This is a genomic window from Pseudomonas sp. HN2-3 (assembly GCF_020691745.1).
Classification (GTDB): domain Bacteria; phylum Pseudomonadota; class Gammaproteobacteria; order Pseudomonadales; family Pseudomonadaceae; genus Aquipseudomonas; species Aquipseudomonas capeferrum.
The window spans coordinates 577953-691612 of the sequence record NZ_CP085704.1; the positions used below are offsets into that span (position 1 = coordinate 577953).

The window sequence follows — 113660 nt, forward strand, 5'->3', positions numbered from 1 at the left end:
ATCGTTGGCACCGCCGGCCATATCGACCACGGCAAGACCGCGCTGCTGCAGGCCCTGACCGGGCAGGCGGGTGACCATCGCCAGGAAGAGCGCGAGCGCGGCATGACCATCGATCTCGGCTACCGCTATGCAGCCCTGGCCGAAGGTGCGCCGCTGACCGGCTTCATCGACGTGCCCGGCCACGAGCGTTTTATCCACAACATGCTCGCCGGTGCCCACGGCATCGACCTGGTGTTGCTGGTGGTGGCCGCGGACGACGGCGTCATGCCGCAGACCCGCGAGCACCTGGCGATCATTCAATTGCTGGGCATCCCCCAGGCACTGGTGGCGGTCAGCAAGTGCGACCGGGTAGCGCCCGCGCGGGTGGCCGAGGTGCAAGCGCAGGTTGCCGCGCTGCTGGCGCCGGGGCCGTATGCGGGCGCGCCGCAATTTGCCCTTTCCAGCGTCACGGGTGAGGGGGTGGCGGCGTTGCGCCAGGCGCTGCTGCAGGCTCAAGGGCGCGTGCGGCAGCGCAGTGTGCGCGGTGGTTTTCGCCTGGCCATCGACCGTGCCTTCGCCGTCTCCGGTGCCGGCGTGGTGGTCACCGGCACGGCATTGGCCGGCCAGGTCCGTGCCGGCGATACCTTGCTGTTGGGCAAAGCGGGCAAACCCGTGCGCGTGCGTGGCCTGCATGCGCAGAGCCAAGCGGCGCTGGTGGCCGAAGCGGGCCAGCGGGTGGCGTTGAACATCGCGGCCGAGCGGCTGGCGGTCGAGCAGGTACACCGGGGTGACTGGCTGGTGCCCGAGTGGCTGCATGCGCCCAGTGTCCGGGTGGATATCGAGCTCACGCTGCTTGCCGGCGAGCCCCGCCCGTTCGAGCATTTCAGCGCCGTGCACGTCCACTTGGGCACCCAGGATGTGACTGCCCGCGTGGCATTGCTCGAAGGCGAAGTACTGCAGGCAGGCCAGCGCATGTTTGCCCAGTTGCTACTCAACGCGCCGCTGCAGGCCGTGCATGGCGATCGGCTGGTGCTGCGCGATCAGCGCGCCCAGCGCACGCTAGGGGGCGGGCGGGTACTCGACCCGTTTGCGCCCAGCCGGCAGCGTCGCAGCGAGCCCCGGCTGCGCCAGTTGCAGGTGCTGCGTGATACCGAGGATCTGGAGCAGGCGTTACCGGCCTTGCTTGCCACCGCTGCCGGAGGGCTTGACCCGCAGCGGCTGGAGCGGCAGTTCAACCGCCTGCGGGTCAGCTGGCAGTTGCCGGCGGAGGTGCAGGTGATTGCCACGCGCCAGGGGCAGTTGTTGTTTGCCGATGCCCAGTGGTGCGCCCTCAAGCAGCAACTGCTGGCGCAGCTGGCGCTGTTTCACCAGCAGGAGCCCGACCAGCTCGGCCCGGACCGCGACCGCTTGCGACGCTTTGCGGCCTTGCCGCTGGAGCGCCCGGCGTTTGTAAGCCTGCTGGATGAACTGCTCGATGAGGGGCAGGTTTCCAGCAGCGGGCCTTGGTTGCATCTGCCCGATCACAAGGTGCAGTTGAGCGAGGCCGACAACGCATTGTGGGCAAGGCTGGAGCCATGTTTGCTGGAGGGGCAATTCGACCCACCGTGGGTCAGGGCCTTGGCCAATGAAGCGGGCTGCGCCGAAGCGGATGTACGCCTGCTGTTGCGCAAGCTGGCAAGGCTCGGGCTGGTGCACCAGGTGGTACGCGACCTGTTCTACCCGGCGGCGACGATCCAGCGCATGGCCGCGTTGCTGCTTGGCCAGGCGAATGAAGCGCCGATAGTGCAGGTGGCGGCGTTTCGCGATATGTTGGGCATCGGTCGCAAACGCAGTGTCCAGATTCTGGAATATTTCGACCGCATCGGCCTGACCCGCAGGGTGGCCGACCAGCGTTACATCCGCGCCGACAGCGCCCTGGCCCAGCAGCAGGCCAGGCACTGAGTTCAAGGAAGGCAATCGCGCCCGGTGGCGCGGCCGGGCTTCAAACCCGGTTGGGGACGGCAGCCGTTCCCGGGCAGGTTCGACTCCCGCTGCCTTCCGCCACTTTATTCTGACTGTTCGGGGCTCTTCGCGGAGCAACCCCTCTCGCCGCACAGATCCAGCGCAAACCACTGCTCTGCCGCTGCAGCATCCAGCCCCGCCCCCAGCAGCGCAAACATCTTGCCCAACGCCGCTTCACGGGTCATGCCGCCGCCGCTTACCAGGCCTGCGCCACGCAGGCGGTTGCCCGCCGCATAGGTATCGAACACCACCGACCCTTCCGGGCACTGGCTTATCGCAACCAGCATCACACCCCGCTGACGGGCCGCCTGCAGCGCATCAAGCAAGGCTTGGTCATCCGATGGCCCCGTGCCGCTGCCATAGCACTCCAGCAACAGCCCCTGCACGCCGCTGTCGAGCAGCGCCCGCAAATGCCCGGCCTGCAAGCCAGGAAACACTGGCATCAGCGCCAGATTGACCGGCTGACGTGGGTGCTTGTAGCCAAGCTCGGCAGGCAGGGCAGTGGCACGCTCACCGTCGCGATGACGCGGCAGCGCGGCAAAGGCATCAAAGGCCTCGCTGCGCAGCTTCGACGCCCGGCAGCCATGCAGCAACTGGCCGTGGAAGTACAGCTGCACGCCCTCTTCAAGGCCTTGCTCGCACTGGCGCAGCGCGCCGCACAGGTTGTCCCAGGCATCACTGCCCGGCACGCCGGCTGGCAGCATCGAGCCGGTCAGCAATACCGGCACCGGCAAGCCAAGCAGCAGGAACGACAACGCCGCCGCGCTGTAGGCCAGGGTGTCGGTGCCATGCAGCACCAGCACGCCATCGTGGCCGGCAACGTCCACCGCTTCGACGATGGCATCGCGCATGGCCAGCCAGTTTTGCTGCTGCATGTTGGCGCTGTCGAGCAGCGGGTTCATTTCCTGCAATGTCCACTGCAGCTGGGGGGCATCGGCCATTTGCGCGAAGTGCTCGCGCATCCGCGCATCGAAGCCGCCCGCTGGCGCCAGGCCTTCAGGGGTTTCGAGCATGCCGATGGTGCCGCCGGTGTACAGGACGAGAAGATTCTTTACTGCGCGCATGGAGAACATCCGTAGCGGTGAGCGGAGAAAGAAGAGCCGCCCGCGGGTGGGGCGGCTGGGCAGGGGAGAGTATCAGCGCTGCGGCTGGGCTTGGCCAACGGCTTTGTCAGTGGCTGTTTCCACCTGCGGGTTGGCAGGCCAGGCGTCGCGGTCCAGGTCCAGGTCGGCGAACTTGGCAGAATCGAACACCGGCTGCTTGATGCCCGCTTTGCGCTGGTCGTCGTAGTCGCGCATCACCCGCAGGCCGACCTTGAACAGCAGGGCCAGGGCCACCAGGTTGACGAAGGCCAGGCAGGTCATGGTGATGTCGGCGAAGGCGAACACGGTCGACAGGTCCTGCACCGAACCCCACACCACCAACGCCAGTACCAAGGCGCGAAACACCAGCAGCACCACGCGGTTGCGGCTGAGGAACTGCAGGCTGTTCTCGCCCAGGTAGTAGTTGTAGAGGATGCAGGTGAACACGAACAGCGACAGCGCCACGCTGACGAACAGGCGGCCCCAGTCACCAACCACGGCGGCCAGCGAGTTCTGGGTCAGGACAATGCCATCACCTTCGAAGCCCGGGGTGTAGAAGCCCGACAGCAGAATCAACAGCGCGGTGCAGGTGCAGATCACGAAGGTGTCGAGGAACACACTGAACGCCTGGACCACGCCTTGGGCGCCAGGGTGTTTCACCGCGGCCACTGCGGCAACGTTCGGTGCACTGCCCAGGCCCGCTTCGTTGGCGAATACGCCACGCTTCACGCCCATGACGATGGCGCTGCCAAGCAGGCCGGCGAACGCGGGGTCGAGGCCGAAGGCGCTCTTGAAGATGGTTTCCAGCATGGCTGGTACGTGTTCGATCTGGGTGCCGATCACGTACAGGGTCACGCCGATGTAGGCCAGGGTCTTGATCGGTACCAACAGGTCCGACACGGCAGCGATACGCTTGATGCCGCCGATGAACACCACGGCCAGCAGCACCGCCAGGGCGATACCGGTGTGGCTCGGCGCGAAGCCGAAGGCGTTTTCCAGCGAGTGGGTCACGGTGTACGACTGCAAGCCCATGAAGGCGAAGCCATAAGTGACCAGCAGCAGGATGGAGAACACCACGGCCATGCTTTTCAGTTTCAGGCCGTGCTGAATGTAGTAAGCCGGGCCACCCCGGTACAGGCCATCGCCATCGGCGCGCTTGTACACCTGGGCCAGGGTACATTCGAAGAAGCTGCTGGACATGCCCACCAGTGCGGTGACCCACATCCAGAACACGGCACCCGGGCCGCCAAGGGTCACGGCGATACCGACACCGGCGATGTTACCGGCGCCAACGCGGCCGGCCAGGCTCAGCATCAGGGCCTGGAACGAACTCAGCTGGCCTGCCTGGCCGCGCAGCGATTCCTTGAACACACTGAACATGTGCACGAAATGACGGAACTGCACGAACCGCGAACGGATGGTGAAGTAGCTGCCGAGTCCGACGATCAGCACGATGAGTAGTTTCCCCGAGAGGAAATCGTTGAGTGCTTCGAGCATTGGGAAATGACCTCGATTCTTATTCTTCGTGTGGAAAGACAGCGGGCGGCAGGCGCGCCGCTATGCGTTGGGGCGCATGGTTGGCTATGACAAGAGTGGTTACAATTTCGCATTTTGTTCTGAGTTGATGCGACTTGATGCTACACTTGCGCCATTCGCGTCACCTGGAAGCCCCTGCATGAGCGAGCATTTCGCTACCAACCTCAAACTGGCCTGCAGCCACTACCGCTCTATCTCGGAAGTTTGCCGGCAGCTGTCGATCAACCGTGCCCAGTTCAACAAGTACCTGAGCGGCCAGAGCCGTCCGACGGCGTTCAACCTCAAGCGCATCGGCGATTTCTTCGGCGTCGAGGATTACGAACTGAACGTGCCCCCCGAGCAGTTCTCCCGGCTGATCGGTGCGCGGGTGTCGGCCGTGGCCGACCAGCCCAGCGACCCTATCAGTGAATTGTTCCGGCCCTTGCACGAGCACGCCGGCAACCTGTCGCGCTACTGCGGTTACTACTTCGAGTACTCCAACTGCATGTCGGTACCGGGCTCGGTGCTGCTGTCGCTGGTGCACCTGCGCGAAGAGCGCGGCCGCTTCCTGTTCGAGCGCCAGGAGCGTCAGGAGCGCAGCAGCACCACCGACCTGCACGCCGAGGTACGTTGCCGCTACCTGGGCGCGGCGTTTCAGTTGCAAGACCGAATGTTCCTGATCGACTACGAGTCGTTGACCCTCAACGAGATGAGCCAGACCATCCTCATCCCCAGTTTCAAGAGCCGCATCACCCGCCTGAACGGCCTCAAGACCGGTGTCTCCAGCGGCGACCGGCGCAACCCGGCCTGCACCCGCGTGGTGTGGGAGTACCTGGGCGAAGAGATCAACCGCATCAATGCCTATCGCCAGGTCAAGCTGTACCGGCCGGATGACCCGCGCATCGATGACGACGTGCGCGAACGGTTGAGCGTGGGGCCGTTGAGTAATGGGTTGTTCGAGATCGAATAGGTTTTGGCAAGGGCAGGGGATGGCGTCAGGGCAGCCACCCACCCGTGTTGGACTTCCCGGGCAGGAAACCGCAAAATGACCCCTTTCCCTCAATCAACCTCTCCGGATCTGCTGACTCTATGCGTATGCGCCTAATGCTGTTGGGTGGTGGCAATGCCCTCGGGCAAGCGCTGATTCGTCTCGGGGCTGAAGAGGACATCGCATTCCTGGCACCGCGCCCGCCGGAAAACGGCTGGGACCCGGCCAGCCTCACTCAGCTGCTCGACGATCACCGCCCCAATGCCTTGGTCAACCTGGCCTATTACTTCGACTGGTTCCAGGCCGAGTCGGTCAGCGAACAGCGCCTGGCCCAGCAGGAGCGGGCGGTGGAGCGGCTGGCAGAGTTGTGCCAGCACCACCAGATCACCTTGGTGCAGCCTTCGAGCTACCGGGTTTTCGATGGCTCGCGGGCCACGGCCTACAGCGAGAAGGACGAGCCGGTGCCGCTGGGCCTGCGTGGCCAGGCACTCTGGCGTATCGAGCAGAGCGTGCGTGCGGCGTGCCCGCAACATGTGCTGCTGCGCTTTGGCTGGCTGCTCGACGAGAGCGTCGACGGCGCGCTCGGGCGCTTCCTGACCCGTGCCGAGCAACCCCAGGAGTTGCTGCTGGCCGATGACCGGCGCGGCAACCCGACGCCGGTCGACGATGCGGCCCGGGTGATCCTGTCGGTGCTCAAGCAGCTCGATTGCAGTGCACCGCTGTGGGGCACCTACCATTACGCTGGCAACGAGGCGACCACGCCGCTGGCGCTTGGGCAGGCAATTCTTGCCGAGGCCGGCCAGTACCGTCAGCTGGCGGTGCAGGCCCCCACGCCGCAGGCCCATGCCGCACGGCCGGATGCCAGCGAAGAGCCACAGCACGCAGTGCTGGCCTGCAAGAAAATCCTTCACACCTTCGGTATCAAGCCGCGCGCCTGGCGCGCTGGCCTGCCACCTCTACTGGACCGTTTCTACCGCCATGGCTGACGCCCCCATCCTGATCACCGGCGGTGCCGGCTTCATAGGCTCTCACCTGTGCGATGCGCTGTTGGACAAGGGTTACGCCGTACGCATTCTCGACGACCTGTCCACCGGCAGGTGGGACAACCTGCAGATCGCGCACCCGCGCCTGGAACTGATCGAAGGCGATGTCGCCGATGCCGGCCTGGTCACGCGTGCGGCCGCGGGCTGCAGCGCAGTGGTGCACCTGGCGGCAGTGGCGTCGGTGCAGGCCTCGGTCGAAGACCCGGTAAAGACGCACCAGAGCAATTTCATTGGCACCCTCAATGTCTGCGAAGCCATGCGCGTGCACGGTGTGCGCCGGGTACTGTTCGCGTCCAGTGCTGCGGTGTACGGCAACAACGGCGAAGGCGAGTCGATAGCCGAAGACACGCCCAAGGCACCGCTGACGCCTTATGCTGTGGATAAGCTGGCCAGTGAGCAGTACCTGGATTTCTACCGCCGTCAGCACGGCCTGGAGCCGGTGGTTTTCCGCTTCTTCAATATTTTCGGCCCGCGCCAGGACCCTTCCTCGCCGTATTCCGGCGTGATCAGCATCTTCAGCGAGCGCGCCACCCAAGGGCTGCCGATCACGGTGTTCGGTGATGGCGAGCAGACCCGCGATTTCCTCTATGTCGGGGACCTGGTGCAAGTGATGATCCAGGCGCTGGAGCAGCAGCAGGTCGAGGAGGGGGCGGTGAATATCGGGCTGAACCAGGCCACGTCGCTCAACCAACTGCTGGCGGCGCTGGAGAAGGTGATCGGCAGCCTGCCTGCGATCAGCTATGGCGCGGCGCGCTCGGGCGATATCCGCCACTCACGGGCGGATAATCAGCGCTTGCTGGCGCGCTTCGACTTCCCGCAGGCAACGCCGTTGGTCGAAGGTTTGTCCCGGCTGCTCGGCAAGGCCTGAAAGCCGCCTGACACTGTGGGAAGGTGGTCACGGAGTTATACGTGGCGCACCAACCTGCGCTGGCAATCTTCCGGCCGCAACACCCGGCCATCCTCAGTGCGCACTTGCAGCGGGGCGATCGCCTGCCCTGTGGCCTGCTCCAGCAGTGCCGAGCGCGCCTCACCCGCTTCGAACAAAAAGCGCTCACCCCACTGGCGCAAGGCAATCACCAGCGGAAACACCGAACGGCCCTTCTCGGTCAGCACGTATTCCTTGTAGGCACTCCCATCCGACGCCGGCTGCAGCTGCAGCAAGCCACTCTCGACCAGCAACTTCAGGCGTGACGCCAGGATGTTCTTGGCCAGCCCCAGGTTTTTCTGAAACTCGCTGAAGCGGCGTAAACCATCGAAGGCATCGCGCAAGATCATCAGCGCCCAGCGGTCACCGAGCACTTCGAGGGCTCGGGCTACCGGGCATTGTGCGTTTGTTTCGTTAAGCATCAGCGAAGACTCTTCGGTTGTTCTGGTTGCAGATTAAAACCACATTTGCTAGAAAGCCACATGTGGTTTTAATTTGAAACCAGTTCGGAGGGATACGCCATGCACGCCTCAAGCACTTCACCCCCTCGTCTGACCCAAGCGATGACCCTGTTGCTGGCGCTCACCTGTGCCATGGCCGTGGCCACCGTGTACGTCGCCCAGCCACTGCTTGAGTCGATGGCATTGGACCTTGGGGTAGGGCAGCAGCGCATCGGCTGGGTGGTGGGTGCTACCCAGGCGGGTTATGCGCTGGGCTTGCTGCTGATCGTGCCGTTAGGCGACCTCATCGACCGCAAGCGCCTGATCATCGGCCAATTGCTGGTTTCGGCGCTGGCGTTGGTGGCGGTCGGCATGGCTTGGGGCTGGGCGGTGCTGCTGGTGGCGCTGGCCATGGTCGGGCTGATGGCGGTCATGGTGCAGGTGATGGTGGCGCATGCCGCGACCCTGGCCACCCCCACGCAACAGGGGCAGGCGGTGGGCACCGTCACCAGCGGGGTGGTGCTGGGCATTCTGTTGGCGCGCCTGGTGTCTGGCGTGGTCGCCGACGTGGCCGGCTGGCGCGTCGTCTATTTTGCCGCAGCCGGGGTGCTGGTGCTGATGGCCGGGCTGCTCTGGAACGGCATGCCTGGCACCCGGCCTGCGGCGCAGCGGTCCAGTTACCTGGCGCTGATCGGCTCGCTGTTTGCTTTGTTCAGACAAGACCCGCTGCTGCGCCAGCGAGGGTTGTATGGATTATTGATCTTCGCCGCCTTCAGCGTGCTGTGGAGCGCCATGGTGCTGCCGCTGAGTGCGTCACCCCTGGCGCTCAACCATACCCAGATCGGGCTGTTTGGCCTGGCGGGTGTGGCGGGGGCCTTGGCCGCTGCCCGGGCCGGTCGCCTGGCCGACCAAGGGCGGGGCGATCGCACCACCGGTCTGGCCTTGGGCGTGCTGACGCTGTCGTGGCTGCCGACGGCGTTCGTCGAGCACTCGCTAGTGGCGTTTCTGCTGGGCGTGGTATTGCTCGATTTCGCTGTGCAGGCGGTGCATGTCACCAACCAGAGCCTGTTGTTGGCCGGGCGCAGCGCCCTGGCGAGCCGGCTGATTGGCGCCTACATGTGCTGTTATTCGCTGGGTAGCGGCCTGGGTGCGGTACTGGCGACCTGGGTCTATGCCCGTTGGGGATGGGCTGCGGTGTGCGGGTTGGGGGCGGGGATCAGTGCCACAGCGCTGGGCTGCTGGCTGGTGTCGAGCACCGGGAGCGCGGCCGTGGCCGCCCTCCCGGCCCGGGATCAGAACTTGTAGCCAAGGCCGACCATGTACACCCACGGGTCAACGTCGACGTCGACCTTGGTCTTGCTGTAGCCCAGTGCGGTCGGGCCGTTGACACTGGCCTTGGTGTCGATGTCGACGTACCAGACAGAGGCGTTGACCAGCAGGTTGTCGGTCAGCATGTAGTCCATGCCCAACTGGCCAGCGATGCCCACCGAATCCTGCAGTTTCAGGTTGCTGAAGCCCTGTTGCTTGCGTGCGCTGCTCAGGTCTTCATCGAAGAACAGGGTGTAGTTGATGCCCACGCCGGCATACGGCTGGAACCTGGAGTTGGGTTCCATCGGGTAGTACTGCAGCGACAGAGTCGGTGGCAGTTGCTTGATGTCGGCCAGCTTGCCGTCCAGGCCGCCGCCCAGGCCCTTGACGCCGACGGTGTGCTTGAACGGGGTGGCCGCCAGCAACTCCAGGCCGATGTGGTCGGTGAGCATGTAGGCGAAGGTCAGGCCCAGCTGGGTGTCGCTGTCCAGGGTCGCCTTGGTGCCCGACACCTTGTTGCCATCGAACTTCAGGTCGCCGCTGCTTTCGTTCGGCGCGGTAGTGATGGCGCCGGCGCGCAGAATCATATCGCCCGCCTGGTAGGCGTGGGCGGCAGGGGCGGCAAGGGCGAGGGCCACAAGCGAGGCGCCAAGCAAGGACTTGTTCATGGAAGCTCCCAGAGGACATTAATAATCGAGTAGTCCAATGGTACGGAGGCGTCTAAACAGAAAGTTTGATCCAGCTCAAAGAAGCGTCGTAACGAATTCGAAACAGTTCTCACTTCAGCTCATAAGCGTATATTTTCTCGGCTTCCATCTGGTATCCGGCGTCGGCCAGCTCGCTGCTGGAGGCTCTGACCTGCAGTTTTCCCTCGATCCAGTAGGGCTGATAGAGGTCTTCGACGCGCACGCCCATCTCGCTGAAAATATGCACGATCTGATTCGACGGCGGCGGGGGCACGTGGATGCAGGCGCCGTAGTAGGGCACTAGCAGAAACTCGGTGGTGCGGCCTTCCTCGCTGACTTCCAGCGGCACGATGTAGCCGGGCAGTTTGATCTGCTGGCCGTCCAGGCTTTGCACCACCGGTGCATTCGGCGCCTGCTGGTGGGCGGCGGGGGCCGACTCGGCAGACAGGGCGTCGCTCAGTTGTGACAGGTCGTGCAGTGGCGCCAGCTGCGGCGGGATGACGGGTGCGCCTTCGGGGATCAATGCGGGCCAGTCGAGTTCGCGAGGGTCGGTGGCCCAGGCAGGTAACGCCAGCGTGAGCAGCACAAGCAGGACGATCTGCACGGCGTGCACTGGCCGCTTCGCGGGTATACCCGCGAAGCAGGCGGTGAGGTTTGAGGTCATGACGGTTCTCAAAGGTGAATCGACAAGCCATCGGCCAGCGACTGCCGGTAGGCACGCCAGGCCGGCACGCTGCCCATCAGCAATGCTGCGCCGAGGATGATAGCCAACAGCGTCCACTCGTGCGCACTGGGCATGGCCAGTGGCAGGAACAAGCCGTAGTTGGCCTGCACATAGCCCTGCGCCCCGGCGATGCCAGCGTACAACAGCCCCAGCCCGGCCACGGTCCCCACCACTGCCAGCGACAGCGCCTCGAGTACCAGCAGCCCTGCGATATGCCAGGGGCGGGCACCTACCGAACGCAAGATCGCCATCTCCCGACGGCGTTCGTTGAGGCTGGTAAGAATGGCCGTGAGCATGCCGATCAACCCGGTCAGCACCACGAACAGCGAAACCACGAACAGCGCCTGCTCTGCGGTACCCATCAGGCTCCACAGTTCTTGCAGGGCAACCCCGGGCAAAATCGCCAGCAAGGGTTCGTTGCGGTACTCGTTGATTTCCCGTTGCAGGCTGAAGGTGGCGATCTTGCTGTTCAGGCCGAGCATGAATGCGGTGATGGCGGCGGGTTGCAGGTCCATGGTACGGGCCTGTTCGGCGCTGATGCGCCCCGCGCCACGGGCCGGCACGCCGTTGTGCCAGTCGATGTGAATGGCCTCCATGCCGCCCAGGCTGATGTGCAGGGTGCGGTCGACCGGGGTGCCGGTGCGTTTCAGCACACCGACCACGGTGAAGGGTTTGTCGTCGTGTTTGACCAGGCTGATGGCCGCCACGCCATGCGCCAGCACCAGCTTGTCGCCGAGCCGGTAGTGCAGCGCCTCGGCCACCTCGGCGCCGAGCACCACTTCGAACGGGTCATCGGCGAACGCACGGCCCTGGCTCAGTTCCAGGTGCTGCCTGCGGCCATACTGGTAATGGCTGAAATAGTCGCCGGTGGTGCCCATCACGCGATAGCCGCGGTGCGAGTCGCCGAGCGAAATGGGGATCGCCCACTTTACCCGTGGGTCTTGGGCATAGTGCTGGTAGCTGTCCCAACGGATGTTGTTGGTGGCGTTGCCGATACGAAACACCGAATACAACAGCAGGTTCACCGACCCCGAGCGGGCGCCGACAATCAAGTCGGTGCCGCTGATGGTGCTGGCGAAGCTGGCGCGGGCCTCGGTGCGCACCCGCTCCACGGCCAACAGCAGGCACACCGATAAGGCGATGGCGAAGGCGGTAAGGAAGGCGGTGAAACGGCGGTTGGCCAGGCTGGCCAGGGCAAGACGAAGCAGGTACATCAGGCCTCCCGGGGCTTGGCGGCGCGGTTGAGTTCGGCCAGGGACAGGTGCCGGTCGAACAGGGGGGCCAGGCTCTGGTCATGGCTGACGAACAACAGGCTGGCGCCGGCCGCGCGGCACTCGTCGAACAACAGGCGGATGAACGCTTCGCGGGTGTCGGCATCGAGGGCCGAGGTCGGTTCGTCGGCGATCACCAGTTCGGGCTGGCCGATCAGCGCCCGTGCGGCGGCAACCCGTTGCTGCTGGCCGATCGACAGGCTGTCGGCGCGGCGGGCTATAAGGGCCGGGTCACCCAGGCCCAGGTGGGCAAGCAGCGTGGCGGCAGCGTTATCGACGCTGCCATGGCGCTCGGCCGCCCGTGTGGCTCGGCTACGCGAGAAGCGGCAGGGCAATTCGACGTTCTCGCGCACCGAAAGAAACGGCAGCAGGTTGAACTGCTGGAAGATGTAACCGGTGTGGTCGACCCGGAAGCGATCGCGCGCGCCCTGGCCGAGGCTGCCGAGGTCGTGGCCAAGCAGGCGAATGCTGCCCTGGTTAGGCAGGTTCACCCCGCCCAGCAGGCCCAGCAGGGTGGTCTTGCCACTGCCGCTTGGGCCTTTGAGAAACAGCGCCTCGCCGGCCGCCAGATGAAAGGCGGGAATATCCAGCAGGGCCGGCTGACCTGGCCAGGCGAAGACCAGGTCATACAGTTCGATCAGCGGCTGGCCCATTCAGAACGCGACCGCAGCCTTGGCAGGCGTTGCTTCCACGCCTTTCTGGCCTGTTGGGCCGATCAGTTGTACGTTGATCTTCTGGGTTGCCGGGAAGGCTTTGAACAGGGGGGCGAGGTCGATCTGGGTGAGCGTGTCCGGGTTCGCGCAGGTCAGTTGATAATGCGCACCGATGTCGCTGTGTTGGTGGCCGTGCTCATGTTCGTCGCCATCGTCGTCGGCTTTCGGCGCGTCGCCGAACAGGGGGCTTTCCAGCGCTTGTGCATCGTCCTTGCAGCCGGCAGCCGCGGCCAGCCCGAACAGTTGCAAGGGGTGTTCGAGTTGCTGGCGCACGGCGGCCACCTTGGCCTTGTCGGCATCGCTGCTGGCGGCATGTTCAAAGCCGACCAGGTTCATGGCCGGGCTGTCCAGCTCCAGCTCCAGGGTATTGCCATCCAGCACGGCATTGAGCTTGGCCACGCCGTGCTCGTGGGCACCGAGGGTGCCATGAGCGTGATCATGGTCATGGTCATCGTGGGCATGCGCCATGGAAAGGGGCAGCAGGGCGAAGGGCAAGGCGAGCAGCAGGCGACGCATGGAAGGCTCCAGGAGCAGGCTGGGAATGATTTGGTAATGTTATAACAACTTTTCTCTACGCCGCCAGCCTGTGTGGTGCAGGTTTCATGTTGCTGTAGCATGGCCACATTGACCTGTGCTCAAGGAAAAGATCGTGCGAATTCGCGGAAAGATTGGAGATTGGCCGGTGGATTTGTCCATCGAGTTGGAGCCGGCAGAATGGGCGCAGTTGGGCGGACAGCTCGCAGTGCCAGCGGTGCCCCGAGAAACGCCTGACGAAGTGACGGGCGCGCCGCGCCAGGACGACCGCATCTGGGCCGCAGCGCAAGCGTTGCTGCGCCAGGCGGGGCAACTCAATGGCCCGCAACTGCTGGACCGTCTTGAAGCACTGGGCGAAAGCCCGGCGCAGGCCAAACGGCTGTTGGTCCGTCTGCGCCATTGCGCGCAGGTCAAGGTGACGAGTGGTGCAGATGCCCCCGTGTTTACCTGGCTTGGTTAGCCCGCAGCTCGACCCGCCTCGGACCTGGTAAATCTGCCAGTAGTTGCATCGCTGCTTGTGTTCTTAGAATAGGCCTCGCCCGTTCAGGAGCATCGGCAGATGAGCGATGAAATGCGGTCTCAGTACGATTTGTTCGGCTGGAAAGTACGGCTTGATTTCTACTCCAGGCCAGTCAATTACAGTTATGCGGTGTGGCATCAAGGCGTGGGTGACACGCGCCCTGAAGACACCGAAGCCTTTGACTTCGAGCGCGTCATCAGCCCGGGTACAAGCTGGGAGCATTGCACGGGATTGCTCGGCCTGCCTTGGCTCGAGTTTCAACCCTATCCTCATGAACGGCCCATCCTCATTCGCCGGAGGCTGGCCAGGTTCGTGCGTACTTCCATACGCAGGGATCTTGGCGAAGTCATCCGCAAAGTCAGCGAGCTCATAGCCGTAGAGGCGGGCGAACCCTACTATTTGCATCAGCAGTTCCACTTCGATGCGTTTGTCGGCACGCTGGATGCCGAGAAGGTCCTCAGGCTCCAGGTGGCCAAGGGATCGACTTTTGCTTTGGGTTATCTCGACTCCTTGAAGCGCGACGAAGAAGCCGCAGAGGGTTTTCGCGCGCGATTTGAAGCGTTACCGGACGAGCGTCGGGTCATCAGGATGCGCCGGCTGTCCATCGAACCTGGGAGTGACTGGCTGATCAAGCCACTGTATTTTGCCATTCGCATGGTGCCTGAACGGAGCCGATGGGACCCCTTCACCATGGCCTGCAACCTCTATATGACCTACCAGGCAGAGCCTGGCGGCCGCATTCCGGTGGACGGTGCCTGGGTGCTCGGCGAAGAGGGTCATGTTGCCCAGGCACTCGTGGATGACCGTATCATCCCCAGCGTCGCACCGCCCAGCCGGCACTTCATGGGGCTTGCCAGCCTGCTCTACCCGGAAGGCGGGATCAGAAGTCTCAGCGTTGGCAGGTCCGCGCCCGTGAGCTTCGTTTGGTACAAGGACCGGTTTTTCAGTCCACCAGCGGCCGTCAACTCGGAGGGCATGTATCACGCCGAGCCGTTGATCAAAGTCGTGGATGGTGTGCGCAGCCGGACCCATGTGGCGCTGACGCCGCAAACGCTGCCCGGTGTGTCATGGCAGCTTGGCGAATCTTCCAAGGGGCGTTACGAGCCTGATCGTTCGGGCTGCTGGTACTGCCCGCCGGCAGATCCTCAACCTGAATACGATCAGGATGGCAAGACGCAGAAACCCTGTGCACTCAAAGCCAGTCTTGGCGAGCTATTGACCATCGATGTGCTGGAAAGCCGTTACTACGGGCGTGTTTTTCAATCCACCTTCGTGATTGTCAACGCGTTCCCTACGCATTTTTTCAGGGTGCGCAACCACAACGGGCGTGTATCGCTAAGGTTGTACTACATCGGCATCGGGGGCGCTCAGGTAGAGGTCGACCCCCAGGTGATAGAGTGGCAAGTGGTCGCCGGGGATGGTCGCATGGCCCAGGATGGGACGTTCACCCCAGGCCACAGCAGTACATTCTCGGTGGTTCAGGCCATTGAGCCGGATGAACGACAGCGTTACTGGTATTGGGCTTTCATCGTGATCCCTGTCCCACTGATGGATGTCGACACCTTCGTCGCCATGAGCGACTCACGATAGCAGTGGCTTGTCGCTTCAATACATCGCGGCGAAAAGCTTGCGCCGATACGCACCGACCAAGGGGTGATCACCGCCCAGTAATTCGAACACCTGCAGCAGCGTCTTGTGTGGCAGACCATTCTCGTACCCGCGGTTGCGCTGGAACAGCTTGAGCAGGCTTTCCAATGCTGGCTCGTACTGCTGACGCGCCAGCTGTTGAATGCACAGTTGGTAAGTGGCTTCATCATCCAGCGGATTCTGCGCCAGGCGGCTCTTGAGGTCGGCAACTTCTGGCAGGCTGGCGGCCTGGCGCAGGAAGGTCAGTTGCGCCTTGGCACCGGCCAGGGCAGCCTTGTGCTCGTCGGTCTTGACCGCATCCAGCACGACCTCGGCTTCACCCAACTCACCGCGTTCGGCCAGGCAACGGGCGTACAGGATCAGCGCCTCGGCATTGCTGTTGTCTTCGCCAAGCAGCGCCTGCAGCAGCGCTTCGGCTTCGGCAAAACGGCTCTCGGCGAACAGCGCCTTGGCCTGTTCCAGTGGCGAAGCGGTAGGGGCGGCCGGCATTTGCACGTGCGGTTCGAGCAGTGCGCGGATCGCCGACTCCGGCTGCGCACCGGCAAAACCATCGACCGGCTGGCCGTCCTTGAACAGCACCACGGTCGGCAGGCTGCGGATGCCGAACTGGGCGACCACCTGCTGTTCTACGTCGCAGTTGATCTTGGCCAGCAGCAGCTCGCCCTGGTAACCCTCGGCGATCTTCGCCAGCAAGGGCATCAGCGCCTTGCACGGGGCGCACCACTCGGCCCAGAAGTCCACCAGCACCGGCTTGTGGAAAGAGTTCTCGATGACCAGTTGCTGGAAGGTGGCATCGGTGGCGTCGAAAATGTACGGCGTGTCTTGGCTCATCGCGACTCTCGCAAACTCGTGAATGGCACCACTATAAAGGCTCGCGGCTAGCGTGGTACAGGCTGACCCGGCGGAATTCGTGGGGCTCGGCCAGGTCTGGGAGGGTCAGTGCCTCGAGCACGCCCAATTGCCGGTACAGCGGGTGGCAGAAGTCGCGAACCCGTGAGTCCGCCACCAGGGCCTGGCGACCACGGCCGAGGAAGGCGTCGAGCAGGGGCAGGTTGGCGCGGTCATACAGCACATCGGCGACCAGGATCAAGTCGAAGCGGTCGTCCTCGGCGAAGAAATCGCTGCTGTAACCCAGCGCCACCCCGTTCAGCGCGGCGTTGGCGCGGCAGGCGTCGAGGGCCAGCGGGTCGAGGTCGCAGGCCACCACTTCCAGGGCGCCAGCGCGGGCTGCGGCAATGCCGACGATACCGCTGCCGGCGCCAAAATCGAGCACGCGCTTGCCGGCCACCCAGTGCGGGTGTGCAGCCAAGTAACGGGCCATGGCCAGGCCGCTGGCCCAGCAGAAGCTCCAGTAGGGTGGCTCTTCGAGGATGCGCCGGGTTTCTTCGCTGCTGAATGCGCGGTCCATGTTCTGGTCGTCGATCAGCCAGAGCTTCAGTTCGCATTCAGGCAGCTCGCTGGCCACCAGGCGCGCTTCGCCGATCAGGCCGCTGAGGGCCTGTTGCAGTGCCAGGGGTGCCACTTACGGTGCCTTCTCGAAGCGCAGCGGCCCGGTGGCCTGGGTCTGTGCCTGGGTAATGCGTACCGGCGGAAGGTGCATGATCAGCTGGCCAGAGCGGCTGGCACGGCCACGCAGCTCTACCCGGGCACCGGCCGGAAAAGCCTCGGGGTTGAAGCGCAACTGGTAAGGCAGCGCCTGCCCGGTGCCGCTCAGGTTGCTGCTGGCCAGCAGGCGTTGCGGGCGGTCGCGTTCGTCGATGACCAGCAGGGCCAGCTCCACATCGGCCCCGGCCGGGACTTCCAGCAAGGTACCGCTCAGTTCGCGCTGGTAGGCGGGCAGCGGGCCAAGGGGCTGGGTTTTCTTGGCCGATTTTGCTGGCGCGGGCGCCTGGGCCTGTTCGGGCTTGGGCCGGTCGCTACCGCAAGCGGCAAGCAAGGCGGCGCAGCACAGCACGACGAGCGCTCGATGGTGCATTGGGTCATCCTTCAGGGGCAGATTTCCCTGGATGTTAACCCCTTTGGCTTGTCTTGCCAGTGGGATGCGCTACCATGGCCCTCCCTTTTTTTGTTGCCTGCCACCATGCACTGTCCCTTTTGCGGTGCCAACGACACCAAGGTCATCGACTCTCGTCTTGTCGCCGAGGGCGAGCAAGTGCGCCGCCGTCGCGAGTGCGTCGCCTGCGGCGAACGTTTCACCACCTTCGAAACTGCCGAACTGGTGCTGCCGCGGCTGATCAAGCAAGACGGCACGCGCCAGCCCTTCGACGAAGACAAGTTGCGTGCAGGCATGCAACGGGCACTGGAAAAACGCCCGGTCAGCGTCGAACGCCTGGAAGCGGCGCTGGCGCACATCAAGAGCCGCCTGCGCGCCACCGGCGAGCGCGAGGTCAAGTCGCTGGTGGTGGGTGAACTGGTGATGGCCGAGCTGCGCAAACTCGACGAAGTGGCGTATATCCGCTTTGCCTCGGTGTACCGACGCTTCCAGGACCTCGACGAATTCCGCGAAGAAATCGACCGCCTGGCCCGTGAGCCAGCCAAAGAGTGAGCATGCCCAGCCAGACCGCGATTCTCGACGCCCACTACATGGCCCGTGCCCTGGAACTGGCTCGCAAGGGTGTCTACAGCACCCACCCCAACCCGCGCGTGGGCTGTGTGATCGTGCGCGATGGCGAGGTGGTGGGCGAGGGCTGGCACGTGCGCGCCGGTGAGCCGCATGCCGAGGTGCATGCCCTGCGCCAGGCCGGTGAGCGTGCCCGCGGCGCCTGCGCCTATGTCACCCTCGAACCCTGCAGCCACCATGGCCGCACGCCGCCGTGCGCCGAAGCTCTGGTCAAGGCCGGCGTGGCCCGCGTGGTGGCGGCGATGCAGGACCCCAACCCACAGGTAGCGGGGCAGGGGCTGCGGCGCCTGGCAGCGGTGGGTATCGAGGTCCACAGCGGCGTGCTCGAAGCCGAGGCTCGGGCCCTCAATCCAGGCTTTCTCAAGCGCATGGAGCACGGCCTGCCGTTCGTCAGGGCCAAGCTGGCCATGAGCCTGGACGGCCGCACCGCCATGGCCAGCGGCGAAAGCCAATGGATCACCGGCCCCGCCGCCCGTGCTGCGGTGCAGCGCCTGCGCGCCCGTTCAAGTGTGGTGCTCACCAGCGCCGCCAGCGTGCTGACCGATAACGCACGCATGACCGTGCGTGGCGCAGAGCTTGGCCTGGATGATGAAACCCGTGCCCTGGCATTGAGCCGCCCACCGCTGCGCGTGCTGATCGATGGCCGCCTGCGGTTGGCGCTGGATGCGCCGTTCTTCCTGGCTGGCCCGGCCCTGGTGGTGACGGCTGCCGCAGCAGATGCGCGGTACGCCGAGGCGGGCCACGAGCTGCTGAGCCTGCCAGGCGCCGATGGCCAGGTCGACCTGCCCGCGTTGATGCGTGTGCTGGCCCAGCGTGGCGTCAACGAAATTCTGCTGGAAGCCGGCGCAGGCCTTGCCGGTGCGTTCGCCCGGCAAGGCCTGATCGACGAGTACCAGTTGTTCGTCGCCGGTACCTTCCTGGGCTCCCAGGCCCGCCCGCTGCTGGAGTGGCCCCTGGCAACGATGAGCGAAGCGCCGCGACTGAAAATTACCGAAATGCGCGCTGTGGGCGATGACTGGCGGGTCACGGCCATCCCCCTGCCGGCGTCCGGCGTATAATGCCAGGCTTGCCCTGCGCAACCCGTTCTTGAGGAAGACCCCATGTTCACCGGCATCATCGAATCCATCGGCACTGTCCGCAGCCTGACCCCCAAAGGTGGCGACGTGCGCGTCTACGTCGAGACCGGCAAGCTCGACCTGGGTGACGTCAAGCTCGGCGACAGCATCGCCGTCAACGGCGTATGCCTGACCGCCGTCGAACTGCCGGGCGATGGCTTCTGGGCCGACGTCAGCGTCGAAACCCTCAAGCGCACCGCCTTCATCGACCTCAAGAGCGGCAGCAAGGTCAACCTGGAAAAGGCCCTGACCCCCACCACCCGCCTGGGCGGCCACCTGGTCAGCGGCCACGTCGACGGTGTCGGCGAAATCATCTCGCGCAGCGATAACGCCCGCGCTATCCAGTTCCGCGTGCGTGCACCCAAGGAGCTGGCCAAGTACATCGCCCACAAGGGTTCGATCACCGTCGACGGCACCAGCCTGACGGTCAATGAGGTCAATGGCGCCGAGTTCGAGCTGACCATTGTCCCGCACACCCTGTCCGAAACCATCATGGCCGACTACCGCGCAGGGCGTCGGGTAAACCTTGAGGTCGACCTGCTGGCCCGTTACCTGGAGCGTCTGCTGCTGGGCGACAAGGCTGGCGAACCGAGCAAGGGCAGTGGCATTACCGAAAGCTTCCTGGCCGCCAACGGCTTCTTGAAATCCTGATTGAGAAGGGGGTGCCGAGTGGCGCTCAACAGCATCGAAGAACTGGTCGAAGACATCCGCCAGGGCAAAATGGTCATCCTTATGGATGACGAAGACCGCGAGAACGAAGGCGACATCATCATGGCGGCCGAGTGCTGCCTGCCTGAGCACATCAACTTCATGGCCAAGCATGCCCGTGGCCTGATCTGCATGCCGATGACCCGCGAGCGCTGCGAAACGCTCAAGCTGCCGCTGATGGCGCCGCGTAACGGGTCCGGCTTCGGCACCAAGTTCACCGTGTCGATCGAGGCTGCCGAAGGTGTCACCACCGGCATTTCCGCTGCCGACCGCGCACGTACCGTGCAAGCTGCCGCTGCCAAGGACGCCAAGGCCGAGGACATCGTCAGCCCGGGCCACATCTTCCCGCTGATGGCCCAGCCGGGCGGCACCCTGGCCCGCGCCGGCCACACCGAGGCCGCTTGCGACCTGGCGCGCATGGCCGGCTTCGAGCCGAGCGGCGTGATTTGCGAAGTGATGAACGATGACGGCACCATGTCGCGCCGCGCCGAGCTGGAAGTGTTCGCCGCCGAGCACGGCCTGAAGATCGGCACCATCGCCGACCTGATCCACTACCGCATGATCCACGAGCGCACCGTACAACGCGTCTCCGAGCAGCCGGTGGAGAGCGAGCTGGGCGAGTTCAACCTGGTCACCTACCGCGATGCGGTGGAAGGCGACGTGCACATGGCCCTGACCCTGGGCAATATCTGCGCCGAAGAGCCGACCCTGGTGCGCGTGCACAACATGGACCCGCTGCGCGACCTGCTGCTGGTCAAGCAACCGGGCCGCTGGAGCCTGCGCGCCGCCATGGCTGCCGTGGCCGAAGCTGGCAGCGGCGTGGTACTGCTGCTGGGCCACCCGCTGGACGGCGACGTGCTGCTGGCGCACATCCGCGAAAGCGCGGGCGATGCACCGACCAAGGTACCGACCACCTACAGCACCGTGGGTGCCGGTTCGCAGATCCTGCGCGACCTCGGTGTGCGCAAGATGCGCCTGATGAGTTCGCCGATGAAGTTCAATGCGATATCCGGATTCGATCTGGAAGTTGTAGAATACGTGCCCTCCGAGTGACTTGAGGCGGCATTGACGCCCTCTACTCGAGTCCAGACCCCTGCCGAGGCCGCTTGTATGCGGCCTCGCTCTTGAACATGAGAACATCGGAATGACCCTGAAGACCATCGAAGGTACCTTCATCGCCCCCAAAGGTCGCTATGCTTTGGTGGTTGGCCGCTTCAACAGCTTCGTCGTCGAAAGCCTGGTAAGCGGTGCCGTTGATGCCCTGGTACGCCACGGTGTCAGCGAAAGCGACATCACCATCATCCGTGCCCCGGGCGCGTTCGAAATCCCGCTGGTAGCACAGAAGGTCGCCCAGCAAGGCGCGTACGACGCGATCATCGCCCTGGGCGCCGTGATCCGCGGTGGTACCCCGCACTTCGAGTACGTGGCGGGCGAATGCACCAAGGGCCTGGCCCAGGTGTCCATGGAGTTCGGTGTTCCGGTGGCCTTCGGCGTTCTGACCGTCGACTCCATCGAACAGGCCATCGAGCGTTCCGGCACCAAGGCTGGCAACAAAGGTGCTGAAGCTGCCCTGTCCGCTCTGGAAATGGTCAGCCTGCTGGCGCAGTTGGAGGCCAAGTGATTAGCGACGAAAGCGATCGTTTCAACCCGCGCGATCCAAAACCTGCGGATGCCGGCAAGCCCTCGAAAAGCGCCAAGCGCCGCGAAGCCCGTAAGCTCGCGACTCAGGCGCTGTACCAGTGGCACATGGCGCGTCAGTCGGTAAACGAGATCGAAGCGCAGTTCCGGGTCGATAACGATTTCACCGATGTCGATGGCGCCTACTTCCGCGAGATCCTGCATGGGGTCCCGGCCAAGAAGGACGAGATCGACGCGGCCCTGAAGCCTTGCCTGGCGCTGGCGCTGGAAGAGCTCGACCCTGTCGAACTGGCTGTGCTGCGGTTGTCCACCTGGGAACTGATGATGCGCGTCGATGTACCGTATCGCGTGGTGATCAACGAAGGTATCGAGCTGGCCAAGGTCTTCGGTGCCACCGACGGCCACAAGTTCGTCAACGGCGTGCTGGACAAGCTCGCCCCTTCGCTGCGCGAAGCGGAAGCCAAGGCGAACAAGCGCTGATCCCGGCGCTGGCCGACCATGGGTGAGTTCGAGCTGATCAGCCATTACTTCGCCGCCGCGCCCTGTGCGCAAGATGGTGAAGGTGTGGCCCTGGGCATCGGTGACGATTGCGCGCTGCTGGATTTGCCTGCGGGCGAGCAACTGGCGGTGTCCACCGACACCCTGGTGGCCGGCGTGCACTTCCCTGCGGTCTGCGACCCCTTGTTGCTTGGCCAGCGCTCGCTGGCCGTGGCCGCCAGTGACCTGGCGGCGATGGGCGCCACCCCCATCGGCTTCACCCTTGCCCTGACCTTGCCCGATGTCAGCGCCGACTGGCTGCAAGCCTACGCTGACGGCCTTAACCGTATGGCCCGGCGTTGCCAGCTGAGCCTGATTGGCGGTGACACCACCCGCGGCCCCTTGAGTATCACCATGACCGTGTTTGGCCGCGTGCCGGCCGGGCAGGCGTTGCGCCGTGGTGGTGCTCGCCCTGGTGACCTTCTGTGCGTGGGGGGTGAGCTGGGCAACGCCGCCGGCGCCTTGCCGTTGGTCCTGGGCCAGCGCCAGGCCGAGGCCGCACTCGCCCAGCCGCTGCTCGATCACTACTGGTCGCCTTCGCCGCAGTTCGCCCTGGGGCAGCTGTTGCGCGGGCGAGCCAGCGCGGCACTGGACATCTCCGACGGCCTGCTGGCCGACTGCGGGCATATTGCCAAGGCTTCCCGCGTGGCGCTCGAGGTGAACCTGGAGCAGGTGCCGATGTCATCCGCTCTGCAGGGTTTGCTCGGCCATGAGGCCGCCGTGCAGGCGGCCCTGACCGGTGGCGACGACTATGTGCTGGCGTTCACTTTGCCGCCGGCGCAGCTTTTATCCCTGCAGGCGCAAGGCCTGGCGGCGTTTCATGTCATCGGGCGCGTGCTCGAGGGCCAAGGCGTCAGCCTGCGTGACCGGCAGGGCCAGGACATCACCCCGCGGCAACGCGGCTATCAACATTTTAGGGAGACACCGTGACCGATCACCCCAATCAGGTGCCTGCGGAGTTCGTTCCGCCCTCGGTCTGGCGCAACCCCTGGCACTTCATCGCCTTCGGCTTCGGCTCCGGCACCTTGCCCAAGGCGCCGGGCACCTGGGGCTCGCTGGTGGCCATACCGTTCATCCCGCTGTGGCAGATGCTGCCAGACTGGGGTTACTGGCTGCTGCTGGGCGTGACCATGCTGTTCGGTTTCTGGTTGTGCGGCAAAGTCGCCAATGACTTGCGCGTGCATGACCATGAGGGCATTGTCTGGGACGAGATGGTGGGCATGTGGATCACCCTCTGGCTGGTGCCGGAAGGCTGGCAATGGTTGCTGGCGGGGTTCCTGATGTTCCGCTTCTTCGACATCCTCAAACCATGGCCGATTCGCTGGATCGACCGCCATGTGCATGGCGGGGTCGGGATCATGCTCGACGATGTCCTGGCCGGCGTGTTCGCCTGGCTGGGTATGCAGGTTCTGGTGTGGGCGGTTGCCTGAGACAGGGAGCGCGTAGATGGCCATAAGGACTGTGCTGTTGGCAATGCTGCTGGGCTTTGCTCCCTGGGTGGGGGCGGCCGAAGGTGTGCTGAAGCAGGTCCATCTGGTCAGCGAAGAATGGCTCGACTACACCAACGCCGACGGTAGCGGGGTTGCCTGGGATGTACTGCGCAAGGTGTTCGAGCCTGCCGGGGTCAAGGTCGTTACCCAGAGCGCGCCTTACAGCCGTGCGGTGGGGCTGGTCAAACGGGGCGAGGCCGATGCCTGGGTCGGCTCCTACAAGGACGAGGCTGACGACAACCTCTACCCGCGTTGGCACTTCGACATGGACCATATCTACGCCCTGGGGCTGGTCGCCAAGCCTGTGCCCACACCCAGCACGGTCGGCCGGTATCGCCTGGCCTGGGTGCGCGGCTACGACTACGCCAGCTATCTGCCCAATGCGCACAACTTCCGCGAAATCCAGCGCCGCGAGGGCATTCTGCCGATGCTCGAACATGACCGAGTGGACTTCTACATCGATGCGCTGACCGAAGTCGACTACGTGCTGGGCCAGGCTTCCGAGCCTGCGCGTTTTCGTAAAACCCATGTCGCCGAGCTACCGCTGTACCTGGCATTTGCCCACAACGAAAAGTCCAAGGCGCTGCGCGACCTGTTCGACAAGCGCATGGCCGAGCTGGTGCGCAGCGGTGAATTGAAGCCGATTTTCGAGCACTGGAAACAGCCGTATCCGTTCACCACCGACAGCCAGCCGCAGTGAGCGCTACCCGCTCCCATACAGGTTCGGCGTCTTGAGGGCGGGCCTCTGCTAAGCATCGAACTTTTCGATCTTAAGCGACGGTATTCAGCCAGCGCACAGGTGCCGACCTGCTGATACAATCGCCGCAACAGAAATTTCCTACTTATGCCAGGAGCACAACGTGCCCGTCGTCTTTGTTGCCGCCTCTAAACTCCCGACGCCCTTTGCGACCTTCACCATGCATGGCTTTCTCGACGAAGCCACCGGCCGTGAGCATGTGGTGCTCAGCCTGGGTGATATCGCGGACGGCGAGCCGGTGCTGGGGCGCCTGCATTCCGAGTGCCTGACCGGCGATGCCCTGTTCAGCCAGCGCTGTGACTGCGGCTCGCAACTGGAAGCTGCCCTGCAGGCCATCGCCCGTGAAGGCCGTGGCGTGCTGCTGTACCTGCGCCAGGAAGGCCGCGGCATTGGCCTGTTGAACAAGATCCGCGCCTACGAACTGCAGGACGGCGGCGCCGATACCGTCGAAGCCAACGAACGCCTGGGCTTTGCCGCCGACCAGCGCGACTATGCCATCTGCCTGCCGATGCTCGAGCACCTGGGGGTGAAGGCCCTGCGCCTGATGACCAACAACCCGCGCAAGGTCAAGGCCCTGACCGACATGAACATCGTCGTCGCTGAACGTGTGCCGCTGCATACCGGGCACAACCCGCACAACCGTTACTACCTGGCCACCAAGGCCGGCAAGCTCGGCCACATGCTGGGCAACGAACACCAGGGCGAGGTGCCCCAGGCGTGACCCGCGCCGAGGTCAAGCGGCGCCTGGCCCTGGCCTGGTGGCAATACCTAGCGATAGGCCTGGTGCCGCTGCCGGTGATGGCCTGGGCTTTTGGTGGCGGTGATCCATTGATCCCGGTGCTGGCCATGCCGTTGTTCATCGCCGGTGCGGCGACCATGTTCCTCAGCCTGCCGCGCTTTGGCGCTTACAAGCGTGCCTTGATCAGTACCGCCAAGGTGCTCGGCAGCAGCGAGGAGCCGGCAGCCTGGATCGAGCTGGCGCGGGTGCGGCGCCTGGCCATGCTGTATGCCTGCTTCCCTGCCTGGGTCGCCGCGCTGTCGGTGCTGGTGGGGCTGGAGGCGGTGCCGCAGATTCTTCTGGCACTGTCCACGGTGGTCGTGCTCTACCTGTACCGCATTCCTCGTCAGCTGGGCTGATGCGCGTCTTCCTCTGGCTGCTGGCGCTGTGCGCCTGTGCCGCCAGCGCGGCTGAGCCGCTGCGGGTGGTCAGCCTGGCGCCTTCGATGAGCGAGATCATGCTCGAGCTGCAGGCCGATGACCTGTTGGTCGGCATGCTCGACGGCGGCGAGCGCCCGCCAGCGCTGCAGGATGTGCCTTCTGTGGGCCGTCTGGGGCAACTGAACATGGAGCGCCTGCTCAGCTTGAAGCCTGACTTGCTGCTGCTGTGGCCGGGCAGTGTCGCGCCAGCGCAGCGTGATCAGCTCAAGCGCCTGGGCATCGCCGCGTTCAGCGCCGAGCCCCATAGCATTGACCAATTGATCGATCAGATCGAAGCCATCGCCCAGCGCGTCGGCCGTGACCAGCAGGGCCGGCATTATGCGCAAACCTTGCGCGACAGGCTGCGGCACCTGCGTCAGCAGTATCGGCGTGAGCAGCCGCTGCGGGTGTTCTATCAAGTCTGGGACAAGCCGTTGTACACCCTGGGTGGCCGGCAGGTGGTCAGCGATGCCCTGGCCGTGTGCGGCGCACGCAATGTTTTCGCCGATCTGAGCCAGCCGGCGCCCCAGGTGAGCGTGGAATCTGTATTGCAGCAGGACCCCCAGGTGATTCTGGCGGGTGACCAGGCGCAGCTGGCAAGTTGGGAGGCTTGGCCACGTCTGAGTGCTGTGGCTGGGGATCGTCTGTTGGTGGTGCCGGACAAGGGCTTGGAGCGGCCCAGCGGGCAGATGATCGAGGCCACCGCGCGCCTGTGTGCGTTGCTCGACGCTAGAGCGCCGGCGTCCAGGTGACGCTCAGCAACACGGTGCGGCCTTCCTCGCGGTAACCGTGGCTGGCGCCCTCGTAGCTGTACCGGGCACGGCTGTGGCTGTGGTCCAGCAGGTTGTCCAGCTTCGCTTCCAGTTTCAGCTCATCCGTTGCTGCCCAGCTACCCCGCAGGCCGAGCAGGCCGAAGCCGGCGAGCTGGTTGCGGTTGGCTTCGTCATCGTAGCTGCTGCTGACGGCTTGCCAGCTCCCGCCCACGCTGAACGGCCCGAATGCGCGGTCCAGGTCCAGGCTCACGGTACGGCGGGCACGGCGGGCGAGGGTATGGCCGCTGTCGCGGTCACGTGGGTCGATCAGCGCCAGCCCCAGCTGGCTGCGCCACGCGCCCCATTGCTGATCGAGTGACAGTTCAAACCCGTTGACCCGCGCCGAGGCGACATTGCGTGGGATCGAGTCCTGGCCAAAGATGATCGCATCGCGCAGGTCGGTGCGGTACAGCGAGGTCTCCAGCCGGCTGTCGGCGGCAAGCTGGCTGCGCCATTGCAACTCGTAGCTTCGGGAATGCTCCGGGTTCAGGTCGGGGTTGCTGAACTGTGGGTAATACAGGTCATTGAATGTCGGTGCCCGGAAGCCTTCGCTGTAGGACAGCAGCACATCATTGTGCGTGTTCAAGGGCACGGTAAGGCTACCGCTCCAGGTGGTCTGGCCGCCGAACTGCTGGTTCTGGTCACGGCGCACCCCCAGTTCGGTGGAGAACCGCTCGCCCGTGTAGCGATGCTGAATGAAGGCGGCGCGGTTCCAGCGGCTGTCCTCGTTGAAATCGGTGCTGGCATGCACGCGGTCTTCGTACCAATCGCCGCCGATCAACAGGTTGTGCTGCTCACCCAGGGCCAGGTCGTTTTGCCAGGTAACCTGATCGCGATAGGTGTTGAACACGGAGTGCTCATCGCTGAGCTTGTCGCGTTTGTCGTCACGGTTTTCGCTGTGGGCAAGCTCCAGGCGCGAATGCCAGGTGTCGTTGAGCTGGGCGTCGAAGTAAGAGCCCAGGCTGCTGACGCTGAAGTCGGTGTAGGGTTTTTGCCCGAAGCTTTCGAAAGTGACCGGGTCAAAGCCACCGTACGGATTGTCGTATTCACTGCGCCCGCGGCTGTCGAGCAGGTTCAGGCCTGCCTCGAAGCGTTCGCCGAAGGTGTGGCTGAGGCTCAGGTTGAGTGACTTGTTACGGAACGCATCATGATCGCCGTCGCTGGCAAAGGAGGGGCCGGTGGCGTCAATGCCGGCAGTCTCGTCCAGGCTGGCACCCAGGTTGAAGCGGGTGGCGCCGTCGCCACCGGACAGGCCCAGGCTGCGCTGCCAGGTCTGGTTGCTGCCGGCGGCCAGGCGCAGGCGTGGCTGCAGTCCGGGGCCGCTACTGCGCCGGGTGAAAATCTGGATCACGCCACCCATGGCGTCGCTGCCGTATACCGCCGAGCGGGAGCCGCGCAGCACCTCGACACGCTCTATCTGGTCAACGTCGAGAAACTGCAGGCCACTGTCGCCAGAGGTAGCGTTGGCGATGCGCACGCCATCCACCAGTACCAGGCTCTGCGCCGCCTTGGTGCCGCGGATGAAAATGCCGGGCACGCTGCCGCGCCCGCCGGTGGGGGCCACTTGCACGCCTGGGACACGGGCCAGCAGGTCGGTGACGCTGGTGGGTTGCAGGCGGTCGATGTCGGCGCGGGTGAAGATGGTATTGGCGGCGCTGGTGGCGGTGCGAGACTCGACCTGGCGGTTGGCGCTGATCAGGACGTCGGGCAGTTTCAGGGCGTTGTCGCGTTCAGCGGCCAGGAGCGGAAGTGGCAGGCACAGGAGGGTGGCGGTGAAGCTCGGGATTTTCATGGGCAGTTCCAGACTATTCGCGGGACAAGCCCGCTCCCACAGGTTTGTCACTGTTCTCGAGAAGAGTGATGTACTTGTGGGAGCGGGCTTGTCCCGCGAATGGGCCGCAAAGCGGCCCCAAGGATTACAGCCCGAGCTTGGCCATCCGAGCCTTGACCGAAGCCTCGATCCCAGCCACATCCAGCCCACACTCAGCCAGCATCTGCGCAGGCTTGGCATGCTCGACATAAAGGTCTGGCAGCCCCAGGTGCAGCAGCGGCTTGGTCACCGCCTGGCTGGCCAGGAACTCGCCCACGGCAGCCCCCGCACCGCCCATGATGGCGTTCTCTTCGATGGTTACCAGCAGCTCATGGTTGGCAGCCAGTTCGAGTACCAGTGCCTCGTCCAGCGGCTTGACGAAGCGCATGTCGACCACTGTGGCATTGATCTGCTCGGCAGCCTGCAAGGCCTCGCTCAGTTGCACGCCGAACACCAGCAAGGCGACCTTCTCACCCTGGCGGCGGATGACGCCCTTGCCGATCTCCAAGGGTTCAAGGTCGCTGCTGATCGGCGCGTTGGGGCCCGTACCGCGTGGGTAGCGCACCGCCGCCGGGCCGTTGTACAGATGGCCGGTGGTGAGCATCTTGCGCAGCTCGTTCTCGTCGCTCGGGGTCATCACCAGCATGCCGGGGATGCAGCGCAGGTACGACAGGTCGTAGCTGCCGGCGTGGGTCGGGCCGTCTTCGCCGACCAGGCCGGCGCGGTCGATGGCTAACAGCACATCGAGGTTCTGCACCGCCACGTCGTGGATCAACTGGTCATAGGCGCGCTGCAGGAACGTCGAATAGATCGCCACCACCGGCTTGCTGCCTTCGCAGGCCATGCCTGCAGCCAGGGTCACCGCGTGCTGCTCGGCAATTGCCACGTCGAAGTAGCGCTCCGGGTAGCGTTCGCTGAAGTCGACCAGGTCAGAGCCTTCCTTCATCGCCGGGGTGATGCCGACCAGGCGCTTGTCGCTGGCGGCCATGTCGCACAGCCACTGGCCGAACACAGCGGAATACTTGGGCCCGCTGGGCTTCTTCGGCGCGGCGGGCTTGTCGGCAGGTTCGAGCTTGGTGATGGCGTGGTAGCCGATCGGGTCGACTTCGGCCGGGGCGAAGCCCTTGCCCTTTTTGGTCACCACGTGCAGGAACTGCGGGCCCTTGAGGTCACGCATGTTGCGCAGGGTGGCGATCATGGTCGGCAGGTCGTGGCCGTCGATCGGGCCGATGTAGTTCCAGCCCAGTTCTTCGAACAGGGTGCCTGGGACCAGCATGCCTTTGGCGTATTCCTCGGTGCGGCGGGCGATTTCCCAGGCGCCAGGCAGGCGCGAGAGCACCTTCTTGCTGCCCTCGCGCATGCTTGCGTAGGTGCGGCTGGAGAGGATCTTGGCCAGGTAGTTGGACAGGCCGCCGACATTGCGCGAAATCGACATGTCGTTGTCGTTGAGGATCACCAGCATGTCGGCGTTGACTTCCTGGGCGTGGTTCAACGCCTCGAAAGCCATGCCGGCGGTCAGGGCGCCGTCGCCGATCACCGCGATCGACTTGCGTGCACTGTTCTGCAGGCGGGCGGCGATGGCCATGCCCAGCGCTGCGCTGATCGAGGTGCTGGAGTGGCCGACGCCGAAGGTGTCGTATTCACTCTCGCTGCGACGCGGGAAGGCGGCGATGCCGTCCTTCTGGCGCAGGCTGAGCATGCGCTGGCGGCGGCCGGTGAGGATCTTGTGCGGGTAGGCCTGGTGGCCGACGTCCCATACCAGCCGGTCGTCCGGGGTGTCGAAGACGTAGTGCAGGGCGATCGTCAGCTCGATGACGCCCAGGCCGGCGCCAAAATGCCCACCGGTCTGACCCACGGTGTAGAGCAGTTCCTGGCGCAACTCGTCGGCCAGGGTCTCCAGGTCGGCTTCGGCCAGCCGGCGCAGGCCGGCAGGCGTGTCAGCGCGGTCGAGCAACGGCGTGACCGGGCGTTCGCGGGGGATCTCTTGAAACGTCGTGGGCATCAGGCGAGTCGTTATAGGTGTGAAGACGCGGCAGTTTACCCCATTGTGGGAAAAGTGCCCATTCGACCACGGGTTGTGCGGGATTGGCGTCGGTGCTTAGTTGCGGCGTTCGACGATATAGCGTGCCAGCGCCCGCAGGGGCTCGGCATTTTCCCCAAACCCTTGCAATGCGACCAGCGCCTGGTCGCGCAGTTCGATGGCATAGGCCTTGGCGGCTTCCAGGCCCAACAGGGCCGGGTAGGTCGGTTTGTCACGTGCGATGTCGGCGCCCTGGCGCTTGCCCAGGGTGGCTGTGTCGCTTTCTACGTCGAGGATGTCGTCCTGCACCTGGAACGCCAGGCCGATGGCCTGTGCGTAGGTCTGCAAGGCATCCAGTTGCGCCTGTTCGGCGCGGGCGCTGGCCAGGGCGCCGAGGCGCACGCTGGCTTCGATCAGCGCACCGGTCTTGTGCCGGTGCATGAATTCCAGGGCTTGCTGGTCCAGTTTGATACCCACCGACCCCAGGTCGATGGCCTGGCCGCCGACCATGCCCGCCGGGCCGGCAGCCTTGGCCAGGGCCTGAACCATGGCCAGGCGCAGGGTGTCGGACTGCGGGCTGAGGCGCGTGTCGAGCAGGGCGCTGAAGGCCAGGCTCTGCAGGCCATCACCGGCCAGGATGGCGCAGGCTTCGTCGAAGGCTTTGTGGGTGGTGGGCTGGCCGCGGCGCAGGTCGTCGTCGTCCATCGCCGGCAGGTCGTCATGCACCAGCGAGTACGCGTGAATCAGCTCGACCGCGCAGGCCGCGCCATTGGCCTGTTCGGCAGGCGCACCCAACGCTTCGCAGGCCGCGTAGGCGAGCAGCGGGCGCACACGCTTGCCGCCGTTCATCACGCTGTAGCGCATGGCGGCATAGAGCCGCTCGAGCTCTTTGGTTGGCGCTTCGAACAGGGGTTCGAGGGCGGCGTCGACGCGGGCCTGGCAGTTGGCCTGGTAGCTGTTGATCATGCTTGCGGCTCGGCGTCGAAGGGTTGGGCTGCCAGCTCGCCGTCGCGTTCCAGAAGAATCTGCACCTTCTGTTCGGCCTGAGCCAGTGCGCCCTGGCAATCGCGGGTCAGGGCGATACCTTGCTCGAAGGCGGCCAGCGAATCTTCCAGCGACAACTCGCCGTTCTCCAGGCGCTCGACCAGGGCTTGCAGGTCTGCGAGGGATTGCTCGAAATCGAGGGAGGCTTTTTTGCGGGCCATGGCGGCTGTCTCGGTGGCGTTCTTAACGGCGCGACACTAGCAGAGCAGGGCAAGGGGAGCAAACTTGTGAACGTCAGTCAGGCTTTGGGGCCGCAGCGCGGCCCCGCCGGTTTATCAGGCAATCTCGGCTTCGCGGGCCACCATCGCCTCGCGATACTGCGCCAGCTCTTCAATGGTCAGCACCGGCAAATTGTACTGCCGCGCATACACCGCCACCTGCTTCCCGCGGGCCATGCTGCCATCGGGGTTCATCAGCTCGCACAGCACCGCTGCCGGCCGCAGCCCGGCCAGGCGCGCCAGGTCTACCGAACCCTCGGTATGGCCACGACGGGTCAGCACCCCGCCGTTGCGCGCACGCAGCGGGAACACGTGCCCAGGGCTGACGATATGGCGTTGCTCGGCTGTCGAGCTCAGCGCCGCCGCGATGGTGGTAATCCGGTCGTGCGCCGAAACGCCGGTGGTGATGCCTTCGGCCGCTTCGATGGTGACGGTGAAGCCGGTGCCGTGGCGCGCCTGGTTGTTCTGCACCATCGGCGCCAGCTGCAGTGCGTCCACGGTGGCTTCGTCCAGGCACAGGCAGACGATGCCGCTGCAGTCGCGAATCATCATGGCCATGGTTTGCAACGAGATGTTTTCGGCGGCGGCGATGATGTCCGCTTCGTCCTCGCGGTCGTCGTCGTCCAGCAGCAGCACGGGGCGCCCGGCCTGGAAGGCGGCGATGGCGGCAGAAAGGTTGGGGAATTGCTTTTGCAGCATAGGTGACATGAAACGCTCCTCGTGAATGATCGATGAACGTCTCGGGGCGAACAAAACGCGCGCGCAGAGGCGCCCGAATGGCCCCTGCCTGACGCCTTCTTTCATCCGGACTATGACCGTCGGCTCTGGAGTCTCACCAGATCTGCTGACCCCCGGCATGGCCGGGGCGCTCGCGGGCTCATCTTTCGATTTACCGCCGGTGGGGACTTGCACCCCGCCCTGAAGACCGGCCAAGCATACAGCACAGTGCCACCCTGCTGGCAACCCGCGCGACTAAGACCTTAGGCGACCTTCGGCGGTGAAACTGAAGCAACAGAAGGGCTCCATTGCCCTCAGAGCCCGTGGTGATCCTCTAGGCGAGGGCTTGCCCCGCGAAGGAGGCCGGAACAAGTTTACCAAGACATCTCGTCGATCAATTTCTTCAGCGAGGCCGGCAACATCGGCCCATGCCCCAATCCGTCAAACCGTTCGAACCGCACCTGCAAACCCTGCACGTCGGCCAGGTCCGCTGCCAGCGCCTGCGCCGGCTGCTCCCCATCGCTTTTCATAGATGCACGCGGGCTCGAAGGCTCGTCGCCACCACGCATCAGCAGCAACCTCGGGCGGTGATCACCCAAGCGCTGTTGCAGCCCCTGGGCTTCGCCAACAATCACCCCATCACGCCACCACAACGACGGGCTGGCCGCTGCATAGTCACTGAACTCGGCCGGCCGGGTAAACAGCGCATGCAGCACCGCCAGGCCACCATAGGAATGCCCCCACAATGTTTGCCGCTGCAGGTCGATCGGCGCCACGGCGGCCACCCTCGGCCGCATGCGCTGGCTCAGCAGGTCGAAGAATGCATCCACGCCGCCGCTGGGCTGGCCGGTCAGCGGGTCACGCTGCTGCACCTGCCCGGGTACCGACGGGGTGTAGTCATAGGTCCGCCCAGCTCGGTCGATACGCTGATCGGTCTGGTAACCCACGGCCACCAGCAACGGCGCCTGGCCGGCGGCGAGCTTGCTCAGCTGTGCGCTGTCCAGCGCGCCCAGCGCGGCATTGCCGTCGAGCATCCACAGCACCGGGTAGCCTGCGGCGGGGGCTGGGCGGTCCGGTTGGCCGACCCACAGGCGGTAATGGCGCTGGCCGTCGGCCGAGTCCAGGTCCAGCTGGCTGAAGCGGTAGGCCAGGTCCTGGCGCTGCAGCAGTGAAGTGTCCATCTTCTGCTCGCGTTCCGGCTTCGCCAAAGCGGCGGGCGCAGCCAGGGCCAGCGCCATGGCCAGGTACAGGGGCATCTTGCTCATCGGGGAATCTCGCTCGGTCGTATAGGGTGGTCAACGGCTGATAAACACCTGCCGGCCGGTCTGGCGAACCTGCAGCCTGTAGGTTTGCGCCAGCATGGCCAAGGCCAGTGGCAAGTCATCGACCGGGAACGTGCCAGACACCCGCAGCTCGCCCAGGGCAGGGTCGCATTCAAGGTGCTGGTCGGTGTAGCGCGTCAGTTCTTGCGTCCACTGGCGCAGCGGCATGTCGTCGGCCACCAGCAGCCCGTTACGCCAAGCCAGGGTGGTTTCCCGCACCGCCTCGATGCTGCCCAGGTGCTCACGGCTGAAGCGCACTTGTTGCCCGGCCTGGATGATGTGCTCGCCTGGCGCCACGCTGGCGCGCTCAGGGCGTACCTGCACAGCACCTTCATAAACGGCGACCACGGTTTCATCGGCCAGTTGGCGCACGCTGAACCGCGTGCCCAGGGCAAGCAACTGGCCCTGTTGGGTTCGCGCCAGGAGTGGGCGGGGGTCGGCAGCGGTAACGATGTACAGCTCGCCCCGGCGCAGGTGCAGCAAGCGTTGCGCGCTATCGAACAGCACGTCCACCGCGCTGTCGCTGTTGAGGGTGATCTGCGTGCCGTCGGCCAGCCGTGCGTGCTGGCGCTCGCCCAGCGACGTCCGGTAGTCGCCGGCCTGCGAGCGCCATGCCCACCAACTGAGGGGGGCGGCGCCCATCAGCAGGAGCAGCCCGCGCAGCACGGCGCGCCTGCCCGTCGGGCGGTCCAAGGTCTGCTTGGCCAGCGTGGGCGGCACGCTGCCCAGGCGCGTGAGCAGGTGCTGCGCCCGTTTCCACGCGCGCTCGTGGTCGGCACTGGCAAGCCGCCAGCGCTCCAGCTCGCGCTGTTGGGCCGGCAGCAACGGCCCCTCCTGCATCAGCATCAGCCAGGAGGCCGCCTGGGCAAGCACCTGCTGGGGGATGGCAGCGTCAAGCGTGGTAGTGCCGCTATTCATCGGGCATCTGCGTCAGGCAGGTGAGGTAGGCCTCGTGGATGTACTTCTTGACGGTCGGCAATGCGATGTTCAGGGCTACGGCGATGTCCTTCTGCTTCATGCCGTCCAGCGTCGCCATCAGAAACGCCTGCCTGACCCGTGGGCGCAAGGTGTCGAGCAGCGCATCGATCTCGTGCAAGGTTTCCAGGATCACGCTTTGCAGCTCAGGCGAAGGGTGCTCGGGTTCTGGCAGCAGCAGCAGGGCTTCGAGCCAGGCGCGTTCCAGCGACTGCCGGCGGCGCCAACTGACCAGTACGCAATTGGCGATGCGGGTCAGGTAGGCGCGTGGCTGGCGGATCGGTTCGGCCCGCGCGCCCTCTCGGCTGGTCAGCACCCGCAAGAAGATATCGTGCGCCAGATCATCGGCCACGCCGCGCCCCCACGACCTCAGCCGGTAGGCGAGCCAGTTGCGTAACCAGGCGTGATTCTCGATGTACAGCGTCTCGACGCTGCACGGCTCGGTACTGTTCGGCGGGGAAAAGGGCGCATTCATCGTCGGTTGAATCGGTACATGACGGTCGCAAATGAAAACCATTATCACTAGAATTGCTCAGATCACAAGGCCGAATCGGTAAATTCAGCCGGTGCTCATGCCCCCATATCCTTTTTTCGATCTCGTGCGACAGAGGAGGTAACAGCCCGCAGCCAGTGGTGGGCGCAAACCCTACGAGCGAGATAAGCATGCTCCCAGTACGTTGTCCTTCACCTGCTCCGCGCCCTCGACTTTGCCTGGCGCCCATCACGTTTGCCCTGCGTTGCACGATGATCGGCTGCTGCGGCGCCGGCCTGTTGAACAGCAGCCTGGCCCTGGCACAGAACACCGGCACGGCTGCGCTCGCCGCCACCCGCCTGGACGATGCCACACCGCGTGACTACAACATTGCCCCGGGCCCGCTGGGCGCAGCCCTGGGCAGCTTCACCAGCCAGTCCGGGCTACTGCTGTCCTACGACCCTGAGTTGACCCGTGGGCGTACGGCGCCGGCCTTGAAGGGCCGGTATACAGTCAGCGAGGGTATCCAGCGGTTGCTGGCCAACGCCGGGTTGCAACTGGTGCCGAGCTCGACCGGGAGCTACGTGCTGATCGCCCAGCGTGCTGCGCCGAATGCGGCGGCCGAGTTATCGCCGACGATGGTCGAGGCCGCCGCCCAGGGGCCAGAGGCGGATACCTACAGGGCGCCACGCTCTTCGGTGCACCTGAACAGCGAACAGATCGACCGCTTCGGCCGTGTTTCCGCAGGCGATCTGCTCAACGGCGTGCCCGGCGTGCAGGTCGGTGATACGCGCAATGGCGGTGCCCTGGACGTCAACATCCGCGGTATCCAGGGGCAGAGCCGGGTGGCAGTCAAGGTCGATGGTTCGGAGCAGGCCCTGGACGTCTATCGCGGTTATGGCGGCACCCAGCAACGCAGTTACATCGACCCCGACCTGATCAGCAGCCTGACCGTGAACAAAGGCCCGTCGACCAAGTCTGGGGCGATTGGCGGCACGGTTGAAATGCAGACCATCGGCGTGCAGGACATTCTGGTCGACGGCAACCAGGTCGGCGTGCGCCTCAAGGGCGACCTCTGGGACAACGGCGTAGCCCCCGCTCATCGCAGCGCCAGCGCCAAGGATGAAAACCTCACCGCGCCACCCCGCGACAACCGCGCCAGCCTGTTCGGCTCCGAGGCTGAATCTGGCAGTGCCGCGTTTGCCTTCACCAGCGAGCGCCTGGACGTGGTGGCGGCATATGCGCACCGCAATCAAGGTAACTATTTCTCCGGCAAGAAGGGCCAGGATCGCTACCGCATCTATAACCAGTACGGCAGTGAACAGCCCAGCGTGGCGAGCACCTACAACGCGGGCGAGGAAGTGCTCAACTCTTCCTCGAAAACCGACTCGTACCTGCTCAAGGCCACCTGGCGCATCGCCGACGATCACACCTTGGACTTGGGCTACCGCCGCTACGATGGGCGCAGCGCCGAAATCATGCCTTCTGACATCTACCGCTACGGTACTGCGGGTATCTACCAGTTCCCCCTGGGCGAGGTGAAGATCGATACCTACACCGCGCGCTATCACTACCTGCCTGCCGGCAACCCGTGGGTCGACCTGACCAGCAACCTGTGGATGACCGACGCCAAGACCAGCACGTTGAGTTCGTCATGGACTGCACCGGTTTCCCAGCTGTTTCGTACGGACCGCAGCTGGACACGCCAGGACAACCGCCGTATCGGCGGCGACCTGAACAACGTCTCCAAATTCCAGACCGCCCATGGCGACTTCACACTGGACCTGGGCGGCGCGTTCCAGCTTGAAGACCTGCAACCGCAGAAGAATGTGCTGATCACCCAGCACGACATCGATGCCAACCGCACCCTGCGCGATGCATCCAGGCAGGCGTTCAGCTTCAACGGCAAGCTCGAGTACCAGCCGATCGAGCAACTGACCCTGTGGGGTGGTGGCCGGTACAGCCACTTCCGCACCAAGGACAACACCGTGCTGGCCAGCGCCCGGCGTGAGGATCGCGAGGTGCGCTATATCTCGGCGAGCGGCCCCAAGGGCTGGGGCAGCATGACCTGGTTCCCCGACCAGAACGGCCAGTACACCGACGCCACCGACCCGCGCCTGAACAACGGCATCGTCTTCGGCAACAGCAACGAGCCGTTCAACGGCGTGCGCTTCAACGACTTCGGTGCGACCCGCGTGGAGGTCAACCCAGAAGGCATCAGCAGCGTGGTCACAGGCTACGACCACACCCCGCAGGGCAGCAGTAGCGGCGGCGGCTTCGCGCCGGCTTTCGGCATCAATGTCGAGCTGATACCCGACACGTTCTTCTACGTCACCTACACCCAAGGCCTGCGCCTGCCTTCACTGTTCGAGACCAGCCAGGGCACCCAGCAAGTCACCCCCGGCAAAAGCCTCAAGCCCGAGCGCTCGCAGAGCTGGGAAATCGGCGTCAGCGCCTTGCGCGACAACCTCTTTACCGCGCACGACTCGGCGGCGATCAAACTGGCCTTCTTCGACAACCACATCAAGAATTACATCACCCGCTACTACGACCCAAGCCCAGGTTTGTGGGGCCAGATGACCTTCAGCAACACCGACAGCTTCAGCACCCGTGGCCTTGAGCTGCAATCGCACTACGATGCCGGCCGCGTGTTCACCGACCTGTCGGCCACTTACTACCTCAAGACCGAAACCTGCGACGCGGCGTTTGCCAGCAAATTGCGCGCCACGGCCAACCCCTACCAGAAGACCCAGGACACGCCCAACTGCACCCCGGGCAGCTTCATGGGCTCCTACACCAACACCCAAAACCCGCCGCGCTTCTCAGGCAACCTGACCACCGGCCTGCGCTTCTTCGACGAGGCGTTGACGCTGGGCGGGCGCGTGACCTACACCTCCGGCCCCACCAGCACCCTCGACAAACCCTGGCAGTCCGGCGCCACCACGCCGCAGGTCGAGTACCGCTCGGTGGCACTGTTCGATCTGTTCCTCAAGTACAAGTTGCTGGAGAACACCGAGGTGAATGTTTCGCTGCAGAACCTGACCGATCGCTATTACCTGGATCCGCTGGCGCAGAGCTTCATGCCGGCACCGGGGCGCACGGTGCGGATGGGGATGGTGGCGCGGTTCTGAAGGAAGGTGAGGGCGATGGCGCAGCGGGTTTTGCCATCGTCCTGCATTTTCTGCAGGCATTAAAAAGCCGGCTTGTGGCCGGCTTCTCGGGGACGCTTCCGACTAATTTATGGTAAGCCGCAACCGCCTTAACTGTGTGGTCACAAGGACCTGATAGAGATGGCAAACGCCCGTATGGGGTGTCGCCGAGCCCTCTGGACCGCGGCTTGCGCCGGGCGGGGCTAAATGTGCCGCGTAGCATACAAGGGCTCGCGCAGGATGCCCAGCAAAAAATGGCACAGTGTGTTTCAGCCGGGGCGCTGCCGGCGGAAATGCGACCAGTGGAAGACCCAGCCGAGAATCTCCAGGCCCTGTGCCTGGCGTTGGGCGCGGGTGTAGCGCTCGACGGCGTAGTTGCGCCGGTCGTGGCTGTGCAGGTACAGGGTGCCATGCTGGCCGAGGCTGAGGTTGTTTACCCTGAGCGTGCCATTGTGCAGCAGGGCGTAGGTTTCGCCCTCGATCACCTTGGTCATGCCCAGGTCCACAGCCAAGGTAGCCTCCTGCGGGATCAGCGGGGCCATGTTGGCGGCAGGCATGGCCAGGCAGATCGCCTGGTCTGCAGCAACGCCCAAGGTCTTCAGTGCCTTGCAGGGCAGGCGCAGGTGTTTGCTGGCAACCGGGGCAAGCCGGCCGTTATGCAATTCATGCAGGGGCACTTGCAGCATCCGGCCGCCGTGGGCCGACAGCGGGGAGGGCGGGGTGTCGTGGGTGGGCGGTGGTGGGCCGCTGCGCAAGATCGGGTTGGGGTGCTTGGGGCCTTCACCACTGCGCAGCCAGCGGCGGTGTACACAAAACAGGTCGGCCATTTCGTCGAGACGCGCCAACGGAACACCGCGCTTGAACCAGTTGTTGACGTGCTGGGGTGTGACGCTGCGCTGGGCGGCGAAATCGGAAGGGGTCAAGCCACATTCGTGAAGCAGGGCTTTGAGGCGGTCACCGGATGTGTTCATGGCCGCGAGTGTAGCGGCCGTGTGCCAGTGCGGATATGAACCGGGTGTTGATGCGCTTTGTGCGAAAAGTGCTTGGTTGTAGGGCGTTGGAGTAGGGCGGCGTAGGACTTTTTACTGGTCGGGCCATCGTGAGCGCATAAAAAAACCCCGCCTGGGCGGGGTTTTTCAGCAATCGGTATCAGCCCTTGTAGGCAGCAACCGATTTGGTGATTGCGGCGCGGGCGGCGTCGGCGCCATCCCAGCCTTCGATCTTGACCCACTTGCCCTTCTCGAGATCTTTGTAGTTCGCGAAGAAGTGCTCGATCTGCTGGATCAGCAGGGCCGGCAGGTCGGTGTATTCCTTGACGTCGACATACAGCTGGGACAGCTTGTCGTGCGGAACAGCGATGACCTTGGCGTCGCCGCCGCCGTCGTCGGTCATGTTCAGGATGCCGACCGGGCGGGCGCGGATGACCGAACCTGGGGCAACCGGGTACGGGGTCACGACCAGCACGTCCAGCGGATCACCGTCGTCGGCCAGGGTGTTCGGGATAAAGCCATAGTTGGCTGGGTAGAACATCGGGGTAGCCATGAAACGGTCGACGAACAGGGTGTCGCTGTCCTTGTCGATTTCGTATTTGATCGGCGCGTGGTTGGCCGGGATCTCGATGGCGACGTAGATGTCGTTCGGCAGGTCTTTGCCCGCCGGAATCTTGCTGTAGCTCATTGGGCAGTGCCCCCGTGTTTGACCAAAAAGTGGCGGCGATTATAGGCACATTCCGCCAGGGCATGCCACGCCTGCCCTGATGTGCGGCCGCGTCAGGCGTGGCTTTCGCGGTAAGCGGGGTGTTCGGCCTGCAACCGGCCAAGACGCGCCAAAGGGTCCTGGCGGTAGAACAGCGACAGTTGCTGGTACACCTGTGGGTAGGCCTGCTGCAGCAGGTCGGGGGCGCTGAAGAAATATTCGCTGGTGACGGCAAAGAATTCCGCCGGGTTTTCCGCCGCGTACGGGTCGATGGCGGTTTCGGCGTCGGGGTTGAGATCCAGCTGGCGATTGAGGTCGTCATAGGCCTGTTGCATGGCACTCGCCCATTCATCCACCGGCATGCCGCTGTGCAGCGGCGGCAGGCCGTTGGCATCGCCGTTGAGCATGTCGAGCTTGTGCGCCAGCTCATGGATGACCAGGTTGTAGGCCTCCCACCCACCGCTGGCCAGCACACCGTTCCAGGCCAGAATCACCGGGCCCTGTTGCCAGGCTTCGCCGCTGTGCTCGCCGTCCCACACGTGCTCCACGCCGCTGGCGTCGCGGTGGCGCTGGGGGCTTTTGAAGTCGTCGGGGTAGAGAATGATCTCGTGAAAGCCCTGGTACCAGTTCAGCTCGCCCAGGTGCAGCAAAGGCAACTGGGCCTGGGCCGCCAGGAACAGGCGCTGTTCGTCGCTTGGCTCGACACCGGGCAGGGTGGTCAGGTGCTTTTCGTGCAGAAACAGGATGCAGGCTTCGCGCAACCAGTGGTCTTCTTCAGCGCTGATGCCGTCGAGTAACGGCAAGTGCTCGCGAACGGCCTGCCATTGCTCGGGGGCGATCGGGTAGCGCGCCAGGGTACGCTGGCGCCGCCAGGCGCTGAAAGACCACATGGCGGTGGTCAGTGCGCCTTGGCTGTACGGCCCAGGCGACCGCGCAGCAGGCCGAGCACCATCGGTACCAGCGACAGGAAGATGATGCCGACCACCATCAACGACAGATGCTGCTTGATGAACGGCACGTTGCCGAAGAAGTAACCCAAGGTCACCAGGCCACCCACCCACAGCAGCGAACCGGCGACGCTGAAGCCCAGGAAACGCGGGTAGTGCATGTGGGCGATGCCGGCGACGAACGGCGCGAAGGTGCGCAAGATCGGCAGGAAGCGCGCCAGGGTCACGGTCTTGCCGCCATGGCGCTCATAGAATTCGTGGGTGCGCTGCAGGTAGTCGCGGCGGAATATTTTCGAGTTAGGGTTGTTGAACAACCGCTCGCCGGCCGTTCGGCCAATCACGTAATTGGTACTGTCACCCAGGATTGCCGCGGCCATCAGCAGGCCCGCCAGCAGCACCGGGTCCATGCCGCCACCGGCCGCCACGGCGCCGGCGATGAACAGCAGCGAATCGCCCGGCAGGAACGGCATCACCACCAGGCCGGTTTCGCAGAAGATCACGGTGAACAGGATGGCGTAGATCCAGGGACCGTAATTGGTGACCAGCAGATCGAGGTAAGCATCGAGATGCAGGATAAGGTCCAGCGGGTTGAAATCCATGTACAGCACCTGTGTTCTTGGGCGTAGGCTCAGTTACCTGGGGATGGGTAAACTTTCACACATGACAAGTGGGCCATTATACGGCGAAGTGAGGATCATGCCCGGGGAGTTTGTAGCGGGGGGTTACCGGAGGCGGCATGGCCTGCACTGACCGCTTCGCGGCTGAACCCGCGAAGCGGCCGGAACAGGTCAATCCGGCTGGATCGGCAGGATGTAGCTCTCGAACTCGGTGTCCTTGCGAAACCCGATGGACGCGTAGGTCTTGCGCGCCGCCTCGTTATTGGCGCTGGTCGAAACCCGCATGCGTACGGCATTGGTCTGTTTGGCCATCTTCTTCGCTTCGCGCATCAGGTGATCGGCCACCAACATGCGCCGCGAGTCCTCGGCCACGTAGATGTCGTTGAGGATCCACACGCGCTTGAGCGACAGCGACGAAAAGCTCGGGTACAGCTGGCAGAAGCCCAGCAGCTTGCTATCGTCGTCATCGGGCAGTGCCAGATAGATCACCGACTCATCGCGTCTCAGGCGTTTTTCCAGAAAGCTGCGCGAGCTGTCCGGGTAGGGCAATTGCCCATAGAACTCGCGGTATTTGACGAACAGCGGGGTCAGCAGGTCGAGGTGTTCCAGGGTTGCCTTGATGATACGCATGTGCGGCCCTCAGGATCCATTTGGGGAAACAGCGGTTTGCAAGTCGCGCTCGACAGCATGCTGCCCAATGCGGGCGAGAAGCGCAATCCGCCTTCCGTGACATGATTTTTACTCTTTTCCGAGTAGGAAGTTTCCTTTTTGGCTGGCGGGGGTATCGCTGTCGAGGCTATGGACCTCGGCTTCGTCCTTCAGATTCACCCCGGAAAGCTGCCGGCGACAGGCCTCACGCATCAAATACAGCAGGCGGTGGGCCGCCATGCCGTAGCTCAGGCCTTCCAGGCGCACGTTGGAGATGCAATTGCGGTAGGCGTCAGTCAGGCCGACCCGTGGTGCGTAGGTGAAATACAGGCCGAGGCTGTCGGGCGAGCTCAACCCCGGGCGTTCGCCGATCAGCATCACGGTCATGCGTGCGCCGAGCAACTCGCCCACCTCGTCCGCCACCGCCACCCGGCCCTGCTCCACCAGCACCACCGGGGCGCTGGTCCAGCCGTCGGCTGCGGCCTGTTCCTCGAAGCGGGTCAAAAAAGGCAAGGTGTGACGGTGCACGGCCAGGGCCGAGAGGCCGTCGGCGACCACGATGGCCAGGTCGACACCGCCCGGGTTGGCCTCGGCATGCTGACGCAGGGCCGCAATCGAGTCTTCGTTCAGCCGTCGCCCCAGGTCGGGGCGTTGCAGGTACTGGTCGCGGTCGCTCGCGGCGCTGTGCACCACCAGGCTGTCGCGCCCGCGCTCAGTAAGTTGGGCCGTCAGCCCCGCATGGTCGAACGGCAGGTGCACGGCATCGCGGGCTTGGGCGTGGGCGAACTGGAAGTCCAGTTGTGCACCGGTCGGCAGGCTGGTGCCGGCGCGGCCCAGGGCGATACGGGCCGGGGTCAGCGTGCGCAGGGCCAGCCAGGGGTTGTCGGGGGTTGCTGTGCGATGGTCCATGGTCATCCCTATGCAAGCTGTGCCAAGGCCTGGCGGAATGCCGGCGGCAGGTTTTCACCGAAGCGCACCCGGCCATCGGCCTGGGTGAAGATGCCGGTACGCGCCAGCCACGCCTCGAATTCCGGGCCGGGCTTCAGGCCCAGGGTCTGGCGCGCATACAGCGCGTCATGGAACGAGGTGGTCTGGTAATTGAGCATGATGTCGTCAGAGCCTGGGATGCCCATGATGAAGTTGATACCGGCCACGCCCAGCAGGGTCAGCAGGGTGTCCATGTCGTCCTGGTCGGCTTCGGCGTGGTTGGTGTAGCAGATGTCGCAGCCCATGGGCACGCCAAGCAGCTTGCCGCAGAAATGGTCCTCGAGGCCGGCACGGATGATCTGCTTGCCGTTGTACAGGTACTCAGGGCCGATGAAGCCGACCACGGTGTTGACCAGAAACGGCTTGAAATGCCGGGCCACGGCGTAGGCGCGGGTCTCGCAGGTCTGTTGGTCGACGCCATGGTGGGCGTTGGCCGACAGGGCGCTGCCCTGGCCGGTTTCGAAGTACATGAGGTTTTGCCCGAGGGGGCCGCGCTTGAGCGACAGGCCCGCTTCGTAGCCTTCCTGCAACACGTTGAGGTTGATGCCAAAGCCGGCGTTGGCTGCTTCGGTGCCGGCGATCGACTGGAACACCAGGTCCAGCGGTACGCCCCGGTTGATCGCTTCGATCGAGGTGGTGACGTGGGTCAGCACGCAGGCCTGGGTGGGGATGTCGTAGCGCTGGATGATGGCGTCGAGCATCTCCAGCAGGGCGCAGATCGAGGCGATGCTGTCGGTGGCCGGGTTGATGCCGATCATGGCGTCGCCGTTGCCGTACAACAGGCCGTCGAGAATGCTGGCGGCAATCCCGGCTGGCTCGTCGGTTGGGTGATTGGGCTGCAGGCGGGTCGACAGGCGCCCACGCAGGCCCATGGTGCCGCGAAAACGAGTGACCACGCGGATTTTCTGCGCCACCAGGATCAGGTCCTGAACGCGCATGATCTTCGACACCGCCGCCGCCATCTCCGGTGTCAGGCCCGGTGCCAGCGCACGCAGGCTGTCTTCGTCGGCCTCCTCGCTGAGCAGCCAGTCGCGCAGGCCGCCTACGGTCAGGTGGCTGACCGGCGCGAAGGCCTGGGCGTCGTGGGTGTCGATGATCAGGCGGGTGACCTCGTCCGCTTCGTAGGGGATCAGCGCCTCGTTCAGAAAGTGCGTGAGCGGGATGTTGGCCAAGGCCATCTGCGCGGCGACCCGCTCGCCGTCATTGCTGGCGGCGACACCCGCGAGGAAATCCCCCGAACGAGCGGGGCTGGCCTTGGCCATCACGTCCTTGAGGCTGTCGAAGCGGTAGACCAGGTGGCCTACCGTGTGCACGAAACTTGCCATACAGATTCTCCAGAGCGCCGCGGAGCTGGCCCGCGGCGGGTGTCGGCGATCAGTGCAAAGCCTCTTCGGCCTTCTGGATCGCGGCGAATTCCTCTTCCGGTGTGCCCGCTACCAGGTGGTGGCGGCTGTAGAAAGCAAAGTAGGCAATTAATACTCCATAGATCACCGCAGCGCCAATCACAACCCGTGGGTCGACCAGGAAGCCCGCCACCACGGCGATGCACGCCAATACCAGGGCGACGCCGGAGGTGAAGATGCCGCCCGGCGTGCGATACGGCCGTTCCATTTTCGGCCGGCGGATACGCAGGGTGATGTGCGCAGCCATCATCAGTACGTAGGACAGCGTTGCGCCGAACACCGCGACCAGGATCAACAGGTCACCCTGGCCGGTCAGCGACAGGCCGAAACCGATGAGGCCGGGGATGATCAGCGCCAGTACCGGTGCCTTGCTCTTGTTGGTCTGGGAAAGTTTGCGCGGCAGGTAGCCCGCACGCGACAGCGCGAAGATCTGCCGTGAATAGGCATAGATGATCGAGAAGAAGCTGGCGATCAGGCCTGCCAGGCCCACCAGGTTGACGAAGCTGCCCATCCAGGTGGAGCCGCCATAGGCTTTGGACAGTGCCTCGACCAGCGGGTTGCCTGAGGCCTTGAGTGCTTCGGAACCCGCAGCGCCAGGGCCGACCACCAGAATCAGCAGGGCGAAGGCCAGCAATACCAGCATCGCGCCGATCAGGCCGCGTGGCAGGTCGCGTTTCGGGTTCTTGGTCTCTTCGGCGGCCAGTGGTACACCTTCGACAGCGAGGAAGAACCAGATCGCATAGGGGATCGCGGCCCACACGCCGACATAGCCGAACGGCAGGAAGCTGCTGGCGCCTGCGGCGTCCGTCTTGGCGATGTCGAACAGGTTGGCTGCATCAAAATGGGGCACCATGCTCACCAGGAACACGGCCAGGGCAATGGCGGCGATGGCGGTGATGATGAACATCAGTTTCAGCGCTTCACCCACCCCGAAGATGTGGATGCCGATGAACACGATGTAAAAGGCCAGGTAGATGACCCAGCCGCCGATGCCGAACAGCGATTCACAATAGGCGCCGATGAACACGGCGATCGCTGCAGGGGCAATGGCGTATTCGATGAGGATGGCCGTACCGGTGAGAAACCCGCCCCAAGGGCCGAAGGCGCTGCGGGCGAAGCCGTAGCCACCGCCTGCGGTGGGGATCATCGACGACAGTTCGGCCAGCGAGAAGCACATGCACAGGTACATGGTGGCCATCAGCAGGGTGGCGAGGAACATGCCGCCCCAGCCGCCTTGGGCCAGGCCGAAGTTCCACCCGGCGTAGTCGCCGGAGATCACATAGGCGACCCCAAGGCCGACCAGCAACACCCAGCCGGCGGCGCCTTTTTTCAGTTCACGTTGCTGGAAATAGTCTGAACCGACCTTTTCGAAGTCGACGGAAGAGCCTGCCGGCGCATTGCCGGAATGATCGCTGGGCATAGTTTCACCTGTTGTTTTTCTTGGTGGCCGGAGGGGTTCCGGCCGATGGTGATGGGTACTGCAGAAAGCGAGCCATGGAGCTACAAGCCGCAAGCTACAAGGCTCAAGAAAAAGCAGTTGGGTGCTGTACCCGCTGTTTCTTGCAGCTTGTAGCTTGCAACTTGAAGCTGTTTTTCTAGAAGAAGCCCAGCGGGTTGATGTCGTAGCTCACTAGCAGGTTCTTGGTCTGCTGGTAGTGATCGAGCATCATCTTGTGGGTCTCGCGGCCAACGCCGGACTTCTTGTAACCGCCGAACGCGGCATGCGCCGGGTACAGGTGGTAGCAGTTGGTCCACACGCGGCCGGCCTTGATGCCGCGGCCCATGCGGTAGGCGCGGTTGATGTCGCGGGTCCACACGCCGGCACCGAGGCCGAACTCGGTGTCGTTGGCAATCGCCAGTGCTTCGGCTTCGTCCTTGAAGGTGGTGACGCTGACCACCGGGCCGAAGATTTCCTCCTGGAACACCCGCATGCGGTTGTTGCCCTTGAGCAGGGTCGGCTGGATGTAGTAACCAGTCGATAGCGCGCCTTCGAGTTTTTCCACCTTGCCGCCGGTCAGCAGCTCGGCGCCTTCTTCCTTGGCGATTTCCAGGTACGACAGGATCTTCTCGAACTGTTGCTGCGATGCCTGGGCGCCGACCATGGTGTCGGTGTCCAGCGGGTCGCCGCGCTTGATCTGCAGGACCTTCTTCATCACAACTTCCATGAACTGCGGGTAGATCGACTCCTGCACCAGCGCACGCGACGGGCAGGTGCACACTTCGCCCTGGTTGAAGAACGCCAGCACCATGCCCTCGGCGGCCTTGTCGATGAAGCTTGGCTCGGCCTGCATGATGTCTTCGAAGTACACGTTAGGCGACTTGCCGCCCAGTTCGACGGTGGACGGGATGATGTTCTCGGCAGCGCATTTCATGATGTGCGAGCCGACCGGGGTCGAGCCGGTAAAGGCGATTTTGGCGATACGTTTGCTGGTAGCCAACGCTTCGCCCGCTTCGCGGCCATAACCCTGGACCACGTTGAGCACGCCTTTGGGCAGCAGGTCGCCGATCAGTTCCATCAGTACGGTGATACCCAGCGGCGTCTGCTCGGCGGGTTTGAGCACCACGCAGTTGCCTGCGGCCAGGGCCGGGGCGAGTTTCCAGGCGGCCATCAGCAGCGGGAAGTTCCACGGGATGATCTGCCCGACCACGCCCAGTGGCTCGTGAATGTGATAGGAGACAGTGCCTTCGTTGATCTCGGCGGCGCCGCCTTCCTGGGCGCGGATGCAGCCGGCGAAGTAACGGAAGTGATCGACCGCCAGCGGGATGTCGGCATTGAGGGTTTCGCGGACCGGCTTGCCGTTGTCCCAGGTTTCGGTAATGGCCAGCACTTCAAGGTTCTGTTCGATGCGGTCGGCGATCTTCAGCAGAACATTGGAACGGTCCTGGACCGAGGTGCGGCCCCAGGCGTCGGCGGCGGCGTGGGCGGCATCCAGGGCCTTGTCGATGTCTTCGGCAGTGGAGCGGGGAAACTCTGCGATCAGCTTGCCATTCACCGGGGAGGTGTTTTCGAAGTACTGCCCCTTGACCGGTGCTACGAACTCACCACCGATGTAGTTGCCGTAGCGGCTCTTGAAGGAAACCTTCGCGCCTTCGGTACCGGGATGTGCGTAACGCATGGTGTGTCTCCTGGCTATTGTGTTTGTTAGGGAGTTGAGAAGCGTAGAGCAAAGGTTGGGCCAGTGTTTTGAGGACCATCAAAATCAACCACTTGGGGCGGTTTTGTGAAACACGCCGGACACCCGCTGCGCCAGGGCTGGCACGGCCCGGGTGACACTTTGTACCGTTTGCGACACGCAGCGGTACGCTGCATTGCAAAGCCCCGCCGGGTGGAGGATGCTGGCTGAACGCTCTATCTGCGGAGAACGACAACAAATGCAGAGCAACCACCTGAGTCGCCATGCCCAGCAAGTGCACACCATTGCCCATGGTGAAGCTGGGGAGGGCGGCAGTGACCCGGCCATCGCGCGTTCCTGGCTGCGCTGTCTTGAGGAGCACCACCTCGACCCGACGCTGATCGAAGCCCCTGTGGTGCTCGAGCACGGGCGCCTGCTGGAAAGCCGCGAGCGCCTGCGCCAGGTGCTGAAAATTGCCGACAGCGAGATGAACAGCCTGCATCAGCAGCTCTCTGGCGCCGGCCATGCGGTGCTGCTGACCGATGCCCGCGGGGTGATCCTCAACTGTGTCAGCGCACCCACCGAGCGGCGTATCTTCGAGCGGGCGGGGTTGTGGCTGGGCGCAGATTGGAGCGAGGCGCGCGAAGGCACCAACGGCATCGGTACCTGCCTGGTCGAGCGCCAGGCACTGACCATTCATCAGCACGAGCATTTTCGTGGCCGCCACACTGGCCTGACCTGCTCGGCAAGCCCCGTGTTCGACCCGCATGGCGATCTGTTGGCGGTGCTCGACGTGTCGTCGGCGCGGCCAGATGTCTCGCGTCAGAGCCAGTTCCACACCATGGCCCTGGTCAACCTGTCGGCCAAGATGATCGAGAGCTGTTACTTCCTGCGTCATTTCGAACAGCAATGGTTGCTGCGTTTTCATCTGCACGCCGAGTCGGTCGGCTTGTTCAGCGAGGGCTTGCTGGCCTTCGAGGCTGATGGGCGAATCTGCGCGGCCAACCAGAGCGCGCTCAACCTGCTGGGTACCGTGCGCGGGGGCGTGCTGGGCAAACCGGTGGAGCGTTTTTTTGCCTGCAGCCATGACGAACTGTTCAGCCGCGCCGTACCCGGCGGCAGTACCATCTGGCCGTTGCACACGCGTGACGGCCGCCAGGTGTTCGCCAGCCTGCGTGGCCAGGCGCGCACGCCGGTGTGGTCGGTGCCGCGCGGCCAACCTCGGCCCCCGCGCGAAGCAGAACCCGGCATCTGCCTGCTCGACCCTGCGCTGCAAAACGACTTTCGCCGCTGTGTGCGGGTGTTCGAGCGTGATGTGCCGCTGCTGCTGCGCGGCGAGACCGGTTGCGGCAAGGAGGCCTTCGCGCAGGCGGTGCACCAGGCCAGCCAGCGAAGCGGCAAACCGTTCGTGGCGGTCAACTGCGCCTCTATTCCGGAGAGCCTGATCGAGAGCGAGCTGTTCGGTTATCGCGGTGGCAGCTTTACCGGCGCGCGCAAGGAAGGCATGCGCGGCAAGCTGTTGCAGGCCGATGGCGGCACGTTGCTGCTGGACGAGATCGGTGACATGCCGCTGGCCTTGCAGACGCGGCTGTTACGGGTACTGGAAGAGCGCCAGGTGGTACCGATTGGCGGCGAGCCCCAGGCCGTGGACGTGCGCATCGTCAGTGCGACCCACCGCGACCTGCTGGAGCGGGTGGCGCAGGGCACGTTCCGCGAGGACCTGTATTACCGCCTCAATGGCCTGGAAGTGGCCCTGCCGGCGGTGCGCGAGCGCAGTGACAAGGGCCAGTTGCTGGACTTTCTGCTGCATCAGGAAGCGCAGGGGCAGCCCGTGCAGCTCGAGCCTGATGCACGGCACGCGTTGCTGCAGTTCCCGTGGCCCGGCAACGTGCGGCAGATGCGCAACACACTGCGCACCCTGGTAGCGCTCTGCGACAACGGCCGCATCGAATCTGCCGACCTACCGACCATCTTCCACAACACCGCCCCCCCATCTTCCGCGACTACTGCATACCCCGATCGCAACCCAAGCCCGCCGCTACAAGACGCCGAGCGCCAAGCCCTGCTGACGGTACTGGAGGCAAACCGCTGGCACTTGACCCGCGTCGCCGAGCATCTGGGCATCAGCCGCAATACCTTGTATCGAAAACTGCGCAAACACGGCATAGCACGGGCTGGCTGAGCGAAACAGCGGGTGCGATTTCCTGCGCCCTGGGCTACCCTGCCTCGATGTTTTGCGAGGTCGACCATGCATATTCACATTCTCGGTATTTGCGGCACGTTCATGGGTTCCCTGGCGGTGCTGGCCAAAGCGCTTGGCCACCGCGTCACCGGCTCCGACGCCAATGTCTATCCCCCGATGAGTACCCAGCTCGAAGCCCAGGGCATCGAGCTGACCCAAGGCTATGACCCGGCTCAGCTAGACCCGGCACCCGACCTGGTAGTGGTCGGCAACGCCATGTCGCGGGGCAACCCGGCGGTGGAGTACGTGCTGAACAAGGGCCTGCCCTACGTCTCTGGCCCGCAGTGGCTGGCCGACCACGTGCTGCAGGGCCGCTGGGTACTGGCCGTTGCCGGTACCCATGGCAAGACCACCACCAGCAGCATGTTGGCCTGGGTGCTGGAGCACGCCGGCATGAGCCCGGGGTTCCTGATTGGCGGTGTGCCGCAGAACTTCTCGGTGTCGGCGCGCCTGGGCGACACCCCGTTCTTCGTGGTCGAGGCCGATGAGTACGACAGTGCGTTCTTCGATAAACGTTCGAAGTTCGTCCACTACCACCCGCGCACGGCCATCCTCAACAACCTTGAGTTCGATCACGCAGACATCTTCCCTGACCTTGCGTCCATCGAGCGGCAGTTCCACCACCTTGTGCGCACTATCCCGAGTGAAGGCCTGGTGATTCACCCCACCACCGAGCAGGCGCTGGAACGCGTCATCGGCATGGGCTGCTGGACCCCGGTACAAACCACCGGTGAAGGCGGGCAGTGGCAGGCGCGCCTGCTCAGTGCCGATGGTTCGCGCTTTGAAGTGTTGTTCGAGGGCGAGGCCCAGGGCGTGGTCGATTGGCCATTGACCGGGCAGCACAACGTCGCCAACGCCTTGGCCACCCTGGCCGCCGCGCGCCATGTAGGCGTGGTGCCAGCCATGGGCATCGCCGGGCTGAGCGCCTTCAAGAGCGTCAAGCGGCGCATGGAGACGGTCGCCGAGGTGCAGGGCGTGACCATCTATGACGATTTCGCCCACCACCCGACCGCCATCGCCACCACCCTCGACGGCCTGCGCAAGCGTGTGGGCGAAGCGCCGGTGATCGCGGTGATCGAGCCGCGCTCCAACTCGATGAAGCTGGGCGCCCACCGTGACGGCCTGCCGGAAAGCGTCAACGACGCCGACCAGGTGATCTGGTACGCCCCGGCCAACCTGGGCTGGGACCTGGCCGCCACGGCAGCGCAGTGCAAGGTGCCGAGCGTGGTTGCCGACAGCCTGGAGGCGATCATCGAGCGCATCAAAGGCCAGGCCCGCCCCGGCACCCACGTGGTGATCATGAGCAACGGCGGCTTCGGCGGCCTGCACGGCAAGTTGGCCGAGGCGCTCAAATGAGCGGGCCGCAGCGCATCACCCTGGCCATGACGGGCGCCTCTGGCGCTCAATATGGCCTGCGCCTGCTCGACTGCCTGGTGCGTGAGGACCGCGAGGTGCACTTTCTCATTTCCAAGGCCTCGCAGTTGGTGATGTCTACCGAAACCGACGTGTTGCTGCCGCCCAAGCCCCAGGCGATGCAGGCGTTTCTGACCGAGTACACCGGCGCTGCCGATGGGCAGATCCGCGTGTATGGCAAGGAAGACTGGATGTCGCCGGTGGCTTCGGGCTCCGGCGCGCCGGCGGCGATGGTGGTGGTGCCATGCTCTACCGGCACCTTGTCGGCGATTGCCACCGGTGCTTGCAACAACCTGATCGAGCGTGCCGCCGACGTCACCCTCAAAGAGCGCCGTCAGTTGATTCTGGTACCGCGCGAGGCGCCGTTCTCGACCATTCACCTGGAGAACATGCTGAAGCTCTCGCAGATGGGCGCGGTCATTCTGCCGGCGGCCCCGGGCTTCTACCATCAGCCACAGACCATCGACGACCTGATCGATTTCGTCGTAGCGCGCATTCTCAACCTGCTGGACATCCCCCAGGACATGCTGCCGCGTTGGGGCGAGCATCACTTTGGGGCGGATGATTGAAACGCGCACTGTCGGGGCTGGTGGCGCTGACGCTGCTGAGTGGATGTGCCACGGTGCGCACGCTGGATGCCAACAAGCCGGGCGCACCTGTGGTGTACGCCGGCACCCGGTTGGACCTGTATGTGATGAATGGCGGGTGCTGCCCGAAGGATCACTTCGGGGCTGAGGCCCCGGGATACCCAGGGTTGGACCTGCCCGGCAGTATGTTGCTGGACACCCTGCTGCTGCCGTTATCACTGCTGACGGCAGCGGGGGTCGGCTTCCAGGCTACCGGCGGCCTTTGATTGCCTACGCTATATCTTGCCCAGCCGGCGCAGTTCATCCGACTCGATGACCCGCACCCCGTCTTCTTCCTCCAGCGCCAAGCGCCATAGCGCCCGTGCCAGTGTGCAAGCCTCGATACCCCGGTACTTGCCAGGTATCAGCTTGGAAAACGGCGAAATCAGCTGTTCGCCGAGCCGAGGCTCGATGCGGTCCCCTAGCAGCAGCGAGGGCCGGACGATGGTCAGTTGCGGCCAGTCCTGGGCCTTGAGCGCTTCTTCCATTTCGCCCTTGACCCGGTTGTAGAAGATCGATGACTTAGGGTCGGCGCCGAGTGCGCTGACCACCAGCAGATGCCGCGCACCCAGCTCGCGGGCACGTTTGCTGAAGGCCACTACCATGTCCAGGTCCACGGCGCGGAACGCCGACTCGGAGCCAGCCTGCTTGAGTGTGGTCCCCAGGCAGCAATAGGCGATATCCACCCGCCCCGCCAGCTGCGGTAGGAATACCGCCGGGTCACCCACTGGGTTTTCCAGGTGTGGGTGTTCGGCCAGTGGCCGGCGCGTAGGCGCCAGTACCCGGCTGATGGTCGGCTCGTTGAGCAGGCGGTCGAGCAGGTGTTCACCCGTCAGACCCGTGGCACCGGCAAGCAGGACATGCTGAGGCGTCAAATACATGATGTCTCTCCCTTGTTACACACAAGCTTAGTGGTTGGCCGGCTTTTTTGCCTGCTCCTCCACGGTGGCCTGTGCAGCATTGCGTAACGCTTCTTCGGCCTGTTGCCGTCTTAGGTGCTGCCAGTGTGCCAGTACGGCTGGCGGCGCCCAAAGCTGCGGTTCCGAGGCCTCGAAACCTTCCTTTTGTTCTCTTTCGGCAACGCTGGCGCGCGCCAGTTCAAACGCTTGTTTCAGGTCGTCGGTCTGGTTCAGCGCTTCGGCGAACAGGGCATCACCAAAGTAGGTGAAATCCGCTTCTTCCGAGCAGCCGAAAGACACCCGGTCGGCGCGGGCGGCGGTGATGATCACCGTGCGATCATCCTTGAGCGGGGCGATATAGCCCCCTGAATAGCAGGCGGAAATGACGATTATCTTGTCGCGATCTTTCAGCGGTGCCAGGGCACTGGCCAGCTCGTCGGCGGGCAGGTCGGCCAGTTGCAGGCGCGGCTGGTCGAGCACCAGTTGGTGGTCCTGGCTGCCGTGGCTGGTGAGGTAGATGAACACCAGGTCCTCGGGGCCGCTGCGCTCGGCCAAGGTGCGGGCGGCGCGGGTGAGGTTCTCGCGGGTGGCCATGGGGCGGCTGGCCATATGGTCGCGGTGGTTGACCAGCGTGACCTGGCCGCGGGCGCCAAAGCGGACCTTGAGCATGTTGCTGACATAGTCGGCTTCGCGCAGAAACACGCTTTGCTGGCCGTCGCCGGCCACTACCAGGCTGTACAACTGGATCGCCGGCGCGGTGTGCGGTACCCGCGCCAGCGCGTCTTCGAGCAGGTGGCCCTGGTTGAGCAGGGCCAGGTCCAGCGGGTCGGGCAACAGCGCGCCCTTTTCGTCGCGCACGCGTACGCCGTTGACCCAGGTGCCGCCCTCGACTTTGCCGTTGGCCAGGGTCAGTCGGCCGTAGCCGTGGTAGGCATCGTTTTCGAAGCCACCGGTGTACTTGCTGCCGTCAGCCAGCTGCAGGCTGCCCTGGCCAGACAGGTGCCAGTCGACGAAACCGCCCTTGTAGTGGCTGCCATCACTGCCGAGCAGTTCGCCCTCGCCAATCAATGAGCCGTCCTTGAACGCGCCGATCCAGACGTCACCGTCGGCGCTTTCATAGCGCCCGCGGCCTTCCAGGCGGTTGTCCTTGAACTCGCCGATGTACTGTTCGCCGTCGACGCTGTCGTAGGTGCCGCTGCCTTGCAGCAGGCCATCGACGAAACGGCCGCTGAACTGGTTGCCGCTGGCATCGCTGCGCACCCCGGCACCGTTCGGTTTGCCTTTGGCGAAAAGGCCCTGGTAGCGGCTGCCGTCGGCCAGCTCCAGCTCGCCCGCGCCTTCGTACTGGTCGTCCTTGAACTGGCCGCGGTAGGTCTGGTCGGCTTGCTTGAGGGTGCCTTCACCGTCGCGCCGGCCGTGCTTGAAAGTACCGGCATAGTGGCTGCCCGGCGTGGTCAGGTCACCCAGGCCCTGGAACAGGCCCTCGGCGAACTGGCCCCGGTAGACTTCACCGTTCTGGCCGTGCCACTCGCCCTGGCCATGCCACTGGCCATCCTTGAAGCCGCCGGCGTACCAGCTGCCGTTGGGGTAGTCGATGCGCCCCTCGCCCTGCAGCAAGCCGTCAACCACCTCACCTCGGTAGCGCCCGCCGTCGGGCAGGCGTGCGTCCGGAGGCAATAGCGATTCGCCATCTCCGCACGCGGCTAGCAACAGGACCAAGGTGATGGGGAGCAATGGACGCATGGTGGAGACCGGGCAATAGGTCTGCCGAGTATGACGCAGAATCTGGGGGTGAGACAGACACACATGCCCTGTGGGCGCGGGTAAACCCGCTCCCACAAGGGTGTGCAACAGGCTTTCTGCGTGGGGAGATCAGCGCCCGCCCGGCGACACGATGATCTTCACGTTCTCCTCCTTGTTGTTGACCAGTTCTTCAAAGCCCAGCTCGACGATCTGCTCCAGCCCGATCCGGCCCGTCACCAGCGGTCGGATATCCAGCCTGCCGTCAGCGATAAAGGCGATGACATCGGCAAACTCCCCGTTGTAAGCCAGAGCCCCGAGCACCTGCTTCTCGGTGGACACCAGCTCGAAGAAGTTGAACTCGCTGGGCTCTTCGAAAATCCCCACCAGCACGCATTTGCCCGCCTTGCGCAGGGTGTCGATGGCCAGTTTTGCGGTGTGCTTGTTGCCGATGCACTCGAAGCTCACATCCGCGCCAAGCCCGGCAGTCAGTGTGCGGATTTCTGCCAGGGCATCGCACTGGCTAGGGTCCAGCACGACGCTGGCGCCCACTTCGAGAGCCTTGGCCTTGCGCGCCGAAGACATCTCCAGGGCGATGACCTTCGCCGCGCCTGCGGCCTTGGCGCACATGATGGTGCACAGGCCGATGGTGCCCGCGCCAACCACCACCACGGTTTGCCCAAGCAGGCTGCCGGCTTTTTTCACGGCGTGCATGCCGACCGCCAACGGTTCGATCAGCGCGCCGGCTTCTGGCGGGAAGCCCTGTGGCAGTCGGTACAGCAAGTTGGCAGGGACGTTGACGCGTTCTGCGAATGCGCCGTTGTTCATCAGGCCGGTAAAGGCCAGGCGCTCGCAGATGTTGTACAGCCCATGGGTGCAGTAATAGCACGTGCCGCAGTGCTGGCAGGCGTCCGCCGCCACCGGGTCGCCGACAGCAAAGCCCTCGACGCCTTCGCCGAGTTTGGCGATTTCGCCGCAAAATTCGTGGCCGAGGATGCATTGCCCCTGAATGCCGGTCAGCGGGTGGGGCGCGTCCACCGGAATGAACACCGGGCCGGCGAGGTATTCGTGCAGGTCGGAACCGCAGATGCCGCACCAGTCCACTTTGATCTGCACCCAGCCAGGCGCGGGGTCGGCAGGCAAGGGCACCTGTTCGACGCGGATATCGTGACGGCCATGCCAGACGGCAGCGCGCATGTGGGTGTGGCTCAGGTCATTCATTTTTGTTGTCTCCAGGCTCACGCGTAAGGTTCAGTGCTTGCGCAGGAAGGCGAGCAACTGCTGGTTGACCTGTTCGGCCGCCTCCATCTGCACCATGTGGCCAGCATCTGGCAGCACCAGTACTTCGGCCTCCAGCCCGTCGGCATGGCTGGCCGGGATGATCGCGTCCTTCCCGCCCCAGATCACCAGCGCCGGGTGCTGCCCCAGCACGCCCCGCAGGTCGTGGCGCTGCTGGTCGCCTTCGGCAATGGCCGACCCCAGTTGGCATAACGCCGCGTCGACGCCCTCTAGCCGCTTGAACTTGAGCATGTCCTCCAGCAACTGCCGGGTAACCAGCGCCGGGTCGGCAAACAGCTGCACCATCTGCGGCTTGAGTGCATTGCGGTTGGCAGCGGCGACGAAGCCTTGCAGGTACTGGCCGTTGATCGCTGTGCCCAGCCCGGCACTGGCCACCAGGCTCAGGCTTGCCACCCGCTGCGGCGCCAGGCGTGCCACGTTGAGGCTGACTGCGCCGCCCATCGAATGCCCGGCCAGGTGGGCCCGGGGGATCTCCAGGTGGTCGAGCAGTGCCAGTACCGCTTCGCTAAGTTCATCCAGGTCCCCGCGTTGCAGCGCCTTGGCCGACTCGCCATGCCCGGGCAGGTCGAGCGCGATGACGCGGCGTTCGGCGGCCAGCGCCGGGTGGTTGAACAGCCAGTTGTTCAAATCACCGCCAAAGCCGTGCACCAGCACCAGCGGCGTACCGCCTTCGCCCAGTTCGAACCAGCGCAACAGGCGGCCGCCCACTTCGGCTTTTTGCGGGGCTGGGCCCTGCGCCTGGTCTGCGCCACCTTCGGCGACGAACTCGGCCTGGAAGCGCTGCACCACGGCGTCGATCTCGGCCTCGTCGGCTTCGCCTTCGACCACCACCGCCAGCAGCGCACCGACCGGCAGGGTTTCATCCGGCTTGGCCACCAGGCGGCGCAGTACACCGCTGAAGGGCGCCTCGACGCTGCTGCTGATCTTGTCGGTCTCGACGTCCAGCACTTCGTCGCCCTTGCTGATGGCGTCACCTTCCTGCTTGAGCCAGGTATCCACCCGGCCCTCGGTCATCGACAAGCCCCACTTGGGCATGGTCAGCGTATGGATCTGGCTCATGCGGCGCTCCTTGCGGCTTCGATTACCTTGCGCACGGCGGCCTCGATTTTCGCCGCGTCGGGGATGTACAGGTCTTCCAGGGCGTCGGAGAACGGCACCGGCGTATGCGGCGCGGTGACCATCTCGATCGGGCCCTTGAGGGCGCCGAAGGCTTTTTGCGCCACCAGTGCACTGATGTCGGTGGCCATCGAGCAGCGCGGGTTGGCTTCGTCGATCACCACCAGGCGGCCGGTCTTCTCGACGCTTTCGAGAATGCTGTCTTCATCCAGCGGGCTGGTGGTGCGCAGGTCCAGCACTTCGCAGTCGATGCCCTGGCGGGCGAGGTTGTTGGCGGCCTCCAGGGCCACATGGACCATGCGCCCATAGGTCACCAGGGTCACATCGTCGCCGTCGCGCAGGAAGTTGGCTTCACCGAACGGCACCGTGTAGACCTCTTCCGGCACTTCGCCCTGCATGCTGTAGAGCAGTTTGTGCTCACAGAAGATCACCGGGTCGTTGTCGCGTATCGCCTGAATCAGCAGGCCCTTGGCATCGTAGGGCGAAGAGGGGCAGACCACCTTCAGCCCGGGGATGTGCGTCCACAACGAGGTGAGCATCTGCGAGTGCTGGGCTGCCGCGCGCAGGCCGGCGCCGTACATGGTACGCATCACCAGCGGGGTCACCGCCTTGCCGCCGAACATGTAGCGAAACTTGGCGGCTTGGTTGAGGATCTGGTCCAGGCAGCAGCCGGCAAAATCCACGAACATCAGTTCGCACACCGGGCGCAGACCTTGGGTCGCGGCACCCACGGCGGCGCCGACATAGCCGATCTCGGACAGCGGCGCATCCAGTACCCGGCCTGGGAACTGGTGGTAGAGGCCTTTGGTCACGCCCAGCACGCCGCCCCAGGCATCCTCTTCGCCGGGGGCACCGGCACCGCCGGCGACGTCTTCACCGATGATGAACACGGTGCTGTCACGGCGCATTTCCTGGGCCAGGGCTTCGTTGATGGCCTGCTGGTAGCTGATCTTTCTTGCCATGGTGATTCTCCTCTTGTTCTTTTAATCCGCAGCTCAGGGGTAGCTGACGTAGACGTCGCTGAGCAGGTCGGCGGGCTGTGGCTTGGGATCGGATTTGGCACGGCGCACGGCGTCTTCGATCAGGTCCTCGACACGGGCGTCGATGGCGTCCAGTTGTTCGGCACTGAGCAGGCCGGCGCGGGTGGTCTTGTTGCGGAACTGCATCAGGCAATCACGGGTTTCGCGCAGGTTCTTCACTTCATCCGGGGCGCGGTAGGTTTGCGCGTCGCCTTCGAAGTGGCCGTAGTAGCGGCTGAGCTTGACCTCGATCAGCGAAGGCCCTTGCCCGCTACGCGCCCGTTCGATGGCGGCGCCGGCGGCCTCGTACACGGCGAAGAAATCGAAGCCGTCGATGGTCACACCCGGCATGCCGAACCCGGCGGCGCGGTCGGCAATGTGGTCGCAGGCCACCGACCAGTTCGAGGCCGTTGCCTCGGCGTAGCCGTTGTTTTCGGCGACGAAGATGCACGGCAGGTTCATGATCGCGGCCATGTTCATGGCTTCGAACACGGCGCCCTCGTTGGAGGCGCCGTCGCCGAAGAAGGCCACCGACACGTCATCGTGGCCCTTGAGCTTGGCGGCCAGAGCAGCACCGGCAACCAGCGGCGCACCGGCCCCGACGATGCCGTTGGCGCCGAGCATGCCCTTTTCCAGGTCGGCAATGTGCATGGAGCCGCCCTTGCCGCCGCATACGCCAGTTCTCTTGCCGTAGATCTCGGCCATCATGCCGTACACATCCACGCCCTTGGCGATGCAGTGGCCGTGCCCGCGGTGGGTCGAGGCAATGCAGTCGCTGTCGCGCAGGTGGGCCATGACCCCTGCAGCGGAGGCCTCCTCGCCAGCATAGAGGTGGACGAACCCGGGGATCTCGCCGGTGGCAAACTCCACGTGCAGACGCTCTTCGAATGCGCGAATGGTGCGCATCACTTCATAGGCATGCAGCAGTTGTTCGGTACTGAGTTGATTGGACATCTTGTTGTTCTCCAGGGTTGTCTCAACACGCGGTTGCAGGGTGTAGCCGGTGGCCGCGAGGGACGGCCAGCAGGTGATGGCGGGCGGCGTGGGCCAGTACGGCCGCGACGTCCACGGTCAGGGGGCCTTGGTGGTCCAGGGTGATGGTGGGGGTGTCGTGTTCGGCGAATTCGATCTCGCGTTCGCCGTCCAGGGCCAGCGTGCCGCTGGCCAGGCTCAGGCGATAGGCGACACCGGGCGTCAATGGGCCGCTGGCGGTGATGCCACAGCCTTGCAGCACACCGGGCGCCAGCGGTGCGAGCAGGGCCTGTTCAGCGCCAGGGTTCAGGCGTACCCAGGCGCCGTGAGCATCCAGGCGCGAAACCGGGCACCACAGGCCGCACAAGGCGGACAGGCCAATGGCGTGGGGTTCGGCGAAGCAGGCGAACACTTCGCTGAGGTCTTCGCTGCGGCTCAGGGCCCGGGCGCCGATGAAGCGCTGGGGCGACACGGCGACTTCCACCAGGGCCCACTCGGCCAACTGCTGCTCGGGCACCTTCACCAGCAGGCGCTTGTTGCGGCGCAAGCCGATGCTGGCGGGCACGCGGCCGCTGGCGAGCAGGCCGCCGGCCAGGCCGGCGCTGGTGGCTTCGCGCAATTCAGGGAAGGCATTGTTGGTGCCGGTGGACAACGTCAGCAGTGGCGTGTCGCCTGCCTCGGCAGCAACGGCTTTGTGGGTGCCATCGCCGCCGAGTACCGCGATCATCGTCACGCCTTGCTCGACCATGCGCCGGGTGGCCAGGCGGGTATCGGCAACGGTCTGGGTCAACGGCAGGTCGATGATCTCGAGGTTCGGCCAGTGCTGATCGCGAGCGCCCGGGCCTTGGCTGGCCTTGAGCACGGCGGCGGCGATGCCGGTCATGTCGGTGGGCAGCAGAACCTTGCCGATGCCGGTGGCACCGAAGGCGGCGAGCAGGCGCTGGATCGCCGAAGCCTTGTCGGTGCTCGAATAGAGCCCGGCACTGGCAGTCAGGCGGCGCAGGTCGCGGCCAGAGGCAGGGTTGGCAATGATCCCGACAGTCGGGGTGGGTTGCGGCATGGCGCACCTCATATTCTTGTTTGCCATGGGCAGAGCAAGGTGGGTGCCAGCTTTGCTCGGCAGGCCTGAAGTGGCCGCCTTAGAGCGGTTGCGGGATAGCACCAGGCATGTGCCGGGCGGCCCCTGCGAGACGCCGCGTGCCGCGCCGGGGCCGTGTTTGCCGAGACGCTGAGACGCAGCGTCTCAAGCCAACCGGTAATCACACAGTGCTTGTCGGGGCATGCCTGGAAGCGCTTAATGGCCGCACAACGACAAAAACAGCAACGAGAACCGGAGGGCCTGAATGCTTGCCGCGAACTCCCGAGCCCATGTCGACTGCGTCAGCCGGGTGCTGAAAAACGCCGATCGCCTGCCCCAGGCGCCGGTGCCGCCGCTGATCCTCGACTCCTGGCGCCGCTCCATGGACCTGTATCGCCTCGATCCAGGCTCGCAGCAGGGGCCACGTATCCTTTCCCAAAGCCTGCTCAACGAATGCCGCGAACGCGCCGAGCTGTTCTTGCGCATCGCCAGCGATGCGGTGGCGCGGCTGCATGAACGGGTGCGCGGCGCCGACTATTGCGTCCTGCTTACCGATGCCCAAGGGCAGACCATCGATTACCGGGTCGAGTCGGCCATCCGCAACGACTGCCGCAAGGCCGGGCTGTACCTCGGCACGTGCTGGTCGGAGGGCGAGGAGGGCACCTGTGGGGTGGCGGCGGTGCTGACCAGCAAGGCGCCGGTCACGGTGCACAAGCGCGATCACTTTCGCGCCGCCTTCATCGGCCTGACCTGCACCGCGGCGCCGGTGTTCGACCCGCTCGGCGAGCTGCTTGGCGTGGTGGATGTGTCCGCCTTGCAGTCCCCGGATGATCGCCGCAGCCAGCACCTGATCCGGCAGTTGGTCGAGCAGACTGCGCGCGAGATCGAAAACGCTTTTTTCATGCACAGCGCCCAGGGCCATTGGGTCATGCGTGCGCATGGCACACCGGGCTACGTCGAGAGCCAGCCGGATTACCTGTTGGCCTGGGATGCCGACGGCCGTCTGCGGGCGCTCAACAGCCTGGCCCGCCAGCGGCTGGTGGAGCGCCTGGGCCGCTTGCCCGAGCATATCGGCGAATTGTTCGACCCGGGCCAACTGCGCTGCATCAACGAGGCCTCGGCGCAACGCCTGCCTGGCTGGGGCGAGCTGTATGGCCGGGTCAGCGCACCGCAACGGCGCCCGCAAACGCAGCGGTTGCGCCAGGCGCAGGATGCGCGCATCGAGCAGCACTTGCGCCTGGCTACGCGGGTCAAGGACTGCAACCTGGCGGTGCTGGTGCAGGGTGAGACAGGCGTCGGCAAAGAGGTTTTCGCCCGTCAGTTGCACCTGCAAAGCCTGCGGCGTGAAGGGCCCTTCGTCACGCTGAACTGCGCAGCCATCCCCGAGAGCCTGATCGAGAGCGAGCTGTTCGGTTATGTGGCCGGGGCATTCACCGGGGCTTCCAGCAAAGGCATGCAGGGGCTTTTGCAGCAGGCTGATGGCGGCACGTTGTTCCTCGACGAGATCGGCGACATGCCGCTGAATCTGCAGACCCGCCTTCTGCGTGTGCTGGCCGAGGGCGAGGTGGCGCCACTGGGAGCTGCGCGGCGTGAGCGGGTGGATATCCAGGTGATCTGCGCGACGCACCGGGATCTGGCGGCGATGGTGGCGGACGGGCGTTTTCGCGAGGACCTGTATTTCCGCCTGGCCAACGCCAGGTTCGAGTTACCGCCGCTGCGGGATCGGGAGGACCGGTTGGGGTTGGTTCATCAGTTGTTGGCCGAGGAAGCGGAGGCGTGCGGTGTCGAGGTGATGCTGGCGGATGATGCATTGCAGGCGCTGTTGCTGTATCGCTGGCCGGGCAACTTGCGCCAGCTTCGCCAGGTGTTGCGCTATGCCTGTGCGGTGAGTGAAGGCGGGTGGGTCAGGCTTGAGGATTTGCCGCAGGAGGTGCGTGGTGATGCGTTGCCCTCTGGCGACCGTAGCCTTTCCAGCCCGGCGCGGCAGCTGTTGCTCGATGCCTTGATCCGGCATCGCTGGAAGCCGGCAGATGCGGCGCGGGCGTTGGGGATTTCGCGGGCGACGTTGTATCGGCGGGTGCATGAGCATCGTATCGAGATGCCGCGGATGAAAGGGTGAGGATTGTTTGGGGGATTGTGCGGTGACGGCGCTCGATCTCATAGGCAACACACCCCTCAAGGCATGCACCTATCAGCATCACCAACTTCCTGCAGCCAATAAAAAACCCCGGCACAAGTCCGGGGTTTTCATCACATCACACTACACAATCACTCCTGGCTAGCCAGTTTGTGCTCGAGGTAATGAATGTTGACGCCGCCTTTGCAGAAACCTTCATCACGCACCAGGTCGCGGTGCAGTGGGATGTTGGTCTTGATGCCGTCGACGACGATCTCGTCCAGCGCATTGCGCATGCGCGCCATGGCTTCTTCGCGGTCCTTGCCGTAGGTGATCAGCTTGCCGATCAGCGAGTCGTAGTTCGGCGGAACCGAATAACCGCTGTAAAGGTGCGAATCGACGCGAACGCCGTTGCCGCCCGGTGCGTGGAAGTGCTTGACCGTGCCTGGGCTCGGGATGAACTTCTTCGGGTCTTCGGCGTTGATCCGGCACTCCAGGGAGTGACCACGGATCACCACGTCTTCCTGGCGGAACGACAGCTTGTTGCCAGCGGCGATGCTCAGCATTTCCTTGACGATGTCGATGCCAGTGACCATTTCCGACACCGGATGCTCAACCTGTACGCGGGTGTTCATCTCGATGAAGTAGAAGTTGCCGTTCTCGTACAGGAACTCGAAAGTACCCGCACCGCGGTAGCCGATCTCGATGCACGCATCGACGCAACGCTTGAAGACTTCCTGACGGGCCTTCTCGTCGATGCCCGGTGCCGGCGCTTCTTCCAGTACCTTCTGGTGACGGCGCTGCAGCGAGCAGTCACGGTCGCCCAGGTGGATGGCGTTGCCCTGGCCGTCGGACAGTACCTGAACTTCCACGTGACGTGGGTTGGTCAGGAACTTCTCCAGGTAGACCATCGGGTTGCCAAACGCAGCACCGGCTTCGGTACGGGTCAGCTTGGCCGAGGAAATCAGGTCCTCTTCCTTGTGCACCACACGCATGCCGCGACCACCACCGCCACCGGCGGCCTTGATGATCACCGGGTAGCCGACGTCACGGGCGATTGCCAGGGCGACTTCTTCGTCTTCCGGCAGCGGGCCGTCAGAGCCCGGTACGGTCGGAACGCCCGACTTGATCATCGCGTCCTTGGCCGAAACCTTGTCGCCCATCAGGCGAATGGTGTCGGCTTTCGGGCCGATGAAGGCGAAACCGGATTTTTCTACCTGCTCGGCAAAGTCGGCGTTTTCAGCCAGGAAGCCGTAGCCCGGGTGGATCGCGGTGGCGCCAGTGACTTCGGCGGCAGCGATGATCGCCGGGATGTGCAGGTAGGAACCTTTGGAGGGCGCAGGACCGATGCAGACCGACTCGTCTGCAAGACCCAGGTGCATCAGTTCGCGGTCAGCCGTGGAGTGCACGGCGACGGTCTTGATGCCCAGCTCTTTGCAGGCACGCAGGATCCGCAGGGCAATTTCCCCGCGGTTGGCGATCAGGACTTTTTCGAGCTTCGCAGACATCGTTGGCTCTCCGCGGTTCAAACGATGGTGAACAGCGGCTGGTCAAACTCAACCGGCTGGCCGTCTTCTACCAGGATGGCGTCGATGACACCGCCGAACTCGGCTTCGATGTGGTTCATCATCTTCATGGCTTCGACGATGCACAGGGTGTCGCCCTTTTTCACCGACTGGCCAACTTCAGCGAAGTTCGGCGAGGTCGGCGATGGTTTGCGGTAGAAGGTACCAACCATCGGCGAACGCACCACGGTGCCTTTCAGGGCCGGGGCAGCGGCTTCGGCGACCGGGGCAGCAGCAGCGGCAGCGGCCGGGGCAGCTACAGGGGCGGCAGCCATCGGGGCCGGTGCGTAGAACTGTTGAGCTGCTGGGGTCTTGCTGTGACGGCTGATACGGACCGACTCTTCGCCTTCCTTGATCTCCAGTTCGTCGATGCCAGACTCTTCCAGCAGTTCGATCAGTTTCTTGACTTTACGGATATCCATTAATCATCAACTCCCAAGGTTCGGTCAGGGGGCGTAATTGAAAACGTGTCTAGAACGTTTCTCTCAAACCCCGGCCCACTTAGGCCAGGGTCTCTGTCATCAGGGCTGTGCGTTGGCAGCCAGTTGTTCCAGCGCGGACTCCAGGGCCATGCGATAACCGCTGGCGCCCAGGCCGCAAATCACCCCTACGGCCACATCGGAAAAGTAGGAGTGGTGGCGGAACGGTTCGCGTTTGTGCACGTTGGACAGGTGCACTTCGATGAATGGGATGCTCACCGCAAGCAATGCGTCACGTAATGCGACACTTGTGTGGGTGAAAGCAGCCGGATTGATCAGGATGAAGTCCACACCCTCGTTGCGTGCGGCGTGAATACGGTCGATCAGTTCGTATTCGGCATTGCTCTGCAGGTATTGCAGATGGTGGCCTGCGGCGCGGGCACGTTGCTCCAGGTCCTGGTTGATCTGGGCCAGGGTCACGGCGCCGTAGTGGCCCGGCTCGCGGGTACCGAGCAGGTTGAGGTTGGGGCCGTGAAGCACCAGTAGCGTAGCCATCTGCGGATTCCTTGGATTTGTAGGGCAATTCGACACAGCGCGGCGAGTGTGCCGCAAAGCGACGGCAAGTGTCCAGTTCCCGGCAATAGCCAGCACGATGTCCGAGATTCGCGCGAAGTATGTGACCGGATGATTAAATCCGGTCACTGTGCCGAGGATTTTCTGCGGCCCGCCGGAAGTTATAGACCGAGTTTGCCGCGCACGCGCGCCAGAACCTCGGCAAAATCGCCGGCGTTTATCTCGCCAATGACCCGATCGCTGGTCATTTCGCTGCCGTTCGCTGCAAAGAACAGCAGCGCGGGCGGGCCGAACAGTTGGTAGCGATCGAGCAGGGTGCGCTGCTCGGCATTGCTGTCGGTGATGTCGAAGCGCAGCAGCTTGAACGCGCCCAGCTGCGCTTGGACCTGCGCGGCGTTGAGCACTTCGTGCTCGATCACCTTGCAGCTGATGCACCAGTCGGCGTACCAGTCGAGCAGCACCGGCTGGCCGGCGGCCTTGGCCTGGGCCAGGGCGGCGTCCAGCGCGGCGGGGGTAGTGATGGTCTGCCAGGCATCCGCGGGGGCGGTAGGGCCAGCACTGCCAGCAGCCACGCCGGGCGCCGGCAAGGGGCGCAGCGGGTCGCCCTGGCCATTGAGCGCCCCGTACCAGCAGGCCAGGGCGTAAACCAGCAAGGCCAGGCCCAGCAGTTGTGCCAGGCGCTGGCGCGGGGTTTTGATAACGAACTCCACGGCGCCGAGGAACACCGCCACACCGCCGGCCAGGAAGCCGACCAGCAGCAAGGTCAGCGGCCCGGGCAGTACGCGGCTGAGCAGGCCGATGGCCAGGCCCAGCAGCAGCACACCGATGGCGTTTTTCACCGTGTTCAGCCACGGGCCGCTCTTCGGCAGCCAGGCCGCGCCGCCGGTGGCAACCAGCAGCAGCGGCGCACCCATGCCAAGGCCCAGGGCGAACAGCTTGAGCGCACCGCCCAAGGCATCACCACTGGCGCTGATATAGAGCAGGGCACCGGCCAGCGGTGCCGACACGCAGGGCGACACCAGCAGGCTGGAAAGTACGCCCAGCACCGCTGCGCCGAGCAACGAGCCACCCTTGGTGCGGCTGGCGACGTTGTCGAGGCGGTTGCTCAAGGCTTGCGGCAGCTTGAGCTCGAACAGGCCGAACATGGCCAGGGCGAACACCACGAAAAACAGCGCGAAGGGCACCAGCAACCAAGCCGACTGCAGGCGCGCCTGCAGGTTGAGGCCGGCACCGAACAGGCCCATCAGCGCGCCCAGTACCGCGAAGCTGACCGCCATCGGCAGGATGTACGCCAGTGACAGCGCCAGCCCGCGCAGCCCACCGACCTGGCCGCGCAGGACCACGCCCGAGAGAATCGGCAGCATCGGCAGTACGCAGGGGGTGAAGGTCAGGCCGACGCCGGCGAGGAAGAACAGCAACAGCGATTTCCAGTTCCAGCCCTGTTCACCGGCCGCCGGCGCTACAGCGGCGGCACCGCCTTCGCCGTCGATGCTCAGGCGCTCGGTTTCCGGCGGGTAGCACAGGCCCTTGTCGGCGCACCCCTGGTAACCCACCAACAGGGTGAACGCGCGTGAGTCGGTGCGGGGTAGTTCGATGTCGAGCACACCGTGATACACCTCGACGTCACCGAAGAATTCGTCGTGCTTGGCTTCGCCCTTGGGGATGTTGGGCGTGCCCAGGGCCACGTCGGCCGGTTCCGTGCGGAACTGGAAACGGTGGCGGTAAAGGTAGTAGCCGTCGGTGGCGACGAAGCGCAGTTTGATGTGCTGGGCGTCGGCCTGGATCAGGCTGAGCTTGAAGGCTTCGTGAACGGGCAGGAAATCTGCGGCGTTGGACAGGGAAGCGGCGCCGAGGGTGGCGCTTGGGCGGTTGTCGAGCAGGCCCGTAGCGAAGGCAGGGCTGGCCAGCAGCAGGAACAGCAGGAGAAACAGGCGGCGCATGGCGGACTCGCGAGGTGGAACGTGCTGGGCATGATAACGGAGTTGGTCTGGATTTGGCGTGTGGCGTCTGGGCGAGCGACACATGGCCGCTGTTGCTTGTATCGCCTGTACCGGCCCCACAGGCAGACGATCAGACCCTGAACGCACGCACAGCCGTGCTCAGCTCGCTGCCCAGGTTCAGCAATTGCTCGCCTTGCTCGCGCCCCTCGCCAATGCGCTGCAAATTGTCCTCACCCAACGCATGAATCCGCTCGCTATGGTCGCGAATCTCGCTCACCGCGCCGCTCTGCTGTGCCGTGACATCGGCGATGCGCACTGCGGTATCGGCAATGGTGCCAATGGCGCGGACAATTTCGTCCAGCGCGCCGTCAGCGGCCTGGGCCTGGCTGGCAGTGGCCTCGGCATGTTCGAGTTGCGCCCGCATGCCCGCCACCGAGCCCTTGGCCGCCTGCTGCAAGCGGTCGATCAGCGCCTGGATCTCGCCCGTCGCACCGGTGGTGCGTTGTGCCAGGGAGCGCACTTCGTCAGCCACCACGGCAAAGCCGCGGCCCATTTCGCCGGCGCGCGCAGCTTCGATCGCGGCGTTGAGGGCCAGCAGGTTGGTCTGCTCGGCAATCGAGCGAATCACCGTCAACACACCACCAATGGTGGCAGACTCTTCGGCCAACTGTTCGATCATGCGGGCATTGCCCTGCACCTCGTCGACCAGCTCACGCAAACCGGACAAGCTCTGGCCGATCACCGTCTGGCCGCGTTCCACCGCACGCCCCGCATCATGGCTGGCGTCGGCGGCGGCGCTGGCATCGCCGGCCACTTGCTGGATGGTGGCCTCCAGTTCAGCGAGCGCGTCGCGGATTTGCCCCGTATCGCCGGCCTGGCGCTCGGCCCCGTCGTGCAGGGCGGCACTCATGCCGGCCAGGGCGTGGCTGCTGCCGGCCACCTGCTCGGCGTTGTGGCGCAGGGTGCCGACCAGGGCCACGAGGTACTGGCGCAGGCGGTTGAGCGATTCCTGGATGTCGTGCAGCTCGCGGTTGGTCTTGCCCAGGGCGATGGGTTCGGCGAAATCGCCCTCGGCCCAGTGCGACAGGGCCGGAGCCAGGCTGGTCAGGGTTCGCGCCAAGCGCCGCTGCAGGGTGTCGATGAGCAGGGCGATCAGCAGGATCAGGCCGATCATCAGGCCTTGGCTGATACGCACTTCGGCGGCGATCCGGGCATGCTCGCCGCGGACCTGCGGCTCCAGCCCGGCGATGGCCTGTTGCACCGCTTCCAGGCGCTGGCCCGCGCTGGCGGCCAGGGCGGCGCGGCGTTCGATCTGCTCGCGGGTGCGTTGCAGTTCGGCCGGGTAGCGATTGAGCAGGCTTAGCAGTTCGCGCTTGAGGCCGACGGCGAGGTCTTCCTGCTGCTCGCTGGCTTGGGTCTGCAGGCCCATCATGGCGGCGAAATCGTCGGCATTGGACTCGGCCGCTCGGGTCACGCCAAGCAACGGCAGGCTGTCGATGGCCTGGGCCTGGGCGCGGATCAGTTGCAGTTCGCGCTCCACTTCATCGGCCAGTTCAGGGCGGCCACTGCTGACCAGCTTGTCGCGTGCCAGCGACAGGCGCCCGAGGTGCACGGTGGCGTCGAGTAGCGGCAGCAGGTAGCGGTCGGCCTCGGCACTGCTGCTGTCCCGGGCGTAGCCGGCCAACTGTTCGAAGTTGGCCCCCAGTTCGCGCTCGGCCTGCAACAGCAGCGCTTGCGGGTCACCGGCCAGCTTGCCGGCCGCCAGCAGTTCGTCGGCGGTAAAGGCCTGCAGGCTGTCGAGGCTGGGGCGCAGTGTGCCGGCCAACGCCTCGGGCCATTCGGCCAAAGCCGCCTGCAACTGCTGGTTGGCCTCCATGGCGGCGGCGTGGCGCAAGGCGTCACCGCTGCCCAGGTAGGCCTGGATGTTGCGCGCTGCCTGGTTCTGGAACTGCTGGGACAGGCCCAGGTAGCGCTCCATCATCTGATAGGGGCGCTCCAGGGCACGCTGCGACCACCACAGGGTCGCGCCCAGGGCGATGCAGACGGTCACCAGCAACAGGGTGTTGAAATTGGTCAGCCACTTCAGGCGCATAGCCGCGAACTTCCTGCGGGGAGTGGGAGAAGTAAGCGCCTGAAGTTATTGCGGTTTTGTTACGCAGTGATGACGGCTGGGGCTCGCTGAGAGAAATAGATGGCATTTGGCCTTTATCGGCCCCTGCAAAGGCCTAGGGTTCGACCCGCACCACGCAGTTACGCCCCGCATGCTTGGCTCGGTACAACGCCTCGTCAGCCGCACTGGCCATGGTCAGCGCATCCAGCTCATCGTCCAGTTGCACCACGCCTGCGCTGAACGTGCAGTTCAGGTCACGCGGCTGCGCCGGATAAAGAATTTCGGCAAACCGCCGCCGGATCTCGTCCAGCACCTTGTGCGCGGCATCCAGTGCGGTATTGGGCATGACGATGGCGAACTCTTCGCCACCATACCGGCCAATGAAATCGGTCTTGCGCAGCCGTTGCTTGAGGAACAGTGCCAAGCTCTTGATCACCCGGTCGCCCATCGGGTGCCCGTGGCGGTCGTTGATCTGCTTGAAACGGTCGATATCGAGCATGGCGAAGCTCAGCGGCTGCTGCTCGCGCCGGGCGCGGTAGCAGCAGTCTTCGAGCAATTGCAGGATATGGGTGTGGTTGTACAGCCCGGTGAGGCTGTCGCGGACCATGCGTGACTTGAGGTGGCGGGCACGGGCGGCGCGGTTGCGCACGGTGGTGATCAGGTGACGCGAGCGAAACGGCTTGGTCAGGAAGTCATCGCCGCCCTCGCTCATGGCATCGAGCTGCTTGTCCAGGTCGTCCTCGGCCGACAGGTAGATGATCGGCACACTGACGTAGCGGTCATTGTGGCGGATCACCTTGGCCAGCTCCGGGCCGGTGCAGGCCGGCATGTACAGGTCGAGGATGATCAGGTCGGGCTGGAAGTCGGCCAGTTCCGCCATGGTGCGGATCGGGTCGGTCAGGCTGCGGGTGATCATGCCCGCGCTGGCGAGCACGCGCTCGGTGTGCAAGGCCTGGGTGCGCGAATCGTCGATGATCAATACCCGCAACGGGTCGTGCGGGGTCGCGCTGGTCAGCAGTTCGACCTTTTCCAGCAGGCTGGAGGCTTCCAGCGTGCCGGTGAGGAACTCCTTGCCGCCGGCGCGCACCGCCGCCAGGCGGGTAGGGGTATCGGTTTCGTGATGGCTGAAGAACAGCAGCGGAATGGGCTGCGGCAATCCCTGCTGAGCCTGGGCCTGAGCTTGGGCTGCCAGGAGCAGGCCCTGGCCGCTACCGGTGAAGTCCACGTCCATGACGATGGCCGAAGGCGGGCATTCACTGAGCGATGCGTGGAAGGCATCGGCACTGAACAGGGGCTGCACGCCAAGGCCGAAGAACTCCAGCTGTTGGGCCAGGCGCTGGGCACGCTCGTGGTCCTGCAAAAGGATGTACACCGGCTTGCGCAGGGGCAGCGGCACCTGGTTGAGCGGGTCATCCTTGCGCAGGCCGGTACGCGACAGGTGCTGGGCGGGGCACTGCTGGCTCGGATCGACTGCTTGGCTCATGTCCTGGCTACTTTTGGGTGGGTGGTATGCAGGTTCGATGATGGCTCTATGCTAGCAGCTCTTTACCTTTGGGTGAGTGCCCTCCATCAACAAAGGGTTTAGAACGAATATTCAGTTACCGACCCACTGGTCGCTTATGCGTACGGCAGTGTCTGCTTTATAGTGCAGCGACGCGGGCTTGCCGTGGCACCCTGGCGCACGCCTGTGGTCAAAGCCCCTGAACCGTCGAGACTGATTAAGGACAATGCCATGCTGGACTGGAAAAACCGCGAGGCCAAAGCCGAACCCCGCGAGCGTGTTGATGGCCGTGGCGCCGCCGCCCGTAGCTACCTGGGCGGGCTCTGGAGCCGTGCTCTGGGTACCCTGATCGGCCTGTACCTGCTGGTCTGCATCGGCCTGGGCTGGTACTGGAGCCAGGAGCCTGAGCTGTTCCCGGTGCAGCAGAACGCCCAGACCGCGGCCGAGCGCAATGGCCAGCAGATGGTGGTCGGCTACACCACCATCGAAACCCTCAAGACTGTCGCCGGTACCCTGCTGAACAAGCCGGGCGGTTACATCTCCAACGACCGCTTCCCGCCGGGGCTGTGGATGGACAACATGCCGAGCTGGGAATACGGCGTGCTGGTTCAGGTCCGCGACCTGTCCCGTGCCCTGCGCAAGGACTTCGCCCGTTCGCAGTCGCAGTCCACCGAAGACGCCGACCTGGCCAAGGCCGAGCCGCGCTTCAACTTCGACAACAAGAGCTGGATCCTGCCGTCGAGCGAGTCGGAATTCGAAGAAGGCATCAAGTCGCTCAACCGCTACCAGACCCGCCTCGCCGCTGGCGACAAAGGCGCGATCTTCTACACCCGTGCCGATAACCTGAACAACTGGCTGGGCGATGTGGCCACCCGCCTGGGTTCGCTGTCGCAGCGCCTTTCGGCCAGCGTTGGCCGGGTCAAGCTCAACACCACCCTGAAGACCGAGTCGGTGCAACCTGGCCAGGCGCCGCAGGTTGACGAGGAGGTGGTCGAAACCCCATGGCTGCAGATCGACAACGTGTTCTATGAGGCCCGTGGTCAAGCCTGGGCGCTGTCGCACCTGCTGCGTGCCATCGAGGTCGACTTCGCCGACGTGCTGGCGAAGAAGAACGCCACCGTCAGCGTGCGCCAGATCATCCGTGAGCTGGAAGCCTCGCAGGAAGCGCTGTGGAGCCCGATGGTGCTGAATGGCAGCGGCTTTGGCATGTGGGCCAACCACTCGCTGGTCATGGCCAACTACATCTCCCGCGCCAACGCTGCGGTCATCGACCTGCGTCAGCTGCTGTCGCAGGGCTGATAGTGGTCATCAGCACCAAGGAAGCCGCCCACCGGGCGGCTTCCGACCGTGAGCTGGTCGCCTGGGTCGACGAGGCCGATCAGGTACTGGGTGCCCTGCCCAGGGCTGAACTGCGTGAGCGCGGCCTGATCGGCCGCTGCACGTTCATCTTGCTGTTCAATGGTGCCGGTGAGTTGTGCGTGCACCGGCGTACTTTGAGCAAGGCGCTGTACCCTGGGTATTGGGATGTGGCAGCAGGCGGCATGGTGACGGCGGGCGAGGGGTATGCCGAATCGGCAGCCCGGGAGTTGGCCGAAGAGCTGGGTGTCGATGGCGTCGCGTTGCGCTTTCATGAGCGCTTCTACTTCGACCAGCCTGATAACCGCTTGTGGTGTGCGGTGTATTCGGCGGTGTCCGATGCGCCTTTGCGCTTGCAGCCGGAGGAGGTGAGCGAGGCGCGGTTCATCAGCCTGGAGCAGGCCCAGGCAGAAAGCCTGGGCATGCCGTATTGCCCGGACTCGTTGGCGGCGTTGCAGCGGTATAGAGCCAGTCTGTAGGTGCGGGTTTAGCCGCAAGAGGCCGTCCCAGACACCTGCGTTTCATGGCAAGGGCTACGCCCTTGTTCGTGGGTAAACCCGCTCCTACACAAGCCCCCGATTTATCGTTACACTGCGCGCCCTTTTCGGGCTGCCGCAGGATCTTGCGGCAGTAGCGCCGCCCCTGCCAGAGTGGGGCTTCGCGGTCGGCTCCCGCCGACCAGTTTTTGTCCTCAGCACAGAGGAACAAAAGTGGCCAAGAAAGCTTCTTCCTTCGCCGCCCTTGGCGGTCTCGTTTACTCCACCGATGCCGGTCGGCACTGCCCCGACTGTGGCCAGCCGGTGGATGCCTGCACCTGCAAGCAGCAAGTCGTCCCCGAGGGGGATGGTACTGCCCGTGTGCGCCGTGAAAGCAAAGGCCGCGGTGGCAAGACCGTGACCACTGTCACCGGCGTGCCGCTGCCCCTCGATCAGCTCAAGGAGCTGGCCACCACGCTCAAGCGCCGCTGCGGTACCGGTGGCGCCTTGAAGGACGGGGTTATCGAGATTCAGGGCGACCATGTCGAGCTGTTGATCGGCGAGCTGACCAAACAGGGTTTCAAAGCTAAAAAGTCCGGCGGCTGAGGCCAGCGCGCGATTTTTTGCCCAGTGCTTTCTAAACTCGTTCCTGTTGGCAGGGTCTACCCCTGAACCGGACGAACCGTCATTTTCAGCTTTTACACTGCGCCGGCCCTTTTGTTGGGGCAGTGTCTTCGACTTATCTATAGGGGACTTGAATGTCCGTACGACGCACACGCAAAGACGATGGTAGCCAATGGACCGTGGCCGACAGCCGCAGTGTTTACGGCATCCGCCATTGGGGCGCTGGTTATTTCGCCATCAATGAAGCCGGGCGCGTCGAAGTGCGCCCCAATGGCCCCCAGAGCGCGCCGATCGACCTGTTCGAGCAGGTCGACGAGCTACGCCAGAGCGGCCTGTCGTTGCCGTTGCTGGTGCGCTTCCCCGATATCCTGCAAGACCGCGTACGCCAGCTGACCGGTGCGTTCGACGCCAACATCGCGCGCCTGGAGTACCAGAGCCAGTACACCGCGCTGTACCCGATCAAGGTCAACCAGCAGGAAGCGGTGGTGGAAAACATCATCGCCACCCAGAATGTCTCGATCGGCCTTGAGGCCGGCTCCAAGCCTGAGCTGCTGGCGGTGCTGGCGCTGGCGCCGAAGGGCGGCACCATCGTCTGCAACGGTTACAAGGACCGCGAGTTCATTCGCTTGGCGCTGATGGGCCAGAAGCTGGGCCACAACGTGTTCATCGTCATCGAGAAGGAGTCCGAGGTCGCCCTGGTGATCGAGGAGGCCGCCGAGCTGAAGGTGAAGCCGCAGGTGGGCTTGCGTGTGCGCCTGTCTTCGCTGGCTTCGAGCAAGTGGGCGGACACCGGTGGCGAGAAGTCCAAGTTCGGGTTGTCTGCCGCCCAGCTGATTTCGGTGGTGCAACGCTTCCGCGATGCCGGCCTGGACCAGGGCATCCGCCTGCTGCACTTCCACATGGGCTCGCAGATCGCCAACCTGGCCGACTACCAGCACGGCTTCAAGGAAGCCATCCGTTACTACGGCGAGCTGCGTGCGTTGGGCCTGCCGGTCGATCACATCGACGTCGGCGGTGGCCTGGGTGTGGACTACGACGGCACCCACTCGCGCAATGCCAGTTCCATCAACTACGACATGGATGACTACGCCGGCGTGGTGGTGGGCATGCTCAAGGAGTTCTGCGACGCGCAGGGCCTGCCGCACCCGCACATCTTCTCCGAGAGCGGCCGTTCGCTGACCGCGCACCACGCCATGCTGGTGATCCAGGTGACCGACGTCGAGAAACACAACGACGACGTGCCGACCATCGAGAACAAAGAGGCCCTGCCGCAGACCGTGCAGTGGCTGGCCGACCTGCTCGGCCCGACCGACATCGAGATGGTCACCGAGACTTACTGGCGCGCCACCCACTACATGGGTGACGTGGCGGCGCAGTATGCCGATGGCAAGATCAGCCTCGCCGAGAAGGCCCTGGCCGAGCAGTGCTACTTCGCCGTGTGCCGTCGCCTGCACAACTCGCTGAAGGCACGCCAGCGTTCGCACCGTCAGGTGCTGGACGAGCTCAACGACAAGCTGGCCGACAAGTACATCTGCAACTTCTCGGTGTTCCAGAGCCTGCCGGACACCTGGGCCATCGGCCAGGTGTTGCCGATCATCCCGCTGCATCGTCTGAATGAGGAGCCGCTGCGTCGTGCGGTGCTGCAAGACCTGACCTGTGACTCCGACGGCAAGATCAACCAGTACGTCGACGAGCAGAGCATCGAGACCAGCATGCCGGTGCATGCGCTCAATGAGGGTGAGGACTACCTGCTGGGCGTGTTCCTGGTCGGCGCCTACCAGGAGATCCTGGGCGACATGCACAACTTGTTCGGTGACACCGACTCGGTGAACATCTACCAGAACGCCGATGGCAGCGTGTACCACGCCGGTATCGAGACCCACGACACCATCGAAGACATGCTGCGTTACGTGCACTTGTCGCCGGAGGAGTTGATGACTCACTACCGCGACAAGGTGGCCAGCGCGAAGATCAGCGCGCGTGAGCGGACCCAGTACCTTGATGCCTTGCGCCTTGGGTTGACCCGCTCTTCGTACTTGTCTTCGTGATCGTTGGGGCCGCTTAGCGGCCCTTTCCGACCGGGCCGGCGCCCCGGCAAGGCCGCTCCTGCACGGGATCGCGGTGCTTTTGTAGGAGCGGCCTTGCGTCGCGAAATGAGGGCGAAGCCCTCACCGAGGTCACACCCGGTCTTTACCTGCTGACATCGGCTGGGTGCAGAACGTCGGCATATCTGGCAACGGGGTTACCATGATCGGGCACTACGCAAAGAAGACGATGTAAAAGCCGCCGCGCGTTACATCGTCGCCAATCCCATGCGTGCCGGTCTGGTGCAGCGTGCTGGCGAGTATTCACATTGGGATTGTGTGTGGCTGTAGGTCAGCAGGTGAGGGCTGCGCCCTCATTTCGCGACGCAAGGCCGCTCCTACAGGCATCGCATAACCGCTGTAGGAGCGGCCCCGGCACTACCGAACCTACAACCCTGCACGGGATCGCGGTGCTTTTGTAGGAGCGGCCTTGCGTCGCGAAATGAGGGCGAAGCCCTCACCGAGGTCACACCCGGTCTTTACCTGCTGACATCGGCTGGGTGCAGAACGTCGGCATATCTGGCAACGGGGTTACCATGATCGGGCACTACGCAAAGAAGACGATGTAAAAGCCGCCGCGCGTTACATCGTCGCCAATCCCATGCGTGCCGGTCTGGTGCAGCGTGCTGGCGAGTATTCACATTGGGATTGTGTGTGGCTGTAGGTCAGCAGGTGAGGGCTGCGCCCTCATTTCGCGACGCAAGGCCGCTCCTACAGGCATCCGGCACTACCGAATCCACAACCCCTTTTGCTGCAACCGCCACCCAACCCACCCCAGCGTCACCGCCCGCAGCGCCATGAAGCCAAGAAACGCCAGCCACAACCCATGGTTGCCAAACCCGCTCATGCCCCACGCCACCGGCAGCGCAATCACCACCGAAACCAGCATCGCATTGCGCATTTCCCTGGCCCGCGTGGCGCCGATGAACAGCCCGTCCAGCAAGTAACTCCACACCGCCACCACCGGCAGCACCGCCAGGTACGGCAGGTACGGGTAAGCCGCTGCCCGCACGCTGTCGATATCGGTCTGCAGGTCGATGAACAGATGCCCCCCCAGCAGGAACAACACGGCAAACCCGACGCTGGTGATCAGCGACCACCCACACGCCACGACCAACGCGCGGCGTAGGCTGGTGTGGTCGCGCGCACCAATGGCGTGCCCGCACAAGGCCTCGACAGCATGGGCCAGGCCATCGAGGGCGTAGGCGGTCAGCAGCAGGCCATTGAGCAATAACGCGTTGGCGGCCACCGTCGCTTCACCCAGGCGTGCGCCTTGCACGGTGATCAACAGAAACACCAGCTGCAAGGCCAGGCTGCGCAGGAAGATATCGCGGTTGACGGCCAGCAGTGGCCGCCATGCCTGCCAGCGCTTCAACGCCGCCCAGGCGATGTGCCCAGGGTAGGCGCGCAGGGCCGGGCGGGTCAGGGCCAGCCCCAGCAGCGCGGCGCTCCATTCGGCGATCACCGACGCCCGCGCCGAACCCAGCACCCCCCAGTCCAGGCCGAGTACGAACCACAGGTTGAGCACGATGTTCAGCAGGTTGGTCGTCAGCAGAATGGCCAGCGGCGCCCTGGCATTCTGGGTGCCCAGGAACCAGCCGACCAGCGCGTAGCTGGCCAATGCAGCAGGCAGCCCGAGCAGGCGAGTGTGGAAGAAATCTTCGGTGGATTGCTGCAACGCCGCGCTGGGCTGCATCGCATGAAGTGCAAGCTGGCTGAAGGGCAGCGCCAGCAGGCCGATGATCACGGCAAAGCCCAAGGCCAGCAGCAGCCCTTGCACCAGCACCTGGCGCAACGCTGCGCCGTCGCCGCGGCCGGCAGCCTGGGCCGCAAAACCGGTAGAGCCCATGCGCAGAAAGCCCATCAGGCCGACCATGAAGGTGAACAGGGTGGCGCCCACCGCCACTGCGCCCAGCTGATGGGCATGGGGCAGGTGGCCAATGACGGTGCTGTCGACCAGCGCCACCAGCGGTACCGAGATATTGGAGAGGATCATCGGTGCGGCCAGGCCCCAGACCTTGCGGTGGGTAGGGCGGTCGCGCCAGTCGGTGGTCAGGGAGCTCATCGGTGTCCTAAGGTCATGGGGGCAGCGTTTGCAGGCCACAGTGTACCGGCCAGGCAACCAATGCGCGCGAACGCGGTCTCACCTGGCGCTCGACTTCGGGTGATGCGCCCGGCGTTGCGCTATAGTTGCTGCCCTCACGTACACGCTGCCAAAGAGTTCCCACACCATGTTCAACAAAGGATTGTTGCTGGCCTGCGCGCTGGCGTTGCTCAGTGCTTGTGACTCATCTGCGCCGGACAAACCGGCGCCGGCTGAGAAACCGGCAGCCACCACGCCCGCCGAGGTGCAACCGGCCAAGCGCGAGGACCCCGCCGTGCTCGCCAAGCGCTACGAGGGCCGCGCGCTGACGGTGCTGGATGTCTCGGAAGTGCAGCTCGATGGCGCCAGCGCGTTGTCGATCAGCTTCTCGGCGCCGCTGGATGCCAAACAGGACTTTGCCGCCAAGCTGCACCTGGTCGACACTGTCAAAGGCAAGGTCGATGGTGCCTGGGAACTCTCCGACAACCAGATGGAGCTGCGCCTGCGCCACCTCGAGCCGCAGCGCAAGCTGGTGCTGACCGTCGACAAAGGCCTGCTGGCGGTCAACGGCCAGCAGCTCGACAGCGAGTCGGTGACCCGCCTGGAAACCCGCGACATGCAGCCGACCATCGGCTTTGCCAGCCGCGGCTCGCTGCTGCCCACGCGCCTGGCCGAAGGCCTGCCGGTGATCGCCCTCAACGTCGACAAGGTCGATGTCGAATTCTTCCGCGTGAAGCCCGAGATGCTGTCGACCTTCCTGGTCAACTGGGGGCGCAACAGCAGCCTGTATTCCTACCAGTCCAAAGAAACCCTGGCCATGGCCGAGCTGGTCTACAGTGGCCGTTTCGACCTCAACCCGGCGCGCAACACCCGCGAGACCGTGTTGCTGCCGATCGCCGGGATCAAGCCGCTGCAGGCGCCGGGTGTGTACCTGGCGGTGATGCGTGCTTCTGGCACTTACGATTATTCGCAGCCGGCCACCCTGTTCAGCCTCAGCGACATCGGCGTCTCTGCGCACCGCTTCCGCGACCGCCTCGACGTGTTCGCCCAGGCCCTGGAAGGGGGCAAGGCGATGCAGGACGTCAACCTTGAGATACACGATGAGAAGGGCAAGCTGTTGGCCCAGGCCAAGACCGATGGCGAAGGCCACGCCCAGCTGCCGATCACGCCCAAGGCCGATACCTTGATTGCCACCCAGGGCGTGCACACCACCTTGCTGCGCCTGAACACCGCAGCGTTGGACCTGGCCGAATTCGACATCACCGGCCCTCAGGCCAACCCTTTGCAACTGTTCATCTTCGGCCCCCGCGACCTGTATCGCCCCGGCGAGACCGTGCTGCTCAACGGCCTGCTGCGCGATCAGGATGGCAAGCCGGTCAAGGCCCAGCCCGTCAGCGTGGAAGTACGCCGCCCCGATGAGCAGGTCAGCCGCAAGTTTGTCTGGGAGGCCGATGGCAATGGCCTGTACCAGTACCAGTTGCAATTGGCCAGCGAAGCACCGACCGGTCGCTGGCAATTGCTGCTCGATTTGGGGGGCGGGCGCAAGCAGGTCTACGAGTTTCTTGTCGAAGACTTCCTCCCCGAGCGCCTGGCGCTGGAGCTCAAAGGCAGCAGCACGCCGCTTGCGCCTGATCAGGATGCGCACATCCAGGTCGATGGCCGCTACCTCTACGGCGCACCTGCCGCAGGTAATCGCCTGAGTGGCCAGGCCTACGTGCGCCCGTTGCGCGAAGCAGTGCCGGCGCTGCCGGGTTACCAGTTCGGCTCGGTCACCGAAACCGAGCTGAACCAGGACCTGGAGCTGGACGAGGTCACCCTCGACCAGGCCGGCAAGGCGGTGGTCGATATCGAAAGCCGCTGGGCCGAAGCCCGCTCGCCGCTGCAACTGACCGTGCAGGCGAGCCTGCAGGAGTCCGGTGGCAGGCCGATCACCCGTCGCCTGGAACAGCCGATCTGGCCGGCCGAGCGCTTGCCTGGCCTGCGTGGGCTGTTCGAGGGTGAGGAGACCGACAGTGACGGCCCGGTGGAATTCGAGTTCCTGGTCGCCGACCGTGACGGCAAGAAGCTTGCGGCCAACGACCTCAAGGTGCGGCTGATCCGCGAACGCCGTGACTACTACTGGAACTACTCGCAGAGCGACGGCTGGAGCTACAACTTCAACGAGAAATTCCTCACCCAGAGCGAGCAGACCGTCAGCGTCAAGGCCGGCTCGACCGCCAAATTGTCGTTCCAGGTCGAGTGGGGCCCTTACCGGGTCGAAGTCGAAGACCCGGAAACCGGCCTGGTCTCCAGCGAGCGCTTCTGGGCCGGCTACCGCGCCCAGGACAACGCCGAAGGCGGCGCGGTGCGCCCCGACCAGGTCAAGCTGGCCCTGGACAAACCCTCCTACGCCGATGGTGCCTCGGCCAAGGTCACGGTAACGCCGCCGGCAGCCGGCAGCGGCTACCTGATGATCGAGTCCAGCGATGGCCCGCTGTGGTGGCAGGAAATCGACGTGCCGGCCGAGGGCAAGACCTTCGACGTGCAACTGGACAAACAATGGGCACGCCACGACTTGTACATCAGCGCCCTGGTAATTCGCCCCGGCGAGCGCAAGGCCAATGCCACGCCTAAACGCGCCGTGGGCGTGCTGCACCTGCCGCTGGACCGGGCCGAGCGCAAGCTCGCGGTCAGCCTGCAGGCACCGGAAAAAATGCGCCCCAAGCAGCCGCTGACGGTGAAGTTCAAGGTGGCCAAGGCCGATGGCAGTGCACCCGCTGCGGGGCAACAGGTGCATGTGCTGTTGTCTGCGGTTGACGTGGGCATCCTCAACATCACCGACTTCAAGACCCCCGACCCGTTCGCCAGCCTGTTCGGTCGCAAGGCCTATGGCGCTGACCAACTGGACATCTACGGCCAGTTGATCGAAGCCGGCCAGGGCCGTCTGGCCAGCCTGGCATTCGGCGGTGACGCCGCCATGGCCAAGGGTGGCAAACGCCCCAACACCACGGTGACCATCGTCGCGCAGCAGAGCCTGCCGGTGACCCTGGACGACAAGGGCGAAGGCCAGGCCACGGTGGACATCCCCGACTTCAACGGCGAGCTGCGGCTGATGGCCCAGGCCTGGACCGAGGATCACTTCGGCATGGCCGAGGGCAAGACCGTGGTCGCCGCGCCGTTGATCGCCGAACTCTCGGCGCCGCGCTTCCTCGCCGGCGGCGACCGCACCAGCCTGGCGCTGGACCTGGCCAACCTGTCCGGCCAAGCCCAGCAACTGAATGTCGAAATCAGCACCGAAGGCCAGTTGAGCCTGGCCACCAGCGCTGTGCAAAGCGTTGCCCTGGCTGAAGGCCAGCGGTCCACGCTGATGATCCCGGTGCAGGCCCAGGGTGGTCTGGGCCAGGGTAAGGTGAAGGTGCGCGTCAATGGCCTGCAATTGCCGAACGAGCCGGCCACGGCCTTCGAGCGTGAGTGGACCTTGGGCGTGCGCCCGGCCTACCCGGCAATGCTCAAGCACTACCGGGTGGCGCTGAAGGACCAGCCATGGGCGTTGCCCGAGGCTGACCTGGCGGCCTTCGAACCGGCGGGCCTTGAAGCCAGCCTGGTGGTGTCGAGCCGGCCGCCGCTGAACCTGGCCGAACAGATCCGTGCCCTCGAAGCCTACCCGTATGGTTGCCTTGAGCAGACCACCAGCGGGCTGTACCCGTCGCTGTACGCCGATGCCGAGAGCCTCAAGCGCCTGGGCATCAAGGGCGAGCCGGCCGATGTGCGCAAACGCAAGATCGAGATGGGCATCGAGCACCTGCTGGGCATGCAGCGTTACAACGGCAGCTTTGGCCTGTGGAGCTCGGACAGCGAGGAGGAGTACTGGTTGACCGCCTATGTCACCGACTTCCTGCTGCGTGCCCGTGACCAGGGCTACGGCGTGCCGGCCGAAGCGCTGAAGAAAGCCAACGAACGCCTGCTGCGCTACCTGCAGGAACGCAACCTGATCGAGGTCGACTACAGCGAGAGCGCCGACCATACCCGCTTCGCCGTGCAGGCCTATGCTGCGCTGGTATTGTCGCGCAACCAGCAGGCACCGCTGGGCGCCTTGCGCGGGCTGTTCGAACGCCGCGCCGACGCCCGCTCGGGTCTACCGCTGGTGCAACTGGCCGTGGCGCTGGACAAGATGGGCGACAAGCCGCGCGCCGAGCAGGCCTTGCAAGCCGGGTTGGGCATCAGCCGCAGCAAGGGCTGGATGGCTGACTACGGCAGCACCCTGCGTGACCAAGCGTTGATCCTGGCGCTGTTGCAGGAAAGCAACCTGGCCAGCAACCAGGTCGACCAACGCTTGTTCGCGCTGTCTGACGAGCTGGCGGCCAACCGCTGGCTGTCGACTCAGGAACGCAACGCGCTGTTCCTTGCCGGCCGTGGTTTGCTCGGCAAGCCGGAGGGCAAGTGGCAGGCGCGGCTGGACAGCGCAGGCGAAATCCGCGAGCTCGACAACGCAGCGTCGGGCCTGAAGCTCGAAGGCCCGTTGTTGGCTTCGCCGTTGACGGTGCAAAACGAAGGCAGCGAAACGCTTTACCAGCAGCTGACCCTCTCTGGCTACCCACGCCAGGCGCCATCGGCTGGCGGCAATGGCATGGAGATTCGTCGCGAGTACCTGGGCATGAACGGCCAACCACTGGACCTGCACAACCTGCGCAGTGGCGACCTGGTGTTGGTGCACCTGGCGCTCAAGGCCAAAGAGCGTGTGCCGGATGCGTTGGTGGTCGATTTGCTGCCGGCGGGGCTGGAGCTGGAAAACCAGAACCTGGCACAGAGCGCCGCCAGCCTGGACAACGCCAGCAGCGCGGTAAAGGAGTGGCGTGAGTCGATGCAGAATGCCAGCGTGGTGCATCAGGAGTACCGTGATGACCGTTATGTGGCCGCGCTCAAACTCGATGGCTATAGCACCACGCACCTGCTGTACTTGGCACGGGCGGTAACGCCGGGCACCTATCGCGTGCCGCCGCCGCAGGTCGAGTCGATGTACCGGCCGAACCTGCAGGCCGTGGGCGAGGGGCAGGGCGAGATGACCGTCAACGCCCGCTAAGCCACTGCTGCCCCGCGTGCTTGGGTTGTTGTAGGAGCGGCCTTGCGTCGCGAAAGGGCCGCAGCGCGGCCCCAGCGATATCAAGGTTAACGCCGAAATCCTGGGGCCGCTCTGCGGCCCTTTCGCGACGCAAGGCCGCTCCTACACACACCCAAAAAACACATCAAAGCGAGGGGCGGCAGGGCCTCAGTGAATCACCCAGCTCATCACCCACAACCCCAGCACCAGCCAGATGATCCCGAGGATGATCGACGCCCGCATGAAGGCACGGATGGCCGAGTACAGCAGCATCAGGCCGACCACCAGGGCAAGGATGCTGACCAGCGAGGTGTCCATGCCCAGCGTGCGCGCCAGGCCATCGATGAAATTGCCCCCGGCATTGGCCAGCAGGTTGAACAGCCCGCTCAATGCGTCGACGATAACTCGGATCAACGAACCCAGTGCCTGGCCCAGCCACTCGAAAAAACCTTCTACATGCATAGTTGCTTCCTGATCGACACGTCGGCGAGTTTGCCGTTTCCAAGCCTTTGGCCATCAGTTGGCCAAGTCGGTTCCCGATGCCAAGCTTAGCGTGGCCGCGCACGCGAGCGGGCAGAATTGCCCGTGCCGGTGTCATCACTCTGGTGCTGGCTGTCGGCCTGCTGTGGCTGGCTGACCGTATCTGGCCGCTGCCCATGCCAGGCGACGACCTGGCGCGGGTAGTGCTGGCCGAAGACGGCACGCCATTGTGGCGCTTTGCCGACGCCGAGGGCGTGTGGCGCTATCCGGTCAGCCCGGATGAGGTCTCGCCGCTGTACCTGCAGGCACTGCTGACCTACGAGGACCGCTGGTTCTATCGCCACCCCGGGGTCAACCCGCTGGCCCTGGCCCGCGCGGCCTGGCTGAACCTGCGCGGTGGGCGCGTGGTGTCGGGCGGCAGTACGTTGTCGATGCAGGTGGCGCGCCTGCTCGACCCGCATGACCGCACCTTGGCCGGCAAGCTGCGCCAGTTATGGCGTACGGCGCAGCTGGAGTGGCACCTGTCGAAGCGCGAAATCCTGCAGATCTACCTCGACCGCGCGCCCTTTGGCGGCACCCTGCAGGGGGTGGCGGCTGCCAGTTGGGCATATTTGGGCAAGTCGCCCAAGCACCTGACACCTGCCGAGGCGGCGCTGCTTGCGGTGCTGCCCCAGGCACCCAGCCGCCTGCGCCCGGACCGCCATCCCGAACGTGCCCAGCGTGCGCGCGACAAGGTGCTTCAACGGCTGGCCGAGTACCAGGTCTGGCCCGCCCAGCAGCTCAAGGAGGCCGCCGAAGAGCCCTTACTGCTGGCGCCGCGGCAAGAGCCGGCCCTGGCGCCGTTGCTGGCGCGGCGGCTGAACACCGCCGGTAGCCCGCCACTGATTCGCACCACACTCGACGCGGCCCTGCAAAGGCGCCTCGAAGACCTGCTGCTAGGCTGGCGTGCACGCCTGCCGGAGCGCACGTCGGCGGCGATTCTGGTGGTGGATGCACAGACCATGGCGGTGCGCGCTTACCTGGGGTCGATCGACCTGGCCGATGAGCGACGCTACGGCCATGTCGACATGGTGCGCGCCTTGCGCTCGCCCGGCTCGACGCTCAAACCGTTCCTTTACGGCATGGCGCTGGACGACGGGCTTATCCACTCCGAATCGCTGCTGCAGGATGTGCCCAGGCGCTACGGCGATTATCGGCCTGGCAACTTCTCCATGGGTTTCAGCGGGCCGGTGTCGGCCAGTTCGGCCTTGGCCCTGTCGCTCAACCTGCCGGCGGTGCAGTTGCTGGAAGCCTATGGCCCGAAACGCTTCGCGGCGCAGATGCGTGTGGCCGGCGTGCCGCTGATGCTGCCGCCCCTGGCCGAGCCCAACCTGTCGCTGATCCTCGGCGGTGCGGGCAGCCGCCTGGAAGACCTGGTCGGCGGCTATGCGGCCTTCGCCCGAGCCGGCAACAGTGCGCGCATCCGCCTGCAGCCCCAGGAGCCGTTGCTGGAGCGGCGCCTGCTGTCGCCAGGGGCGGCGTGGATTATCCGGCGTATTCTCAGTGGCCAGGCGCGTCCGGACCGTGACCCGCACGCCGAGCTGGTGCAGCGCCCGCAATTGGCCTGGAAGACCGGTACCAGCTATGGCTTCCGTGATGCCTGGTCGATCGGCGTCGGGCCGCGCTACCTGATCGGTGTCTGGATCGGCCGCCCTGACGGCACGCCAGTACTTGGGCAGTTCGGCCTGGCCTCGGCGGCGCCGTTGATGCTTCAGGTGCATGACCTGCTGAGCAACCGCGACGCCCAGCGCGGTATCCGCGTGCCGGTCGAGCAGGTGCCCGATACCATCGGCGTGGCAGCCATCTGCTGGCCGCTGGGCCAGCCGATGAATCGGCAAGACCCCAACTGCCGTCGCCAGCGTTTTGCCTGGACACTCGACGGCACCACGCCGCCGACCTTGCAGGCAGCCGACCAACCGCTGGGGATGGGCTTGCGCGAGCGCGTCTGGGTCAATGCGCAAGGGCAGCGCGTCGATGGCAGCTGCCTGGGGGCCAAGGTACGTGACATCGCCCTCTGGCCTGCGCCGCTGGAGCCGTGGCTTCCCCGCGTCGAACGGCGTGCGGCGCGCTTGCCGGCAGTCGACCCGACCTGCCCACCGCAGGCACCGGCGACTGCGCCACCTCTTTCAATCGTCGGTGTACGCCCGGGTGACAACCTGCGCCGCCCGGCAACCAGCAGCGAGCCGTTGCAGTTGCACGTTTCTGCCCTTGGCGGGGGTGGACGGCGCTGGTGGTTCCTCAATGGCCAGCCGTTGGGCGAGACCCTGGGCCAGGACAGCCTGCTGGTGCGCTTCGAACGCGCTGGGCAGATCGAGCTCAGCGCGCTGGATGAAAGTGGCGAGACCGCGCGGGTGGCGTTTCAGGTCAGCGAGTAGCCGTTCGACGATTGCCGGGCCAGCACCTACGCTTTGCAAGTGACGGGTGTGACCGGCTGGCGCCGCGGTACCCGAGGGATCATGGAGCGTCCTATGCGTCCTCTGGTCGTGCCCCTGTTATTGCTGCCTTGGGCCCTGCTGGCCCAGGCAGAGGCGTTGCCGGTGTTTCTCGACAGCCATGAAAACGAGCGTCGGCTGCCTGCCGCCAACCTGCCAATAGACACCTACCGCCCCGACACTTCGCCGCTGCGGCTGGCGCTGTCAGATGCCAATATTGCTGGTTGGGCACCTGCGGACACCCGGCTGGTGTTGCACAAGGTGCGTTTCGAGGGCGGCACGGTGTTCCCCCTGAGCGAGCTGCGCGACCACTACCAGCCGCTGATAGGGCACGAGATCACGCTGGGCGAGTTGCAACAGTTCACCGAGCGCCTCACCCAACGCTATCGGCAGGACGGTTACCTGCTCTCGTATGCCTACCTGCCACCGCAGGATGTCGCAGACGGCCGCATCCAGGTGGTGCTGGTGGAGGGCTATATCCAAGGCTACCGGCTGCAAGGCGACATCGGTTCGGCCCGCCGTTACCTGGAGCAGTTGCTTCAGCGTTTGCAAGCCGAACGGCCGCTCACACGTGAAACGCTGGAGCGCTACATCGGCATTGCCGAACGCATTCCGGGCGTTGCGCTAGGCGCCGAACTGACCGCGGCGCATTCGCCTGAGGGTGCCGCTCACCTGACGGTGCACGCGCAGCGTAGGCCGTTTGCCGCTGGCATTACCGTAAACGATGGCAGCCGTGAGGACACCCAGGCGCTGTTCACCGTGGCCAGCAATGCCCAGACCCGCTATGCCGAACAGTTCCAGGCAAGCCTGCTGCTGCCTCCCGGGGATGATCAGGCCCATTACCAGCGTTTGGCTTACAGCCAGTACCTGGACGCCGAAGGCAGCCAGTTGCTGGTATCTGCTTCGCGCTATCGCAGCATACCGGGCACCCGTATCCGCCTGGATGACGGCAGCGATCTCACCCAGAAGCGGGAAAGCGAGCGTTATTCGGTAGGCCTTGGTCAACCACTGATCGTCAGGCCGGATGAGTGGCTGACGGTGACGGGGCGCTTCTACGCGGTCAGCGAGCATCTCGAAGATCGGCCTGCGGGGCGTTTGCAGGTGCGCGAATACGACAACTACGTACGGGCGCTGTCCTTCGAGGGCAACTGGCGCAAGGCCGAGGCTCGCCGCTTGCGGATCGTCAGTGCCGGGGTCTATCAAGGCCTGGATTACCTCGGCGCGCGCAGCGACGCCGACTATGACCTCGACTTCTTGCGGTTGCGCCTTTCGGGGTTGCAGAGCGATACCCTGTTCGACGCTTGGCAGGGGGTGGTGTCGGGCGCCCTGTACTGGAGCGACGACAAACTACCCGACAGCGAACGGGCGGTGTTTGGTGGGCAGGGTTTCGGCCGTGGTTACCCCCGTGACCAGGCAGCAGGGGACAAGGGCTGGGGTGTGGCGTACGAGCTCAACTACAGCGTTCGGCACAGCGGCGGCTGGCTTAAGGTGGTGCAGCCTTATGCGGTGCTCGATGCAGCGCGTGCCTGGTACAACGCCGGCAAGGTCGAGGATGCCCGGATGGCGTCTGCTGCGCTGGGGCTGCGGCTGGGGGATGGGCGTTATTTCGATGTTGCTGTGGAAGTAGCGAAACCTCTGGCGGATGCTGCCTTGGACAGCCTGAGCCGAACGCCACGCGTGACGCTCAGCTTCACTTATCAGATGCAATGAACCCCGCTCGATACGCCCCTACGCAACACCGGCGTTCGCGATCAATGTGCGGTAAAGCGCTGATGCACCGGTGAAGAACTCGGCGTCAGCGCCAGCGCCAGTTGCGTGCGGTTGTGCATGTGGGTCAGGCGCAGCACTTGGGACACATAGAGTTTCACGGTGTTTTCAGTGATGCCCAGTTCGCAGGCGATCTGGTAATTGGTCTTGCCTTTGCTGACCAACCGCGCCACTTCCAGTTGGCGCGGCGACAGCTTCTCGAACACCGCTGGCAGCTCGCTTTCGCCTTCCTCGACATCATTGGCACGCCGATGCACACCCTGGCCGCGGGCCTTCTCAAGGTCGTGGTAGAGCTCGTCAACGGACGATGCCAGGTCTTGCAGGCGCTGGTTCAGGCCGCCCAGTTCCCTGAGGTTGCGCTGGCGTTCCAGCAATGCCTGCTCTTGGCGGCGAACGCCTTCGAGCAGTTCGTCGAGGTTCATGGGCTTTTGGTAGTAGTCGGCAAAACCTGCGCGCAAGGCGCGGATCACATCCTGCTTCTCCGCACGTCCTGTCAGCATGATCGCTTCGAACATGCGCTTGCTGCCGGCAATTTGCTTCAGTGCGCGGACCAGTTCGATGCCATCGCGCTGCGGCATGTGCAGGTCGCACACCACCAGGCCAATGCTTTGATCGGCCAGGTAGCGCTCAATGGCCTGGTCGGTGGAATTGGCAGGGACGCAAGGGTGACCTTGGCTTTCGAGAAATTCACACAGTTGCTCGACGATCAATGGCTGGTCATCGACCACCAATACCTTCACTTCACTCGACGGCTTGTTCACGATCAACTCCCTGTTCGTAAGCGGCCCTGCTCCCGGGCCAGACGCTCTGGCAGCTTAAAAGTAGTCGTAGTTTGCGAGTCTGTACAAGGCTCGTACAAGTTATCGGACCACAGATGTGATTATTGGATCCATACCGCTGTCAGAAGAAAGCCTGCCAATACGTAGGGCACGAAGGCCTGCTTGTCGCCCATCTGCTCCGTGAGGGCCTGCAAGCGCTTCTTTACCTTGGGGTTGAGCAGGGTCCACAACCGGCGACGGGTGAGCAGCCACAGCAGCACCGTGACGCCCGCCCCGATGAAGGTGCCGAGTACATACTGAGGGCTGGTGGCGAGGGCCAGTGCGCCCATCAGCTTGACGTCGTCGGCACCGAAGCGCCCGAGCATGTAGCCGGGTAGGGTCAGCAGCATGACGATGGCCAGCGCCCAACCGGCGTCGCTGGCCTCGGCGCCGATCCAGCTGTGGCCGGTAGCGAACAGCCAAGCCAGGGCGCAGGCCGCGACGCCGAGTGTTAGCAGGTTGGATATCTGGCGTTGACGCACATCCTGTTCGGAGCACAAGGCAAGCCACATCAAGAGAACAATGCTTTGCATTGGCAGGTCGCCTTCCCTAATTGTTGAACACTTCTACCCGGTCAGTCAGGTTTCCTTAACTGAAGATAGACGGGAACGTGCAGGGGAGTGCAGTTGGCAACGAAAAAAGGCGTGGTCGAAATGGATTATGTCGCGGTTGGCACAGCGCTTTTGGGGGCGGCCCTATCGCAATGCAAGGCCGCTCCCGCTAACTGCTACTTCTTGCTACCCGGCGGGTAGTTGGCCAATACCTTGGCCACGGTATTGTGAATGGCGGTATTGCGTTCCTCCGGGCTTGGCGGGTAGTTGTTCATGATCTGTTCGGCACTGCCACGCCACACCAGCTTGCCGTCACGCCCATCGAACATGTCGACCTGAATGGTGGCGACCTTGTAGTCGACACTGCGGGTTTCGTTGTACATCGGGCCGCCCCAGTAGCCGCCCCAGTAGCCACCCCACCCACCGCCGTAGTTGGTGGTGATCTGTTGCTGGCGCTGTTCGACGATCAGGTACGTGCGTACGTTCAGGTCAGGCCGTGCCGTGCCCTGCACCGGGCGCAGGCCACGCTGGTCGAGCTGGCCGGCAACCGCCTGGCGAATGCGCTGCTCGGTCAGGTCGCTCTTGATTCGGGGGTCGTCCGGGCGGTACTGCAAGCCGGGTTCTTGCCACGCCCAACTGCGGTAGGCGGCAAAATCGCGGCTGGCGTCGAAATCATGCTGGACGTTGTTGCTGGAGCAGGCCGCAAGTAATAGCGCAAATGACAGTAGAACGAGACGGCGCAACATGATGGTTCTCCGGTAGACGTTAACTGGGAGGATAGCCGCTGAGCGCCTTGTGCACAGAATCACGCAAGGCACTTTCGCGATCACGCGGCGAGTCCTTGTCGCTATTGCTTTCAGCACTGGCGCTCCACACCGGCTGGCCGTTGCGCGCGTCGAACAGATCGATGCGCACCACCATTACCTCGACCTCGTAGGTACGCACGATCGGTGCGCTGGCATAGGCACCGTAGCCATTGCGGTAGCCGCCATAACCGACGCCCCCGTAGGGGTAGGAGCCGTAGTAGGGGTCGTAGGTGTCATAGTCGCGCACTTGGCGCAGGCGTTTTTCCAGGCGCATGTCGGCGCTTACCAGTAGATCGCCGGTGCTGCCCCGTGCCGGGCGCAGGCCATGCTGGTCGAGCGCGCCGCTGATGGCATCGGCCAGTTGCGCCGGGTCGGCATTGGCCGTGCCGCTGGGCAACTGGCCGCCACGCCAGCTCCAGCTGCGATAGTGCCCATAGTCACGGGCCGGTGCCGGGTAGGCACTGGCGTCGAAGGTGGTGGCAGCCGCAGCAGGCGCGGGCGGTATGGGGCGGCCGCTGGCGACATACGGGTTGCTGCCCTGGCAGCCAGCCAAGGCGAGGGGCAGCAGGGCCAGGCACAACAGACGGTACGGCATGTATTCCTCCCGGCGGGCGGGGTCAGCGGGGGCGGCAGATCCAGTGCAGGTAGCGACCGAGCCCGGCAAAGCTTGGGTGCCTGCGGTGGGCCAGCTCCATTTCCAGAAGGTCGAGCAGTTCGGCCTTGGCCTGGAACTCCTTGGGCATGTAGTCGTGGAACACCCTGACACCACTCTGGCTTTCGACCTGCCACATAGGCTCAAGTTGCGCCTTGAGCTCACGTGGATCAAGTGGTTTCTGTGGGGTCAGGCTCTGCTTTTCACCTTCCAGGCGGTTGCTGCGCAACTTGCGGAAATGGCCCTTGAGCAGGTTGCGATAGACCAGCGCGTCGCGGTTGTAGAAGGCCAGCGAAAGCCACCCGGTGGGCGCGGTCAGCTGATGCAGCACGGGCAGGATGCTTTCGGGTTCGGCCAGCCATTCAAGCACAGCGTGGCACAGCACAAGGTCGTAGGGTTCGGTGAGTTGGCCGAGCAGGTCCTGCCACGGCGCCTGGATGAAGGTGGCCGTCTGGCCCGCTTCGGCAAAGCGCGCACGGGCACCGTCGAGCATGGGCGCGGCGGGCTCGGCCAGGGTCAGCTGGTGGCCGCGCTCAGCCAGCCACAGGGCCATGTGGCCCAGGCCTGCGCCGATATCGAGAATGCGCAGCGGGCGGTCGGGCAATGTTTCGGCCAGGTCGGCTTGCAGCACGGCCAGGCGAATTGCACCTTTGGCACCGCCGTAGATCTTTTCCGCGAAGCGCGTGGCCAGTTCATCGAAGTGACGGTCGTTCATCGCGCGAAGCGCCTCTCGCTGTCGGCCAGTTTGGCCCGTACCACCTGGTCCATGTCCAGGCCCAGCTCGCTGCACAGCAGCAACAGGTAGAGGACCACATCGCCCACCTCCTGGCCGGCGTGAGCGAGTTTGTCGGCGGGCAACTGGCGGGATTGGTCTTCGCTCAGCCACTGGAAGATTTCCACCAGCTCGGCCATTTCGACGCTGGCGGCCATGGCCAGGTTCTTCGGGCTGTGGAAGCCGCGCCAGTCGTTGTTGTCGCGGATCTTGTGCAGGCGTTCGGTGAGTTCTTGCAGGTTCATCGGGGCTCTCCTAATGCCGCATAGCTTCGGCGCAGGTCCGATGCAAAGCAAGAGGATTCGGGGGCGGCTGCGCAGCCGCCACACGGCCTAGAGCTGGTCCCAACGGCCGAGCATGTGCAGCAACTCGCCATGCCCATCCAGCCGCAGTTCCCCTGCGGGCCCGGCCTCACTGGCACTGAGCACCACCTCCGATGGCAACCGCACCGGCTTCAGGAAATCCACCTCGAAGCCATAGCCACTGTTCGGCAGGTGCCCGCGCAACGCCGCAAGCGCCATGGCCTGGCTCCACATACCATGGGCAATGGCCTTGGGAAACCCGAACAGTCGCGCACTGGCGGCGCTCAGGTGGATGGGGTTGTAGTCCCCGCACACCTTGGCGTATCGCCGGCCGATATCGCTGTCTGCATACCAGCGGCTCGCCTCTGCCAGTGGGCCCGGTTCGCGTTCTGCCAGCTCACTCGCCTGGCCTTCCTGGTGCAGCCCGCGTACCAGCATGCGGCTGGTTTCGCGCCAGAGCAGGCCCAGGCCATCTTCGGCTTCGGTGATCAGGTCGAAGGTGCCGCCCTTGGCATGAGGTTGCAGGTTGTCGGCGTACACCGCAAACCGTAACCCATCGATGCCACCCAGGGGGCGCAGCACCTCGATGCGGTTATACAGATGCACCAGCCCGAGCAGTGGGAAGGGGAAGTCGTGGCCGGTCAGCAGCTGCAACTGGAGGGGGAAGGCCATGACATGTGGATAAGTGCCCGGCAAGCGGCCATCGTCGGTGAAGTGGCAGAGCCGGCGGTAGGCCGCAAGGTTGTCGGGCTGGGCCCGAATGACGCAGCGCAGGCCTGTGTCCGGCAGGCTGTCGCCGCTGATTTTGCGTTTGCTGGCCGCGCGCAGGTAGAGGCTGGCGCGTGAGTCCGGGGCGTGTAGGTCGTGCCAATGTCTGCTCATGGTCAGGCTCCCATCAGTGCCTGGCCACAGACCCGCAGGACCTGGCCATTGACCGCACCGGAACCCGGCTGGCTGAGCCAGGCGATGGCCTCGGCAACATCCTGTGGCCGCCCGCCCTGGCCCAGTGAGCTCAAGCGGCGCCCGGCCTCGCGCAGCCCCATGGGCATGGCGGCGGTCATGTGCGTTTCGATGAAGCCGGGGGCCACGGCATTGATGCTGGCACCGCGCTCGGCGAGCTTTGGCGCCCAGGCTTCGGCGAAGCCGATCAGCCCGGCCTTGCTCGCCGCGTAGTTGGCCTGCCCACGGTTACCGGCGATGCCGCTGACCGAGGCCAGCAGGGTGATGCGCGCGTTGTCACCGAGCGCGCCAGCGTCGTACAACGCCTGGGTGAGCACCTGCGGCGCCTTGAGGTTTACCGCCAGCACGGCGTCCCAGTATTCCGGGGTCATGTTGGCCAATGTCTTGTCACGGGTGATGCCTGCGTTGTGCACCACGATGTCGATACCCCCAGGCAGTGCTTCGAGCAGTTGCGCTGCTGCGTCGTTGGCGCAGATGTCCAGGCCCAGCGCCTGGCCGCCTAGCCGCGCGGCGAGGGCTTCGAGGTCTTGCCGCGCTTGCGGCACATCCAGCAGCACCACTTCAGCGCCGTCGCGCGCCAGGGTTTCGGCGATGGCCGCGCCGATACCGCGTGCCGCACCGGTCACCAGGGCGCGACGGCCGCCAAGCGGGCGGGTCCAATCCTCGACCTGGCTGGCGCAGGTTTCAAGGCGCAGGACCTGGCCAGAAATGAACGCGCTCTTGGGCGAGAGGAAAAAACGCAGTGCACCTTCCAGTTGGTCTTCCAGTTGGTCTTCGGCACCTTCAGCGAGATACAGCAGCTGCGCGGTCGCACCGTTGCGCAGCTCTTTGGCCAGCGAGCGGCTGAAACCTTCGAGTGCACGTTGCGCGACACTGGCCAGTGGGTCGTCGAGGCTCTCCGGGGCGCGGCCGAGAATCACCACGTGGGCGCAAGGCGCCAGGCTGCGCAGCAATGGCTGGAAGAATTCGCGCAACTGCTTCAATTCGTCGCTGTCGGACAGATGAGTGGCATCGAACACCACGGCCTTTAGCTTCGGCCCCAGGCCCGCCACCCAGGCCTGTGCCTGCAAGCCTTCGGCATTGAAGCTGTAGAGTTCGTCGGTGAGGCGCGGGGCGATGGCCTCGACCCGGCTTGTCAATGGCCCGCCCCCGATTACCAGGGCGCCCTCCACCGGGCGCAGGCGGCCGGCCTGCCAGCGCTCCAGCGGGGCCGGGTGTGGCAGGCCAAGGGCGTCCACAAGGCGGCGGCCGAGGTTGGAGTTGGCAAAGCCGAGGTAGCGATCGCTCATGAGTGGGTCTCCCTGAAGGCAAGCTTGAAAGTGTGGACCAACTTTGTGGCAAGGTCGTTCGAATGCGGTAAAAACACCTAGGCTGTACGGTTTAAATTGTTTCAGGAGGAACATGCGCATGCGTTCACCTCGCCGGGTCGCGATCCTGGGCGGCAACCGAATCCCGTTCGCCCGCTCCAATGGCGCCTACGCCACCGCCAGCAACCAGGCGATGCTGACCGTCGCCCTCGAGGGCCTGATCGAGCGCTACCGCTTGCATGGGCTTCAGCTGGGCGAAGTGGTGGCAGGCGCGGTGCTCAAGCATTCGCGTGACATGAACCTGACCCGCGAATGCGTGCTCGGTTCACGCTTGTCGCCGCGCACACCGGCCTACGACATCCAGCAGGCCTGCGGCACGGGGCTGGAGGCTGCACTGCTGGTGGCCAACAAGATTGCCCTGGGGCAGATCGACAGCGGCATTGCGGGCGGCGTGGATACCACCTCCGATGCGCCCATTGCCGTCAACGAAGGGTTGCGCCACATCCTGCTGGAGGCCAACCGCGGCAAAAGCCTGGCTGAACGGCTCAAACCTTTTCTCAAATTGCGCCCTGGCCACCTGAAACCTGAGTTACCCCGCAATGGCGAGCCGCGCACAGGCCTGTCGATGGGCGAGCATTGCGAGCGAATGGCACAGGCCTGGCAGATTGAGCGCAGTGCACAGGACGAACTGACCTTGCTCAGCCATCAACGGTTGGCAGCTTCTTATGCCGAAGGTTGGCAGGACGACCTGCTCACGCCATTTCTGGCGTTGGGCCGTGACAACAACCTGCGCCCGGACCTGACCCTGGAACAACTGGCCAAGCTCAAGCCAGCCTTCGACCGCAGCGGCCTGGGCACGCTGACGGCAGGCAATTCCACACCGTTGACCGACGGTGCTTCGCTGGTGCTGCTGGGCAGCGAAGCCTGGGCGCAGGAACAGGGGCTCTCGGTGCTGGCCTATCTGGTGGACGGCGAAACCGCTGCGGTGGATTTCGTCAACGGCCGCGAAGGCCTGTTGATGGCGCCGGTGTATGCGGTGCCGCGCTTGTTGGCGCGCAATGGCCTGACCCTGCAAGACTTTGACTACTACGAAATCCACGAAGCGTTCGCTGCCCAGGTGTTGTGTACGCTCAAGGCCTGGGAGGACGCGGACTATTGCCGTGAGCGGCTGGGGCTGGACGCAGCGCTTGGCGCGATCGATCGCAGCAAGCTCAACGTCAAGGGCAGTTCGTTGGCGGCGGGGCATCCGTTCGCGGCGACGGGAGGGCGGGTGCTGGCCAACCTGGCCAAGCTGCTGGCGACGGCAGGCAAGGGGCGCGGGTTGATCTCGATCTGTGCGGCGGGTGGGCAGGGGGTGACTGTTATCGTCGAGCGGTGATCTTGCGGGAGGGCGCCACAGTCATCCCCCCAGCTGTTAGGCTTGTCCGATCAGAACTACAAGAAACCGCCATGCCGATCATCGGACACCCACGGCCCATCCCCGCATTGGACCATCTGCCCAGGCCGCTGTATGCCCGCGCCGAAAGCCTCGGTGCCGGCTCCTGGACCACCCGCCATCAGCACGATTGGGTGCAGTTCTCCTACGCCATCAGCGGCGTGCTGGGTGTATACACCCGCGAAGGCAGCTATTTCGCGCCCCCCCAGTGGGGCGTGTGGGTGCCTGCGGATGCCGAACACGAGGTGGTGACATCGATGCAGGCCGAAATGCGCAGCCTGTACGTTCGCCGCGATGCCTGTCCGTGGGCACCGGAGCACTGCCGGGTGCTGGAGGTGACGCCGTTGGCGCGGGAGTTGATCAAGCAGTTCTGCCTGCTCCCGGCAGACTACCCGGAAGGGGACAGCGCCGAGGCGCGATTGGTCGCGGTGCTGCTCGACCAGTTGCGCACGTTGCCAGAGGTGGGCTTTTCGTTGCCGCTGCCACGCCATCCCGGGTTGCTGGCGCTGTGCAATGGCCTGATCGCCGCGCCAGACCAGCCACAGACCCTGCAGCAATGGGCGCAGCAATTGGCATGTTCGGAAAAGACGCTGATGCGGCTGTTTCAGCGGGAGACCGGGTTGAGTTTTCGCAATTGGCGGCAGCGTATGCGGCTGTTGTCATCGCTGGCGTTGCTGGAGGCGGGGGATAACGTGACGGAGGCGGCGTTGGGCTGCGGTTATGACTCGACCTCGGCTTACATCGCAGCGTTCAAGCAATTGTTCGGGGCGACGCCGGGGGAGCTGAAGTTTTAACCTCCAGCGCCCTGTACCGGCCTAGGTGAACCCCAGAGGCCGGTAACAGAGGCCGGTTGGCCGATCAGGTGCGGAAGCGTCGCACCAGTGCATCCAGTTCGTTGGACAGCCCTGCCAGGCTTTGTGAGTCCTGCCGCGCAGCCTGGGCAAGTTCGGCCACCAATTGCGCATCGCCGTGGATCTGGCTGATGTGCCGGTTGATGTCCTCGGCTACCTGGTGCTGCTCTTCGGCGGCCGTGGCGATCTGCGTGTTCATGTCGCGAATCACATCCACCGACTCACGGATCTGGCCAAAGCTGTCGCGGGCCAGGCCAATGCGGCTGACCGACTGCTGCGACACTTCCAGGCTGGCGTGCATCTGCTCGGCGACTTCGGCAGTGCGGCTGGCCAGGTTGCCCAGCAGGCCGTCGATCTCGGCGGTGGAGTCGGCAGTACGCTTGGCCAGCGCCCGCACTTCGTCGGCAACCACGGCGAAGCCGCGGCCCTGTTCACCGGCGCGGGCGGCCTCGATCGCGGCGTTGAGCGCCAGCAGGTTGGTTTGCTCGGCAATCGAGCGGATGGTGCCGAGGATCGACTGGATGGCGTTGCTGTCGCGCTCCAGCTGCTGGATCGACTGGGCCGACTGCTCGATTTCCTGGCTCAGGCGATCGACGCTGTGCACCGCCGCATCGATTTGCTGCTGGCCCTCACGGGCCTGCTGCTGGCCGCTGTCGGCTGACTGCGCCGCCTGGCTGCAGGAGCGGGCGACTTCGTTGGCGGTGGCGACCATTTCGTGGAAAGCGGTGGAAACCATGTCCACGGCTTCACGCTGGCGCCCGGCAGCCTCGGCCATGTCGTTGGACACCTGGGTCGAGCTGGTGGAGGTGCTGAGGATCTTGCTGGCTGCAGCGCCGATGTGCTGGATCAGGCTGCGAATCGCGCCGAGGAACTGGTTGAACCAGTTGGCAAGCTGGGCGGTTTCGTCACGGCCGCGTACTTCCAGGTTGCGGGTCAGGTCGCCTTCGCCCTGGGCAATGTCTTCCAGGCCGCTGGTAACGCTGTTGATCGGGCGCACGATCAGCTTGGCGAAGGCCGCACCCACCACGGCGAACAGTGCTGCCAGCACCAGGGCGATGGTGCCGATCAGCCAAGTCAGGCGGGTGGTGGTCTGCATCACCTCGCTCTGCTCGATCAGGCCGATGAAGGTCCAGCCCAGTTGTTCGTCGGGGTAGATGTTGGCCATGTAGCGCACGCCGTTCAGCTCGACCTCGACCAGGCCTTTACCTGCCTTGGCCAGGGCGGCATAGCCGTCGCCGAAGCTGCCCAGTTGCTTGAAGTTGTGGCTGGCATCGCGCGGGTCGACCATCACGTTGCCGTTGTTTTCCACCAGCATCAGGTAGCCGCTTTCGCCCAGCTTGATCTGCTGGACGATCTGCGTCAGGCCCTTGAGCGAAACGTCGATGTTGACCACGCCGCCCGGGTTGCCAAGCTGGTTGGCCACGGCGCGCACGGTGCTCACCAGCACGGCGTCGTCGGCAGCCCAGTAGTAGGCGCCGGTACGCAGGGTCTTGCCTGGGTTGGCCATGGCCAGCTGGTACCAGGGGCGAGGGCGCGGGTCGTAGTTGACGAACTTCTGCCCCGCCGGCCAGCCGACATAGCCGCCGTCACTCACACCGTAGGAAAGGTAGGCGTAACCCGGGTGCGAATCGGCCAGGCGGGTGAAGAATTCGAGCACTTGCTTGTCCTGATCGCCCAGTTCATATGACGGGTTGGCGCTCATGAACTTGTTCAGGTTGTTGCCTGTAGCCGCGATCATCGGTTGCGAGGCCAGGTATTCGACGTTCTGGTTGATGCCCTGGAAGAAGATGTTCATCGCGTTGCTGACCTGGCGAATTTCCCGGCTGCTGCTGTCGAGGAATCCATCGCGGGCTTCGCCGCGCAGGTTGAGGACCACCAAGGTGGCCACGAGAACGATGGGCAAGCCGGCGATGACCGCGAATGCCCAGGTCAGTTTCTGTTTGATGCTCATCGACGCTCCCGGAATTTTTATATTGTCGACACACGAGGCAGGTAGTTACTGCATCGGCAGCGCCCGGGATTAGATGAAGGCAAATGCCCGTATTTATTAGGGAATGTCGCAGCAGGCGATGATTCGGTCGTGTTTAGGCGAATATGGCATACCAAAGCCTCGCCGCGCGGCTCAGCGGTAACATTCGCTCACCTTGCCGTTGGCCAGATCCTTGAGGATCGGACAGTCCGGCCGCTCATCCCCCTGGCAGTGGGAAACCAGATCGCCGAGGGTATCGCGCAGGCTCACCAGCTCTTCGATGCGCCGGTTCAGCTCGTCGATATGCTGCATGGCCAGCGCCTTGACGTCGGCACTGGCGCGCTGGCGGTCTTGCCAGAGCGTCAGCAGTTTGCCGACCTCTTCCAGGGAAAACCCCAGATCGCGCGAGCGCTTGATGAACGCCAGGCTGTGCAGGTCTTCTGGCTGGTACAGGCGGTAGCCGCTGTCGCTGCGGGTGGCCGGTTTGAGCAGGCCGATGGACTCGTAATAGCGGATCATCTTGGTGCTGAGCCCGCTGCGGCGGGCTGCCTGGCCGATGTTCATGGAGCCTCCTGGGCGCTGCTGGTGGGTTTCCAGGTCTTCAGCCATAGCGCATTGCTGACCACACTGACGCTGGACAGGGCCATGGCGGCGCCGGCCAGCACCGGGTTGAGGTAACCCAGCGCGGCCAAGGGGATACCGACCAGGTTGTAGATGAACGCCCAGAACAGGTTCTGGCGGATCTTCGCGTAGGTCTTGCGGCTGATCTCCAGGGCGGCCGGTACCAGGCGGGGGTCACCGCGCATCAGGGTGATGCCGGCGGCCTGCATGGCCACATCTGTGCCACCGCCCATGGCGATGCCGATGTCGGCCGCGGCAAGGGCCGGGGCATCGTTGATGCCGTCGCCTACCATCGCCACCACGCCGTCCTGTTTGAGCGCCGTCACCGTGGCGGCCTTGTCGGCTGGCAGCACTTCGGCGTGCACGTCGTCGATGCCGAGGGCGTCGGCAACCACCTTGGCGCTGCCGCGGTTGTCGCCGGTCAGCAGGTGGCTGCTGATGTGTTGTGCGTGCAGGGTATCGATAGCCTGCGCAGCACCCGGCTTGAGGCTGTCGCCGAAGGCGAACAGGCCCAGCACCCGGGGTTGTGCGCCGCGCTCGACAAGCCACGACAGCGTACGGCCTTCGGCTTCCCAGGCGTGGGCCTTGGCGGCCAGGCCACCGGGTTGCAACATGCTTTCATCAAGCAGGCGGCGATTGCCCAGGGCCAGATCACGGCCTTCCACTTGCCCGGCGATACCCCGCCCGGTCAGCGACTGGCTGTCGACCACCGCAGGCACCTCCAACTGCTGTTCGGCGCACGCATCCAGCACGGCCTTGGCCAACGGGTGCTCACTGCCGCGCTGAAGGGCGCCGGCCAAGCGGTGCAGCTCGGCGGTGCTGCCGACCAGCGCCTGGCTGTGGACCACCCGGGGGCTGCCGGAGGTGAGGGTACCGGTCTTGTCGAAGACCACCCGGTTGACCGCATGGGCACGCTCCAGGGCCTCGGCGTCCTTGATCAGGATGCCGTGGCGGGCGGCCACGCCGGTGCCGGCCATGATCGCCGCCGGCGTGGCCAGGCCGAGCGCACAGGGGCAGGCGATCACCAGCACGGCGACCGCATTGATCAGCGCGGTTTCCAGCGGGGCGCCGGCCAGCCACCAGCCAACCAGGGTGACCAGCGCGATCACCAGCACGGCCGGGACAAAGACCTGGCTGACCCGGTCCACCAGCTTCTGAATGGGCGCCTTGGCCGCCTGGGCATCTTCGACCAGGCGGATGATGCGGGCCAGCACGGTTTCGGTACCCAGTGCCTGGGTGCGCACCAGCAGCCGACCTTCGCCATTGATGGCGCCACCGGTAACGGGGTCGCCAGGTTGTTTGGGCACCGGCAGGCTCTCGCCGCTGATCAGGGCCTCGTCGGCGTGGCTGCTGCCTTCCTCGACTTGGCCATCGACCGGGAACCGTTCACCGGGTTTGACCGCTACCAGGTCACCGAGCCGCAACTGGGCGATCGCCACATCTTCCTCACGGCCATCTATCACGCGCACCGCGCGTTCGGGGCGCAGGGCTTCAAGGGCGCGGATGGCGCTGGCGGTCTGGCGCTTGGCGCGGCTTTCGAGGTATTTGCCCAGCAAGACCAGGGCAATGACCACGGCCGAGGCTTCGAAGTACAGGTGTGGCGCCATGCCGGCCGGGGCTTGTGCCCATTGGTACAGGCTCAGGCCGTAGCCGGCACTGGTGCCCAGGGCCACCAGCAGGTCCATGTTGCCGGCACCGGCACGCACGGCCTTCCAGGCCGCCACATAGAAGCGCGCACCGAGAATGAACTGCACGGGCGTTGCCAGCACAAACTGCGCCCAGGCGGGCAGCATCCAGTGCAGGCCGAAGGGCTGCACCAGCATCGGCAACACCAGCGGCAGGGCCAGCAGCAGGGCAGCAGCGACGGCCAGGCGTTCGTTGCGCAGGCGGCGCTGGGCATCGCCCTGCTCATTCTTGCCCGCATGCGGCAGGCTGGCGCTATAGCCGGCCTTTTCCACGGTGTTGATCAAAAGGCTGTCGTCGAGGGCCGCGAGCACCTCGAGGTGCGCGCGTTCGCTGGCCAGGTTGACGCTGACCTGCTCGACCCCGGGCAGTTTGCCGAGCGCGCGTTCGACACGGCCGACGCAGCTGGCGCAGGTCATGCCGCCGATCTGCAGCTCGACGGTGCGGGTGGGGACGCCGTAGCCGGCTTCACGCACGGCGTCGAGCAAGGCCGGCAGGCTGCTGGCCGGAGCCTGGACCCGGGCCTGTTCGGTGGCAAGGTTGACGCTGACCTGTTCAGCGCCGTCGACCTTTCGCAGGGCGCGCTCGACCCGGCCGGCACAGCTGGCGCAGGTCATGCCGGAAATCGGCAGGTCGAACGTGGTGGATGCGGGCATGGCTGTCCTCCTTGGATTGGCCTCCAGCATCAACCTTGCCACGTAGGCAAGGTCAATAGCCGAGGCCGGCGCGCTTCAATTCCAGCCCATTGTGACCCATGGCAATCCGGTATTTGTTGATCTGGCCCGCCTGCAGGTTCAAACGCGTGCTGCGCTGGTCTTCGATACCCGCAGCGCAACCGGGCGCTTGCCCTGGCAGTAGGCGCAGGCGCACATCCACTGGGCCGGGTGGCAGGTTGAAGGAGGTGGACTGCTCCTGGAACACGCGCCCGGAAAGCTGGTCGTTGAGGTAGACGCCAATTTCGCAACTGGTGGCCACTTCCAGGCGCTCCCGGGAGATGATCAATACGCTGTAGTCCGAGTTGCCCTCGGCGCTGGCCGGTGGCACCGCAGCCAGCGCGCTCAAAAGCCCGACGACGCCCAATGCTGCCCTGAACATGAAAAATCTCCTGCTTGCCTGATCGTCAAAGGCGCAGCTTGGCCGACGTGAGCGCGGATTTCCAGCCCGGGCGCTTGCAAGGGCTTGACCTTGACCCGATGGCAAGCTTGAAACTGCGTCAAAACCTGAAGGAGGTAACCCCATGCAAGTGTTCAATGTACAAGGCATGACCTGTGGCCATTGTGTCAAAGCAGTGACCCGGGCAGTGCAGGCGCAAGATGCCGCGGCTCAGGTCGAGGTCGACCTGGCGGGCAAGCAGGTGCGGGTGCAGAGTGCGATGGCGGTAGAGCAGATCCTCACGGCGATCCGTGACGAGGGTTATCAAGCCGAAGTGGCCTGATGCCCAGGGGCGCTTGGTGCCCCTTTTGTTGCAAATGTTTTCATGCTGATGGAGCCCTTAGCAGGTAGACTTACGCACTTGCTTAGCCTGCTATGGATTCCTGATGAACCTGCGAATGGTGCTGATCCTGGGCGCATTGAGTGCGTTCGGGCCTTTGGCGATCGACTTTTACCTGCCCGCCTTCCCGGCCATGGCGCAGGCTTTCGCCACCGATGAAAAACACGTCCAGACCACCTTGGCCGCCTACTTCCTTGGCCTGTCCATCGGCCAGTTGGCGTATGGCCCGGTGGCCGACCGCTTCGGGCGGCGCAAGCCTCTGCTGTTTGGCGTGACACTGTTTACCCTGGCCTCGCTGGCGTGCGCCTATGCCCCCAACCTCGATACCCTGGTGTTGGCGCGGTTCGTCCAGGCGCTGGGCGGCTGCGCCGGGATGGTGCTGTCGCGGGCGATCGTCAGTGACAAGTGCGACCCGGTGGCGTCGGCCAAAGTGTTTTCGCAACTGATGCTGGTGATGGGCCTGGCGCCGATCCTCGCGCCGATGCTGGGCGGGGTGTTGGTGAACCTGGCGGGCTGGCAGTCGATCTTCCTGGTGCTGAGCCTGTTCAGTGCCGCCTGCCTGCTGGCGGTCAGCCTGGGCCTGCCGGAGAGCCTGCCGGCGGACATGCCGCGCCAACCGCTGTCGGGGGCGTTGCGCCAGTACCTGCGCCTGCTCAATGACCGGGTGTTCCTCGGCCATGCCTTGACCGGTGGTATTGCCATTGCCGGTATGTTTGCCTACATCGCCGGCTCGCCTTTCGTCTTCATCAAGCTGTATGGCGTGCCTGCCGAGCATTACGGCTGGTTGTTCGGCACCAATGCGGCGGGTTTTATCCTCGTGGCGCAGGTCAATGCACGCTTGCTGGCCAAGCGTGGCCCGGCTTTCTTGCTGGTGCGCGCAGTGTGGATGTACCTGGCCGCAGGTTTGCTGTTGCTTGGCGTTGCCGCGCTGCGGCCGAGCCAATTGTGGCCGCTGCTGGTGCCGTTGTTCGTGTGCATCGCAAGCCTGGGCTGCATCATCCCCAATGCCTCGGCCTGCGCCATGAGTGGGCAGGGCGCACGGGCAGGCAGCGCCTCGGCATTGATGGGCTGCCTGCAGTTCAGCGTCGCCGCGGGCGCAGCGGCATTGGTCGGGTTGTTGCACGATGGCAGTGCGGTGCCGATGACACTGGTGATCAGCCTGTGCGGGGCACTGGTGGTCAGTGTCGCGCTGCTGACCCGGCGCTTGCAGGCCAGGCGGCCTGCGTAAGCGGGTGGGGCGCCTGCAGGCGGGTTTCCAAGGTGGCGACGAAGGCACGTGCTTCGGCCTCGCTGCGGAAACTGACCACGTGTTGGTCGAGCTGAACCTGCCAGGGGCAGATCGGGTTGCGGCTCGACGCACTGACGACAATTTTCATCGCGGCATACCTCCAATGGTGTTGAGAGCGGATGAAGTGTAGCGCTGTGCCCTGTGCATGCCATGACCGGTATCTGCGTTCTGACTGACGGTCAGTGGCGCTGTTATTTCCCACATTACTTCATGCTGCCCGGGTGTAATGCCTGGAAGCATGTAGAAGCTTCGCTTTTGTTTGCGCTATTTATGGTAGCCCGCTGTCGGTCGCATCCGAATGTACTCCGGGCGATTATTCCTCATGCGCTGTCTGTGCCCCGCAAAGTTCTGGGGCATTGTTCATCTGCGCGGTTTCGGCGCGTTCCACGAACCTGCACATCATCTCGCATGGGTAGGCATACCCAATGGACTTCAGACAGGCGGGCCGCATCCGCTGGCTGCCTGAGTGGGGTTTTCTGCGGCTTATACTGGCCCCCAGAGCCAGTGTCAGCGAGAGGGGTTTCCCTGTCGGTGCTGGCAATTATCAGGCAGGCGATCCGCGTTGCCAGGGTTGGCCATTGCATCCACATGTGAACGTGCAGGGAGTTACAGGGATATGAACGCAGTCAGCAGTATCAGCCAGATCGCCAGCCTGATGGCCGACCCCAAGCGCAGTGCCATGCTCTGGGCGTTGATCGACGGCACGCCGCGCCTGGCGAACGAACTCGCGATGATGACCGGGTTGACGTCATCCTCCGCTTGCGCCCACCTTTCGTTGCTGTCTTCGGCCGGTTTGCTCAGGCACGAAGCGCGCGGGCGTAAACGCTACTTCCGCTTGGCGACCCCGCAGGTGGGGGCTGCGGTGGAGGCATTGGCCAGCGTGCAGTTGTGCAGCGCCAAAGCGCACCCGCCCGAGGCGACTGCCACGCAACTGCCCATGTCGCTACGCAGGGCGCGGCGTTGCGGGGACCATCTGGGTGGGGAGCTTGCCGGCGAGTTGTACCACCGCCTGGTGGCGGCCGGCTGGCTGGAGGGCACCGACCGTCAACTGGTGGTCAGTGAGCGAGGGCGGGCCGAGCTGGCGCTGGTGGGCGTTTACATCGACGCCCTGGCGCCACACCAGCAACGGGGTTGCGTGATCTGCCGCTGCACCGACTGGAACAACCAGGGCCCTCACCTGGGGGGCGTGCTCGGGCAGGCCCTGTTCAGGCTGTTTCTTCAGTCTGGCTGGATGCGCGAGTCCGAGGATACGCGGGCATTGCATATCTCGGCGCTGGGCATCCAGCACATCAATCGCATTGCCCGCGTCACGACGTTGCAGGTCGGCTGACCGCAACGCCACCCGCCAATCAGACCAGCCGCGCGTCCAGGCTGTTTTGCGCCAGGCGGCGGGCCTGGTCTTCGGTCATGCCCAGGTGGGTGTGCAGGGCATGGAAGTTTTCGGTGACGTAGCCGCCGAAGTAGGCTGGGTCGTCCGAGTTGACCGTGACCTTCACCCCGCGTTCGAGCATGTCCAGGATGTTGTGCTGGCGCATGTGGTCGAACACGCAGAGCTTGATGTTCGACAGGGGGCAGACGGTCAGGGGGATCTGCTCGTCGATGATGCGTTGCATCAGGCGCTCGTCTTCGATGGCGCGCACGCCATGGTCGATGCGTTTGATCTTCAACAGGTCCAGGGCTTCCCAGATGTATTCGGGCGGGCCTTCTTCACCGGCGTGGGCAACGGCGACGAAGCCTTCGCTGCGGGCGCGGTCGAACACACGCTGGAACTTGCTAGGCGGGTGGCCCATTTCAGAGCTGTCCAGGCCTACGGCGATGAACGCATCGCGGAAGGGCAGGGCCTGGTCGAGTGTCTTGTGCGCTTCTTCTTCGCTGAGGTGGCGCAGGAAGCTCAAGATCAGGCCACTGCTGATGCCCAATTGTTCACGGCCATCCTTGAGCGCCTGGTTGATGCCGTTGAGCACCACTTCAAAAGGGATGCCGCGGTCGGTATGGGTTTGCGGGTCGAAGAACGGTTCGGTGTGGATGACGTTCTGCGCCTTGCAGCGTTGCAGGTAGGCCCAGGTCAGGTCGTAGAAGTCCTGCTCGGTACGCAATACATCCGCGCCCTGGTAATAAAGGTCGAGGAATTCCTGCAGGTTGTTGAAGGCATAGGCGCCACGCAGTGCCTCTACATCGGCCCAGGGCAGGGCGATCTTGTTGCGCTCGGCCAGGGCAAACAGCAGCTCGGGCTCCAGCGAGCCTTCCAGGTGCAGGTGCAGTTCGGCCTTGGGCAGGGCGTTCAACCAGTCATACATAGGTGGTTATCTCGATCAGGTACGGTTGTCGCCATTCTACAGGGCCTGGCCAGGCAATGCGCCCGGCCAGGCCCTGTGTTGGCTCAACCGGCGATCAGTTGCGCGGCGGCCTGGCGGTGGTTGGCGATCAGGCCCTGGATATCCAGGCCTTCGATCTGGCCGTCGACCACCCGCCACTGGCCACCGACCATGACCCGGTCGGCCCGGTCGGCTCCGCACAGCAGCAGCGCCGACAGCGGGTCATGGCTGCCCGAGAAGCGCAGCTCGTCGAGTTTGAACATCGCCAGGTCGGCTTGCTTGCCAACGGCCAGCTCACCAATGTCCTGGCGCCCGAGCAGGCGTGCCGAACCCCGTGTCGCCCAACCCAGGGCACGCTCCGGGGTGATCTGCTCGGCGCCATAGCGCAGGCGCTGCAGGTACAGGGCCTGACGGGCTTCGAGGATCATGTTGGAGGCATCGTTGGAGGCCGACCCGTCGACGCCCAGGCCCAGCGGGGCGCCGGCGGCTTCAAGGTCCACGGTCGGGCAGATGCCCGAGGCCAGGCGCATGTTCGAGCTCGGGCAGTGGCAGATGCCGGTGCCGGCCGCGCCCAGGCGGGCGATTTCGTCGGCATTGAAGTGAATGCCGTGAGCCAGCCAGGTGCGTGGGCCGAGCCAGCCGACGCTGTCCAGGTAGTCCACTGTGCGCAGGCCGAAGCGTTGCAGGCAGAAGTCTTCCTCATCGAGGGTTTCCGCCAGGTGGGTGTGCAGGCGCACGTCCAGTTCTTCGGCGAGCGTGGCACTGGCCCGCATGATTTCAGGCGTGACCGAGAAGGGCGAGCAGGGCGCCAGGGCAATCTGGATCTGCGCACCGTCACCGCGTTCATGGTAGCTGTGGATAAGCCGCTGGCTGTCGGCCAGAATCACCTCGCCCTGTTGCACCGTTTGCTGCGGGGGCAGGCCGCCGTCGTCTTCGCCCAGGCTCATCGAGCCGCGGGTCAGCATCGCGCGCATGCCCAGCTGGCGCACCACGTCGACTTGCACGTCGATGGCATTGTCCAGGCCTTGGGGGAACAGGTAATGGTGATCGGCGGCGGTCGTGCAACCCGACAGCAGCAGTTCGGCCAGTGCTACCTGGCTGGCCAGCGCCAGTTTCGCGGGGGTCAGGCGTGCCCACACCGGGTACAGCGTCTTCAACCAAGGGAACAGCGGCTGGTTGACCACAGGTGCCCAGGCCCGGGTGAGGGTCTGGTAGAAGTGGTGGTGGGTGTTGATCAGGCCCGGGGTGACCACATGCTCGCGGGCATCGAACACTTGGTCGCAGGGTTGGCTGGGGCTTTCGCCGAGGGCCAGAAGCTGTGTGATACGGCCGTCTTCGATGACCAGCCCGCCACGGGCGTCGGTGTCGTTGGCGGTGAAGATGGCAAGCGGGGATTTCAACCAGATGCGGGTCGCAGGCATGGTGCCGGCTCCTCTGAAAGTGGGTTCAGGTTAGCCAGCTCAGTGTTGCCCTGTCTGCTGATCCAGGTCCGCCGCGGGGGCGAGGCATCGAGTCTACTGCCTCGCCACGCAGCTTTCAATTCACCAGGTCAGGGGCTCACCTTTGTAGTTGATGAAGCGCAGGCCGCCCTTGCCGCTTTGCGCCTTGATCTGCTCGAGCATGCCGCGGGTGCTGGTGAGTACGTCGATCTCGGCGTTCTCGCCGCCCATGTCGGTCTTCACCCAGCCAGGGTGCATGGCCAGTACGCAAAGGCCGGGGCGCTGCTGTTCGACAACGAAGCTGTTGATCATCGAGTTCAGCGCCGCCTTGCTGGCTTTGTACAGGCAGACTTCACCGCCGTCCGGCACGGTCACGCTGCCCAGGATCGAGCTCATGAAGGCCAGCACGCCGCTGCCCTCGCGAACCTGGCCGACCAGGCGCCGGGCGACGCGGATGGGCGCCACTGCGTTGGTCATGAACAGGTCGCCGATGTCCTGGTTGCGGACGGTTTCCAGGTCTTGTGGCAGCGGGCCCATGACGCCGGCGTTGACGAACAGCAGGTCGAACACTTCGCCTTGCAGGCGTTGCTTCAGCCCGTCGAGCTGCGCGGTATCATTCATCTCCAGCTGCTCGATACGCACACCGGGGACACTGGCCAAGGCGCCGGCCTTTTGCGGGTCGCGCACCGTGGCGATGACGTTCCAGCCGTCCTCTTGCAGGCGTTGCACCAAGCCCAGGCCAAGCCCACGGGAGGCGCCGATGATGAGTGCGGTTTTTGCGGTGGCCATGTGGACGCGCTCCTTGATCGATTGCAAAAGAAAGGTATTGAGGATACTGCAGACTGGCAGTTGCCGCCTTGCCCGCCTTTGGTTAATTAATGATCAGTTGCGCCAGGCCTTGTGTGGCTGGGCGTTTGGCCTATTGGCTAACGGGTTATCCACAGGCTGTTCCACAGTTATTGTGTGCAAGCTACACGGGTTGCCGGGGCTGCCTTGTGAATCGGGTTTGGGGATAACTCTCAGGGTTTCAGTCATTTGCAGCTGTCATCAAATAGTGATCAAAATATGATCAAAGCTCTGCAGGCCTTGAAAAACCTAGCCTGCAAGAGAGTGCCCCAAGCTTATCCACAGGCAGGCCCACAGTTCATGTGCGTAATGTTCAGCGTGCTTCGAGCAGTATTCGCCCACGGCTCAGGTCGGCCAGCTGCTGTTGCAGCGCGGCCAGCTGGGCTTCACCCACCGCAATGTGCAGGTCTACACCATTGGCGGTGAACTGTTCATCCAGCACCAGGCCGTCAGCCTCTGCCAGGCGCAGTTTCAGCAACGCCAGCTCGCTGAAGCTGCAACTGCAGGTGAATTCGCTGCGTTGCACCAACAACCGCTTGGGAGCCTGTTGCAGGCATTTGTTGGCGCCGCCGCCATAGGCCCTGGCCAGGCCTCCGGTGCCCAGCTGGATGCCGCCGTACCAGCGGATCACCAGCACCACCACCTGATCGCAGTCTTGCGCTTCGATAGCCGCCAGGATCGGGCGACCGGCGGTGCCACCCGGCTCGCCATCGTCATTGCTGCGGTACTGGCCGCCCAGCTTCCAGGCCCAGCAGTTGTGGGTAGCGGCCAGGTCGCTGTGGCGTTCGATGAAGCTCATCGCCTCGGCAGCACTGGTAATCGGGCCGGCGAGGGTGATGAAACGGCTTTTGCGGATTTCTTCACGAAACTCGCAGAGGTCGAGCAGGGTAGAAGGCATAAATGGCTGTCAGGCACTCGGCTTGATGCCGCACCCCTTGAGAATGATGTGGATAAGGTTGTTGCTGGCGTCTTCCATGTCTTGCTTGGTCAGGCGGCTGCGGCCGGTGACCTGGCAGATCTGCGTGGCGAAGTCGGCGTAGTGCTGGGTGCTGCCCCAGAGCAGGAAGATCAGGTGCACCGGGTCGACCGGGTCCATCTTGCCCGCTTCGATCCAGGCCTGGAACACCGCTGCCCGGCCACGGAACCACTCGCGGTAGTCGGCGCTGAAGTACTCGTTCAGGCAACTGCCGCCGCTGATCACTTCCATGGCGAAGATCCGCGAGGCCTGCGGGTTGCGCCGCGAAAACTCCATCTTGGTGCGGATGTAATGGCTCAGCGCTTGGCCCGGGTCGTCCTCGACGCTCAAGGCGTTGAAGGTGCTGTCCCACAACTCGATGATGTTGCTCAGCACGGCAATGTACAGGCCCAGCTTGTTGGTGAAGTAATAATGCAGGTTGGCCTTGGGCAATCCGGCCTTCAGGGCAATGGTGTTCATGCTGGTGCCCTTGAAGCCATGGCGGGCGAATTCGTCTTCGGCGGCCTGGATGATGGCCTGTTCGTTCTTCTGGCGGATGCGGCCGGCGGGCTTGCCCGAGGCGGAGAGGCGATGCGCTGGGACTTCAAGGGTCATGGACGATTCCGTACGGGTCAGTGGCAGCGGCTGTCGGACAAGATTACCTGCCTACGCCGAAGTGACAAGCGTTTGCGTCAGAGACTGGCATCAGCGTGTCGCAGCCAGGCTATCCAGGAAGCTCTCCAGCACCAGGTTCGGCCGCCGCCCTTTGCGTGTCACCCAACTCAGGCTCAGGTCATAGAAGCGCTGGCGGGGCTTGAGGGCCCGCAGCCGGCCTTGCTGCACCCAGAAGCTGGCGTAGTGGTCTGGCAGGTAGCCGATGTAGCGCCCGGTGAGGATGAGAAACGCCATGCCTTCGCGGTCCGACGCGCTGGCCGTGCAGTGCAGCGCCTGGTAGTGAGCCTGGACATCGGCCGGCAGGCGGAAGGTTGGGGTGATGGCCTCCTGGCTGTTGAGCCTGTCGTCGTCTATCTGATGATCGTCGGCGTAGAACAGCGGGTGGCCGACCGCGCAATACAGCAGCGAGCGCTCGCTATACAGCGGTTGGTATTCAAGGCCTGACAGGGCGATGGTCTGTGGCACCACGCCAACATGCAGACTGCCGTCGAGCACGCCGTGCTCGACCTGGCTGGGGGCGATCATGCGGATGTTGATGCGCACGTCAGGGCCGCGGTCCTTGAGCTCGGCAAGCGCATGGGTGATGCGCATATGCGGCAGGGTCACCAGGTTATCGGTCAGGCCGATGTTCAGCTCGCCGCGCAGGTGCTGGTGCAGCCCGTTGACCTCGGTACGGAAGCTCTCCAGTGCACTGAGCAACTGCAAGGCCGAATGGTAGACCTCGCGGCCTTCCTCCGTCAGCGAAAAACCGGCACGGCCGCGCTGGCACAGGCGCAGGCCCAGGCGCTGCTCCAGGTCGTTCATTTGCTGGCTGATGGCCGAGCGGCCGATCCCGAGTACGTTCTCGGCTGCCGAGAAGCCGCCGCACTCGACGACGCTGCGGTAGATCTTCAACAGGCGAATGTCAAAATCGCTGACTTGAGCGAGTGGGTCGGGGCGTCGGCTCATTAGTTTAGTGTTGCCCTATCTGAAGATTAGAAATGCAGGCTTTTTCAGACTTTATCGCCGTGCCAATTTAGCTGCAACAACATCCATCGTTGCCTAATCGTCTTCCGAGGAACCGCCGATGAACATGCCCGAAACCGCCCCCACCGGTATCGCCAGCCAGCTCAAGCTGGATGCGCACTGGATGCCCTACACCGCCAACCGCAATTTCCATCGCGACCCACGCCTGATCGTGGCGGCGCAAGGCAACTACCTTGTGGATGACAAGGGGCGCAAGATTTTCGACGCCTTGTCTGGCTTGTGGACCTGCGGTGCCGGGCATACCCGCAAGGAAATCACCGAGGCGGTAACCCGTCAGCTTGGCACCCTGGATTACTCCCCAGCCTTCCAGTTCGGCCACCCGCTGTCGTTCCAGCTGGCTGAAAAGATCACCGAGCTGACTCCGGGTGATCTGAACCACGTCTTCTATACCAACTCCGGATCCGAGTGCGCCGATACAGCGTTGAAGATGGTGCGTGCCTACTGGCGCCTGAAAGGCCAGGCGAGCAAGGCCAAGATCATCGGCCGTGCCCGCGGTTACCATGGCGTCAACATCGCCGGTACCAGCCTGGGTGGCGTGAACGGCAACCGCAAGATGTTCGGCCAGTTGCTGGACGTCGACCATTTGCCGCACACCGTGCTGCCGGTAAACGCCTTCTCCAAGGGCATGCCGGAAGAGGGCGGCATCGCCCTGGCCGACGAGATGCTCAAACTGATCGAGCTGCACGATGCCTCGAACATCGCGGCGGTGATTGTCGAGCCACTGGCCGGGTCGGCAGGTGTTCTGCCGCCACCGAAGGGCTACCTCAAGCGCCTGCGCGAGATCTGCACCCAGCACAACATCCTGCTGATCTTCGACGAAGTGATCACCGGTTTCGGACGCATGGGCGCGATGACCGGGGCTGAAGCTTTCGGCGTAACGCCAGACCTGATGTGCATCGCCAAGCAGGTGACCAACGGCGCCATCCCGATGGGTGCGGTAATTGCCAGCACCGAGATCTATCAGACCTTCATGAACCAGCCCACCCCGGAATACGCGGTGGAGTTCCCCCACGGCTATACCTACTCGGCCCACCCTGTAGCCTGCGCCGCCGGCCTCGCCGCGCTGGACCTGCTGCAGAAGGAAAGCCTGGTGCAGGCCGCTGCCGAACTGTCGCCGCACTTCGAGAAGCTGCTGCACGGTGTCAAAGGCACGAAGAACGTCGTCGACATCCGCAACTACGGCCTGGCCGGCGCGATCCAGATCGCTGCCCGCGATGGCGATGCGATCGTGCGCCCTTATGAAGTGGCGATGAAGCTGTGGAAGGCGGGCTTCTATGTTCGCTTCGGTGGCGACACCCTGCAGTTCGGCCCAACCTTCAACACCCAGCCGCAGGAACTGGACCGCCTGTTCGACGCAGTGGGCGAGACCCTGAACCTGATCGATTGATCTTCGCGAATATGACGACAGGCGCGTGAGGTGATCACGCGCTTGTAATACCCTCTTTATCTGGAGTTATGCATGAGCATTGTTCAGCACCTGATCAACGGCGAGCTGGTTACCAAGGGTGAGCGCACCGCCGATGTCTTCAATCCGTCGACCGGCCAGGCCGTGCGCAAGGTCGAACTGGCCAGCCGTGCGACCGTGCAGGAGGCCATCGACTCGGCCAAAGCGGCGTTCCCGGCCTGGCGCAACACACCGCCGGCCAAACGTGCCCAGGTGATGTTCCGTTTCAAGCAACTGCTGGAGCAGAACGAAGCACGCATCTCGCAGATGATCAGCGAAGAGCACGGCAAGACTGTGGAAGACGCTGCGGGCGAGCTGAAGCGCGGTATCGAGAACGTCGAGTTTGCATGTGCGGCGCCGGAAGTGCTCAAAGGCGAGTACAGCCGCAACGTGGGCCCGAACATTGACGCCTGGTCCGACTTCCAGCCGCTGGGTGTGGTTGCCGGTATCACGCCGTTCAACTTCCCGGCCATGGTTCCGCTGTGGATGTACCCGCTGGCCATTGCCTGCGGTAACGCGTTCATCCTCAAGCCTTCCGAGCGTGATCCGAGTTCGACCCTGTTCATCGCGCAACTGCTGCTGGAGGCTGGCCTGCCGAAGGGCATCCTCAACGTGGTGCACGGTGACAAGGAAGCGGTGGATGCACTGATCGAGGCCCCAGAGGTAAAAGCCCTGAGCTTCGTAGGTTCGACGCCAATTGCCGAGTACATCTATGCCGAAGGCACCAAGCGCGGCAAACGCGTCCAGGCGCTGGGTGGTGCGAAGAACCACGCCGTGCTGATGCCTGATGCTGACCTGGACAACGCCGTCAGCGCCCTGATGGGGGCTGCCTACGGTTCGTGCGGTGAGCGTTGCATGGCTATTTCCGTGGCGGTGTGCGTGGGTGACCAGGTTGCAGATGCCCTGATCGCCAAGCTAGAGCCCCAGATCAAAGCCTTGAAGATCGGTGCGGGTACGTCTTGTGGCCTGGACATGGGCCCGCTGGTAACGGCTGCTGCCCGTGACAAGGTGGTTGGCTATATCGACGACGGTGTGGCTGCTGGCGCCAAGCTGGTGGTAGACGGCCGTGGCTTCCGTGTGGCGGGTAATGAGGATGGTTACTTCGTGGGTGGCACCTTGTTCGACAAGGTGACCCCGGAGATGCGCATCTATAAAGAAGAGATCTTCGGCCCTGTGCTGTGCGTGGTGCGGGTGAACAGCCTGGAGCAGGCCATGCAACTGATCAACGATCACGAGTATGGCAACGGCACTTGCATCTTCACCCGTGATGGTGAGGCGGCGCGCCTGTTCTGTGACGAGATCGAAGTGGGCATGGTTGGTGTGAACGTGCCGCTGCCGGTACCGGTGGCTTATCACAGCTTTGGTGGCTGGAAGCGTTCGCTGTTTGGTGACCTGCATGCTTATGGGCCGGATGGTGTGCGCTTCTATACCCGCCGCAAGGCGATCACCCAGCGCTGGCCGCAGCGGGCTAGCCATGAGGCGTCGCAGTTTGCGTTCCCTAGCCTTTAAGGCGTGACGTGAAGCGGGGAGGCCGGAAGGCCTCCCCGTTTTCTATATCGAGACAGGCACCAAGGCGCCGCGCGCCTATCCCTCAGGAATAACTGGCCCGAAACAAATGTAGGAGCGGCCTTGCGTCGCGATGCGCCGCGCGGACGGCGCTCGATCTCATAGGCGCCGAAAGGGTAATGGCGGGCACCTGTCAGCCTTGATGCGGCCCTTTTCCCTTTATATGTCACTTTCTTGAAATTAAGGGTTGACGCGGTTTCGAATCCCCTTATAATGCGCCCCACTTCCAGCGTAGTCGGAACGAAAAACTCCTTGAGATTCAATGAGTTGATCGAGCCAGTTAGTGGTGGAAGTGCTCCGATCGAAAGGTCGTCAGCGGTTAAGATGGTGGTTGACAGCGCTTCTAAACGCTGTATGATTCGCCTCCCGCTACGAGAGATCGCAGCGAGTCAAGTGTTTGAAGCTAAACGAGTTTCTCGCAAAAAACTTCAAAATAAACGCTTGACAGCAAGTGAGGAAAGCGTAGAATGCGCGCCTCGGTTGAGACGAAAATCTCTTAACCAACCGCTCTTTAACAAATTGAATCAAGCAATTCGTGTGGGTGCTTGTGAGTACGGACTGATAGTCACAAAGATTATCAGCATCACAAGTGACCATGCGAGAAATCACATAGTCATTTGAGATTGCTGAGCCAAGTTTAGGGTTTCTTAAAAACCCAAGCAGTATTGAACTGAAGAGTTTGATCATGGCTCAGATTGAACGCTGGCGGCAGGCCTAACACATGCAAGTCGAGCGGATGAGAAGAGCTTGCTCTTCGATTCAGCGGCGGACGGGTGAGTAATGCCTAGGAATCTGCCTGATAGTGGGGGACAACGTTTCGAAAGGAACGCTAATACCGCATACGTCCTACGGGAGAAAGCAGGGGACCTTCGGGCCTTGCGCTATCAGATGAGCCTAGGTCGGATTAGCTAGTTGGTGGGGTAATGGCTCACCAAGGCGACGATCCGTAACTGGTCTGAGAGGATGATCAGTCACACTGGAACTGAGACACGGTCCAGACTCCTACGGGAGGCAGCAGTGGGGAATATTGGACAATGGGCGAAAGCCTGATCCAGCCATGCCGCGTGTGTGAAGAAGGTCTTCGGATTGTAAAGCACTTTAAGTTGGGAGGAAGGGCAGTAAGCGAATACCTTGCTGTTTTGACGTTACCGACAGAATAAGCACCGGCTAACTCTGTGCCAGCAGCCGCGGTAATACAGAGGGTGCAAGCGTTAATCGGAATTACTGGGCGTAAAGCGCGCGTAGGTGGTTTGTTAAGTTGAATGTGAAAGCCCCGGGCTCAACCTGGGAACTGCATCCAAAACTGGCAAGCTAGAGTACAGTAGAGGGTGGTGGAATTTCCTGTGTAGCGGTGAAATGCGTAGATATAGGAAGGAACACCAGTGGCGAAGGCGACCACCTGGACTGATACTGACACTGAGGTGCGAAAGCGTGGGGAGCAAACAGGATTAGAT

102 protein-coding genes, 1 tRNA gene, 1 rRNA gene, 3 pseudogenes and 1 riboswitch (3 of these 108 running past the window's edge) are annotated in these 113660 nt (G+C 64.3%); of the genes and pseudogenes, 44 read left to right on the forward strand and 63 right to left on the reverse strand.

The features are described 5' to 3' along the window. Window position 1, forward strand: a 1-nt sliver of a protein-coding gene (gene selA / locus LJX93_RS02585) for an L-seryl-tRNA(Sec) selenium transferase (protein ID WP_186661156.1). 1427 nt of this gene lie to the left of the window's left edge; only 1 of the gene's 1428 nt is visible here; the start codon falls outside the window, past its left edge; only part of the stop codon is in view: it crosses the left edge, with 1 base visible at window position 1. After that, window positions 1-1920 carry the 3' portion of a selenocysteine-specific translation elongation factor gene (gene selB / locus LJX93_RS02590; RefSeq protein ID WP_227696720.1) on the forward strand. Its footprint begins 3 nt before the window's first position, so only the last 1920 of its 1923 coding nucleotides appear in the window; the start codon falls outside the window, past its left edge; the stop codon is at window positions 1918-1920. Before selA ends, selB begins: the two co-directional genes overlap by 4 nt. Before the next feature lie 6 nt (window positions 1921-1926). Then, window positions 1927-2022 (forward strand) — tRNA-Sec (locus LJX93_RS02595). A 2-nt stretch (window positions 2023-2024) separates the two neighbouring features. On the opposite strand, the gene LJX93_RS02600 is transcribed toward LJX93_RS02595, so the two are convergent. Both LJX93_RS02600 and LJX93_RS02605 read right to left on the reverse strand, forming a co-directional pair. Next, a complete protein-coding gene (locus LJX93_RS02600; protein WP_050506191.1) occupies window positions 2025-3044 on the reverse strand; it encodes an asparaginase in 1020 nt (339 codons plus the stop codon). A 72-nt stretch (window positions 3045-3116) separates the two neighbouring features. After that, on the reverse strand, window positions 3117-4559 hold the full coding sequence (locus LJX93_RS02605; protein WP_033703469.1) for an alanine/glycine:cation symporter family protein: 1443 nt from the start codon (window positions 4557-4559) through the stop codon (window positions 3117-3119). A gap of 178 nt (window positions 4560-4737) precedes the next feature. On the opposite strand from LJX93_RS02605, the gene LJX93_RS02610 reads away from it, so the two are divergent. The 3 genes from LJX93_RS02610 to LJX93_RS02620 all read left to right on the forward strand — a co-directional run bounded on the left by LJX93_RS02610 (window position 4738) and on the right by LJX93_RS02620 (window position 7476). Next, the gene (locus tag LJX93_RS02610; RefSeq protein WP_227696721.1) at window positions 4738-5547 is read left to right on the forward strand and encodes a helix-turn-helix domain-containing protein; all 810 of its coding nucleotides are present in this window, start codon (window positions 4738-4740) and stop codon (window positions 5545-5547) included. Between the two features lie 119 nt (window positions 5548-5666). Further along, window positions 5667-6551 (forward strand): sugar nucleotide-binding protein, encoded by an 885-nt coding sequence (locus LJX93_RS02615; protein ID WP_227696722.1) that lies wholly within the window; start codon window positions 5667-5669, stop codon window positions 6549-6551. After that, the gene (locus LJX93_RS02620) at window positions 6544-7476 is read left to right on the forward strand and encodes an NAD-dependent epimerase/dehydratase family protein (protein WP_227696723.1); all 933 of its coding nucleotides are present in this window, start codon (window positions 6544-6546) and stop codon (window positions 7474-7476) included. The genes LJX93_RS02615 and LJX93_RS02620 overlap by 8 nt, the downstream gene beginning before the upstream one ends. A 35-nt stretch (window positions 7477-7511) precedes the next feature. On the opposite strand, the gene LJX93_RS02625 is transcribed toward LJX93_RS02620, so the two are convergent. Next, entirely contained in the window at window positions 7512-7955 is a 444-nt protein-coding gene (locus LJX93_RS02625; RefSeq protein WP_033703464.1) for a winged helix-turn-helix transcriptional regulator, read from the reverse strand. Between the two features lie 99 nt (window positions 7956-8054). Here LJX93_RS02625 and LJX93_RS02630 point away from each other — a divergent pair, with 99 nt between their 5' ends. Continuing rightward, a complete protein-coding gene (locus LJX93_RS02630; RefSeq protein ID WP_033703462.1) occupies window positions 8055-9278 on the forward strand; it encodes an MFS transporter in 1224 nt (407 codons plus the stop codon). Here LJX93_RS02630 and LJX93_RS02635 read toward each other — a convergent pair. The 5 genes from LJX93_RS02635 to LJX93_RS02655 form a co-directional block, all read right to left on the reverse strand. After that, window positions 9266-9949: an OmpW/AlkL family protein gene (locus tag LJX93_RS02635; protein ID WP_014589498.1), complete on the reverse strand. Its 684-nt coding sequence runs from the start codon at window positions 9947-9949 to the stop codon at window positions 9266-9268. The two genes, LJX93_RS02630 and LJX93_RS02635, sit on opposite strands and share 13 nt — an antisense overlap. A gap of 109 nt (window positions 9950-10058) precedes the next feature. Next, entirely contained in the window at window positions 10059-10631 is a 573-nt protein-coding gene (locus LJX93_RS02640) for a DUF3299 domain-containing protein (protein ID WP_033703461.1), read from the reverse strand. 8 nt (window positions 10632-10639) lie between these two features. Then, window positions 10640-11905 carry an ABC transporter permease gene (locus tag LJX93_RS02645; protein ID WP_033703459.1) on the reverse strand — a complete coding sequence of 422 codons (1266 nt, stop codon included), beginning with the start codon at window positions 11903-11905 and terminating at the stop codon, window positions 10640-10642. Further along, window positions 11905-12615 carry an ATP-binding cassette domain-containing protein gene (locus LJX93_RS02650; RefSeq protein ID WP_227696724.1) on the reverse strand — a complete coding sequence of 237 codons (711 nt, stop codon included), beginning with the start codon at window positions 12613-12615 and terminating at the stop codon, window positions 11905-11907. The genes LJX93_RS02645 and LJX93_RS02650 overlap by 1 nt, the downstream gene beginning before the upstream one ends. Continuing rightward, a complete protein-coding gene (locus tag LJX93_RS02655; protein ID WP_227696725.1) occupies window positions 12616-13191 on the reverse strand; it encodes a DUF2796 domain-containing protein in 576 nt (191 codons plus the stop codon). A 133-nt stretch (window positions 13192-13324) separates the two neighbouring features. Here LJX93_RS02655 and LJX93_RS02660 point away from each other — a divergent pair, with 133 nt between their 5' ends. Together LJX93_RS02660 and LJX93_RS02665 are read left to right on the forward strand one after the other, a co-directional pair. Then, window positions 13325-13669: a hypothetical protein gene (locus LJX93_RS02660; protein WP_033703455.1), complete on the forward strand. Its 345-nt coding sequence runs from the start codon at window positions 13325-13327 to the stop codon at window positions 13667-13669. A 99-nt stretch (window positions 13670-13768) separates the two neighbouring features. Continuing rightward, window positions 13769-15319, forward strand: a complete 1551-nt coding sequence (locus LJX93_RS02665) for a hypothetical protein (protein ID WP_033703454.1) — start codon at window positions 13769-13771, stop codon at window positions 15317-15319. Between the two features lie 15 nt (window positions 15320-15334). Here the strand turns inward: LJX93_RS02665 and trxA are convergent, their stop codons facing one another. The 3 genes from trxA to LJX93_RS02680 are packed head-to-tail and all read right to left on the reverse strand — an operon-like array spanning window position 15335 to window position 17351. Continuing rightward, window positions 15335-16207, reverse strand: a complete 873-nt coding sequence (trxA, locus tag LJX93_RS02670) for a thioredoxin (RefSeq protein WP_033703453.1) — start codon at window positions 16205-16207, stop codon at window positions 15335-15337. Between the two features lie 31 nt (window positions 16208-16238). Further along, window positions 16239-16898, reverse strand: coding sequence for a class I SAM-dependent methyltransferase (locus LJX93_RS02675; RefSeq protein ID WP_033703452.1), 660 nt, complete (start codon window positions 16896-16898; stop codon window positions 16239-16241). After that, a complete protein-coding gene (locus LJX93_RS02680) occupies window positions 16899-17351 on the reverse strand; it encodes a YbaY family lipoprotein (RefSeq protein ID WP_033703450.1) in 453 nt (150 codons plus the stop codon). Between the two features lie 105 nt (window positions 17352-17456). On the opposite strand from LJX93_RS02680, the gene nrdR reads away from it, so the two are divergent. The 12 genes from nrdR (at window position 17457) to LJX93_RS02740 (ending at window position 26190) form a co-directional block, all read left to right on the forward strand. Next, window positions 17457-17921 (forward strand): transcriptional regulator NrdR, encoded by a 465-nt coding sequence (nrdR, locus tag LJX93_RS02685; RefSeq protein WP_016393425.1) that lies wholly within the window; start codon window positions 17457-17459, stop codon window positions 17919-17921. Between the two features lie 2 nt (window positions 17922-17923). After that, complete coding sequence (gene ribD / locus LJX93_RS02690) at window positions 17924-19054, forward strand: bifunctional diaminohydroxyphosphoribosylaminopyrimidine deaminase/5-amino-6-(5-phosphoribosylamino)uracil reductase RibD (RefSeq protein ID WP_033703449.1); 1131 nt, start codon at window positions 17924-17926, stop codon at window positions 19052-19054. A gap of 42 nt (window positions 19055-19096) precedes the next feature. After that, a complete protein-coding gene (locus LJX93_RS02695) occupies window positions 19097-19762 on the forward strand; it encodes a riboflavin synthase (RefSeq protein ID WP_033703448.1) in 666 nt (221 codons plus the stop codon). 18 nt (window positions 19763-19780) lie between these two features. After that, window positions 19781-20872 (forward strand): bifunctional 3,4-dihydroxy-2-butanone-4-phosphate synthase/GTP cyclohydrolase II, encoded by a 1092-nt coding sequence (ribBA, locus tag LJX93_RS02700; RefSeq protein WP_033703446.1) that lies wholly within the window; start codon window positions 19781-19783, stop codon window positions 20870-20872. Between the two features lie 91 nt (window positions 20873-20963). Continuing rightward, window positions 20964-21440 carry a 6,7-dimethyl-8-ribityllumazine synthase gene (ribE, locus tag LJX93_RS02705; RefSeq protein WP_003255395.1) on the forward strand — a complete coding sequence of 159 codons (477 nt, stop codon included), beginning with the start codon at window positions 20964-20966 and terminating at the stop codon, window positions 21438-21440. Then, a complete protein-coding gene (gene nusB, locus LJX93_RS02710; protein WP_033703445.1) occupies window positions 21437-21937 on the forward strand; it encodes a transcription antitermination factor NusB in 501 nt (166 codons plus the stop codon). Before ribE ends, nusB begins: the two co-directional genes overlap by 4 nt. A gap of 18 nt (window positions 21938-21955) precedes the next feature. Next, a complete protein-coding gene (gene thiL, locus LJX93_RS02715; protein ID WP_227696726.1) occupies window positions 21956-22924 on the forward strand; it encodes a thiamine-phosphate kinase in 969 nt (322 codons plus the stop codon). After that, window positions 22921-23424 (forward strand): phosphatidylglycerophosphatase A, encoded by a 504-nt coding sequence (locus tag LJX93_RS02720; RefSeq protein WP_033703443.1) that lies wholly within the window; start codon window positions 22921-22923, stop codon window positions 23422-23424. The genes thiL and LJX93_RS02720 overlap by 4 nt, the downstream gene beginning before the upstream one ends. A 16-nt stretch (window positions 23425-23440) precedes the next feature. Beyond that, window positions 23441-24184, forward strand: a complete 744-nt coding sequence (locus LJX93_RS02725; protein WP_095065391.1) for a substrate-binding periplasmic protein — start codon at window positions 23441-23443, stop codon at window positions 24182-24184. Between the two features lie 160 nt (window positions 24185-24344). Next, window positions 24345-24962, forward strand: coding sequence for a GTP cyclohydrolase II (ribA, locus tag LJX93_RS02730; protein ID WP_033703440.1), 618 nt, complete (start codon window positions 24345-24347; stop codon window positions 24960-24962). Continuing rightward, the gene (locus tag LJX93_RS02735; protein WP_047583478.1) at window positions 24959-25378 is read left to right on the forward strand and encodes a hypothetical protein; all 420 of its coding nucleotides are present in this window, start codon (window positions 24959-24961) and stop codon (window positions 25376-25378) included. The genes ribA and LJX93_RS02735 overlap by 4 nt, the downstream gene beginning before the upstream one ends. After that, window positions 25378-26190, forward strand: a complete 813-nt coding sequence (locus LJX93_RS02740; protein WP_033703438.1) for a cobalamin-binding protein — start codon at window positions 25378-25380, stop codon at window positions 26188-26190. The genes LJX93_RS02735 and LJX93_RS02740 overlap by 1 nt, the downstream gene beginning before the upstream one ends. Here LJX93_RS02740 and LJX93_RS02745 read toward each other — a convergent pair. The 8 genes from LJX93_RS02745 to LJX93_RS02780 form a co-directional block, all read right to left on the reverse strand. Further along, window positions 26168-28042, reverse strand: coding sequence for a TonB-dependent receptor domain-containing protein (locus LJX93_RS02745; RefSeq protein ID WP_227696727.1), 1875 nt, complete (start codon window positions 28040-28042; stop codon window positions 26168-26170). The two genes, LJX93_RS02740 and LJX93_RS02745, sit on opposite strands and share 23 nt — an antisense overlap. A gap of 124 nt (window positions 28043-28166) precedes the next feature. Beyond that, entirely contained in the window at window positions 28167-30062 is a 1896-nt protein-coding gene (gene dxs / locus LJX93_RS02750; protein ID WP_227696728.1) for a 1-deoxy-D-xylulose-5-phosphate synthase, read from the reverse strand. 96 nt (window positions 30063-30158) lie between these two features. Next, on the reverse strand, window positions 30159-31046 hold the full coding sequence (gene ispA, locus LJX93_RS02755; protein WP_033703434.1) for a (2E,6E)-farnesyl diphosphate synthase: 888 nt from the start codon (window positions 31044-31046) through the stop codon (window positions 30159-30161). Then, window positions 31043-31285 carry an exodeoxyribonuclease VII small subunit gene (locus LJX93_RS02760; RefSeq protein WP_033703432.1) on the reverse strand — a complete coding sequence of 81 codons (243 nt, stop codon included), beginning with the start codon at window positions 31283-31285 and terminating at the stop codon, window positions 31043-31045. Before LJX93_RS02760 ends, ispA begins: the two co-directional genes overlap by 4 nt. A gap of 114 nt (window positions 31286-31399) precedes the next feature. Next, on the reverse strand, window positions 31400-32050 hold the full coding sequence (ribB, locus tag LJX93_RS02765) for a 3,4-dihydroxy-2-butanone-4-phosphate synthase (RefSeq protein WP_033703431.1): 651 nt from the start codon (window positions 32048-32050) through the stop codon (window positions 31400-31402). A gap of 80 nt (window positions 32051-32130) precedes the next feature. After that, window positions 32131-32272, reverse strand: a riboswitch (FMN riboswitch). Window positions 32273-32433: 161 nt separating this feature from the next. Further along, entirely contained in the window at window positions 32434-33324 is an 891-nt protein-coding gene (locus LJX93_RS02770; protein ID WP_227696729.1) for an alpha/beta hydrolase, read from the reverse strand. Window positions 33325-33354: 30 nt separating this feature from the next. Beyond that, the gene (locus LJX93_RS02775) at window positions 33355-34299 is read right to left on the reverse strand and encodes a FecR domain-containing protein (protein WP_033703429.1); all 945 of its coding nucleotides are present in this window, start codon (window positions 34297-34299) and stop codon (window positions 33355-33357) included. Beyond that, window positions 34292-34831: a sigma-70 family RNA polymerase sigma factor gene (locus tag LJX93_RS02780; protein ID WP_033703427.1), complete on the reverse strand. Its 540-nt coding sequence runs from the start codon at window positions 34829-34831 to the stop codon at window positions 34292-34294. Before LJX93_RS02780 ends, LJX93_RS02775 begins: the two co-directional genes overlap by 8 nt. Before the next feature lie 188 nt (window positions 34832-35019). Between LJX93_RS02780 and LJX93_RS02785 the strand changes: the two genes are divergently transcribed. Beyond that, on the forward strand, window positions 35020-37959 hold the full coding sequence (locus tag LJX93_RS02785; RefSeq protein WP_227696731.1) for a TonB-dependent receptor: 2940 nt from the start codon (window positions 35020-35022) through the stop codon (window positions 37957-37959). Window positions 37960-38246: 287 nt separating this feature from the next. Here the strand turns inward: LJX93_RS02785 and LJX93_RS02790 are convergent, their stop codons facing one another. The 9 genes from LJX93_RS02790 to LJX93_RS02830 all read right to left on the reverse strand — a co-directional run bounded on the left by LJX93_RS02790 (window position 38247) and on the right by LJX93_RS02830 (window position 47390). Next, entirely contained in the window at window positions 38247-38948 is a 702-nt protein-coding gene (locus LJX93_RS02790) for an XRE family transcriptional regulator (RefSeq protein ID WP_227696732.1), read from the reverse strand. A gap of 178 nt (window positions 38949-39126) precedes the next feature. Continuing rightward, window positions 39127-39654 carry an inorganic diphosphatase gene (gene ppa, locus LJX93_RS02795; RefSeq protein ID WP_016497835.1) on the reverse strand — a complete coding sequence of 176 codons (528 nt, stop codon included), beginning with the start codon at window positions 39652-39654 and terminating at the stop codon, window positions 39127-39129. A gap of 92 nt (window positions 39655-39746) precedes the next feature. Continuing rightward, window positions 39747-40562 carry a zinc-dependent peptidase gene (locus LJX93_RS02800; RefSeq protein WP_033703418.1) on the reverse strand — a complete coding sequence of 272 codons (816 nt, stop codon included), beginning with the start codon at window positions 40560-40562 and terminating at the stop codon, window positions 39747-39749. 8 nt (window positions 40563-40570) lie between these two features. Then, window positions 40571-41218 carry a DedA family protein gene (locus LJX93_RS02805; RefSeq protein WP_033703417.1) on the reverse strand — a complete coding sequence of 216 codons (648 nt, stop codon included), beginning with the start codon at window positions 41216-41218 and terminating at the stop codon, window positions 40571-40573. Window positions 41219-41407: 189 nt separating this feature from the next. Then, a complete protein-coding gene (locus tag LJX93_RS02810) occupies window positions 41408-41866 on the reverse strand; it encodes a GNAT family N-acetyltransferase (RefSeq protein WP_033703415.1) in 459 nt (152 codons plus the stop codon). Between the two features lie 108 nt (window positions 41867-41974). After that, window positions 41975-42793 (reverse strand): ethanolamine ammonia-lyase subunit EutC, encoded by an 819-nt coding sequence (eutC, locus tag LJX93_RS02815; RefSeq protein WP_033703509.1) that lies wholly within the window; start codon window positions 42791-42793, stop codon window positions 41975-41977. An 8-nt stretch (window positions 42794-42801) separates the two neighbouring features. After that, entirely contained in the window at window positions 42802-44196 is a 1395-nt protein-coding gene (locus tag LJX93_RS02820; protein WP_227696733.1) for an ethanolamine ammonia-lyase subunit EutB, read from the reverse strand. A 49-nt stretch (window positions 44197-44245) separates the two neighbouring features. After that, window positions 44246-45694 (reverse strand): ethanolamine permease, encoded by a 1449-nt coding sequence (gene eat / locus LJX93_RS02825; protein ID WP_033703412.1) that lies wholly within the window; start codon window positions 45692-45694, stop codon window positions 44246-44248. A gap of 175 nt (window positions 45695-45869) precedes the next feature. After that, window positions 45870-47390, reverse strand: coding sequence for an aldehyde dehydrogenase family protein (locus LJX93_RS02830; RefSeq protein ID WP_033703411.1), 1521 nt, complete (start codon window positions 47388-47390; stop codon window positions 45870-45872). Window positions 47391-47646: 256 nt separating this feature from the next. Here LJX93_RS02830 and LJX93_RS02835 point away from each other — a divergent pair, with 256 nt between their 5' ends. The 4 genes from LJX93_RS02835 (at window position 47647) to LJX93_RS02850 (ending at window position 51895) form a co-directional block, all read left to right on the forward strand. Continuing rightward, window positions 47647-49569 carry a sigma-54-dependent Fis family transcriptional regulator gene (locus tag LJX93_RS02835; protein WP_227696734.1) on the forward strand — a complete coding sequence of 641 codons (1923 nt, stop codon included), beginning with the start codon at window positions 47647-47649 and terminating at the stop codon, window positions 49567-49569. 66 nt (window positions 49570-49635) lie between these two features. Next, window positions 49636-50985: a UDP-N-acetylmuramate:L-alanyl-gamma-D-glutamyl-meso-diaminopimelate ligase gene (mpl, locus tag LJX93_RS02840; protein ID WP_047583487.1), complete on the forward strand. Its 1350-nt coding sequence runs from the start codon at window positions 49636-49638 to the stop codon at window positions 50983-50985. Beyond that, window positions 50982-51611 carry a flavin prenyltransferase UbiX gene (gene ubiX / locus LJX93_RS02845; RefSeq protein WP_227696735.1) on the forward strand — a complete coding sequence of 210 codons (630 nt, stop codon included), beginning with the start codon at window positions 50982-50984 and terminating at the stop codon, window positions 51609-51611. Before mpl ends, ubiX begins: the two co-directional genes overlap by 4 nt. Beyond that, window positions 51608-51895, forward strand: a complete 288-nt coding sequence (locus tag LJX93_RS02850; RefSeq protein ID WP_033703407.1) for a YceK/YidQ family lipoprotein — start codon at window positions 51608-51610, stop codon at window positions 51893-51895. Before ubiX ends, LJX93_RS02850 begins: the two co-directional genes overlap by 4 nt. A 9-nt stretch (window positions 51896-51904) precedes the next feature. Here the strand turns inward: LJX93_RS02850 and LJX93_RS02855 are convergent, their stop codons facing one another. From LJX93_RS02855 to LJX93_RS02885, 7 genes are all read right to left on the reverse strand, one after another. Next, complete coding sequence (locus tag LJX93_RS02855) at window positions 51905-52549, reverse strand: oxidoreductase (protein ID WP_033703405.1); 645 nt, start codon at window positions 52547-52549, stop codon at window positions 51905-51907. A 27-nt stretch (window positions 52550-52576) separates the two neighbouring features. Beyond that, on the reverse strand, window positions 52577-54310 hold the full coding sequence (locus LJX93_RS02860) for a C13 family peptidase (RefSeq protein ID WP_033703404.1): 1734 nt from the start codon (window positions 54308-54310) through the stop codon (window positions 52577-52579). A gap of 129 nt (window positions 54311-54439) precedes the next feature. After that, the gene (locus tag LJX93_RS02865; protein WP_227697288.1) at window positions 54440-55504 is read right to left on the reverse strand and encodes a 2,3-butanediol dehydrogenase; all 1065 of its coding nucleotides are present in this window, start codon (window positions 55502-55504) and stop codon (window positions 54440-54442) included. A 54-nt stretch (window positions 55505-55558) separates the two neighbouring features. Beyond that, window positions 55559-56665 carry an acetoin dehydrogenase dihydrolipoyllysine-residue acetyltransferase subunit gene (locus LJX93_RS02870; RefSeq protein WP_156311308.1) on the reverse strand — a complete coding sequence of 369 codons (1107 nt, stop codon included), beginning with the start codon at window positions 56663-56665 and terminating at the stop codon, window positions 55559-55561. Then, the gene (locus LJX93_RS02875) at window positions 56662-57684 is read right to left on the reverse strand and encodes an alpha-ketoacid dehydrogenase subunit beta (protein ID WP_016497851.1); all 1023 of its coding nucleotides are present in this window, start codon (window positions 57682-57684) and stop codon (window positions 56662-56664) included. The genes LJX93_RS02870 and LJX93_RS02875 overlap by 4 nt, the downstream gene beginning before the upstream one ends. A gap of 33 nt (window positions 57685-57717) precedes the next feature. Continuing rightward, complete coding sequence (locus LJX93_RS02880) at window positions 57718-58695, reverse strand: thiamine pyrophosphate-dependent dehydrogenase E1 component subunit alpha (RefSeq protein WP_227696736.1); 978 nt, start codon at window positions 58693-58695, stop codon at window positions 57718-57720. Between the two features lie 22 nt (window positions 58696-58717). Beyond that, entirely contained in the window at window positions 58718-59773 is a 1056-nt protein-coding gene (locus LJX93_RS02885) for an ATP-NAD kinase family protein (protein ID WP_227696737.1), read from the reverse strand. A gap of 283 nt (window positions 59774-60056) precedes the next feature. Between LJX93_RS02885 and LJX93_RS02890 the strand changes: the two genes are divergently transcribed. Beyond that, window positions 60057-61910, forward strand: coding sequence for a sigma-54-dependent Fis family transcriptional regulator (locus LJX93_RS02890; RefSeq protein WP_033703399.1), 1854 nt, complete (start codon window positions 60057-60059; stop codon window positions 61908-61910). 149 nt (window positions 61911-62059) lie between these two features. Here LJX93_RS02890 and accC read toward each other — a convergent pair whose 3' ends face one another. The 6 genes from accC to LJX93_RS02920 form a co-directional block, all read right to left on the reverse strand. Next, entirely contained in the window at window positions 62060-63415 is a 1356-nt protein-coding gene (gene accC / locus LJX93_RS02895; RefSeq protein WP_033703398.1) for an acetyl-CoA carboxylase biotin carboxylase subunit, read from the reverse strand. Window positions 63416-63432: 17 nt separating this feature from the next. Next, window positions 63433-63894 carry an acetyl-CoA carboxylase biotin carboxyl carrier protein gene (accB, locus tag LJX93_RS02900; RefSeq protein WP_033703397.1) on the reverse strand — a complete coding sequence of 154 codons (462 nt, stop codon included), beginning with the start codon at window positions 63892-63894 and terminating at the stop codon, window positions 63433-63435. 99 nt (window positions 63895-63993) lie between these two features. Beyond that, window positions 63994-64446, reverse strand: a complete 453-nt coding sequence (gene aroQ / locus LJX93_RS02905; RefSeq protein ID WP_033703396.1) for a type II 3-dehydroquinate dehydratase — start codon at window positions 64444-64446, stop codon at window positions 63994-63996. A gap of 179 nt (window positions 64447-64625) precedes the next feature. Continuing rightward, window positions 64626-66404 (reverse strand): protein-disulfide reductase DsbD, encoded by a 1779-nt coding sequence (locus LJX93_RS02910; RefSeq protein WP_186660665.1) that lies wholly within the window; start codon window positions 66402-66404, stop codon window positions 64626-64628. 130 nt (window positions 66405-66534) lie between these two features. Further along, the gene (locus tag LJX93_RS02915) at window positions 66535-68496 is read right to left on the reverse strand and encodes a methyl-accepting chemotaxis protein (RefSeq protein ID WP_227696739.1); all 1962 of its coding nucleotides are present in this window, start codon (window positions 68494-68496) and stop codon (window positions 66535-66537) included. A 133-nt stretch (window positions 68497-68629) separates the two neighbouring features. Next, window positions 68630-69997 (reverse strand): diguanylate cyclase, encoded by a 1368-nt coding sequence (locus LJX93_RS02920; RefSeq protein WP_033703393.1) that lies wholly within the window; start codon window positions 69995-69997, stop codon window positions 68630-68632. A gap of 249 nt (window positions 69998-70246) precedes the next feature. Between LJX93_RS02920 and LJX93_RS02925 the strand changes: the two genes are divergently transcribed. The 6 genes and pseudogenes from LJX93_RS02925 to LJX93_RS02950 form a co-directional block, all read left to right on the forward strand. Next, entirely contained in the window at window positions 70247-71314 is a 1068-nt protein-coding gene (locus tag LJX93_RS02925; protein WP_033703391.1) for a DUF2333 family protein, read from the forward strand. Between the two features lie 2 nt (window positions 71315-71316). Next, window positions 71317-71850 carry an NUDIX hydrolase gene (locus LJX93_RS02930; protein ID WP_033703390.1) on the forward strand — a complete coding sequence of 178 codons (534 nt, stop codon included), beginning with the start codon at window positions 71317-71319 and terminating at the stop codon, window positions 71848-71850. 231 nt (window positions 71851-72081) lie between these two features. Then, window positions 72082-72453, forward strand: a complete 372-nt coding sequence (locus tag LJX93_RS02935) for a translation initiation factor Sui1 (protein WP_033703388.1) — start codon at window positions 72082-72084, stop codon at window positions 72451-72453. Between the two features lie 152 nt (window positions 72454-72605). After that, window positions 72606-74519, forward strand: a complete 1914-nt coding sequence (speA, locus tag LJX93_RS02940) for an arginine decarboxylase (RefSeq protein WP_033703387.1) — start codon at window positions 72606-72608, stop codon at window positions 74517-74519. 153 nt (window positions 74520-74672) lie between these two features. Beyond that, window positions 74673-74846: pseudogene (locus LJX93_RS02945) on the forward strand (transposase); the annotation flags it as partial. A 199-nt stretch (window positions 74847-75045) separates the two neighbouring features. Further along, window positions 75046-75219 (forward strand): annotated as a pseudogene (locus LJX93_RS02950) (transposase); the annotation flags it as partial. A gap of 63 nt (window positions 75220-75282) precedes the next feature. Here LJX93_RS02950 and LJX93_RS02955 read toward each other — a convergent pair. After that, window positions 75283-76620: an MATE family efflux transporter gene (locus LJX93_RS02955; RefSeq protein WP_033703386.1), complete on the reverse strand. Its 1338-nt coding sequence runs from the start codon at window positions 76618-76620 to the stop codon at window positions 75283-75285. Window positions 76621-76786: 166 nt separating this feature from the next. Here LJX93_RS02955 and LJX93_RS02960 point away from each other — a divergent pair, with 166 nt between their 5' ends. Beyond that, the gene (locus LJX93_RS02960; protein ID WP_047583496.1) at window positions 76787-81697 is read left to right on the forward strand and encodes an alpha-2-macroglobulin family protein; all 4911 of its coding nucleotides are present in this window, start codon (window positions 76787-76789) and stop codon (window positions 81695-81697) included. 186 nt (window positions 81698-81883) lie between these two features. Here the strand turns inward: LJX93_RS02960 and LJX93_RS02965 are convergent, their stop codons facing one another. After that, window positions 81884-82177, reverse strand: a complete 294-nt coding sequence (locus tag LJX93_RS02965) for a hypothetical protein (protein ID WP_033703383.1) — start codon at window positions 82175-82177, stop codon at window positions 81884-81886. 77 nt (window positions 82178-82254) lie between these two features. On the opposite strand from LJX93_RS02965, the gene pbpC reads away from it, so the two are divergent. Together pbpC and LJX93_RS02975 are read left to right on the forward strand one after the other, a co-directional pair. Next, window positions 82255-84609, forward strand: coding sequence for a peptidoglycan glycosyltransferase PbpC (gene pbpC, locus LJX93_RS02970; protein WP_227696740.1), 2355 nt, complete (start codon window positions 82255-82257; stop codon window positions 84607-84609). 93 nt (window positions 84610-84702) lie between these two features. Next, on the forward strand, window positions 84703-86376 hold the full coding sequence (locus LJX93_RS02975) for a ShlB/FhaC/HecB family hemolysin secretion/activation protein (protein ID WP_227696741.1): 1674 nt from the start codon (window positions 84703-84705) through the stop codon (window positions 86374-86376). A 41-nt stretch (window positions 86377-86417) separates the two neighbouring features. Here LJX93_RS02975 and LJX93_RS02980 read toward each other — a convergent pair whose 3' ends face one another. The 8 genes from LJX93_RS02980 to LJX93_RS03015 form a co-directional block, all read right to left on the reverse strand. After that, window positions 86418-87194: a response regulator transcription factor gene (locus LJX93_RS02980; RefSeq protein WP_162525125.1), complete on the reverse strand. Its 777-nt coding sequence runs from the start codon at window positions 87192-87194 to the stop codon at window positions 86418-86420. A 119-nt stretch (window positions 87195-87313) separates the two neighbouring features. Beyond that, window positions 87314-87784, reverse strand: coding sequence for a prepilin peptidase (locus LJX93_RS02985; RefSeq protein WP_033703378.1), 471 nt, complete (start codon window positions 87782-87784; stop codon window positions 87314-87316). A gap of 194 nt (window positions 87785-87978) precedes the next feature. Further along, complete coding sequence (locus tag LJX93_RS02990; RefSeq protein WP_095065365.1) at window positions 87979-88548, reverse strand: DUF4136 domain-containing protein; 570 nt, start codon at window positions 88546-88548, stop codon at window positions 87979-87981. 19 nt (window positions 88549-88567) lie between these two features. Next, window positions 88568-89203, reverse strand: a complete 636-nt coding sequence (locus tag LJX93_RS02995) for a DUF4136 domain-containing protein (protein ID WP_227696742.1) — start codon at window positions 89201-89203, stop codon at window positions 88568-88570. 22 nt (window positions 89204-89225) lie between these two features. Continuing rightward, the gene (locus LJX93_RS03000; RefSeq protein WP_033703375.1) at window positions 89226-89975 is read right to left on the reverse strand and encodes a methyltransferase; all 750 of its coding nucleotides are present in this window, start codon (window positions 89973-89975) and stop codon (window positions 89226-89228) included. Next, window positions 89972-90277 (reverse strand): MazG-like family protein, encoded by a 306-nt coding sequence (locus LJX93_RS03005; RefSeq protein ID WP_033703374.1) that lies wholly within the window; start codon window positions 90275-90277, stop codon window positions 89972-89974. Before LJX93_RS03005 ends, LJX93_RS03000 begins: the two co-directional genes overlap by 4 nt. A gap of 87 nt (window positions 90278-90364) precedes the next feature. Then, the gene (locus tag LJX93_RS03010; protein WP_033703373.1) at window positions 90365-91216 is read right to left on the reverse strand and encodes a MaoC family dehydratase; all 852 of its coding nucleotides are present in this window, start codon (window positions 91214-91216) and stop codon (window positions 90365-90367) included. Between the two features lie 2 nt (window positions 91217-91218). Next, entirely contained in the window at window positions 91219-92583 is a 1365-nt protein-coding gene (locus LJX93_RS03015; protein WP_047583500.1) for a 3-oxoacyl-ACP reductase, read from the reverse strand. A gap of 118 nt (window positions 92584-92701) precedes the next feature. Here LJX93_RS03015 and LJX93_RS03020 point away from each other — a divergent pair, with 118 nt between their 5' ends. After that, window positions 92702-93979 (forward strand): acetyl-CoA C-acetyltransferase, encoded by a 1278-nt coding sequence (locus LJX93_RS03020; RefSeq protein ID WP_186666271.1) that lies wholly within the window; start codon window positions 92702-92704, stop codon window positions 93977-93979. 71 nt (window positions 93980-94050) lie between these two features. Continuing rightward, window positions 94051-94830 carry an AraC family transcriptional regulator gene (locus LJX93_RS03025; RefSeq protein ID WP_033703371.1) on the forward strand — a complete coding sequence of 260 codons (780 nt, stop codon included), beginning with the start codon at window positions 94051-94053 and terminating at the stop codon, window positions 94828-94830. A 64-nt stretch (window positions 94831-94894) separates the two neighbouring features. Here LJX93_RS03025 and LJX93_RS27415 read toward each other — a convergent pair whose 3' ends face one another. The 5 genes and pseudogenes from LJX93_RS27415 to LJX93_RS03045 form a co-directional block, all read right to left on the reverse strand. Beyond that, the gene (locus LJX93_RS27415; protein ID WP_371921802.1) at window positions 94895-95662 is read right to left on the reverse strand and encodes a methyl-accepting chemotaxis protein; all 768 of its coding nucleotides are present in this window, start codon (window positions 95660-95662) and stop codon (window positions 94895-94897) included. 138 nt (window positions 95663-95800) lie between these two features. Then, window positions 95801-96838: pseudogene (locus LJX93_RS27420) on the reverse strand (cache domain-containing protein); the annotation flags it as partial. Window positions 96839-97009: 171 nt separating this feature from the next. Continuing rightward, entirely contained in the window at window positions 97010-97420 is a 411-nt protein-coding gene (cueR, locus tag LJX93_RS03035; protein WP_227696743.1) for a Cu(I)-responsive transcriptional regulator, read from the reverse strand. Next, window positions 97417-99816: a heavy metal translocating P-type ATPase gene (locus LJX93_RS03040; RefSeq protein WP_033703367.1), complete on the reverse strand. Its 2400-nt coding sequence runs from the start codon at window positions 99814-99816 to the stop codon at window positions 97417-97419. Before LJX93_RS03040 ends, cueR begins: the two co-directional genes overlap by 4 nt. A gap of 52 nt (window positions 99817-99868) precedes the next feature. Next, complete coding sequence (locus LJX93_RS03045) at window positions 99869-100255, reverse strand: hypothetical protein (RefSeq protein WP_186660708.1); 387 nt, start codon at window positions 100253-100255, stop codon at window positions 99869-99871. A gap of 142 nt (window positions 100256-100397) precedes the next feature. Between LJX93_RS03045 and LJX93_RS03050 the strand changes: the two genes are divergently transcribed. Together LJX93_RS03050 and LJX93_RS03055 are read left to right on the forward strand one after the other, a co-directional pair. Further along, a complete protein-coding gene (locus LJX93_RS03050; protein WP_033703365.1) occupies window positions 100398-100595 on the forward strand; it encodes a heavy-metal-associated domain-containing protein in 198 nt (65 codons plus the stop codon). 103 nt (window positions 100596-100698) lie between these two features. Next, complete coding sequence (locus tag LJX93_RS03055) at window positions 100699-101880, forward strand: multidrug effflux MFS transporter (protein ID WP_033703364.1); 1182 nt, start codon at window positions 100699-100701, stop codon at window positions 101878-101880. Here LJX93_RS03055 and LJX93_RS03060 read toward each other — a convergent pair. Then, window positions 101831-102028 (reverse strand): hypothetical protein, encoded by a 198-nt coding sequence (locus LJX93_RS03060; protein ID WP_033703362.1) that lies wholly within the window; start codon window positions 102026-102028, stop codon window positions 101831-101833. The two genes, LJX93_RS03055 and LJX93_RS03060, sit on opposite strands and share 50 nt — an antisense overlap. A 528-nt stretch (window positions 102029-102556) precedes the next feature. Here LJX93_RS03060 and LJX93_RS03065 point away from each other — a divergent pair. Continuing rightward, window positions 102557-103270 carry an ArsR/SmtB family transcription factor gene (locus LJX93_RS03065; RefSeq protein WP_033703360.1) on the forward strand — a complete coding sequence of 238 codons (714 nt, stop codon included), beginning with the start codon at window positions 102557-102559 and terminating at the stop codon, window positions 103268-103270. A 19-nt stretch (window positions 103271-103289) separates the two neighbouring features. Here LJX93_RS03065 and LJX93_RS03070 read toward each other — a convergent pair whose 3' ends face one another. The 6 genes from LJX93_RS03070 to LJX93_RS03095 form a co-directional block, all read right to left on the reverse strand. Beyond that, a complete protein-coding gene (locus LJX93_RS03070; RefSeq protein WP_227696744.1) occupies window positions 103290-104237 on the reverse strand; it encodes an adenosine deaminase in 948 nt (315 codons plus the stop codon). 83 nt (window positions 104238-104320) lie between these two features. Beyond that, window positions 104321-105676: an 8-oxoguanine deaminase gene (locus LJX93_RS03075; protein ID WP_033703358.1), complete on the reverse strand. Its 1356-nt coding sequence runs from the start codon at window positions 105674-105676 to the stop codon at window positions 104321-104323. A 120-nt stretch (window positions 105677-105796) separates the two neighbouring features. Next, window positions 105797-106483, reverse strand: a complete 687-nt coding sequence (locus tag LJX93_RS03080; protein ID WP_033703357.1) for an SDR family oxidoreductase — start codon at window positions 106481-106483, stop codon at window positions 105797-105799. A 370-nt stretch (window positions 106484-106853) separates the two neighbouring features. Continuing rightward, complete coding sequence (locus LJX93_RS03085) at window positions 106854-107438, reverse strand: IMPACT family protein (protein WP_033703355.1); 585 nt, start codon at window positions 107436-107438, stop codon at window positions 106854-106856. A 9-nt stretch (window positions 107439-107447) separates the two neighbouring features. Then, the gene (locus tag LJX93_RS03090; protein WP_033703354.1) at window positions 107448-108110 is read right to left on the reverse strand and encodes a TetR/AcrR family transcriptional regulator; all 663 of its coding nucleotides are present in this window, start codon (window positions 108108-108110) and stop codon (window positions 107448-107450) included. Between the two features lie 90 nt (window positions 108111-108200). Then, a complete protein-coding gene (locus LJX93_RS03095) occupies window positions 108201-109118 on the reverse strand; it encodes a LysR family transcriptional regulator (protein ID WP_033703353.1) in 918 nt (305 codons plus the stop codon). 118 nt (window positions 109119-109236) lie between these two features. Between LJX93_RS03095 and LJX93_RS03100 the strand changes: the two genes are divergently transcribed. The 3 genes from LJX93_RS03100 to LJX93_RS03110 form a co-directional block, all read left to right on the forward strand. Next, on the forward strand, window positions 109237-110583 hold the full coding sequence (locus LJX93_RS03100) for an aspartate aminotransferase family protein (RefSeq protein WP_047583502.1): 1347 nt from the start codon (window positions 109237-109239) through the stop codon (window positions 110581-110583). 72 nt (window positions 110584-110655) lie between these two features. Then, window positions 110656-112149, forward strand: coding sequence for a CoA-acylating methylmalonate-semialdehyde dehydrogenase (locus LJX93_RS03105; protein ID WP_033703351.1), 1494 nt, complete (start codon window positions 110656-110658; stop codon window positions 112147-112149). Window positions 112150-112873: 724 nt separating this feature from the next. Beyond that, window positions 112874-113660: ribosomal RNA gene (locus LJX93_RS03110) — 16S ribosomal RNA — on the forward strand (it continues 750 nt past the right edge of the window).

Bases quoted from the DNA above. Each gene is read 5' to 3' on its own strand.
- LJX93_RS02600 (WP_050506191.1), bottom strand. From the start codon at position 3,044: ATGCGCGCAGTAAAGAATCTTCTCGTCCTGTACACCGGCGGCACCATC.
- LJX93_RS02605 (WP_033703469.1), bottom strand. From the start codon at position 4,559: ATGCTCGAAGCACTCAACGATTTCCTCTCGGGGAAACTACTCATCGTG.
- LJX93_RS02610 (WP_227696721.1), top strand. From the start codon at position 4,738: ATGAGCGAGCATTTCGCTACCAACCTCAAACTGGCCTGCAGCCACTAC.
- LJX93_RS02615 (WP_227696722.1), top strand. From the start codon at position 5,667: ATGCGTATGCGCCTAATGCTGTTGGGTGGTGGCAATGCCCTCGGGCAA.
- LJX93_RS02620 (WP_227696723.1), top strand. From the start codon at position 6,544: ATGGCTGACGCCCCCATCCTGATCACCGGCGGTGCCGGCTTCATAGGC.
- LJX93_RS02625 (WP_033703464.1), bottom strand. From the start codon at position 7,955: ATGCTTAACGAAACAAACGCACAATGCCCGGTAGCCCGAGCCCTCGAA.
- LJX93_RS02630 (WP_033703462.1), top strand. From the start codon at position 8,055: ATGCACGCCTCAAGCACTTCACCCCCTCGTCTGACCCAAGCGATGACC.
- LJX93_RS02635 (WP_014589498.1), bottom strand. From the start codon at position 9,949: ATGAACAAGTCCTTGCTTGGCGCCTCGCTTGTGGCCCTCGCCCTTGCC.
- LJX93_RS02640 (WP_033703461.1), bottom strand. From the start codon at position 10,631: ATGACCTCAAACCTCACCGCCTGCTTCGCGGGTATACCCGCGAAGCGG.
- LJX93_RS02645 (WP_033703459.1), bottom strand. From the start codon at position 11,905: ATGTACCTGCTTCGTCTTGCCCTGGCCAGCCTGGCCAACCGCCGTTTC.
- LJX93_RS02650 (WP_227696724.1), bottom strand. From the start codon at position 12,615: ATGGGCCAGCCGCTGATCGAACTGTATGACCTGGTCTTCGCCTGGCCA.
- LJX93_RS02655 (WP_227696725.1), bottom strand. From the start codon at position 13,191: ATGCGTCGCCTGCTGCTCGCCTTGCCCTTCGCCCTGCTGCCCCTTTCC.
- LJX93_RS02665 (WP_033703454.1), top strand. From the start codon at position 13,769: ATGAGCGATGAAATGCGGTCTCAGTACGATTTGTTCGGCTGGAAAGTA.
- trxA (WP_033703453.1), bottom strand. From the start codon at position 16,207: ATGAGCCAAGACACGCCGTACATTTTCGACGCCACCGATGCCACCTTC.
- LJX93_RS02680 (WP_033703450.1), bottom strand. From the start codon at position 17,351: ATGCACCATCGAGCGCTCGTCGTGCTGTGCTGCGCCGCCTTGCTTGCC.
- nrdR (WP_016393425.1), top strand. From the start codon at position 17,457: ATGCACTGTCCCTTTTGCGGTGCCAACGACACCAAGGTCATCGACTCT.
- ribD (WP_033703449.1), top strand. From the start codon at position 17,924: ATGCCCAGCCAGACCGCGATTCTCGACGCCCACTACATGGCCCGTGCC.
- LJX93_RS02695 (WP_033703448.1), top strand. From the start codon at position 19,097: ATGTTCACCGGCATCATCGAATCCATCGGCACTGTCCGCAGCCTGACC.
- ribE (WP_003255395.1), top strand. From the start codon at position 20,964: ATGACCCTGAAGACCATCGAAGGTACCTTCATCGCCCCCAAAGGTCGC.
- thiL (WP_227696726.1), top strand. From the start codon at position 21,956: ATGGGTGAGTTCGAGCTGATCAGCCATTACTTCGCCGCCGCGCCCTGT.
- LJX93_RS02725 (WP_095065391.1), top strand. From the start codon at position 23,441: ATGGCCATAAGGACTGTGCTGTTGGCAATGCTGCTGGGCTTTGCTCCC.
- LJX93_RS02740 (WP_033703438.1), top strand. From the start codon at position 25,378: ATGCGCGTCTTCCTCTGGCTGCTGGCGCTGTGCGCCTGTGCCGCCAGC.
- LJX93_RS02745 (WP_227696727.1), bottom strand. From the start codon at position 28,042: ATGAAAATCCCGAGCTTCACCGCCACCCTCCTGTGCCTGCCACTTCCG.
- dxs (WP_227696728.1), bottom strand. From the start codon at position 30,062: ATGCCCACGACGTTTCAAGAGATCCCCCGCGAACGCCCGGTCACGCCG.
- ispA (WP_033703434.1), bottom strand. From the start codon at position 31,046: ATGATCAACAGCTACCAGGCCAACTGCCAGGCCCGCGTCGACGCCGCC.
- LJX93_RS02760 (WP_033703432.1), bottom strand. From the start codon at position 31,285: ATGGCCCGCAAAAAAGCCTCCCTCGATTTCGAGCAATCCCTCGCAGAC.
- ribB (WP_033703431.1), bottom strand. From the start codon at position 32,050: ATGTCACCTATGCTGCAAAAGCAATTCCCCAACCTTTCTGCCGCCATC.
- LJX93_RS02770 (WP_227696729.1), bottom strand. From the start codon at position 33,324: ATGAGCAAGATGCCCCTGTACCTGGCCATGGCGCTGGCCCTGGCTGCG.
- LJX93_RS02775 (WP_033703429.1), bottom strand. From the start codon at position 34,299: ATGAATAGCGGCACTACCACGCTTGACGCTGCCATCCCCCAGCAGGTG.
- LJX93_RS02780 (WP_033703427.1), bottom strand. From the start codon at position 34,831: ATGAATGCGCCCTTTTCCCCGCCGAACAGTACCGAGCCGTGCAGCGTC.
- LJX93_RS02785 (WP_227696731.1), top strand. From the start codon at position 35,020: ATGCTCCCAGTACGTTGTCCTTCACCTGCTCCGCGCCCTCGACTTTGC.
- LJX93_RS02790 (WP_227696732.1), bottom strand. From the start codon at position 38,948: ATGAACACATCCGGTGACCGCCTCAAAGCCCTGCTTCACGAATGTGGC.
- ppa (WP_016497835.1), bottom strand. From the start codon at position 39,654: ATGAGCTACAGCAAGATTCCGGCGGGCAAAGACCTGCCGAACGACATC.
- LJX93_RS02800 (WP_033703418.1), bottom strand. From the start codon at position 40,562: ATGTGGTCTTTCAGCGCCTGGCGGCGCCAGCGTACCCTGGCGCGCTAC.
- LJX93_RS02805 (WP_033703417.1), bottom strand. From the start codon at position 41,218: ATGGATTTCAACCCGCTGGACCTTATCCTGCATCTCGATGCTTACCTC.
- LJX93_RS02810 (WP_033703415.1), bottom strand. From the start codon at position 41,866: ATGCGTATCATCAAGGCAACCCTGGAACACCTCGACCTGCTGACCCCG.
- eutC (WP_033703509.1), bottom strand. From the start codon at position 42,793: ATGGACCATCGCACAGCAACCCCCGACAACCCCTGGCTGGCCCTGCGC.
- LJX93_RS02820 (WP_227696733.1), bottom strand. From the start codon at position 44,196: ATGGCAAGTTTCGTGCACACGGTAGGCCACCTGGTCTACCGCTTCGAC.
- eat (WP_033703412.1), bottom strand. From the start codon at position 45,694: ATGCCCAGCGATCATTCCGGCAATGCGCCGGCAGGCTCTTCCGTCGAC.
- LJX93_RS02830 (WP_033703411.1), bottom strand. From the start codon at position 47,390: ATGCGTTACGCACATCCCGGTACCGAAGGCGCGAAGGTTTCCTTCAAG.
- LJX93_RS02835 (WP_227696734.1), top strand. From the start codon at position 47,647: ATGCAGAGCAACCACCTGAGTCGCCATGCCCAGCAAGTGCACACCATT.
- mpl (WP_047583487.1), top strand. From the start codon at position 49,636: ATGCATATTCACATTCTCGGTATTTGCGGCACGTTCATGGGTTCCCTG.
- ubiX (WP_227696735.1), top strand. From the start codon at position 50,982: ATGAGCGGGCCGCAGCGCATCACCCTGGCCATGACGGGCGCCTCTGGC.
- LJX93_RS02855 (WP_033703405.1), bottom strand. From the start codon at position 52,549: ATGTATTTGACGCCTCAGCATGTCCTGCTTGCCGGTGCCACGGGTCTG.
- LJX93_RS02860 (WP_033703404.1), bottom strand. From the start codon at position 54,310: ATGCGTCCATTGCTCCCCATCACCTTGGTCCTGTTGCTAGCCGCGTGC.
- LJX93_RS02865 (WP_227697288.1), bottom strand. From the start codon at position 55,504: ATGCGCGCTGCCGTCTGGCATGGCCGTCACGATATCCGCGTCGAACAG.
- LJX93_RS02870 (WP_156311308.1), bottom strand. From the start codon at position 56,665: ATGAGCCAGATCCATACGCTGACCATGCCCAAGTGGGGCTTGTCGATG.
- LJX93_RS02875 (WP_016497851.1), bottom strand. From the start codon at position 57,684: ATGGCAAGAAAGATCAGCTACCAGCAGGCCATCAACGAAGCCCTGGCC.
- LJX93_RS02880 (WP_227696736.1), bottom strand. From the start codon at position 58,695: ATGTCCAATCAACTCAGTACCGAACAACTGCTGCATGCCTATGAAGTG.
- LJX93_RS02885 (WP_227696737.1), bottom strand. From the start codon at position 59,773: ATGCCGCAACCCACCCCGACTGTCGGGATCATTGCCAACCCTGCCTCT.
- LJX93_RS02890 (WP_033703399.1), top strand. From the start codon at position 60,057: ATGCTTGCCGCGAACTCCCGAGCCCATGTCGACTGCGTCAGCCGGGTG.
- accC (WP_033703398.1), bottom strand. From the start codon at position 63,415: ATGTCTGCGAAGCTCGAAAAAGTCCTGATCGCCAACCGCGGGGAAATT.
- accB (WP_033703397.1), bottom strand. From the start codon at position 63,894: ATGGATATCCGTAAAGTCAAGAAACTGATCGAACTGCTGGAAGAGTCT.
- aroQ (WP_033703396.1), bottom strand. From the start codon at position 64,446: ATGGCTACGCTACTGGTGCTTCACGGCCCCAACCTCAACCTGCTCGGT.
- LJX93_RS02910 (WP_186660665.1), bottom strand. From the start codon at position 66,404: ATGCGCCGCCTGTTTCTCCTGCTGTTCCTGCTGCTGGCCAGCCCTGCC.
- LJX93_RS02915 (WP_227696739.1), bottom strand. From the start codon at position 68,496: ATGCGCCTGAAGTGGCTGACCAATTTCAACACCCTGTTGCTGGTGACC.
- LJX93_RS02920 (WP_033703393.1), bottom strand. From the start codon at position 69,997: ATGAGCCAAGCAGTCGATCCGAGCCAGCAGTGCCCCGCCCAGCACCTG.
- LJX93_RS02925 (WP_033703391.1), top strand. From the start codon at position 70,247: ATGCTGGACTGGAAAAACCGCGAGGCCAAAGCCGAACCCCGCGAGCGT.
- speA (WP_033703387.1), top strand. From the start codon at position 72,606: ATGTCCGTACGACGCACACGCAAAGACGATGGTAGCCAATGGACCGTG.
- LJX93_RS02955 (WP_033703386.1), bottom strand. From the start codon at position 76,620: ATGAGCTCCCTGACCACCGACTGGCGCGACCGCCCTACCCACCGCAAG.
- LJX93_RS02960 (WP_047583496.1), top strand. From the start codon at position 76,787: ATGTTCAACAAAGGATTGTTGCTGGCCTGCGCGCTGGCGTTGCTCAGT.
- LJX93_RS02965 (WP_033703383.1), bottom strand. From the start codon at position 82,177: ATGCATGTAGAAGGTTTTTTCGAGTGGCTGGGCCAGGCACTGGGTTCG.
- pbpC (WP_227696740.1), top strand. From the start codon at position 82,255: ATGCCAAGCTTAGCGTGGCCGCGCACGCGAGCGGGCAGAATTGCCCGT.
- LJX93_RS02975 (WP_227696741.1), top strand. From the start codon at position 84,703: ATGCGTCCTCTGGTCGTGCCCCTGTTATTGCTGCCTTGGGCCCTGCTG.
- LJX93_RS02985 (WP_033703378.1), bottom strand. From the start codon at position 87,784: ATGCAAAGCATTGTTCTCTTGATGTGGCTTGCCTTGTGCTCCGAACAG.
- LJX93_RS02990 (WP_095065365.1), bottom strand. From the start codon at position 88,548: ATGTTGCGCCGTCTCGTTCTACTGTCATTTGCGCTATTACTTGCGGCC.
- LJX93_RS02995 (WP_227696742.1), bottom strand. From the start codon at position 89,203: ATGCCGTACCGTCTGTTGTGCCTGGCCCTGCTGCCCCTCGCCTTGGCT.
- LJX93_RS03000 (WP_033703375.1), bottom strand. From the start codon at position 89,975: ATGAACGACCGTCACTTCGATGAACTGGCCACGCGCTTCGCGGAAAAG.
- LJX93_RS03005 (WP_033703374.1), bottom strand. From the start codon at position 90,277: ATGAACCTGCAAGAACTCACCGAACGCCTGCACAAGATCCGCGACAAC.
- LJX93_RS03010 (WP_033703373.1), bottom strand. From the start codon at position 91,216: ATGAGCAGACATTGGCACGACCTACACGCCCCGGACTCACGCGCCAGC.
- LJX93_RS03015 (WP_047583500.1), bottom strand. From the start codon at position 92,583: ATGAGCGATCGCTACCTCGGCTTTGCCAACTCCAACCTCGGCCGCCGC.
- LJX93_RS03020 (WP_186666271.1), top strand. From the start codon at position 92,702: ATGCGTTCACCTCGCCGGGTCGCGATCCTGGGCGGCAACCGAATCCCG.
- LJX93_RS03025 (WP_033703371.1), top strand. From the start codon at position 94,051: ATGCCGATCATCGGACACCCACGGCCCATCCCCGCATTGGACCATCTG.
- LJX93_RS27415 (WP_371921802.1), bottom strand. From the start codon at position 95,662: ATGGCCGAGGCTGCCGGGCGCCAGCGTGAAGCCGTGGACATGGTTTCC.
- cueR (WP_227696743.1), bottom strand. From the start codon at position 97,420: ATGAACATCGGCCAGGCAGCCCGCCGCAGCGGGCTCAGCACCAAGATG.
- LJX93_RS03040 (WP_033703367.1), bottom strand. From the start codon at position 99,816: ATGCCCGCATCCACCACGTTCGACCTGCCGATTTCCGGCATGACCTGC.
- LJX93_RS03045 (WP_186660708.1), bottom strand. From the start codon at position 100,255: ATGTTCAGGGCAGCATTGGGCGTCGTCGGGCTTTTGAGCGCGCTGGCT.
- LJX93_RS03050 (WP_033703365.1), top strand. From the start codon at position 100,398: ATGCAAGTGTTCAATGTACAAGGCATGACCTGTGGCCATTGTGTCAAA.
- LJX93_RS03055 (WP_033703364.1), top strand. From the start codon at position 100,699: ATGAACCTGCGAATGGTGCTGATCCTGGGCGCATTGAGTGCGTTCGGG.
- LJX93_RS03060 (WP_033703362.1), bottom strand. From the start codon at position 102,028: ATGAAAATTGTCGTCAGTGCGTCGAGCCGCAACCCGATCTGCCCCTGG.
- LJX93_RS03065 (WP_033703360.1), top strand. From the start codon at position 102,557: ATGAACGCAGTCAGCAGTATCAGCCAGATCGCCAGCCTGATGGCCGAC.
- LJX93_RS03070 (WP_227696744.1), bottom strand. From the start codon at position 104,237: ATGTATGACTGGTTGAACGCCCTGCCCAAGGCCGAACTGCACCTGCAC.
- LJX93_RS03075 (WP_033703358.1), bottom strand. From the start codon at position 105,676: ATGCCTGCGACCCGCATCTGGTTGAAATCCCCGCTTGCCATCTTCACC.
- LJX93_RS03080 (WP_033703357.1), bottom strand. From the start codon at position 106,483: ATGGCCACCGCAAAAACCGCACTCATCATCGGCGCCTCCCGTGGGCTT.
- LJX93_RS03085 (WP_033703355.1), bottom strand. From the start codon at position 107,438: ATGCCTTCTACCCTGCTCGACCTCTGCGAGTTTCGTGAAGAAATCCGC.
- LJX93_RS03090 (WP_033703354.1), bottom strand. From the start codon at position 108,110: ATGACCCTTGAAGTCCCAGCGCATCGCCTCTCCGCCTCGGGCAAGCCC.
- LJX93_RS03095 (WP_033703353.1), bottom strand. From the start codon at position 109,118: ATGAGCCGACGCCCCGACCCACTCGCTCAAGTCAGCGATTTTGACATT.
- LJX93_RS03100 (WP_047583502.1), top strand. From the start codon at position 109,237: ATGAACATGCCCGAAACCGCCCCCACCGGTATCGCCAGCCAGCTCAAG.
- LJX93_RS03105 (WP_033703351.1), top strand. From the start codon at position 110,656: ATGAGCATTGTTCAGCACCTGATCAACGGCGAGCTGGTTACCAAGGGT.